This is a genomic window from Streptomyces sp. L2, assembly GCF_004124325.1.
Taxonomy (GTDB): Bacteria; Actinomycetota; Actinomycetes; order Streptomycetales; family Streptomycetaceae; genus Streptomyces.
Window position 1 is genome coordinate 6,330,831 of sequence record NZ_QBDT01000001.1, and the last position, 114,021, is coordinate 6,444,851.

Genomic DNA, 114,021 nt, shown 5'->3' on the forward strand with positions numbered 1-114,021 from the left:
GACGTGAACGTGTCGGGAGTCGCCCACCGTATCGAACTGGTGTCTGAATCACCTGGAAATCCGGGGCGTTGGGGACTCCGCCTCGCCCTCAGTGACGTGCACGGCATCAGCGAGACCGAGGCGAAGCGGATCGCCGACGGACAGCCGTACGCCTCCCTGCTCGACTTCTGGGAACGGGCCCGGCCGAGCCGCCCGCTGGCCGGTCGGCTGGCCCAGGTGGGCGCGCTGGACGCGTTCGGCGCCAACCGGCGCGACCTGCAACTGCACCTGACCGAACTGCACCGGGGCGCCCGGGGCGGCGGCGGGGACCAACTCCCCTTGTCCGGAGGGCGGAAGACCGCCCCGGCCGGGCTGCCCGACCTCACTCCGTCGGAGCGGCTCAGTGCCGAGCTGGGCGTGCTGTCCATGGACGCCTCCCGCAACCTGATGGACGACCACCGGGAATTCCTGGAGGAGCTGGGCGTGGTCTCCGCGCGCCGGCTGCGCGAGGCACGGCACGGCGAGACCGTGCTGGTCGCGGGCGCCAAGGCGGCCACCCAGACCCCGCCGATCCGGTCCGGCAAACGGGTCATCTTCTCCACGCTGGACGACGGCACGGGCCTGGTCGACCTCGCCTTCTTCGACGACTCGCACGACGCCTGCGCCCACACCGTCTTCCACTCCTGGCTGCTGCTCGTGCGCGGGGTGGTCCAGCGGCGCGGGCCGCGCAGCCTGAGCGTGGTCGGTTCGGCCGCCTGGAACCTCGCCGAACTCGTCGAACTGCGCGCCGGAGGCGGGCTCGACGAGGTGGCGGCCCGGCTCGCCGAACCACCGGGCGCGCCCGGGGACGGTCCCGCGCCGGACGGAAAGAGGCCGGCCGGGGAGGGATCGGCCGGGGAGGGGCCCTCCCGGGCCCGGCTCGCCGGTTCCGACGGGCGGCCCGCGCCGGCCGGCTCCGCCGCTCCGGAGCGGGGGGAGGGCCGCCGGATCCGCATGCCCACGGGGTACGAGATGCACCCCTGGGCCGATCTGCGCCCCGCGGGCGAAGGGCCCGCGGTGGGAAGGAAGCTGTGGCACCAGAGTCCGGGGAGTGCGGGATGACCATCCTCTGCGTACGTTTCCAGTTGCCGCCGGAGCACGAGGCGGCCCTGCCCGGACTGCTCGGGCTGCTGGAGGAGTTCACCCCGGTCGTCGAGGCGCTGCCCCCGGACGGCGCGCTGGCCGACCTGCGGGGCGCCGAACGCTACTTCGGGCGCGACGCCGTGGAACTGGCCTCGGTGATCCGGGTCCGCTCCCTCGCGCTGTACGGCGTCGACTGCGTGATCGGCGCCGGGCCGGGTCCCATGCTGGCCCGCATGGCGCTGCGCGCCGCCCGGCCCGGGGTGACCCGCGCCGTGCCCGGCGACCCGGACGGTATCGCGGAGTTCCTCGCCGGACGGCCCGTGGCCGCGCTGCCCGGCGTCGGCCCGGCGACCGCACGCACGCTGTGCGAGTACGGCCTCGACACCCTCGGTCTGGTCGCCGCCGCGCCCCTGTCCACGCTCCAGCGGCTGATCGGCGCGAAGGCGGGCCGTGAGCTGCGCGAGAAGGCGACCGGCGTCGACCGCGGCCGGGTCGTGCCGAACGCCGTCTCGCGCTCACTGGCGACCGAACGCGCCTTTGACATCGACGAGTTGAACCCCGACCGGCACCGCAGGGAACTGCTGTCCGCCGCCGAGGAGATCGGCGCCCGGCTGCGCGCGGTGGAGAAGGTCTGCCGCACCCTGACCCTCACCGTCCGCTACGCCGACCTCCCCCGCTCTCGAACAGGCTCGAGCGGGGGGACCCCCATCTCCACCACCCGCAGCCGCACCCTCGCCGAACCGACCGCGCACTCGGCGGCCCTGACGAAGGCGGCCTACGGCATGTACGAGGCCCTGGGCCTCCAGCGCGCCCGGGTCCACGCCCTCGCTCTGCGCGCCGAGGGCCTGACCCCCGCCGACCAGGCCTCCCGCCAGCTCACCTTCGACCCCGTGGACGAGAAGACCCGCCGTATCGAGGAGGTCGCGGACCGCGCCCGCGCGAAGTTCGGCCCCCGCGCGGTGATGCCGGGATCGCTGGCGGCGTGATTCCTTTGCCGATCCGCTCAGTTGGCCCACGGGGGAGTGAGCACGGTGCCGTCGGCCAGCTCCGCCTCCAGGCCGACGGACGTGGTCACCCAGGACACGGCGGTGTGGTCGGTCGGGTTCTCGACGGCCAGGGTGGCACCGGGATTGATGATCACCGTGTCGCCGGCCGAGACCCGCTCGGTGTGCCCGTCGAGGGTGATCAGCAGTTCGCCGACGAGCACGTGGAAGATCTCCTCCCGGCTGACGGTGTGCGCGGGCGCCCTGGTGCCCGCCGGGATCTCGCCCCGCCAGGCGCACAGCTCCTTGCTGCCGGTCAGCGGGGTGGCGTACGAGACGAAACGGGCGCCGTGGATCTCGTGGGTCACGGCTTCGGAGGAGCGGACGACGGGCATGGGGATCTCCGTTCAGGACTGAATGGTCAAGCTGCTTGTCTATATGGTCAAGCCGCTTGACCAATACGTCAAGGGTGTTTCAATGCCTCCGTGCAGAACTCCGACGCCATGGTCCTGTCCGCCGCCCTGCTCGCCGCGGCCGGCGACCTCACCCAGCGCATCCACGACGGAGTGGTGGCGCGCGGCTTCACGGATCTGCGGCCGGCCCACGGCTTCGCCTTCGCGCGGCTCGCCCCCGACGGGGCCACGGCCACCGAACTCGCCGCGCACCTCGGGGTCACCAAGCAGGCCGCCGGCCAGCTGGTCGACGAGATCGTCCGCAAGGGGTACGCCGAGCGCAGGCCGCATCCCGGGGACGCGCGCGCCCGGCTGGTCGTGCTGACCGAGCGGGGGTGGAGCTGCACCCGTGCCGCCGAGGAGGCCGCCGCCGAAGTGGTGTCCGGGTGGGCCGAGCTGCTCGGCGAGGCGGAGGTGCGGGCGCTGCGGGACCGCCTGGCGCGGCTGGCGCCCCACGGGCCGATCAGGCCGGCCTGGTGAGAAGGCCCGGCGAACGGGCGAACGGGCGCATCACGAACCGGCGCCCCTGGTTATCACTGGAAGTTTTTACTGACGCGTAACTTCACTCCTCTGCTACTCGCCCGTAACTTGACAAGTGAACAGCATCCCGTGATCCGGATCACAGGGCCAGGTCATCGCAACCCCACCCTTGACCCGCAAGGAGATCGCCAGATGCTGCCCTGGAAACGAGCGCTGAGACCGTTCGCCGCGCTCCTCCTCACCGCCGCGGTCGCCACCGTCCCCGCCGCCACCGCGCACGCCGCAGACACCGCCCCCAGTACCGGCTGGAACGACTACTCCTGCAAGCCCTCCGCCGACCACCCCCGCCCGGTCGTCCTGGTCCACGGGACCCTGGGCAACTCCATTGACAACTGGCTGTCCCTCGCGCCGTACCTGGAGCACCGCGGGTACTGCGTCTTCTCCCTGGACTACGGCCAGTTGCCCGGCGTCCCCGTCTTCTACGGCCTGGGCCCCATCGACAAGTCGGCCGGACAGCTGGCCACGTTCGTCGACCGGGTCCGCACCGCCACCGGCGCCGCCAAGGTCGACCTGGTCGGCCACTCCCAGGGCGGCATGATGCCCCGCTACTACCTGAAGTTCCTCGGCGGTGCCGCCAAGGTGAACGCCCTCGTCGGACTCGCCCCCGACAACCACGGCACCGACCTGGACGGCCTCACCAACCTGCTGCCGTACTTCCCCGGCGCCGAGGACCTGATCAAGGCCACCACCCCCGGCCTCGCCGACCAGATCACCGGCTCGGACTTCCTCACCAGGCTCAACGCGGGCGGCGACACCGTCCCCGGAGTGCGCTACACGGTCATCGCCACCAAGTACGACGAGGTGGCGACGCCCTGGAAGAGCCAGTACCTGAGCGGTTCGGACGTCCACAACGTCCTGCTCCAGGACCTGTGCCCGCTCGACCTGTCCGAGCACGTGGCGATCGGCCTGTTCGACCGGATCGCGTTCCACGAGGTGGCCAACGCGCTCGACCCGGCCCACGCCTCCGCCACCACCTGCGCGTCGGCCTTCAGCTGACCGTCGTGTGCCGCCGGGGCCCGTCCGGCCTGAGCCGCCGGACAGGCCCCGGATTCCCCCCGCCTCCGGATTCCCCCCGCCGAGGACCGGCTACGGCCGGCGTCCGCCCGTCGCACGGCGCCGCACGGACAGGAACAGTGCGGCCGAACCGAGCGCCAGGGCCGCCGCGCCGCCGATCGCGAGGTACGAGGTGCCGCGCGCGGCGCCGGTCTCGGCGAGGTCACCGGAACTCCCGGCGGCCCGCGGCCGGTTGCCCGGCGCCGCGGCGGTGGCGGCCGTGGCTTCGGGAGCGGCGGCCGTGCCGCTCGCGGCGCCGTGCGCGTGCCCGTGGTGCTGGATCGTCGACTTCCCGGCCCCCGCCTCGACCTGTGCGTCGGAGGGCGCGGAGGCGGTGGGCGCGGGGGCGGTGCCGCCGGCCCCACCGGCGTTGCCGTTGCCGCTGCCGCCGAAGTCGACGTCGGAGCACGAGTAGAACGCCTCCGGGCTGTCCGAGCGCTGCCAGACGGCGTACAGCAGTTGCTTGCCGGTCCGCTCCGGGAGCGTGCCGGAGAACGTGTAGAAGCCGCCGGAGGCGACCGGGTCCGTGGCCCTGGCCACCGGGTGGGCGAGGTCCAGCGCGGACCAGGCCAGCGGCTTCGCCGGGTCGTAGCCGGGCTTGGTCGCGTAGACCGTGAAGGTGCCCTTGTGCGGCGCGGTCACCCGGTACCTGAAGGTGTACGAGCCGCTGTGCACGCGCGTCGCCGGCCAGTCGGCGCGGGCCAGGTCGAGCCCCTTGAACTCCTCGTTGCCGGCGCTGCACAGCTTGCCGTCCGGGATGAGCCGCTGGTGCCGTCCGGCCGCGTCGCCGATCCGGATGCCGTTCCAGTCGTACAGCGCCTGCGTGCCACCGGCCGCCACGGCCGCCTCGCAGGCCGCGGACCTCGGGTGTTCGGGGCCCTCCGCGTAGCACTGCGAGACCCGGCTGACCGGGTCGCCCATCGAACCGTGCGCCGCCGCGGGCGCGGCGGCCAGGACGGTCAGGGCGAGCGGCGCGACTCCGGCGACCGCGACGGCTGCGGCCTTGCGGCGTGCGGGCATGACGAACTCCTCGGAACGGTCTCTGAGCGGGCTGGATCCCGTGGGGGGCTTCAGAAACTAGTCCCGGGAATCCGTGAAATCGCCTGCTCGGCCCTGCCGATGGAGATTCTTATGGCGGCGTTAAGGGAGTGCTGAGGCTGGCCTCAAGTTCGCCGTGCCCTCGTGCGTCCTCGTGCGTCCTCGTGTGCCCTCACGTGCCGGCCGCGCGGGTCAGCCGTCCGGCCACCAGGTGCGCGCGATGTCCTTGCGCACCTCCGGGCGGGCGGCGGGGCGTTGCTCGTCCGCCTCCTCGCGGATCCGGCGGCTGTCCGTCCTCTTCAGGGGCTTCTGCACGGTCACACGGCGCATGGCTGCCTCCTTCGTGCCTACCGGGTTCCGCATCTGGCACGGAGGTAGACCCTTTCGGCGAGAGTTCCTCATCGGAGCCGGTCTGTCAGTGGCGGGTGTCACTCTGGGGACATGACGAACGACAGTGATCGCATGGTTGCGCACCGTACCGAAGTCGACTGGGACGCGGCGGCGGACACCTTCGACGACGAGCCGGACCACGGGCTGCGCGACCCCGGCGTGCGCGCCGCCTGGGCGGCCAGACTCCGCACCTGGCTCCCCGACCGCCCCGCCGACGTCCTCGACCTCGGCTGCGGCACCGGCAGCCTGTCGCTCCTCGCGTCCGAACAAGGGCACCGGGTGACCGGCGTCGACCGTTCCCCCGCCATGGTCGACCGCGCCCGCGCCAAGCTCGCCGGACGGGACGCCGTGGTCCTGCCCGGTGACGCGGAGGCCCCGCCGGTGGGGGAGCAGCGCTTCGACGTCGTCCTCGTACGGCACCTGCTGCGGGCGCTGCCCGACCCCACCCGCGTCCTGCGCCACTGGCGGGACCTGCTGCGGCCCGGCGGCAGGCTGGTGCTGGTCGAGGGTGTGTGGGGCACCCTCGGCCCGGCCGGCATACCCGCCGACCTGCTCACCGGCCTGCTGGCACCCCTGGCCCGGCAGGTGCGCCTGGATCCGCTGTCCGGGGACGAGGCGCTGTGGGGCAAGACCGTGCACGACGAGCGGTACGCGGTGGTGGCCGTGGTCTGAGACCGCCGGCGGGCCGCTGTGCGGCCCGGGGCGGGCCGGTCGCCCGTTCAGGGCAGCAGCTCCTCGAAGCCGCCCTCGCGGGCCCGCCGCTCCAGCTCGTCCAGCGCGGCCACGGCCGCCGAGGCCGCCGCCGGGTCGGACTCCGTCAGCCCGCTCGCGGCGAACTCGTCCTCGTCCAGCCGTCGTACGTCCGTGCCGTCGGCCGACCGCCACAGGTCCAGGTCGAGGTCCTCCACGACCAGTTCCGCACCCGAGAGCACCGCGGGGCGGGTGACGTCGCAGTACCAGCCCTTCACCGTGCCGTCCGCCGCGCGGACCTCCTTCACGGAGTACCACCGGTCCCGCCAGTAGTGCTCGGTGAACACGTCGCCCGGCTCGAAGCGGACGAAGCCGAAGTCGCGCACGCCCTCACCCGCCCAGGGGGCGCGCACGGACAGCCTGGTGCCGTCGTCGCCCAGCAGCTCCGCCGGGTAACGGATCTTCGTACGGCCGCCCTTGACCAGCACGACCTCCAGGGTGGCCGGTGGCTCAGCCGAGTTCGCGGGCATAGCGCACCTCCGTCGCGCAGATCTCGTACCCGAGCCACCTGTTGACGGCGATCATCGGATCGTTGCCGGTGTCGTTGCCCGTGAAGGCCTCGGTGACGCCGGCGGCACGGGCCCGGTACAGGGAGTGGACCTTGGCCAGCTTGGCCAGACCGCGGCCGCGGTGCGCGCGGGCGGTGCCGGTCATCGCGGACGAGTAGCGGCCGTCGCCGTCGGTGTAGGCCACGCTGAAGGCGACCGGACGGCCGTCGACGACCGCCGCCATGGTCAGCTCGCGGTCCAGCAGCGGATGCCTCCAGGTCTGCTCGACCCAGGTGTCGTAGTCGGTGAACTCGAAGTCCACGTCACCCGGTTCGTCCGCCACCGTCTCGGCGTCCAGCTCGAACAGGGGGCGCGGGTCGTCCGCGAAGTCCGCCGCGCTGCGCAGTTCGACGCCCGGCGGGACCTCCGGGAGCGGCGGGAGCGTGGCCTTCGCCAGGTCCAGGCGCAGGAAGTGGGCGGAACGGCGGCGCTCGTAGCCGCGCCGCTCGGCGAACGCGCGGTTGGCCGGCTCGTCGAGCACCCAGCTGAACAGCCTGGTCGCGCCCTGGTCGCCCAGGTACTCCTCGGCGACCCGGGCCAGCAGGCGGCCCGCGCCGCGCCCGGTGCGGTCGGGCCGGACGTACACGCTCACCAGGCCCTGGCCGGGCTCGGGGCTGTCGTACGCCAGAAGGACCTGGGCGGTGCCGATCACCTCGCCGTCCTCCTCCGCCACGAGGGGGCGGTACCGGGCGTCGGGATGCGTGTGGACGGCGTTGTGGCGGACCGAGTCCGCGGTGAACAGGATGTACGGCAGGGCGAGTCGGCGGACGCGGGCGAAGCCCTCGGTGTCCGCGGGGACGTCCGGGCGCAGGTCGCGCACGATCACGGTCATGGTCCGGCACCGTACGTCGCGAACTGCCGGGGTGCCTCTCATTTTCCGCTGGGTGCGGGACAATCGGCGGGTGAGCCTGAAGATCCACATCGATGACAGCGCGCCGCCGTACGAGCAGGTACGGGCGCAGATCTCCGAGCAGGCGCGGGCCGGTGCACTGCCGGTGGGCTACCGGCTGCCGACCGTGCGCGGGCTGGCCGAGTCGCTGGGGCTCGCGGTGAACACGGTCGCCAAGGCCTACCGGGCGCTGGAGGGCGACGGGGTGATCGAGACGCGGGGCCGCAACGGAACGTATGTGGCCGCCGCCGGCTCGGCCGCGGAGCGCGAGGCGTCGCTGGCCGCACAGGCGTACGTGGAGCGGGTACGGCGGCTGGGGCTGGGGGAGGCGGCCGCACTGGCCGCCGTACGGGACGCCCTGCGGGCGGCTTATGGGCGATAGAGAAGTCGAGCGGGGTGTTCGTTGCCGGCTTCAGCCGCGCCTGGCCGGTTCCGGGGTTCTGGTCGGGGCCAGGCCCGCCTTTGCTGCCGCTCGGGCGAAGGTCACCGCGTCCTGGACCGCCGCGCCGCCCGGGTCGTTGTTGAAGTAGGCGTGGACGGGCTCTTCGTCCGGCCAGGTCGTGGCGATGCGGTCGACCCAGGTTTCCAGGGAGCGGCGGCCGTAGCGGGGCCAGGGCTGGGCGCGGCCCTGGTGGAAGCGGACGTAGCCCCAGGAGGCCGTGCGCCACAGAGGGGTGACGGGGCGGGCCTGGACGTCCGCCCAGCACAGGGCCGCTCCCCGGGAGGAGAGGACGTCGCGGACCTCGGGTGTCCACCAGGAGTCGTGGCGGGGCTCGACCGCGACCCGGGTGTCCGGCGGGAAGCAGGCCAGGCACGCGTCCAGCAGGGCCGGGTCGGCGCGCAGGGTCGGCGGGAGCTGGAGGAGGACCGGGCCGAGCCGGTCATCGAGGCCGGCGGCGTGCGTCATCAGACGGTGGACCGGCTCCTCCGGCTCCTTCAGGCGCTTGATGTGGGTCAGGTACCGGCTGGCCTTGACCGCGACCGTGAAGTCCGGCGGGACGCGCTGCCGCCAGGCGGCGAAGGTGTCGTACGACGGCAGCCGGTAGAACGCGTTGTTGATCTCCACCGTGGCGAACAGCCGCGTGTACTCCTCCAGCCAGAGCCGCGTCGGGACCCCGGCCGGATACACCAGGTCCCGCCAGTCCTTGTACTGCCACCCCGAGGTGCCGACGAACAGGGTCATACCAGCATCAAAGCACTACAGGTACAGTCCCGCGTCCGCCCCGTCCCGCGCGCCCGGCACGGAGGTCGGCGCGGTGCCCCGCCGCAGCGCGTACAGCTCGGCGAGCGTCGCGCCCTCCCGGCCGACGCCCTTCTCGGTGCCCAGCCAGTCCACCGCCTCCGGGCGGGTCAGCGGGCCCACCTCGATGCGGGCCAGACAGCGGCCGGGCCGGACCACCGCCGGGTGCAGCCGCTCCAGGTCCTCGTTGGTGGTGACCCCCACCAGCACGTTCCGGCCCTGGCCGAGCAGGCCGTCGGTGAGGTTGAGCAGCCGGGACAGGGCCTGCCCGGCGGTGTGCCGGGCCTCGCCGCGGATCAGTTCGTCGCAGTCCTCCAGCAGGAGCAGCCGCCAGCGGCCCTTGCCGCCCGCGTCGTCCTCGCCGATCGCGATGTCCATCAGATAGCCGACGTCGGAGAAGAGGCGTTCGGGGTCGAGGACGCAGTCCACCTGGCACCAGTCCCGCCAGGACCGGGCCAGCGTGCGCAGCGCGGACGTCTTGCCGGTGCCGGGCGGCCCGTGCAGGAGGAGCAGCCGGCCCGCGATGTCCTCGGGGGTCGTCCTCATCAGCGTGTCCATCGCCTCGGCCACCGGCGCCGTGTAGTTGGGCCGCACCTCGTCCCAGGTGCCGGCCGAGATCTGCCGGGTAGTGCGGTGCGGGCCGCGGCGCGGGGAGACGTACCAGAATCCCATCGTCACGTTCTCCGGCTGCGGTTCCGGATCGTCGGCCGCGCCGTCCGTGGCCCGGTCCAGGACCGACTTCGCCAGTTCGGCGCTGGTCGCGGTCACCGTGACGTCCGCGCCCCGGTTCCAGCGGGAGATCAGCAGGGTCCAGCCCTCGCCCTCGGCGAGAGTCGCGCTGCGGTCGTCGTCGCGGGCGATCCGCAGCACCCGGGCGCCCTCGGGCAGCAGGGTCGCGCCCGAGCGCACGCGGTCGATGTTCACGGCGTGCGAGTACGGCTGCTCGCCCGTCGCGAAGCGGCCGAGGAACAGCGCGTCGACGACGTCGGACGGCGAGTCGGAGTCGTCGACGTGGAGCCGGATCGGCAGGGCGTCGTGTGGGTTGGCGGACATGCCGCCATGATCCGGTACCGATGCCGTCCGCGCACGGCATTTCCGCCGCTTGTCCCGGTCTTCTCCCGGTCTCCCCGACACCTGCCCGCCAACGGGACTCCGCCGTTACTGTTGTCCTCGATGCGACGTCATGGGTGGTATACGGGGACTCGGCGGTGGCGGCTCACCGCCCTGCTCGGAGTGGGCGTGGCCGTCCTGGCCCTGGTCGTGACCCTGATCCACACGCTGCCCGGCGGCGGCAGCACCGCCGGGACCTCGCGCGCCGGCGACAAGGTGCACGGCATGCCCGCCGTCCCGGACGGCCCCCCGAAACCGTCCGTGGGCTGGGGTTTCACCCACACCCAGTACAGCGCGGACGAGGGCAGCGCCACCGCTACCGACCGCGTCCGGCGACTGCTCGCGCAGGACGGCGGGCTGCCGCAGGACCAGGCCCTGATGGGCTGGGGCGCCGACAACCCCGAGCCGGTCAAGGGGCATTACGACTTCGGCGCGATGGACCGCCGTATCGACTTCATCCGCGCCTCCGGCGGCACCCCCGTCGTCACGCTGTGCTGCTCCCCGGACTGGATGAAGGGCGGCAGGGCCGGCGTCGACAACACGAACTGGAGCCAGGCCGCGCTGGAGACCGCGCCCACCCCGGAGCACTACCAGGACTTCGCCGACCTCGCCGCGACCGTCGCCCGCCGCTACCCCGACGTACGACACTTCCTCGTCTGGAACGAGTTCAAGGGCTTCTGGAACGACGCGAAGCACCGCTGGGACTACGAGGGCTACACGAAGATGTACAACCTCGTCTACCGGGCGCTGAAGAAGGTCGACAAGGACATCATGGTCGGCGGCCCGTACCTGGTGATGGACAGCCTCGACCCCCGCGACCCGAACGCCTCCGGCGCGCTGAAGGGCCCCTGGGGCGCCATGGACCAGCGGGTCCTCGACGCCTTCGACTACTGGAACACCCACAAGGCGGGCGCCGACTTCGTCGTCGTCGACGGCTCCAGCTACACCAACGACGACGAGCTGCTGCCGAACGAGTTCGGCGCCACCGACAAACTCACCGCCGTCAGTGCCTGGGTGCGCCGCCAGACCCGCGACCTGCCCCTGTGGTGGGCCGAGTACTACGTGGAGCCCGGCGACGCCAACGACGACCGCAAGGGCTGGTCCGAGCAGCACCGCCTCGCCGTCCACGCCGCCGGCCTCATCGCCATGGCCAAGGGCGGCGCGGACTCCGGCTTCTACTGGAACCCGGAGGAGAAGTCCGGCACCGACTGCCCCGGCTGCCTGTGGACACCGACCGACACCGCGACCGGCGGCCGCGAACTGCCCATGTACAGTCTCCTCTCCCGCTTCGACCACGCCTTCCCACCCGGCAGCCACTACGAGCAGGTCCCCGTCGCCCCGGACGACGTACCCAACGTCCGCGTCCTGGCCACCACCAAGACCGCCCTCGTCGTCAACACCCTCAACCGCACGATCAGCGCCAAGATCGACGGCAAACGATTCGACCTACGGCCCTACGAGATGAAGTGGCTCACCCGCTGAGCCACTTCGCCCCGCTCACTTCATCGTCAGGAAGCGTTGGAGCAGTGCGGCCAGGAACAGGGTCAGGAGGGGGAGGGAGAACCAGAAGCTGCCTTGGAGCAGGCGTAGTTGCCGGATGGTCGGGCGGGCTGCCACTCGGAGCAGTTCGCGGGCGGTGAGCAGCAGGATCAGGGCCACGGCGGCCAGGGCGCCGACCACCGACCAGGGGGTCCAGGTCACCTGCGGGCCGATCGGGCCCGGTGCCGGTTTCGGGACCGGGCCGGGCGGCTGCTTGCGCATGGCGTACACGGTGACGTCGTCGTTGCGGAGGACCTTGGTCAGGTCCTGCCGGTTGTCGAGGTTGCGGATCAGCCCGGACTCCCAGGCCGGGGCGTAGCCCGCGTCCAGCCGCAGGTACGTCACCTGGCTTTCGTTGATCATGAGGTACGAGTTCGGGCCCGCGTCCTTCAGGGCCTTCACCAGGCCCGACACCAGCCGCGGGTCGGCCGGTGCCAGGGTCGGCACGTAGTTCACCCGCTCCATGTCCCGCGCGCCCCACGGCAGCGCCGGAGTCACGTCGTTGACCGTGTCCTGGGTCAGCCACAGCAGCCGTACCGTCGGCTTGTCGTGCGCGTACACCCAGTTCATCGCGGCGACCTCGCCGGGCCGGGTCCGCTCGAACGGCTCGTTGCCCCAGCGGGCGACCAGGAAGCCGCCCATGAGCAACAGCCCGACCAGCAGCGCGGCGACCGGGGCCAGCCGGTTGCGGCCCTTCGCCCGTTCCCCGGCGGTGGCTCCGGTGCGCGGGAACAGCGCGAGGGCGCCCAGCAGGGCCGCGCCCGGGAGGGCGAACATGAAGACGCGCAGCGCCATCTCACCGCCGTACGACTGCATCCCGAAGCCCAGGAACGGCACGAACGTGAGGACCAGCAGCGAGCGTTCGCGGTACCGGTTCAGGCGCCGGCGCAGCCAGCCCCAGCAGGCGAACCCCAGGACGGAGCCGGCCAGCAGCACGCGGGTGTACAGCACCAGCTTGTGCGTCGGACTGCCGCCCTGGATACGGCCGGACACCGACGTCGACACGTTGCCGCCGACCCCGCCGACCCCGCCGAACAGGTCGTCGAAGTGCCCCGACCAGTACGGCTCGGCCATGAAGCCGAGCCAGGCCGCGACGACCACCGCGAACAGGATGGGCAGCCCGCGCAGTTCGGAACGCCGGGCGAGGACCAGGACCGCGAGCACGCCAAGCATCACGAACGGGGTGAGCTGGTGCGCCGGGACGCTCGCCGCGAACAGGCCGATCAGCACCAGCAGCAGGACGGCCCGTTGCCGCCGGTCGGCCGGCTCGACCTCGGCCTCACCCGGCCGGTACCGCGTCCAGAGCACGCGCGGGGCGCGGAACCAGACCAGCAGGACCGCCACGAACATCAGGTACAGCAGATAGGTGAAGCCCTGCGGGGAGAAGTAGTCCTGGCCGACCCAGCCGCTCAGCACGAACAGCCAGATCCCGGTCCACTTGGCCCGCCAGCTCGCCCGCAGCGACCGGGTGAGCAGGAACATCGGTGCCAGGTAGGCGAGTTGGACGGCGGTCGGCCACCAGCGGATGACCTCGGTGAAGTCGCTGATCCCGCAGGCCCGCCCGACGAACGCGGCCACCGCGAAGAACCCGGGCCAGCTCCAGCGGGCGTCCAGGTCGGGTACGGCGGACCCGGTGCGGTCGATGTAGTCGATGAAGCCGAGGTGCTGCCAGGCCGTGGGGAACCGGGGCTCGGTCTCGATCACGGCGGGCAGCGCGTGCAGGGAGATCACCGTCGCCAGCAGCGTGACCAGCAGCAGCGCCCGGTGTTCCCGGCGCAGCCGGAGCAGCGCGGCGAACACCGTGATCAGCAGGGCCGCCCCGGCCAGCGTGGGCAGGGGCAGCACGGAGACCAGCCCGAGCCCGCCCATCCGGTCCAGATCGGTCTCGCCGAGCCGCGACGCGGGCACCCAGTACAGCAGCAGGGCGGCGACGAGGAGACAGCCGAGGACGACACCGGGGCGGGTGGGCAGCAGCCGGTGCCGGGAGGGGGACCGTGGTGGCTCCTCCGGCCCGCCGGTCTCCGGCACGTCGCCGCCGCCGGGCTCCGACTGCCGCGGCAGCAAGGCCCCGGCGGGCCCCAGCGACGCCTCCGTGCCCGGCTCCCGCTCCTCCACCGGCAGCCCCAGCCGGGGCCCCTCGGCCCCCGGCGTGCGTGACGTGCCCGGGGCCGGCCGGCCGGGCAGCGTCCACGTCGGCCGGTCGTCGCCGGCGGCGTCCGCGTCCACCACCGGCGTGCCCGCGGGCGGGGTTCCGGGCCCCGGGCGGACGTCCGGCCGGCGTTCGACGTGGTCGAAGTCGACGTGGATGCCGAGGGCGAGGGTGTCGCTGTCCAGCGCCCAGGCCGGGCCGCGCCGGCGCGGCGGGGCTGCGGGCACCGGGACCTCGCGCGGCCCCAGGTCGGCGAGGTCGCCGTCCGGTGCCGCCGAGTCCGGTACGGCGTCCGGCGCGGCCCGCAGCGTCCGCCACAGCCTCGGCGCGGCCAGCGTGACGATCACGGCGAGGCTGGAGATCTCGGCGACCCCGGCACCCGTGAGGCCCATCCGGGGCAGCAGGAGCAGCGTCAGCCCCAGCACGAGCACGCACAACAGACCCTGCATCCAGGCGAGTCCGCCGGTACGGCTCTGGGCGCGCAGCACCGCGAAGTACGTCTCCATCACGACCCGCAGCAGCGCGCCGACGGCGAACCAGCGCAGCAGCGGGGTCGCCGCCTCGGCGTAGTCGTCGCCGAACACGCCGAGGATCCACGGGGCCGCGAGGAACAGGAGCCCGCAGATCGGCAGCATGATCCGGGCCATCCGCCGCAGCGCGGCCCGGGTGTTGGCGGCGAGCCGCGCCGGGTCGTGCGAGCCCTCGACCGTGAGGGACGCGCCCATGTTGATGGCGAGCAGGTTGACGGTGCCGCCGATGGTGGTGGTGATGTAGAAGTACGCGTTGTCCTCGGAGCTGACCTGCGAGGCGATGATCACCGGCACCAGGTAGACCACGGCGAGGGAGAACAGGGACCCGGTGTAGTCCCCGGCGAGGAACCGGCCGATCTCCTTCAGCGTGGGCGGACGGGCGCGGTCCTCGGTGGCCTTGACGTGCCGGGGGACCAGCCGCCGGAACACCAGCCAGCCCAGCGGCACCACGGAGGTGGCGATCGCCGCGACCCAGGACACGAAGACACCCGTGGTCGGGACGGCCACCGCGAACGCCACCAGCAGCGCCAGCTTGACCGCAGAGAACACGGTGTTGCCGGCCGGCACCCAGGGCGCGCTGCGCAGCCCGGTCAGCACCCCGTCCTGAAGGGTGAGCAGGTTCCAGGCGGCGACGGCCGCGATGAAGCCCAGCCCGTTGAGGGGGCCGTGCAGGAAGCGGTACGACGGTCCCCACGCGTCCAGGGTGAGCAGGAACACCCCGGCGGCCACCGCCACGACCAGTGAACTTCCCGCGTAGGTGCGCAGGATGAGGCGGCCGGTGCGCTGCCCGGACACCGGGATGAACCGGGCGAGGGCACCGGTCAGGGTCACCGCGGTCAGCCCGGCGAGGAGCTTCATCGCGGCGATGGCGGCCGAGCCCTGCCCGACCGCCGACTCGGAATAGTAGCGGGCGGCGGCCAGCCAGAAGCCGAGGCCGAGGACGGCGGAGATGCCGGTGTTGAGCATCAGCGCGTAGGCGTTGCGGAAGAGCGGACTGCCGCCGGGCGCCCGGCCCATGCCGGGCAGACGCAGGCGGCGCCCCGACGGTGCGGGCGCCTCGGTGCCGGGCGCTGCGGCCTCGGTCGTGGTCGTGGTCGTGTCAGACACGGGAACGGATGGCCTTCCGGCGGACCTGGCGTGCTCTTCGGACGAGGGCGTACCCCTGGGTGAGGGCGCGGTCCCGGGCGAAGGTGCGGGCGATCGCGCGGCCCTGGAGCAGCCGCGCGAACTCCTCGGCACCGGTGCTCCGCCGGACCGTGACGCGCCGCAGGGCGTACGGCCCCTGCCGGCGGCGGGCGAGCGCGTTGCCGACCGCGAGTGCCTGGTCGTAGCCGGCCGTGCGCACGGCCCGGCGGACCCGGCGGTCGGAGTAGCCGTACGGGTAGGCGAACGACACTGGCCCGACGCCGCCCAGTTCGGCGGCGATGATCTTCGTGCTGTCGGTCAGCTCGGCGGCCAGGGCGCTGTCGTCGAGCTGGTCGAGCTGCGGGTGGGTGTGGCTGTGCCCGCCGATCTCGACGCCGGCCGCGGCGAGTTCGCGCACCTGGGCCCAGTCGAGCATGGTGTCCAGGCCGCCTCCGGTGTCGTGGGCGCCCCTGATCCAGCCCGTCGAGACGAACAGGGTGGCGGGGAAGCCGTGCCGGCCGAGGACGGGCAGCGCGTACCGGTGCACGCCCTCGTAGCCGTCGTCGAAGGTGATCAGCACCGGCCGGTCCGGCAGCGGCCGGCCGGACCGCCAGCACGCCGCCAGCTCGGCGGTGGTGAGGGGGGTCAGGCCCAGGTCCGCGACGAGCGCCATCTGCCCGGCGAACGCCTCCGGCGCGACCGACAGCCCCCGAGTGGCGTCGTTCGGCACGGTCGCCACGGAGTGGTACATCAGAATCGGCACGGCCGCGTCACTCATACCCGCCCTCCTCGTCCAGACCCGTCCCACCGGCCCGTCCGGCCATCGCGGTCCCGCCGGACCCGTCGGCCGCCGTGCCCGCGGCGCTCCCGTGGGCCTGTGCGGGTTGGCCGGCCTGCGCGGCCGCTGCCGGCCCGCTGGCCCCTTCGGTCTTCGCGCTCCCGGCGGACCCGGCGCCCGCCGTGCTCCCGGCGGTACTCCCGTGGGCCTGTGCGGCCTGGCCGGCCCGCGCGGCCGTCGGCGGCCCGCCGGGCCGTTCGGCCATCGCGCTTCCGCCGGACCCGTCGGCCGCCGTGTCCGCGGCGCTCCCGTGGGCCTGTGCGGGTTGGCCGGCCTGCGCGGTCGCTGCCGGCCCGCTGGCCCCTTCGGTCTTCGCGCTCCCGGCGGACCCGGCGCCCGCCGTGCTCCCGGCGGTACTCCCGTGGGCCTGTGCGGCCTGGCCGGCCCGCGCGGCCGTCGGCGGCCCGCCGGGCCGTTCGGCCATCGCGCTTCCGCCGGACCCGTCGGCCGCCGTGTCCGCGGCGCTCCCGTGGGCCTGTGCGGGTTGGCCGGCCTGCGCGGTCGCTGCCGGCCCGCTGGCCCCTTCGGTCTTCGCGCTCCCGGCGGACCCGGCGCCCGCCGTGCTCCCGGCGGTACTCCCGTGGGCCTGTGCGGCCTGGCCGGCCCGCGCGGCCGTCGGCGGCCCGCCGGGCCGTTCGGTCCTGGTGGTCCCGTGCACACCCTCGGCCATGTCGATCGGGACCACCGTGAACGCCGGTCCGCCGCGGCGGGAGCGTACGCCGCCCATCACGTAGCCGCTCGCCGCCGTGAGGACGCCGGCGACGATGGCGGCCGCGCGGCCGGCGCCGCCGGGGCGGGCGAGCAGGGCGTCGCGCAGCCCGCGGGCGACGCCGGCGGGCAGGACGCGGGTGGTGTACCGGCGTTCGGACTCCAGGCCCTTGACAGCGCCGACGCTGCGGGCGACCAGCGCCTTGGACAGGCCCTCGGCGTAGGCGCGGGTGCGGAAGTACGCGAAGTGCTCGCGGGCCGCGGGCACCCGGTGGTGGATCACCGCGCGGTCGTCGATGAGCAGGACGGCGTCCGGGCGGGCGCGGGTGAGGCGGATGCACAGTTCCGTCTCCTCGCAGCCCAGCGGGCGCCGGTCGCCGTCGCGGCCGATGCCGGTGGCGAACCCGCCGGCCGCGTGGAACGCCGTACGCCGGAAGGAGGCGTTGCCGCCGAGGACGTTACGCACCCGGACCCGGCCGGGCGGCAGGCCGCGGTAGGTGCAGCCCACCACCCAGTCGAACTCCTCCGGGAACCAGGCCGGGCGCCGGCCGGACGCCCAGACGGGTTCCGTGCGCCCGCCGACCGCCAGCACGCGCGGGTCGGCGTAGCCCTCGGCGAACCGGCGCAGCCAGTCCCGTTCGGCGACGGCGTCGTCGTCGAGGAACGCGATGACCTCGCCGTCGGAGGCGGCGATGCCGGTGTTGCGGCCGGCCGACAGCCCGCGCGGGCCGGCGTTGGGCAGCACCCGGACGTCCCCGGCCTCCTTGTACTCGCGGCCCAGCCGGTCCAGCAGGGCAGGGTTGTGGTCGACGACCAGGAGCGTCTCGCGCGCCCGGTACGACTGCGCGCGCACCGAGGCGACCGCCGCGAGGATGTCCTCCCAGCGGTCCTCGGTGTACACGCAGATCACGACGGAGATGCCGGGATCGCTCAAGACACTTCTCCCCGCACCGTGTCGAGCAGGGGGGAGTGCTGTTCCTGGCGGCGCAGCTCCCGGCGGTTGGAGCGCTCCTTGAGGATCACCTTCAGCACGCGCAGCCCGTCCCGCACGGCGCGCAGATTGCTCGCGCCGTGGATGCGGAGGTACTCGTGGCTGGGGATCTCCTGCACCTTCAGCCCCGCCTTGACGACTCTGATGTTCATCAGGGTCTCGACTTCGAAGCCGGTGCAGTCCAGCTCGATCTTGTCCAGGCAGTGCCGCCAGAACGCGTTGTAGCCGTAGCAGAGGTCGGTGTAGCGGGCGCCGAACTTGCGGTTGACGGTGGTGCACAGCGCCCAGTTGCCGAGCTTGCGGATGAACGTCATGTCGTCGGTCCCGCCGCCGTTGGCGAAGCGCGAGCCCTTCGCGAAGTCGGCGCCGGAGACCAGCGCGGAGACGTAGGACACGATCTCGTTGCCGTCGGCCGAGCCGTCCGCGTCGACCATGACGATGATGTCGCCGGTGCACGCCTCGAACCCGGTGATCAGGGCATCCCCCTTGCCCCGGCCCCGCTGCTCGACGACCCGGACCGCCGGCCACAGCGAGCGGGCCACCTCCACGGTGTCGTCCGTGGAGTTGCCGTCCACGAGCACCACTTCGTGTATCCAGTCCGGAAGTGTCTTGAAGACGTACGGCAGGTTCTCCGCCTCGTTCATGGCGGGAATCACCACGCTCACGGGCGGCGTGATCGCCAGGTGGGAGGAGATGGGCCGGTAGTCGGCGGCGGTCAGCGGATCCTGGCCCGAACTAGGCGGGCGCAGCACGGAACTCATGGGTTTTTCCCTCTCGTCCGGTGGACCGCCCGCCCCTGGGCGGCCCGGCTGTGTGTCCGGTTCGAAAGGGGGGTTCTCATCGTCGGCACGGCACGGCGGACCGCCCGTGCGCTCGGATGAGCTGGCAAAGCTGGCCGGCCCGCCGGAATGAGAACGGCGCCCGGTCGCGCGGCACGGCCCGGCCACCGATGCGGTCACCGAGCACGGCACCCCCCTACCGCGCCCCGCGCCGGTACGTCACGGCCCTGAGCCCTCCCCTGAACCGTGTGCTGACGGACCGATGCGGGTGAGATGTACGACGGTATTGACGGTTGAAGCGGAATAGCAAGACCTGGAACGAAGTCTCACTATTTTCGTTGGTTTGACCCTTACAGCACGTTAGCCGACTTTGTTCACCCTTGCGGGCGTTTTGCCGAACGGGCCTTTTCCCGGACGAGGGCCGGGAGCAGCAGGGCGAGGCTGAGCGCGGTCACCGCGACGACCCCGCCGCGCACCGACCAGCGGTGGACGGCCAGCATGCCCTGCGCCACCAGCATGTTGAGGACCACCGAGCCCGCAAGGGCGCTCAGGGTCCGGCCGAAGATTTCCAGCCCCCGCAGGTGCGCGGCGATGGCCGCGGCCGGCGCCACGAGCAGGAAGAACAGGGTGCACGGAGCGCGCAGCGGTGAGCCGTAACCGGTGAGTGCGAGCGTCGCGCCCACCGCGGCGACGGCCGTGGCGGCTCCCGCGAGCAGCGGCGTCAGGCCCCTCCCCGGACCCTGCCGTGCCCCGTCGGCGCCGCGCTCGGCGCCGTCTGGTGAAGGTGTCTTGATGTGCAAGGTCTGCATTGGCGTCTTTGCCCCCCGACGCGCCGGATGCCGGGCTTCAATGTCGCGCAGCCGCACAAGCGCCGTCAAGACGACGGTCCGCCTTTAAACCTTCATTCCGGGCCACGTCGGGCACTTTCGAACATGATGTCGGGCGCCCCGAATCTAGTTGAGAACCGGAAAAATTCTTGTCATGGACACTTCCTGTCAACGCGCGTAGCTGGTACGACAGTTAAGGCAGAGATCCTGCTAAAGGGAGGTTCCATGAGACGTTCCCGACTTACCGGATTCGTGACCTCGCTCCTCCTCGCCGCCGGCCTCGGTCTCACCGGGGCCGCTTCGGCGCAGGCCTCCTCGACAGCCGTGAGCGGCGGCTACGTGGCGCTCGGCGACTCCTACTCCTCCGGAGTGGGCGCCGGCAGCTACATCAGCTCCAGCGGCAGCTGCGACCGCAGCACCAAGGCGTACCCGTACCTGTGGAACAGCGCCCACTCCCCGTCCTCGTTCGCCTTCAACGCCTGCTCGGGCGCCACCACGGACGACGTCCTCGCCGGCCAGCTCGGCTCGCTGAACTCCTCCACCGGCCTGGTCTCCATCACCATCGGCGGGAACGACGCCGGGTTCGCCGACGTCATGACGACCTGCGTCACCTCGTCCGACAGCACCTGCCTGTCCCGCATCAACACCGCGAAGGCGTACGTCGACTCCACACTCCCCGGCAAGCTCGACAACGTCTACAACTCGATCAGGGCCAAGGCCCCGTCCGCCCGCGTGGTCGTCCTCGACTACCCCCGCTTCTACGAGCTGGGGCAGTTCTGCATCGGCCTCTCCGACACCAAGCGGTCCGCCATCAACAACGCCGCCGACGAGCTGGACAACGTCATCCAGAAGCGCGCCCTGGACCACGGCTTCGCCTTCGCCGACGTCCGCTCGGCGTTCTCCAGCCACGAGATCTGCTCCGGCAGCTCCTGGCTGCACAGCCTCAACTGGCTGGACATCGGCGAGTCGTACCACCCCACCGCGGCCGGCCAGTCCGGCGGCTACCTCCCGGCCCTCACCAGCGCCGCCTGACCCCTCGGGTACGCCCGTAGGGGTGAACTTCGAGGGTGAACTTCCGGAGCGACCTCTCGCGCTCGGTTCTCAGGACGAGTTCGGAGGTGACGCGTGAGACCCCGCCCGGCGGGGTCTCGCCGTCGTACTGGCGACCGAGGGCCTCGAAGCGTCTTCCGGGTTACTCAGCCGAGCGCGGTCGCGGCCCCCTTCAGCACCAGTCCGGCGCCCAGGACCACGACGGTCAGCGCGGACACGAGCGGCACCCCGCGCCGCGCCAGTGAGGCCAGCGGATGGGCGGTCCAGCTCGGCCGCCGCCGCAGCACCCGGGTCAGCCCCGACCCCAGCCGGACGACGGCGAACCCGGCCGCCGTCAGCGTCAACGCCAGCCCGGCGCCGTACGCCACCACCAGCAGCAGCCCGAACCAGGCCTGCCCCAGCGCCGCCGCGCCGACCAGCACGACCACGGCGGACGGGCTGGGCACGAGCCCCCCGGCGAACCCGAGCAGGATCGTGCCGCGCAGGGTGGGGGCGGCGGGGTGGGTGTGGGGGACGCCGCCGTGGGTGTGGGTGTGGGTGTGGGGGTGGGGGTGCGGGCCGTGTTCATGGCCGTGTCCGTGCCCGTGTTCATGACCGTGCCCGTGGCCGTGCCCGTGATCATCCCCGTGCCCGTGGTCCCGCGCGTGCCCGTCCCCCCGGTGGCGCCAGGCCCGTCGTACGAGGTTTCCGCCCGCCGCGAGCACCAGCGCCCCGCTCGCGATGCCCAGCCAGGCGATCACCGACGGCGTGGCCGCCGAGCCGGCGGTGACGAGCAGGCCCAGGGCGACCACGCCGAGGGTGTGGGTCACCGTGACCGACGCGGCCAGCGGCAGCACGTCCCGCAGCCGGGCCCGGCCGCCGCGCGCGGCGGCGGCCGCGGCCATCAACGTCTTGCCGTGCCCTGGGGCGAGGGCGTGCGCCGCGCCCAGCACGAGGGCGATGAGCAGGGCGAGCGCGGCGAAGCCGAGGGTGAGGTGGTGGCGTGCGACGAGCCCGTCGAGGGCCCGCGTCCAGCGGTCCGCGCCGCGGGGCAGCACGGCGGCCCCCGGCGCGTCCTGCCGCTCCCGGGCGAGCGCCGGCCCACCGGGCCGCACCCGCAGGGAGGCGGTCGCGGTGTCGGCGGGGGAGGACAGCAGGTCCCGCGGATAGCTGGTGAGTTCGTGCGAGACCGAGGTCCTGGGCACGTCGGTCGAGGTGAGCGTCATCCGGTCCCCGCGCGCGGTGATCTCCCGCCAGCCGGGCCCGCCGGCCGCGCCCCCGCTCCGGAAGCGCACCGCGACCGACGTGTGCCGGGGGAGCCGTGCGGTCAGCCGGCACTCCACGCGCAGGGTGTCGAGGCCGGCCTGGCCGGGCCGCGGCCGGGCGCGCCCCGAGCCGACGGTCAGTGCGGCGGGCCGGCCGTCGACGGTGAGCCGGCTGTCCTCGGCGGCCCGTCGGCACCGCTGCTCGGCCCATCTCCCGAGGCCCAGCCGGGAGATGTCCGGCTCGGCCTGGGTGGCCGGGATCTCGGCGAGATCCTCCACATGGTCGACCCGGAGCTGCCCGGGGGCGGCGACGAGACCGTCGTAGCGGTTGACGGTGAAGTTGCCGAGGGGGTGCGCGCTCGCGGCACCGGCCGGGAGCAGCGCCAGCCCGCACCCGGCGAGCAGGACGAACGGCAGCCGGAACCTCGCCCTCACTCCGCCGCCTCCAGTGCCTTGCGGGCCTCGGCGGCACCGAGCGGGGAGAACCCGGGGTTGAGCTCCAGGGCGGCGGCGAGGGAGGCCCGGCCGTCCTTCCGGTGGCCGGTGGCCAGCTCGATCATCCCGCGGTGATACAGGAAGGCGGCGTTGCGGTAGCCGGTCGCGGTGGACCGGCGGGCGTAAGGCAGCGCCTGCTCGTCGTGGCCGTTGACGTGCAGCGCCCAGGCGAGGGCGTCGGCGGTGTGCACGGTGTGGCGGCGGGACCACTCGGCGCGGGCCGCGCGCAGGGCGGCCTTCTTGTCGCCGTGGTCGGCCGCGGCCAGTGCCGTGTCGAGGTCGGCGTCCACGCCGTTGGCGCGGGCCAGCGCGATCCAGGCGTTCACCAGCGCGTACTGGTCGTGGGCGCGCGCCCGGTCACCGGCCCCGCCCCGGGCCTCGTACAGCTCACCGAGGACGACGAGCGGCGCGGGCAGCGGATAGCGGGCCACCACCGTCTCCATCCCCTTGATCGCCTCGGCCCGCCGGCCGGTCGCCGCCTGCGCGCGGGCCCGGCCCTCCAGCGCGGGCACGTAGGTGTCGTCGGCGGCCAGCGCACGGGCGTAGTAGTCGAGCGCCCCCTGGTAGTCGCCCTGGTTCCAGGCGAGCTGTCCGAGCTGGGCGGCCACGTAGGCGACGTCTCCGGGTGCGGTGGCGCCGGACAGCGCCTGCGTCAGGACCTTCCGTGCGGCCTTCACGTCGCCCCGCAGCTCCCGCACGTACGCGTACCGCGTGAACACCGGCACGCCCGGCCTGCGCGCGTCGGCGGTGTCGGCGGCCCTGGACGCCTCGCCGTACCGGCCGAGTTCGACCAGCGCGTCGATCCGGGAGGAGAGGGCGCGTTCGCTGTACGGGTTCCGCTTCAGTGCCCGGTCCGCACAGGCCAGGGCGCCCGCGAAGTCGTGCCGCGCGGCGGCGAGCGCGGCCTGCCCGGCCAGCGCCTGGTCGTTGCCCGGGGCGAGGGCGAGGGACCGCTTCAGCGCCTTCTCCGCCTGCGGGTACCGCGCCGGATCCCCCTTGGTCCGCGCCTGCTCGTCATAGGCCAGCCCGAGCGTCGCCCAGCCACCCGCATCCCTGGGCTGCACCCGCAGATGCCGCTGCAACGCCACGACGCTCGCATCCAGATTCCCGCCGCTGAGCATTCCGGGGTCGACCTCCCCGGACGCGCCGACCGGGGCCCCCGGACTCGCACCCCGCCCCGCCCCTACGGCAACGGCGGCACCGGTCATGGCGGCGGCCAACAGAACTGCGCAGCCGGTGAGTTGAGCGGCTCGCCAACCCGCAGGCCGGCGAGCCCCGGGAGCCGGAGGATTCTTGTCGTCACTCGTACACGGAGACATACCTCTCCTGCCAAAGTAGGTGGGGGAAAGCGCCCCTTAAGGGACGCGGGGCTGTGTCGATATGCGGCTCCGCCGCGTGGGCGCGAAAGGCCCCGACCGGCCCGCGGCCAACGAACTGCCTAGTACGGCCTCCGCACCCGCCTCCGCCACCAGGCAACCCCCGCCCCCAGCACCAAGATCCCCGCCGCTCCGGAAGCCACCGCCGCCGCGAGCACAACCGTGCCGCCGGACCCCGAGGTCCCATCGCCCGGCCGCAGGGCAGCGCCCAGCGCACTCCGCACATCCGCCCCCGCAGGGACCCCCTTGGCCAGCGCCCCCCGCGACCCCGACGTGGGCTCGGCGACATACGGGAAGTGTTTCCCGAACCCCTTGTCGTTCGAGTTCACCGCGTCGCCCAAGTCGTTCTTGGAGCCCACCAGTTCACCCTCCATGACCTGCAGCGCCTCGTCGACCACGTCGTCGGTGAGCCGGCGGCCGTTCGGGAAGCCCGCGTTGTCCCCGTCGAGGACACCGAGCCGCTTGGGGTGCGCGGCCGGCTTGACCGAGGTGTTCAGGCGCAGCTCCTCCGCGGGGCGCACGCCCGGCGGCTGGTTGAGTCCCTTGACGCCCTTGAGGAACACGTCGACCAGGTCGTTGCGCGGCTCCGCCGGCGCCTTGATCTTGTAGATGCCCTCGACGAGCTTCGGCAGCTCGGGGCCGGTGACGTTCTTCAGGAACTGCGCGTCGTACGCGGGCTGGGACGCGTTGAACCGGTCCTTGTCCTTCTGCGGGTTGACCACCTCGTTGACCAGCGGGTTGCCCAGGCGCGAGACCTGCGCGTAGTACCCCTGGGCGTTGCGCCTCCGGGTGGTCGACCAGATGCCCACGACCGGCTGCTTCGACGACTCGCGGATCAGGTCGTTCGGCACCTGAAGGGCGATCGTGTTGACGTTGTAGCCCTTGAGCGTGTCCCGGCCGACCTCGCTGAGGTTCCCGCCGTACAGCAGGTCGAAGACGCGCAGGTCCAGGAAGAACGGGTCGTCCGCCTGGCCGGCGAACGTCGTGGCGCCGGCGGCCGTCCGGTGGACCGCCTGCGAACGCAGGGTGCCGTAGGACGGCATCGACGCCTTGCCGACGTCCGACGGCGCGACCGGCACGTCGTCCGCGAGCTTGGTCCGGGACATCACGTGCTCGCCGCGGAGCCGGAGCAGATCGATGTCGTAGGTCTGCGTGATGTTCAGGTCGGGGTCGTCGAGGCTGGTGACCGGGCCGGTGTTGTAGAGGAACGTGTCGCCGTTCTTCCGGTGCGTGCGGAACGTGTAGCGGAAGACCATGTCGTCCTTCGCGTCACCGTTGTTGTCGACGTGGAGGTCGTACTGGGCGTCGTCCGCGAAGGTGTAGAAGTTCGGTCCGCCGGCCGGCTCCTCGAACGGGATCCAGTTCGCCACGATCGTCGTCGTGTCGGGCTTGTCCGGGCTGACGAACGCGTACAGGTCCGTGTTGTCGTACTGCGGGGTCCCCGAGATCAGCGGGGCCTCCCGGTGGGAGGAGGCGGTGGCCGCCCCGGGTTGCAGTGTGGCGACGCCGGCGGCCGCGAGCCCGCCGGCGGCCAGCGCGCCGCAGATGAGCGGGACCAGGCCCTTGCGTCCCGTGCCGCCCCTGGAGATGAGAGGTGTCATGCCGTCCGTCCTCCGTGCCGACTTGCTTGACGGACGGGTATACGGAGCGGCACGGAGGACCGGATTGGTCGGCCGGGAAGAATTTTTTCCGCCGCGGCAGACCCGCGTTTTCCGCTCCCGGATCCGTAACTACCCACCGGAGGTGTGCGTTCGTGCGGATGCGTGGGGTGCGGGGCAGGGCCGGCTGCGGCCACGGAGCGGGGGCCGGGGTGGAGGCGGACGAACTGCTGCTGCTCGTGGCGGGCGGCGACCACCGGGCGTTCGAGGAGCTGTACGCCATCGTGTCCGGGCCCGTGTTCGGACTCGTCCGCCGGGTCGTGCGCGACCCCGCCCAGTCCGAGGAGGTCGCCCAGGAGGTGCTGCTCGAACTCTGGCGCTCCGCCGCCCGGTTCGACCCGCGCCGGGGCAGCGCCCTGTCCTGGATCCTCACCCTCGCCCACCGTCGCGCCGTCGACCGGGTGCGCAGCGCCCGCGCGGCCGGCGAACGCGAGCAACGGGAGGCGCTGCGGGCCGGTGAACCCGCCTTCGACCAGGTCGCCGAGGAGGTCGAGGCCGGACTGGAACGCGAATGGGTCCGCCGCTGCCTGACCCGGCTCACCGCGCTGCAGCGCCAGTCCGTCACCCTCGCCTACTACGACGGCTACACCTACCGCGAGGTGGCCGAGCGGCTCTCCCTGCCGCTCGGCACGGTCAAGACGCGGATGCGCGACGGACTCAGCCGGCTGCGGCAGTGCCTGGGAGGTGCCGTATGAGCCTCCTCGGCCGGCTGCTGCGCCGCGAGAACCCGCACTCCCTCGCCGCGCCCTACGCGCTGGACGCCCTCGAACCCGGCGAGCGGCGCCGCTTCGAGAAACACCTGGCGGGCTGCGACCGCTGCGCGGCCGACGTCCGCGCGCTGTCCGAGGACGCGGTGCGCCTCGCCTGGTCCGCCGCCGCCCCGGCACCCCCCGCCCTGCGCGAGCGGGTACTGGCCGCCGTCCGCGTCACCCCGCAGGACCGGGTGCCCGCCCCGGAGCGCACCTCCCAGCTGCCGGCGCACGTCTGGGGCGGCCCGCCACCGCCCACGCGCTCCCGTACGCCCCGGCCGCGCCCGAGGTTCGCGCCCCTGGCCACCGCGACCGCCGCGGCGGCGCTCGCCGTCGCCTCCCTCGTCGCGGTCCAGGCGCACCGGACCCAGGACCGGCTGGACGTCGAACGGGCCCAGGCACGTGAGATCGCCCACGTTCTGGCCGCTCCCGACGCCCGCGCCGCCACCGGCGCGGACGCCCGCGGACGCGGTATCGGAGTGATCGCCTCCGTATCCCGCGGAGAGGCCGTCGTCACCCTCAGCGGATACGGCGCCCCGCCCGGCGGCCGGGTCCGGCAGCTCTGGCTCACGCGCCCCCATGTGCAACCGCGCTCCCTCGGGCTCCTCACGGGCGACACGCCCTTGGTCGCCAAGGACCTTGACCCCGCTTCGGCGTCACTCGCCGTAACCGTCGAGCCTGACGGAGGGTCAGCGCAACCCACCAGCCAGCCCATAGTCCAACTCACCCTGAAATCGGTCGGATTCGGAGAGTAGTCAGCGGTGGATGGTCAACCTCCTTACGGGGAAGGTCAATCCTGTGGCCGAGATACACGCGTGCCCCGATGGGGCGATAGGGTTACCCTGCCCGGGCCGGGTGGACTCGTACGGGTGGGGAGTGACATGGAGCAGATAACGATGCGCAGCAGGGCGAGGGTCCCTGCTATCACCTGCGGCAGCAGCGCGACCAGTTCGCGCCTCGACCGCCATCTCTCGGTGCTGGGCGGTCCCGCCATACCGCAGCGGGAGACGGTCGAGGCCACCTCGCTGATGCGTGAGCTGACCGCACGTGACACCACGCGCAAGCGCAGCGACCGGGGTGCGCGGGTCCGCCGTGTCTCCCTCTTCGCTCCCCTGCGCCGGCTGCGCCGTTCGCTGTTCGGCGGGCACTGAGCGCACCCGCGGCCGCCGTCGGCCGTCTTCGAGGGCCCGCGCTCAGGCCGCCACACCGTCCCGGCGCAACGCTGCGATCTCCTCGTCCGTCATCCCCGCGGCCCGCAGCAGCGCCGAGGTGTGTTGTCCGAGTGCGGGCACCTCGCCCATCCGTGCCTCGTCCCCGCCCGGCAGGGTGATCGGAGGCAGCAGAGTCCGCAGCGGCCCGACCGGCGAACCCACCTGACGCCACCGCTCCCGGGCCGCGAGCTGCGGGTGCTCCGCCAGCTCGTGCAGATCCCTGAGCCGGGCACAGGCGATGCCCGCCTTCTCCAGCCGGGCCACCGCCTCCTCCGCGTCCAGCACGCCCAGCGCCCCCGCCACCAGCTCGTCGGTCCGCTCCCGGCGCGCCACCCGCGCCGCGTTCGTCGCCAACTCCGGATCCGTCCCCAACTCCGGCCGCCCTATGACCTGTTCGGCCAGCCGGCGCCACTCCCGGTCGTTCTGCACCGACAACAGCACACGGCCGCCGTCCGCCGTCGGATAGGCGTCGTACGGCGCGATGACGGCGTGCGCGAGACCGGTGCGGGCAGGCGGCTCACCCCCGTGCATCGCGTGGTGCAGCGGATGCCCCATCCACTCGGCCAGCGCCTCCAGCATCGACACCTCGACCGGGCCGCCCCGGCCCGTCGTGCCCCGCCGCACCAGTGCCGCCAGCACGCCCGAGAACGCGTACATGGCCGCCGCGATGTCCGCCGCCGGGATCCCCGCCTTGACGGGCTGCTCCGGCGTCCCGGTCACCGACACGAGCCCGGCCTCGCACTGCACGAGCATGTCGTAGGCCCGCTTGCCGGCGTACGGCCCCGAGCCGCCGTAGCCCGAGATGTCCACCGCGATCAGCCGGGGATCGGCCGCGCACAGCGTGGCCGCGTCCAGCCCGAGCCGGGCCGCGGCCCCGTGCGCCAGGTTCTGCATGAACACGTCCGCGTCCGCGATCAGCCGTCGTACGACGGCCAGGCCGCGCGGGTCCTTCAGGTCCAGCGCGATGGACTCCTTGCCGCGGTTGCACCACACGAAGTGCGAGGCGAGGCCGCGGGCCGCGGTGTCGTAGCCCCGGGCGAAGTCGCCGCCGTCGATCCGCTCCACCTTGATGACGCGGGCGCCGAGGTCGGCGAGTTGTCGTGTGGCGAAGGGGGCGGAGACGGCTTGTTCCACGGCGACCACCGTGAGGCCGTCAAGGGGGAGAGGTTCCATGGGGTGGATGATCTCCCGTGAACGGAGGTTTGTCAGCGGGGGGTGTGTTGTGGGCGCGGGGTCGCCGTGGGGGCGGGCGTGCGCCGGCGGGTGCGGGTCGCGGGGGTTCTTCGCGCCCACGCGGCGGAGCCGCATATCGACAGAGCCCCGCGCCCCTTTGGGGCGCGTTGGGCTTGGCCGCCGTTGGAGGGGTGGCTGTCCTCTACAGCAGGGCGAACTGGCCTTCGGGGCCTTCCTCCGGGTGGTCCAGGACCGAGGCCGGGCGGTGGGAGGTGGCGGGGGCGGGGAGGATGGCGGCCCGGCGCAGGTCCGTCGCCGTGATCGGTGCGGTCGGCTTCAGGTCCGCTCGGCGCTTCCGTACGTCCGAGAGCAGGGCGAGGACCGTGATCAGTTCCAGGAGTTCCGAGGTCCAGGTCTGGGGCCAGGACGGTGGGCGGATCGCCGCGAGGGTGCCTGGAGCGGCCGGGGCCGTGCGGGCGGTGAACCAGGCTTCCAGGACCCGGGCGCCGGCCACCTCGTAGTCCCAGGCGGCCGGCGGGACGGGGGAGACGCGGCCCTCACCGAGCAGGAGGGTCTCCTCGTCGCGGTCGTAGTCGAGGGTGAGAGGGCGGGCCGGCAAAGGTGCGCGGACGTAGGGGCGCCGGCCGCCCGGCAGCTTGGGGCGTTCGCCGTCGCGGCGCATCAGCCACAGCATACGGCGGCCCAGCTCCACTCCCGAGGCCCACAGTTCCGGATCCTCGGTGAGCGGCACGGTCAGATCGGGGCGGGTCGCGGCGAGGATCCAGGCCAGCACGTCCACCGGGGACGGGCGGGTGCCGAGGCGGGCGGCCAGAAGGTCCAGCAGGCCCGGCGCCAGGTTCGGTTCCGCTCCGCCCGGCCGGCGGTGCAGCGGTCGGATGGTGCCCAGGCGCAGGACGGGCAGGCGGGAGGTCGCGAGGAGGGGTACGTCGTCGGGGGTCTCCACCACGAAGACCTGCCGCTCGTCCGCCACCCGCCACAGTTCCGGCCGGGCCGTGTCCACCAGCCGGTGGTCCGGGATCAACCACTGCTCGTCGAACGGCGCCGCCAGCACCCGCACCGGCTCGGCACAGGGCCCCGCGGCCCGCACCAGCCGCTCCGTCCCGCCACCGCCCTGACCGGGCAACCGCGCCACGGCGGAGTGCGGCGTACGGGACCGGCTGGGCTCGAACAGCGCCTCGCGATCCGCCACTTCGGCCTTCAGCAGCGCGTCCCAGCGAGCCTTCAGCGACCGCACGTCCGGGCCCACCGGCCAGCCCCGCCCCACCCGCAACGGTGCGACGGACCACGGCATGAGGTCCGCCAGCAGCGGAGCATCGTCGTCGTACGTCACGCAGGGCATGCTACGACAGCGGAACGTTCACGCCTCCAGCGTCACCGTGAACGAGAAGCGGTCCCCCCGGTACTGGATGACCGCCACGTCCAGCACTCGCCCGGCGCCGTCGTACGTCACCCCGGTGTAGTGCAGGATCGGGCTCAGCAGCGGCACTTCCAGCAGACGGGACGTCTCCGGGTCGGCCAGTCTCGCCTCCACCGTGTCGGTGATCCTGCCGATGTCCGCCCCCACCACGTCCCGCAGCACCTTCGTCATCGGCCACCGCACCAGATCGTCCAGGTCGATGCGCCCGGCCAGTTCGGGCCGTACGTGGTTGACGGCGTGGTTCGTCGGCTCGCCCGTCTTCTCGTCGCAGCGCAGCCGGTGGTACGTCGCCACCTCCGTCAGATCCGGGAAGTGCTCGGCGAGATGCGCCGGCACCGGGGCCCGCCCGTGGTCGAGCAGTTCACTTGTCATGCCGGACTGCTGGGCCACGATGGCGTCCACCGAACCCAGCAGCCGCACCGGGGCGCCGCGCCGGGCGTCGGGCTCGATGAACGTGCCGCGCCGCCGGTGCCTGCTGATCAGCCCCTCGTCCTCCAGTTCCTTCAGCGCCTGCCGCATCGTCAGCACGCTGACGCCGTAGTGCTCGGCGAGCCGCTCCTCGGTGGGCAGGCGCAGCGGGTCCTGCGGCGAGCGGCCCAGTATCGAGGCGCGCAGCGACTGCGACACCTGGTACCAGAGGGGCAGCTTGCGGTTCAGGACGATCGAGTCCGGGGCGAAGGAGGTCACGGGCTATCCGTACCTGTCGAGGGCGGTCAGTGCAACGGACGGAAGTGCTTCTCCAGGCCCTGCCACACGTCGTCGTAGCGCTGCTGGAGGTGCTCGGCGCCCGCAGCGTGCGGGGTGAGCGTGACCGGCCAGCGCGTCTCGAACATGAACGCCAGCCCGTCGTCGATCTTCTGCGGCCTCAGCTCGGCCGCGCTCGCCTTGTCGAACGTCTCCCGGTCCGGACCGTGCGCCGACATCATGTTGTGCAGGGAGCCGCCGCCCGGCACGAATCCCTCGGCCTTCGCGTCGTAGGCGCCCTCGATCAGGCCCATGTACTCGCTCATCACGTTCCGGTGGAAGTACGGCGGCCGGAACGTGTCCTCGCCGACCAGCCAGCGCGGCGCGAAGGCCACGAAGTCGACGCCCGCGAGGCCCGGGGTGTCCGACGGGGAGGTCAGGACGGTGAAGATGGACGGGTCCGGGTGGTCGTAGGAGATGCTGCCGATGACGTTGAAGCGGCGCAGGTCGTACACGTAGGGCACGTGGTTGCCGTGCCAGGCGACGACGTCCAGCGGGCTGTGGTCGTAGGTGGCCGTCCAGAGGTTGCCGCAGAACTTGTTGACCACCTCCACCGGGCCGGCCACGTCCTCGTACGCCGCGACGGGCGCCCGGAAGTCACGGGCGTTCGCGAGGCCGTTGGCGCCGATCGGGCCGAGGTCGGGCAGCCGGAACGAGGCGCCGTAGTTCTCGCAGACGTAGCCGCGCGCGGAGTCGTCCAGGAGCTCCACCCGGAAACGCACCCCGCGCGGGATGAGCGCCACGTGCGCGGGTTCCACGTGCAGCATGCCGAACTCGGTGTGCAGCAGCAGACCGCCGCGCTCGGGGACGATCAGCAGTTCGCCGTCGGCGTCCGAGAAGACGCGCTCCATCGAGGAATTGGCGTGATACAGGTGGATGGCCATGCCGTTGCGCTGGGTGGCGTCGCCGTTGCCGCCGAGCGTCCACAGGCCGGCCAGGAAGTCGGTCCCGGCGGCCGGCTCGGGCAGCGGGTTCCAGCGCAGCCGGTTCGGGTCCGGCACCGTCTCGGTGAACGGGCCGCCGCGGAGCGCGCCGTTGTCCATCCGCCGGAACGCGGGGTGCGCGGCCGACGGGTGGATGCGGTACAGCCAGGACCTGCGGTTGTGCGCCCGGGGCTCGGTGAACGCCGTGCCGCTCAGCTGCTCCGCGTACAGGCCGAGCGGCGCGCGCTGCGGCGCGTTCCGTCCCTCGGGCAGGGCTCCGGGCACCGCCTCCGAGGCGTGTTCGTTGCCGAACCCGGAGAGGTACGACAGTCCCTCGGCGGTCTTCCGTGCGTCCCCGCTCATCATCGCTCCCTTGCGTGCTTGCGTTCCGCATTCCTATGGAACACCGTAGGAATACGTGGGGGCGGGCGCAAGAGGGCCCCATGGTCTCCTTCGTGAGGACGGCGAGAACCAGACTTCAGGGGGATCCGGCCGGCGCGGCGTTGTTCTACGCTCCCGGGCTATGGCGTGGAGGTCATGGACGAGAGGGCTGCTCACCGCGGGCGCGGTGTGCCTCCTGCTGCCGTTCGGCGCGGGAGGGTGCGGGACCGGTGCGGCGCGGGGCGGCGGCAGCCCGTCGGCCTCGCCGGTGGGCAAGGTCCTGGACGACACCGACGAGAGCGGGCGCCACCTGCGCGAGGTCGGCAAGGACGACGCACCCGAGGTCGGCATCGAGGTCGCCCCCGACCCGGCGGGCGGCTGGAAGGTGCGGCTGCGGCTGCGGCACTTCCGCCTCTCCCCGGCCGGTACCGCGGCCCGCCCGGCCGCCCACCGGGGCCTCGCGTACCTGTTCGTCGACGGCCACCGGGTCTCCCGGCTGCGCACCCCCGCCCACCACCTGAGCCTCCTGCCGCACGGCACCCACCACGTCACCGCCCGGCTCTACGCCGACGACGGCACGGTGTGGGCCGTCCACGGCAAGCCGGTCGAGAACACCGCCGACATCACCGCGTCCGGCGCGGAGACGGAACAGCCGGCGCCGTCCGCGTCGAAATGAGTGCCCGGGCCGTCCGGGCGCGTACCGAGGGGCGAGGTACACCGGTTCCCGGCGGAAAGGCATCATGAAGTCCGTGCCCCACGCGACATCCCTCCGCCGCGCGCCCGTCCAGCGGCGCAGCGCCGAACGGCTGACCAGGATCCTCGACGCCTGTGCCGGCCTCCTCGACGAGGTCGGCTACGACGCCCTGAGCACCCGGGCGGTGGCCCAGCGCGCCGGGGTGCCGATCGGCTCGGTCTACCGTTTCTTCGGCAACAAGCGGCAGATGGCCGACGCCCTCGCCCAGCGGAACCTGGAGCGCTACACCGAGGGCGTCACCGAGCGGCTGAGGGAGGCCCGGCAGGGCGACTGGCGGGCCGCCATGGACGCCGTGCTCGACGAGTACCTGGCGATGAAGCGCACCGCGCCCGGGTTCTCCCTCATCGACTTCGGCAACCAGATCCCGGTCGGCGCCCGCAAGAGCGAGCCCAACACCCGGGTCGCCGACCGCCTCACCGAGCTGCTCGCCGACTACCTGGGCCGCACCTCCGACCCCGATCTGCGCCGCGTCTTCCTGGTCGCCGTGGAGAGCGCGGACAGTCTGGTCCAGCTCGCCTTCCGGGTGGACCCGCAGGGGGACGCGGGGATCATCGACGAGACCCGCGAGCTGCTGCGGGCGTATCTGGGACGCGTCCTCGACTGAGCGAGCGCCGGCAGGCGGGCTGCGGCCGGCGGGCTGCGGCCGTGACGGGAGGGGCCGTGACGCGGGCGGCCGTGACGGGAGGGGTCGTGACGCGGGCGGCCGTGACGGGAGGGGTCGTGACGCCGGCGGCCGTGACGGCAGGGGCCGTCGGGTGGATCCGGCTCAGGGGGCTCCCCTCCATGCCTACCGGTCGGTATGCTCCCCTTCCGAGCCCGCCCGTGCCCGCGCGCGGCGCCGCCGAACCCTAGGGGAGGACCCGTGTCCCGCACCGCCCTGCGCATCTGCCCCCTCTGCGAGGCCACCTGCGGGCTGACCCTCACCGTCGAGGGCAGCCGCGTCACCGGGGCCCGCGGCGACCGCGAGGACGTCTTCAGCAAGGGGTTCATCTGCCCCAAGGGCGCTGCCTTCGGCGCCGTCGACTCCGACCCCGACCGGCTGCGCACCCCCCTCGTCCGCACGGACGGCGTCCTGCGCGAGGCCACTTGGGAGGAGGCCTTCGACGCGGTGGCCGCCGGTCTGCGCCCGGTCGTCGAGCGGTACGGCCCCGACTCCCTCGGGGTGGTCCTCGGCAACCCCAACGTGCACACCATGGCCGGCGCGCTCTACCCGCCCGTCCTGCTCGGCGCGCTGCGCACCCGCAGCCTGTTCACCGCCTCCACGGTCGACCAGATGCCCAAGCACGTCTCCAGCGGACTGCTCTTCGGCGACGCCAACGCCATCCCGGTGCCGGACCTCGACCACACCGGCCACCTCCTCCTCATCGGCGCCAACCCCCTGGAGTCCAACGGCAGTCTGTGCACCGCCCCCGACTTCCCCGGCAGACTGAAGGCGCTCAAGGCGCGCGGCGGCCGGCTCACCGTCATCGACCCGCGCCGCACCCGCACCGCCAGGCTCGCCGACCTGCACATCGCCGTCCGGCCCGGCGCCGACGCACTCCTCCTCGCCGCCATGGTCACCGTGCTGTTCGAGGAAGACCTCGTCGACCTCCGCGACCTCGCCCCGCACGTCCAGGGGGTCGGCCAAGTGCGGGACGCCCTGCGGGAGTTCACACCGGAAGCGGTCGCCGAACCGTGCGACGTCGACGCCGCCGCCATCCGCGCGCTCGCCCGCGACCTCGCCGCCGCCCCGGCCGCCGCCGTCTACGCCCGCATCGGCAGCTGCACCGTCCCGCACGGCACCCTCGCCAGCTGGCTGGTCGACGTCCTCAACATCCTCACCGGCAACCTCGACCGGCCCGGCGGCGCCCTCTTCCCGCAGGCCGCCACCGACAGGACGCCCCGCCCGGCCGGCCCCGGCCACGGCTTCGCCCTCGGCCGCTGGCACTCCCGGGTCCGGCGACTCCCCGAGGCCAAGGGCGAGTTGCCGCTGTCCGCGCTCGCCCAGGAGATCGACACCGCCACTGAGGACGGCGAGCCCGTCCGCGCGCTCGTCGTCGTCGCGGCCAACCCGGTGCTCTCCGCGCCCGACGGCGACCGGCTCGACAAGGCCCTGGAATCCCTCGACTTCATGGTCTCCGTCGACCCCTACCTGGGCGAGACCTCGCGCCACGCCGACGTCGTCCTGCCCCCGCCGCCGCCCTCGCAGAGCCCGCACCACGACTTCGCGTTCAACACCCTCGCCGTACGCAACCAGGTCCGCTACACCCGCCCCGCCGTCCCGCTGGAGCCCGGCAGGATGGCCGAGACGGAGATCCTCGCCCGGCTGATCCTGGCCGCCACTGGCATGCACGGCGCCGACCCCGCCGCCGTCGACACGACGGTCATCGACCAGACCCTCGCCCAGGCCGTCCAGCAACCCCACTCCCCGGTCCACGGCCGCGATCCCCGGGAACTCGCCGCGCTCCTCACCGGCGACACCGGCCCCGAGCGGCGCCTCGACCTGATGCTGCGCCTCGGCCCTTACGGCGACGGCTTCGGCGCCCGGCCCGACGGGCTGACCCTCGACCGGCTGCTCGCCCACCCGCACGGCATCGACCTCGGCCCGCTGCGCCCCCGCCTGCCCCAGCCGCTGAAGACGGTGAGCGGCCAGGTCGAGCTGCTGCCCGCGCCGATCGCCGCCGACCTGCCCCGGCTGCGCGCCGCCCTGGCCGAGCGCCCCGCCGGACTCGTCCTGGTCGGCCGCCGGCACCTGCGCTCCAACAACAGCTGGATGCACAACGTCCCCGCGCTGACCGGCGGCACCAACCGCTGCACCCTGCACATCCACCCGCGGGACGCCGAACGCCTCGGCATACGCGACGGCGCACCCGTGCGCGTCAAGGGCGCCGGGGGAGAGGTGACCGCGCCCGCCGAGGTCACCGACTTGGTCCGGCCCGGCGTGGTGAGCCTCCCGCACGGCTGGGGCCACGACCGCCCCGGCACCCGGCAGGGCCACGCCGCCACGGTCCCCGGCGTCAACGTCAACCAGCTCCTCGACGGCAGCCTGCTCGACCCGCTGTCGGGCAACGCGGTCCTCAACGGCGTGCCCGTCGCCGTCAGCGCGGCCCCCGAGGCCCCCGGGGCGGCCCCGGCGGTCCCGGCGGTCCCGGAGGCCCCCGTGGCCGAAAAGCTCAGCCCTGTGACCTGAGCAAAGCTGTGACCTGCAATTCTGCGCTTATTGTTCGCACGGCAACGTCTTGTTAACGCCGTTCTGACAGACCTAACGTCGTCGCACCGCCGGCCCTGGTGGCTGTCCACGGGCGAACGTTAGGTATCCACTCATGCTGACCATCCTCGGCTTCGCCATGATCGCGACCTTCCTGGTCCTGATCATGCTGAAGAAGATGTCGCCGATCGCGGCGCTCGTGCTGATCCCGGCGCTGTTCTGGGTCCTCGTCGGCAAGGGGGCCAAGCTCGGCGACTACGTCATCGACGGCGTCACCGGTCTCGCGCCCACCGCGGCGATGCTCATGTTCGCGATCGTCTACTTCGGGACGATGATCGACGTCGGCCTCTTCGATCCGGTCGTCCGGGGCATCCTGAGGTTCTGCAAGGCCGATCCGCTGCGCATCGTCGTCGGTACGGCCGTACTCGCCGCGATCGTCTCCCTCGACGGCGACGGCTCGACCACCTTCATGATCACGGTCTCGGCGATGTACCCGCTGTACAAGCGCCTGAAGATGTCGCTGGTCGTGATGACCGGCGTCGCGGCCATGGCCAACGGCGTGATGAACACGCTGCCTTGGGGCGGTCCGACCGCACGCGCCGCCACCGCGCTGAAGCTCGACGCGAGCGACATCTTCGTCCCGATGATCCCGGCCCTCGCGGTCGGTCTGCTGGGCGTCCTCGTCCTCGCGTACGTCCTTGGCCGCCGCGAACGCAAGCGGCTCGGCGTGCTGACGCTGGACGAGGTGCTGGTGGCGGAGCCGGAGACGGAAACGGAGCCGGAGGCGGTGCTGGTCGGCGCCGGCACGGGCAGCAAGGGCGAGGGTGAGATTGCGGGTGCCGGCAAGGCGGCCCGGACGCGCGGCGGTTCCGGCGCCGGCGCGGATCTGCCCGACCGTCCCGAGGAGAACTCCGCCTTCCAGGGCCTCGACCCCGACCGCCCCACCCTGCGCCCCAGGCTGTACTGGTTCAACGCGCTGCTGACCGTCGTCCTGCTCACCGCGATGATCATGGAGTGGCTGCCGATCCCGGTGCTGTTCCTGCTCGGCGCCGCGACCGCGCTGTCCGTCAACTTCCCGCACATGCCGGACCAGAAGGCCCGCATCGCCGCGCACGCCGAGAACGTTCTCAACGTCTCCGGCATGGTCTTCGCCGCCGCCGTCTTCACCGGTGTGCTCCAGGGCACCGGCATGGTCGACCACATGGCCACGTGGCTGGTGGACAACATCCCCAGCGGCATGGGGCCGCACATGGCCTTCGTCACCGGCGTGCTGAGCATCCCGCTCACGTACTTCATGTCCAACGACGGCTTCTACTTCGGCATCCTGCCGGTCCTGGCGGAGGCGGGTCAGGCGCACGGCGTCTCCTCGCTGGAGATCGCCCGCGCCTCCCTCGTCGGACAGCCGCTGCACATGTCCAGCCCGCTCGTCCCGGCCGTGTACGTCCTGGTCGGCATGGCCAAGGTCGAGTTCGGCGACCACACCCGGTTCGTCGTCAAGTGGGCCGTCCTCGTCTCGGCGCTGATCCTCGGCGCCGGACTCCTGTTCGCCATCATCTGACCGTTCCGGGAGGACACGACCATGGGGTCCGGTAGGCACCGCGGCTGGCTGCTCCGCCTCGTCATCGTCTTCGGATTCGCGCAGGGGGCGGTGTCGATGGCCCGGCCGGCCGTCTCCTACCGGGCTCTCGCGCTGGGCGCGGACGAACGCGCCGTGGGCGTCATCGCCGGCGTGTACGCCCTGCTCCCGCTCTTCGCCGCCGTACCGCTCGGCCGTCGCACCGACCACGGCAGGTGCGCGCCGCTGCTGCCCGCCGGGGTCGTGCTCATCTCGGGCGGCTGCGTGCTGAGCGGGCTCGCCGGCTCGCTGTGGGCGATGGCCCTGTGGAGCGGGGTGATGGGCCTCGGGCACCTCTGCTTCGTCATCGGAGCCCAGTCACTGGTGGCACGGCAGTCCGCGCCGCACGAACAGGACCGTGACTTCGGGCACTTCACCATCGGCGCCTCGCGCGGCCAGCTCGCCGGACCCCTCGCCGCGGGCTTAGTGATCGGCGGCCCGGACCTGGCCGGCAGCAGCGCCCTCGCCCTCGTCGTGGCGGGAGGGGGCGCGGCGCCGCGGTCACCTCGCTGTGGCGCGTCGAGGACCGTGAGAACCGTACGGCCCTCAACTCCCGCCCCCGGCACGGTGAACGGGTGCCGGTCGGCGGGATCCTGCGGGCCCGCGGTGTGCCCGCGGGCATGCTCATCAGCCTGTCCGTGCTGTCCGCCACCGACATCCTCACCGCCTACCTCCCCGTCGTCGGCGAGCACCGGGGCATCGCGCCGTCGCTGATCGGCCTGCTGCTCAGCCGGCGCGCCGGGGCCACGATCGCCTGCCGGCTCGTCCTCACCCCGCTGCTGCGGGTGCTCGGCCGGCCCGCGCTGCTCACGCTCACCTGCTTCCTCGCCGCCCTGCTGTGCGCCGGGGTCGTGCTGCCGGTGCCGGTGTGGGCGCTCGGCCTCATGCTGGGCGCGCTCGGGTTCTGCCTCGGCGTGGGCCAGCCGCTGTCCATGACGACGGTCGTGCAGGCCGCCTCCGCCGGGGCCCGGTCCACCGCGCTCGCCCTGCGGCTGACCGGCAACCGGCTCGGCCAGGTCGCCGCCCCGGCCGCGGCGGGCCTGGTCGCCGGGGCGGCGGGAGCGGCCGCGCCGTTCCTGCTGCTCGGCGCGCTGCTGCTGGTGTCGTCGAGGGTGGCCGTGCGCTCGCCGGGCGGTGGCGGGGCGCCCGGGCCGGCTGCCGGACGGCGGTCGAAGGGGCCGGCATTGCGCCGCACGGGCGATATCTGACGGCGCGTTGGGCGCGGATACCGCCACTCCGTGGGGCTCATGAAAGAGAGTCCACCCGAAGAGCGATTTGTATGAAAATCGTCTAACCGGAGGAGCTCGCATGCCCAGCCTGTCACTTCCACGTTCCTACGGCACCCGCGCGGGCGCCACCGTCGTCCTCACCGCCCTCGCCGCGGCGGGCGCGTCGTGGGTGGCGGCACCGATGGCCTCCGCGGCGGGGGAGAACGGCGACATCCGGGTCCACGACGAGCGGCATGTCACCGGGACCGCGCTCACCGGGTCGGCCAAGGACGATCCGGTCGTCTGCCGGTTCTACCTGGAGGCCGTCAACTTCGACACGCTCCCCAGTGTCGTGTACACCATCACGCCGCAGCCCCCGCTGCCCACTGCCGCGACCGTCTCCGGCACCATCCAGCTGGCCGGCGGGGCTGGGCACACCGACCCGCTGGGTCTCGCGGACGGCCAGTACAAGATCACCTGGACCGTCGGCACGCCTCCGGCCGTGAAGTCGAAGGTGTTCCGCGTCAACTGCCATGACGACAAGCAGCACAGGGGCGAGAACGGCCCCGGCCGGATCGAGGACCACCACCGTGACGACGCCGCGTGGGGTCAGGGCGACGACCACGACGGCCCCAAGGGCGGCGTGCACGCGGGCGGCGGCGGCCTCGTCGACCGGGCGGCCGCGTACTCGCCGGTGGCCGGCGCGGCGGCCGTCGGACTGCTCGCCGTCGGCGGCGTCGCCTACGTCCGGCTGGTCCGCCGTCGGCCCGATGGCGCCGCGTAGGCGCCGACGCAGGCCCTGGCACCCCAGGCGCGCCTACCGCCTCGCCCGGACCGCCCTGCTGACGGTCGTCATGGTCGTCATGGGCGTCCGGTGCGAGGCGCGCCACCGTCCGGTCGCCCCCGAGGCGGCCGGCGGTCCGGGCACGGTGGCGGCGGCCGGCGTCCACCCCGGCTCCGCCCGCTCCGACGGGCGCGGCGCGGACCACGCGGACGCCGCGCCCGCTCCTGCGGCGCCCGCCCGTACGGCGCCTGCCTCCAGCGCGTCCCCGGTCCGCCCGATGCCCCGGTCGCGGCCGGTGTCCTTCCGCATCCCGTCCCTCGGCATCGACGCGCCGGTGATCGGCGTGAAGCTGGAGAAGGACCGGCAATTGGAGACCCCGCCCCTCGGCAAACCCAAGCTGGTCGGCTGGTACCAGGGCGGACCCACCCCGGGCGAGTCCGGCACCGCCGTCGCCGTCGGCCACCGGGACACCATGACCGGGCCCGCGGTCTTCGCCGGCCTCGCCCAGGTCAAACCCGGAAAGCCGATCGAGGTCCGGCGCGCGGACGGCCGTACCGCCGTCTACACCGTCGACCGGGTCAAGGTCTACGACAAGGCCGGCTTCCCCGACAAGGAGGTCTACGGCGCCTCGAAGCGTCCCGAACTCCGCGTCCTCACCTGCGGCGGCCTCTACAGCCGCCGCACCGGCTACACCAGCAACGTCGTGGTCTTCGCCCATCTGACGGCGACGAAGTAGCGGCGCACCGGGCCAAGGGGCACCGGGGCCGGGGGAGCGCCGCAGGCCTCGCCTCACGGCTGCGGGCCGGCGCCCGGGCGGTACCGGGGAGTCCGGCTGGGCCCGGCGATGCCGCTGTCTCCGCCGCGGGCGGGGGCTCGGGCTGTCGTGCGGGTCCCCGCCGCCGGCCGGTGGCGGCCCGTGCGCTGCTCAGGGTGCCGCCGCCCCGGCCGGGCCGGGTGCGGCCGAGCCGGTGGGTCTCGGCCACTGCCGGAGGCGGCGCGCGGGTTCGGCCTGCCGCCGGGGAAGAGCCGGGGAGGCGGCGAGGCCCGGCCGTCGTCCCCGGCCCCCCGGCTCGACACCGCTCACGGCGTCAGGGCCGGGGGCGGTCGCCGTAGCCGCCCCTGACCTGGCGGGATGCCGGAAGCTGTGTTCCGTGCCGCATGCACCCATGTGCCCGATGTGGCCCCATGTCTTCCCTCGCGCGGGCACCGTCCGTTAACTTCCGTGACGCACGGGCCCCGTACGACCCGCACGAGGCTTTCGGACACACGGAGCAGCGGCGCTCCGGACAGCCCCCGGGGGCAGCAGCCATGACACGCGCCATCTCTCTGCACGACGTGAGCAAGTCCTACGCTCGGGGCCCCCGCGTGGTGGACCGGATCTCGCTGGACATCCCGCCCGGCGAGTTCCTCGTCCTGCTCGGCCCCTCCGGCTGCGGCAAGTCCACCGTGCTGCGGATGATCGCCGGCCTGGAGGAGATCGACGACGGCACCCTGCTCCTCGACGGCGAGTACGCCAACGACTGGCAGCCCTCGGAGCGGAACATCGCGATGGTCTTCCAGAACTTCGCCCTCTACCCGAGCATGACCAGCCGCGACAACATCGGCTTCCCGCTGCGCATCGAGGCGCCGAACGCCGACCCGCGCCCCCGTATCGACGCCACCGCCCGCATGCTCGGCATCGAGGACCTCCTCGACCGCTTCCCCGGCCAGCTCTCCGGCGGGGAACGGCAGCGCGTCGCCATGGGCCGGGCCATCGCCCGCCACCCCTCCGCCTTCCTCATGGACGAGCCGCTGTCCAACCTCGACGCCAAGCTCCGCAACCACCTGCGCGCCGAGATAGCCCAGCTCACCCGCGAGCTGGGCGTCACCACGGTGTACGTCACCCACGACCAGGCCGAGGCCATGTCGCTCGGCGACCGGGTCGCCGTCCTGCGCGGCGGCGTGCTCCAGCAGGTCGGCAGCCCGCGCGAGGTGTACGCGCTGCCCCGCAACGTCTTCGTCGCCGCGTTCATCGGCACCCCGCGCATCAACCTGCTGCGCGGCCTGGTCCGTGCCCCGCTGGACGGGGCCATGACCATCAGTCTCGGCAAGCAGTACCTGAAGCTGCCCGAACCCCTCTCCCTGGACCACCAGTTGCTTCGGGTGCAGCAGGGCCGCGAGGTGATCGTGGGCCTGCGCTCGGAGGCGGTGCGCATCTCCCCCACGCTCGGCTTCGCTCGCGCGGGGGGACCCCCACCGCACAGCTCCGCCCGGCCCGGCGAGGTGCCGCTGACCGGGCTGGTGGAGCACGTGGAGTTCCAGGGCCACGAGATCCTCGTCCACTTCAACACCGGCTCCAGCCCCGCCGTCGTCCCCGAACTGGAGGCCCCGCGCCCGGCGTCCCGGCCCGCCCGGCGGCGGCGCAGGGAGGGCGCGGGCGTGCTGGACCGGCTGAGGGAACGGGCCGGGGCGCTGCGGGCCGGCCCGGTGGGGGTCCTGGATCACCCCGTCGACGACCTGCCCGAGCCCGCGCCGCCGGAGGGCCGGCTCCCCGGCGACCTGGTCGTGCGCACCACCCCCGACATCCAGCTGCGCCACGGCATGCAGGTCCCGCTCCTCGTCGACCTGGCCCACCTCTTCGTCTTCGACCAGCACGGCGAACGGATCTGCCCGGCCCCGGCCCGGCTGCCCGACCTGGAGGAGTGAGCCGCCGCCGGTACCGTGATGATGTCCCGGTACGCCGGGCCGCCGCCCGGCCCGGCGGACAGGTCGCTCTGGCGCACAAAAACTAACGCCGCTAGTTTGTGTGCCGGACGACGCAGACCTGCCGGGAGGAAGCAGCATGAAGGCACACGACGGCCTCTACATCGACGGCGCCTGGCGCCCCGCGGAGAGCCGGGACGTCATCGAGGTGGTGAACCCGGCCGACGAGCAGGTCATCGGCCGGGTACCGGCCGGCGGCGCCCTGGACGTCGACACCGCCGTACGCGCCGCGCGCGCCGCCCTGCCCGGCTGGGCCGCCACACCCCCGGCCGAGCGGGCCGCCCGGCTCACCGCCCTGCGGGACGTCCTGGTCGCCCGCAAGAACGAGATCGCCGAGACGGTCACCGCCGAACTGGGCGCCCCCCTGCAGTTCTCCCAGGCCGTGCACGCGGGCGTCCCGATCGCCGTCGCGGGCTCCTACGCCGAGCTGGCCGCCACCCACTCCTTCGAGGAGAAGGCGGGCAACTCCACCGTCCTGCACGAGCCCGTCGGCGTCGTCGGCGCCATCACCCCGTGGAACTACCCGCTCCACCAGATCGTCGCCAAGGTCGCCCCGGCCCTGGCCGCCGGCTGCACCGTCGTCCTCAAGCCCGCCGAGGACACCCCCCTCACCGCCCAGCTGTTCGCCGAGGCCGTCCACGAGGCGGGCGTCCCGGCCGGTGTGTTCAACCTGGTCACCGGCCTCGGCCCGGTCGCCGGACAGGCCCTCGCCGAGCACCCCGGCGTCGACCTGGTCTCCTTCACCGGTTCCACCGCCGTCGGCCGGCGGATCGGCGCGATCGCGGGCGCCGCCGTCAAGAGCGTCGCCCTCGAACTCGGCGGCAAGTCCGCCAACGTCATCCTGCCCGGCGCCGACCTCGCCAAGGCCGTGAACGTCGGCGTCGCCAACGTGATGTCCAACTCCGGCCAGACGTGCAGCGCCTGGACCCGCATGCTCGTCCACACCGACCGGTACGACGAGGCCGTCGAACTGGCCGCCGCGGCCGCCGCCAAGTACGGCGACCGGATCGGCCCCGTCGTCAACGCCAAACAGCGGGACCGGGTCCGCGGATACATCGAGAAAGGCGTCGCCGAGGGCGCCCGCCTGGCCGCGGGCGGCCCCGAATCCCCGCGCGAGCAGGGCTACTTCGTCAGCCCGACCGTCTTCGCCGACGTCACCCCGGAGATGACCATCGCCCAGGAGGAGATCTTCGGCCCCGTCCTGTCCATCCTCCGCTACACCGACGAGGACGACGCCCTGCGCATCGCCAACGGCACCGTCTACGGCCTCGCCGGCGCCGTCTGGGCCGGTGATGAGGCCGAGGCAGTCGCCTTCGCCCGCCGTATGGACACCGGCCAGGTCGACATCAACGGCGGCCGGTTCAACCCGCTCGCCCCCTTCGGCGGTTACAAGCAGTCCGGGGTCGGCCGGGAACTCGGCACGCACGGACTGGCCGAGTACCTCCAGACCAAGTCCCTCCAGTTCTAAGGAAGTCAGCGAGTCATGGCCGTACGTGCCGCCGTCCTGCCCGCCATCGGCGCCCCCCTGGAGATCACCGGCATCGAGCTGCCCGACCCGGGCCCTGGACAGGTCCGGGTCCGCCTCGCCGCCGCCGGCGTCTGCCACTCCGACCTGTCCCTGTCCAACGGCACCATGCGGGTGCCGGTCCCGGCCGTCCTCGGCCACGAGGGCGCCGGCACGGTCGTCGCCGCCGGCGAGGGAGTCACCCACGTCCGCACCGGCGACCCGGTCGTCCTCAACTGGGCGCCCTCCTGCGGCTCCTGCCACGCCTGCGCGCTCGGCGAGGTCTGGCTGTGCGCCAGCGCGCTCAGCGGCGCCGCCGACGTCTACGCCCGCACCACCGGCGGCACCGACCTGCACCCCGGCCTGAACGTGGCCGCGTTCGCCGAGGAGACGGTCGTCGCCGCGTCCTGCGTGCTGCCCCTCCCGGACGGCGTGCCGCTGGTCGACGCCGCGCTCCTCGGCTGCGCCGTCCTCACCGGCTACGGCGCCGTCCACCACTCGGCGAAGGTCCGTGAGGGCGAGACGGTGGCCGTGTTCGGCGTCGGCGGGGTCGGCCTCGCCACGCTCCAGGCGGCCCGTATCGCGGGTGCGTCCCGGATCGTCGCCGTCGACGTCTCCCCGGAGAAGGAGGAACTGGCCCGCGCGGCCGGCGCCACCGACTACGTCGTCGCCTCCGACACCACCCCGCGCGAGATCCGCGCCCTCACCGGCAAACAGGGCGTCGACGTGTCGGTCGAATGCGTGGGCCGCGCGGTCAGCATCCGCGCCGCCTGGGACTCCACCCGCCGGGGCGGCCGTACGACCGTCGTCGGCATCGGCGCCAAGGAGGAGCAGGTCTCCTTCAACGCCCTGGAGATCTTCCACTGGGGCCGCACCCTGTCCGGCTGCGTGTACGGCAACACGGACCCGGCCCGCGACCTGCCCGTCCTCGCCGAACACGTCCGCGCGGGCCGGCTCGACCTCTCCGCCCTCGTCACCGACCGCATCGCCCTGGACGGCATCCCGGCCGCCTTCGACAACATGCTGGCGGGCAAGGGGGGCCGGGCGCTGGTGGTGTTCTGAGGGTCCGGGTCAGCGGACCCGCTCGGGGCGCGGCTCCTCGGCCGTCGCCCCGGCGGGCCGTGCCGAACGCGCCCGGGAGCGGGAGACGGCCACGCCCGCGAGGCACAGCACGCCGCCGGCCAGCGTCAGCACGCCCGGCACCTCACCGAGCGCCAGCCAGGACATCAGCACCACCAGGGCGGGTACGGCGTACGTCGTCGCGCCCATCCGGCTGGCGGTCGTCCGCGCCAGCGCGTAGGCCCACGTCGTGAACGCGAGGGCGGTCGGGAAGACGCCCAGATACAGCATGTTCAGCGTCGCCGACGCGGGGGCGTGGGCCGCCTCGTGCACCAGCTGTCCCGTGAACGGCAGGCACACCATGGCGCCGACGAGACAGCCGAACGTCGTCACCTGCAGCGCGCTCGCCCGGCCGAGCGCGGGCTTCTGCGCGACGACCCCGAAGGCGTAGCCCACGGCGGCGAGCAGGCACAGCAGCACACCGAGCACCGAGGAACCGCCGCCGGACGACATCGACAGGCCGACGGTCACCGCCCCGGCGAAGGACACCGCCATGCCCGCGAGGAGCCTCGGCGGCATCGGGTCGCCGAGCAGGCGGGTGCCGAGCAGGGCGATGAGCAGCGGGCCGACGTTCACGACGAGGGCGGCGGTGCCGGCGTCCACCTGCTGCTCGCCCCAGTTCAGGACGACCATGTACACCCCGAACCAGAGCAGGCCCGACAGCCCGATCCCGCGCCAGGCCGTCCTGGGCGGCCATCCCTCCCGCCGTACCAGGCAGATCGCCCCGAGCACGAGGCTCCCGGCGAGCAGCCGCCCGAGCGCGAGCGCGCCCGGCGAGTACGTGTCCCCCGCACTGCGGATCGACACGAACGCGCAGGCCCACAGGACCACGGTGACGGCGGCCGCGCCGAGGGGCAGCAGCCGCTGCCTGGCCGGGATGACATCCATGCCCCGAGGCTAGGCGCCCACGCCGCCCCACCGCTGGCGGATTTCCGACACGGTCCCCGGCGACGAGGCCGGGCGGGAGCGGATCCCACTCACCGGCGCTGGCCGGTTGCCGCTGCGCCCACCCGTGCCGCCCCAAGCGGCACGCATGCCCGCAGCTACGTAGGAGGGCCGCTGCAGGGCGGGCGCCGCCCAACGCCCACGTGCCCGCAGCGACGACGGACCCGCGGCCGAAAGCGCCGTTGCTCGCACAGTGCCCCGTAAGGGGCGCGGGGAACTGCGCGAGCAACCACGACGGACCCGCGGCCGAAAAACGCCGCAGGCGGGGCAGCGCCCGTAAGGGGCGCGGGGAACTGCGCGACGAGCCACGACGTGCCCGCACTCGACACACCGACCCGAACCGGCCGTAGGTCACACGCTCTGCCGGTCGACCTCGTACTGCTGCGCCAACCCCTCCAGCAACGCCGCCAGCCCCGCCTCGAAGGCCCTCTCGTCGATCTTCTCCTGCTGCTCCGCGAGCAGATGCGCCTGCCCGAGGTGCGGATAGTCGGCCGGATCGTACGCACTCGCGTCGTCGACGAACCCCCCGGCGAACGAACCGAGCGCGGAGCCCATGATGAAGTACCGCATCAGCGCCCCGATGGACGTGGCCTGGGCCGGCGGCCACCCCGCCCGCACCATCGCCCCGTACACCGCGTCCGCGAGCCGCAGCGCCGCCGGGCGGCGGCCGGGGCCGCGCGCGAGGACCGGGACGATGTTCGGATGGTCCCGCAGGGCCGCCCGGTAGGACACCGCCCAGTCGTGCAGCGCGGTCCGCCAGTCCCGCTGGCCCTCGAACATCGACAGGTCGACCAGCGCGCTCACCGAGTCCGCGACCGCCTCCAGGATCTCGTCCTTGGTCCGGAAGTGGTTGTACAGAGACGGCCCGCTCACCCCCAGCTCGGCGGCGAGCCGGCGCGTGGAGACGGCCGCCAGGCCCTCCGCGTCCACCAGTTCCCGTGCCGTCTCGACGATCCGGTCGGTGCTGAGAAGGGGCTTGCGCGGTCGGGCCATGGCGCACATAGTAGGGCTGGACAAGGAAACTAGCAGTGCTAATTTAAATGTGGGTGTGAGGTGATCGCGTGGTGAACCTGGAGCTGAGCGAGGAGCAGACCGCCGTACGGAAGCTTGCCCGGGACTTCGTGGCACGCGAGATCGCCCCGCACGTGCTCGCCTGGGACCGCACGGAGGAGGTCGACCGCGGCATCGTGAAGAAACTCGGCGCGGTCGGTTTCCTTGGTCTGACCATCGACGAGGAGTATGGTGGCTCCGGCGGCGACCACCTCGCGTACTGCCTGGTCACCGAGGAACTGGGCCGTGGTGACTCCTCGGTCCGCGGAATCGTGTCCGTCTCGCTCGGTCTGGTCGCCAAGTCGATCGCCGCCTGGGGGACCGAGGAGCAGAAGCGGCGGTGGCTGCCCGGCCTGACCGCCGGCGAGTACGTCGGCTGCTTCGGCCTCACCGAGCCCGGCACCGGATCCGACGCCGGCAACCTCACCACCCGGGCCGTACGCGACGGCGACGAGTACGTCCTCAACGGCACCAAGATGTTCATCACGAACGGCACCTGGGCCGACGTCGTCCTGCTCTTCGCCCGCTCCACCGACGCCCCCGGCCACAAGGGCGTCACCGCGTTCCTCGTCCCCACCGACACCCCCGGCCTGACCCGCCGCACCGTCCACGGCAAGCTCGGACTGCGCGGCCAGGCGACCGCCGAACTGGTGCTGGAGGACGTCCGCGTGCCCGCCTCGGCGATGCTGGGGGAGGAGGGCAAGGGCTTCTCCGTCGCCATGTCGGCCCTGGCCAAGGGGCGGATGTCGGTCGCCGCCGGCTGCGTCGGCATAGCCCAGGCCGCCCTGGACGCGGCCGTCCGGTACGCGGGGGAGCGCGAGCAGTTCGGCAAGCCGATCGCCCGGCACCAGCTCGTGCAGGAGCTGATCAGCGACATCGCCGTCGACGTGGACGCCGCCCGGCTGCTCACCTGGCGGGTCGCCGACCTCGTCGACCGCGGCGAGCCCTACGCCGTCGAGTCCTCCAAGGCCAAGCTGTTCGCCTCGGAGGCCGCCGTCCGCGCCGCCAACAACGCCCTTCAGGTGTTCGGCGGCTACGGCTACATCGACGAGTACCCGGCGGGCAAACTCCTGCGCGACGCGCGGGTGATGACCCTCTATGAGGGCACGAGCCAGATCCAGAAGCTGCTCATCGGCCGCGCCCTGACCGGGGTCTCGGCGTTCTGAGTACGCGCCTGAGTATCCCGGGTGAGTATCTCGGCGGATGTGGCGCGGGCCACGTCCGCCGATGATCGGTGCCATGAGTGACACACCGGTCAAACAGCAGAGCACGGCCGCCTTCTACGGCCAGGCCGTCGCGTCCTTCGCCATCGCCCTCGCGGCCACCGCCGTGGGCATCTTCCAGCTGGGCGCCAACGCCTGGGTGCGCGGCTTCCTCGGCATCGCGGTGCTCTACCTGGTCACCTCCGCCTTCACCCTCGCCAAGGTCATCCGGGACCGCCAGGAGGCCGGGCAGATCGTGAGCCGTGTGGACCAGGCCCGCCTGGAGAAGCTGCTCGCCGATCACGACCCCTTCGAGAAGCTGTAGTCCAGGCTAAGCGAGCGCTCACCTTCAACGGTATGGTGGAGGTCCTGTCACCGAGAGGGGCGAGCGAGCGATGAGTACGGCCGAGGAGACGACCGGCGGCGACGTCGAGCCGTGGGAACAGGTCACCCCGGACGCGGCCCGGCGGCTGCTCGTCGCCGCGGTGGAGGCCTTCGCCGAGCGCGGCTACCACGCCACGACGACCCGTGACATCGCCGGCCGCGCCGGCATGAGCCCGGCCGCGCTCTACATCCACTACAAGACCAAGGAAGAGCTGCTCCACCGGATCAGCCGCATCGGCCACGACAAGGCCCTCGACATCCTGCGCACGGCGGCGCGGCGCGAGGGCACCGCGACCGAGCGGCTGGCCGACGCCGTCAGCTCCTTCGTCCGCTGGCACGCCGGGCGGCGCACCACCGCACGCGTCGTGCAGTACGAGCTGGACGCGCTCGGACCTGAGGCCCGCGCGGAGATCGTCGCGCTGCGCCGGCAGGTGGACGCCGAGGTGCGCGGCATCGTCGAGGACGGCGTGGCCTCGGGCGAGTTCGACGTGCTGGACGTCCAGGGCACGACCCTCGCGGTGCTGTCCCTGTGCATCGACGTGGCCCGCTGGTTCACCGTGAACGGGCCCCGCACGCCCGACGAGGTCGGCACGCTCTATGCCGACCTCGTGCTGCGGATGGTGGGGGCGAAGTAGGCTCCGCCGGGCCTCAGATGTAGTTCAGATGTAGTAGCGGGACACCGACTCCGCGACGCAGACCGGCTTGTCGCCGCCCTCGCGCTCCACGGTGAAGGCCACGCTCACCTGGACGCCGCCGGGGACGTCCTCCACGCCGGTGATGACCGCGGTGGCGCGGAGGCGGGAGCCGACCGGGACGGGGGCGGGGAAACGGACCTTGTTCGTGCCGTAGTTGACGCCCATCCGCACGCCCTCGACGGTGATCAGCTGGGGGGCGAAGAGGGGGAGCAGGGAGAGGGTGAGGTAGCCGTGCGCGATGGTCGTCCCGAAGGGGCCCTGTGCGGCCTTCTCCGGGTCGACGTGGATCCACTGGTGGTCGCCGGTGGCCTCGGCGAACAGGTCGATCCGCTTCTGGTCGATCTCCACCCAGTCGGTGTGGCCCAGCTGCTCGCCCACGGCTGCCTTCAGCTCGTCGGGGGAGGTGAAGGTCCTCGGTGCTGCCATGTTCTTCCCGGCCCTCTCGCTTCGCTTCGGATCATCTAAGCAACTGCTTAGCATGCTATCCGCGGTCGCCATCGCCGTCCACAACCAGCCCCGCCGAACTTCCCCCCGCCTCCACTTCCAGCCCCGTCGTGGCCGCTCGCGCAGTTCCCCGCGCCCCTGAGGGGCGCTGCCCCCCTGTACCGTCTCGCCTGCGGGCGCGTGGTGGCCGCTCGCGCAGTTCCCCGCGCCCTTACGGGGCGCTGCCCCCCTGTACCGTCTCGCCTGCGGGCGCGTGGTGGCCGCTCGCGCAGTTCCCCGCGCCCTTACGGGGCGCTGCCCCTGCCGATTTCGCCTGCGGGCGCGTGGTGATGTCGACCCAGGGCAGCAGGTCGGGCGCCGGCTCGACCTCCCCGTCCATCGTCGTCGGGATCGGCGGCACCCACTTGGTGATGCCCAGCCGCTCGGCGAAGTCGGTCCCCTCGGCGGCAGCCCGCGTCAGATCCACGCCGGCCAGCGCCTTCGGCCGGCACACCAGCCCCTGCGACAGCTCACCCCGCAGCCGGACCGCCTTCACCCGGTTCGCCGCGCCGCCCGCCAGCCGCCCGGTCAGCCCCAGTTCACCGATCAGCTCGTCCGGCAGTACGGACTGCTCCGGGATGTACACGGCCGCGTCCCCGGTGCGGTAGGCGCCCCTTGGCGACCACCGCCCGGTACAGGCCCACCTGGGCCAGTTCGAGCGCGTCGGCGTTCGGGTGTTCGTGGACGGTCAGCACTTCGGCGGTGACACGCAGGGTCGACATGGGACAGCCTCTTCTCCCGGTCGGGACAGGGGATCGTTCGGTCCCCACCGTCCGGACCACAAAGGGCTGGAGCGACCGGTTTTGCCGCTGGTGGCGTGCCGATCCGATCCACCAGGGGTGCGGCATCCCCGGCGCACCCCCGGTCCTTCGCGCGGTCGGCGCCGTCCGCGCCCGTCGCGCCGCCCGGCCCGGTCAGGCCGACATCAGGAGGCGGCCGCGCCGGGCGTAGGTCAGGGCCTGGGTCGTGAGCACGGGGCTCGGCACGAGGATGCCGCAGTCCGCGCAGACCGGGCCGCAGGACGGCTCGTGGTCCAGGCCGTGCCGGTAGACGAGCCGCTCCCCGCCGCACACGGGGCAGCCCGAGCCCGGTTCCCGCTCCAGGGCGGCGATCAGCCGGCGCAGCACCTCCGCCAGCGGCTCACCGGGGTGCACCTTCGGGTTGTCGCACCAGGCCACCCCGAATCCACCCCAGGTCAGGCGGTGCCAGTCGTCCACGCTGCCCGGCCGGCGCAGTCCGTCGTGCTTCTCCTTCTTGCGGCGCTCGGCGAAGTCGGTCTCGTAGGCGAGCCACACCGCCCGTGCCTCCTCCAGCTCCTCCAGTGCGGCCACGAGCCGCGCCGGGTCGGGGGACCTGTCCTCCGGGCCGAATCCGGCCCGGGAGCACAGATGGTCCCAGGTCGCCCGGTGCCCGTAAGGGGCGAACCGCTCAAGGCACTTGCGCAGCGAGTAGCGCCGCAGCGCCAGGTCGCACCGCGGGTCGCGCACCTGTCTCGCCAGACTTCGGAATCCGGCCATCGCCCTGCACCTCCGTCTTAACCTTGCGTCCACACCTGCGTCATGCGCTCACGTCACGTCGGCGGCGCCGTACGGCTGTCGGGCTCGGGACTCCGCCGTCGCCAAGTAGACGTACGACGAAGCGCATCGGCTCCATCCGATTTCCGATGCCCTGCCATAAGGCGTGGCGGGTTGACCGCCTCCCACCGGCCTCACCTCCTTGGAAAAGTGACGCATGTTCATCTTCAATCCCGGGGATACCGGCGGTAACATCCGGCCACCCCACCCCTCGTCGGGAGGAGCTGCCATGCCATGGCGCACCCCGCACCACGTGTTGTCCGACAGACTGAGAACTCCCCGCAAGCTCTCCGGGTTCCTGAAGACGGCATCCGTATGCGTACTGACAGCCGCACTTCTCTCCCCGCTCACCCGAACGGCCGCAGCCGCCGACGCGCCCGCCTCCAACGACTACTGCGGCGGCCAGTGTTCGGACATCCTGCCGCCCGGCGAGAACGGCAACGCCACCCTCGCCCAGATCCTGCTCAACCAGGTCTTCGGCACCCAACCCGCGCACGCCGAGGACCAGCTCGGGCCCTACGCGAACCTGGCCACCGGCTACTCCGGGCTCACCGACGCGAAGATCAACAACTTCTTCAACGACGCCTCCTTCGGCGTCCCTTCCGACCAGGTCGCCTCGACCGAGAAGCCGGCCGGCCGCAGTGACGTGACGATCGTCCGCGACAAGAAGGCCGGTGTGCCGCACATCACAGGCACCACCCGGTACGGCACCGAGTTCGGCGCCGGCTACGCGGCCGCCGAGGACCGGCTGTGGCTGATGGACGTCTTCCGGCACGTGGGCCGCGGCCAGTTGACCTCGTTCGCCGGCGGAGCCCCCGCCAACCAGGGCCTGGAGCAGCAGTTCTACCGCAACGCCCCCTACACCGAGGCCGACCTGCAGGCGCAGATCGACAACGCCGTGGCCAACGCGGGCGCGCGCGGGCAGCAGGCGCTCGGCGACGTCAACGCCTACCTCGCCGGTGTCAACGCCTACATCGACGCCTCCGACAGCGGCCGCTACTTCCCCGGCGAGTACGACCTGACCGGCCACAAGGACCCGATCACCAACGCCGGCACCATCGAGCACTTCAAGGTCACCGACCTGGTCGCGCTCGCCTCCGTGATCGGCTCACTGTTCGGCGCCGGCGGCGGGGGCGAGGTCAACAACGCCCTCTCGCTGCTCGCCGCCCAGGCCAAGTACGGCACCGAGGAGGGCACCCGGGTCTGGGAGGCCTTCCGCGAACGCAACGACCCCGAAGCCGTCCTCACCGTCCACGACACGAGCTTCCCCTACGGCGGCAGGCCGGCCGACGCCCAGGGCGAGGCCCTGCCCGACCCCGGCTCGGTGACCCAGGAACCGCTGGTCTACGACCGCACCGGCAGCGCCGCCACCACGAGCGCCACCAAGGCCTCCGGCACCGCCGCCAAGGCCACCCTCGGCTCCGCCCGGCGCGGCATGTCCAACGCGCTCGTCGTCAGCGGCAAGCACACCGCGAGCGGCCACCCCATCGCCGTCTTCGGGCCGCAGACCGGCTACTTCGCGCCGCAGCTGCTGATGCTGGAAGAGATACAGGGCCCGGGCATCAGCGCCCGCGGCGCCTCCTTCGCCGGCCTGAGCATGTACGTCGAACTCGGCCGCGGCCAGGACTACTCCTGGAGCGCCACCACCTCCGGCCAGGACATCATCGACACCTACGCCGTCGAACTGTGCCAGGACGACCACCACTACCTGTACCACGGCACCTGCACCGCCATGGACGAGATCGAGCAGAAGAACGCCTGGAAGCCGACCACGGCCGACGGCACGCCGGCCGGGTCGTACACCATGCGGGTGTGGCGCACCAAGTACGGGCCCGTCGAGTACCGCGCGACCATCGGCGGCAAGAAGGTCGCCTACACCACGCTGCGCTCCTCGTACCTGCACGAGGCCGACTCGATCATCGGCTTCCAGATGCTGAACGACCCCGGCTACGTCAAGGGGCCGAAGGACTTCCAGAGCGCGGCCCAGCACATCAACTACACGTTCAACTGGTTCTACGCCGACTCCCAGCACACCGCGTACTACAACAGCGGTGACAACCCGGTCCGCGCGTCCGGCGTCGACGCCGAGTTCCCGGTGTGGGCGCGTCCGGCGTACGAGTGGCGGAACTGGGACCCGGCCACCAACACCTCCGACTACACCCCGCCCGCCGCCCACCCCAACTCCGTCGACCAGGACTACTACGTCTCCTGGAACAACAAGCAGGCCAAGGACTACACGACCGCGTCCTGGGGCGACGGCTCCGTGCACCGCGGCAACCTCCTCGACGACCGGGTGAAGAAGCTGGTCGCGGCCGGCGGTGTCACCCGGGCCCAACTGGTGCAGGCCATGGCCGACGCGGCCCTCGCCGACCTGCGTGCCGAGGACGTGCTGCCGGAGCTGCTCCGGGTGATCGGCTCCTCGCCGGTGACCGACCCCACGGCCGTCGACGCGGTCAAGAAGCTCCAGGCGTGGGTGAGCGCCGGTGCCAGGCGCACCGAGACCTCGGCGGGTTCGAAGACCTACGCGAACGCCGACGCCGTCCGCATCCTGGACGCCTGGTGGCCGCTGCTGGTCAAGGCCGAGTTCGAACCGGGCCTCGGCAGCGACCTGTACACCGCGTTCACGAACAACCTGTCCGTGGACGAGGCGCCCTCCGCCGGGCACGGCCCGACCGGCTCGCACGCCGGAAGCTCCTTCCAGTACGGCTGGTGGAGCTATGTCGACAAGGACATCCGGGCGGTGCTCGGTGAGCCGGTCCAGGGCGGCCTCGGCCAGAAGTACTGCGGCGGCGGCAGCCTCGGGGCCTGCCGCGACGCACTGATCGGCACCCTGAAGCAGGCGGCCGGGCTGACCGCCGCCCAGGTCTACCCGGGCGACGACCAGTGCTCGGCCGGCGACCAGTGGTGCGCCGACTCGATCGTCCAGCGCACGCTGGGCGGCATCAAGCACGGCCACATCAGCTGGCAGAACCGGCCCACCTTCCAGCAGGTCGTGGAGTACACCTCGCACCGGTGACCCGCCGGTGCCGGCGGCGGGTCACGCGATACGGCCCGCCGCCAGCACCAGCCGGGCGAGTTCGGGGTGCACGATGTCGCTGTGCGCCCCGCTGGGCGGCCCGCCGCGGCGGACGACCGCCGCCGCGTCGACGTTCACACAGCCCGAGCGCGGCAGCGGGCCCCGCAGCGCCCCGGCCAGGTCCAGGGCGGCGGTGCCCGGCACCGCCTGCACTCCGTCGTGCCCCATGGCCCCCCACCGGGGGCCCAGCGCGTGCCCGAGCGAGAAGCCGGCGGCCGACCGGTCCTCGCCCGCGCAGGCCGAGGCCAGCGGGTAGAAGGTCCCGAGGGACGAGTCGAAGTGCGAGTAGCAGCACACCAGCGGCCCGTCGACGCGCTTCTGCCGGTCCTTGAGCGCACCCGACCCGTGCGGGTCCTGCGGCAGCCGGGCCGCGAACGTGTAGTGCGAGAAGGCCCCCTGGAGCAGCGTCACGGACTTCACCGTGCGCACCCCCGAGGGCAGCCCGTCGAGCGCGTACGACACCAGGCGCCCGCCGAAGCTGTGTCCGACGAGGTGCACCCGCACCGCGGGCGCCGCCGTGGCCAGCCGCCCGAGCGCCGGCCCGAGCCCCCGGCTGCCCACCGTGCCTGCCCGCCGCTTCATCTCGTAGTACGTCGCCTGCCGCAGCAGTTCCTTGGCGCCGTCCCACGGGTTCGGCAGGCTGAACCCGGCGGGCGTCCCGGGCGACTCCAGCGAGGCCAGCGCCTCGGCGAGGGCCTCGCAGACGGCCACCGTGTCCCCGGACAGCAGGCCGGGTTCGCCCTCCTCGCCGGTGTCGGTCCCGGCCTGCCGGTGTTCCGCCCCGACCAGCAGCCGGACCAGCCCGCCGAACTCCGCCAGCCCCTCGGTGCCGGCCGGATGGACGTCCAGCATGCGGGCTAGCTGGTCCACCACCGTGGTCCGGGCCGGGAACGTCTCCCGGAGCGCGCGCAGGGTGTCCTTGTCGAGCACCGGCCGCGGCGCGGCCCCGGCCTCCTGGGCCACGGCGGAGCGGGGGAAGTCCGGGATCGGCTCGTCGCAGAACCGCATCGACGGCCAGATCACGCCGACGTACCCGATCCGGGCCTTCGGCGCGAGCCCCGGGATCGGGGCGAAGAAGCGGCGGTACAGGGAGGTGGCGCCCGAGCGGTCGTTGTTCCAGCCGTGTGCGAAGACGATCAGGTCGCGGACGCCGTGGCCGCGGGCCTGATCCAGCAGCCGGTCGCGTTCGGGGCCGTCCACGTCCCCGTCCGCGTCGAAGGTCAGCTCCCAGTAGGGAGTCACGCTCATCCCAGGATCCGCCATGACAGGCTCCCTCGTGCCCCGGAAACGGTGCGTTCCGGTTCGCATCGTCCCGCCGCCGGACAAGCTTGGCCATACTCCTCGCCGTTGCTGTTCGCGCGGCGCGGGCGGCCCTTTCCCAGCGACATACCGACTGGTTAGTCTGGTCGGGTTCGGCCGGCTTCGCCGGACCGGGCGCGCCGCGCACACGTGCCGAAGGAGACGATGGTGGAAGCCGTGCAGGATGCGGGAGTGGTGGTCACCGGGGCCGGTGGCGGGATCGGGGCCGCGCTGGCCCGGCGGTTCGCCGCCGAAGGAGCCAGGGTCGTGGTGAACGACCTGGACGGCGGGAAGGCCGCGGCCGTGGCCGCGGAGATCGGCGGTATCGCCGTCCCCGGCGACGCCTCCGCGGTCGTCGGGGAGGCGCGCGACGCCCTCGGCGGCCGGGTGGACGTCTACTGCGCCAACGCCGGCCTCGGCTCCGCCGGTTCCGAGGCGGCCGGCGAGGCCGTCTGGGCGAGCGCCTGGGACGTCAACGTCATGGCCCACGTCCGCGCCGCCGAGCAGCTCCTGCCGGACTGGCTGGAACGCGGCAGCGGCCGGTTCGTCTCCACCGTCTCCGCCGCCGGCCTGCTCACCATGATCGGCGCGGCCCCCTACAGCGTGACCAAGCACGGCGCGTACGCCTTCGCCGAGTGGCTGTCCCTGACCTACCGCCACCGGGGTCTGAAGGTGCACGCGATCTGCCCGCAGGGCGTGCGCACCGACATGCTCGCCGCCACCGGCAGCGCCGGCGACCTGGTGCTCCAGCCGACCGCCATCGAGCCGGACGCCGTCGCCGACGCCCTGTTCCGGGGGATCGGGGAGGGCCGCTTCCTGATCCTGCCGCACCCCGAGGTCGCCGACTACTACCGGGCGCGGGCCGGCGACCCGGACCGCTGGCTGACGGGCATGAACCACGTCCAGCAGAAGTGGGAGGCCGCGCGGTGACGGGCTGAGCGGTTCCCGTGAGACCCTCGGGCGGAGATCCTGCCCGACGGGACCGGGACGGTCAGTGGGAAGATCCTCCCTCGGGAACCGCGTTCCCGGCGGGGACGACCATCAGTGAACCAGCAGCGACACGGAAGGCAGGTGGCGGCAGTGCCCAGGACCACGGACGGAGACGGGACCCCGGTCCCGCAGCGGCTGCTGGCCGCCGCCACCCGGCTCTTCGCGGAGCAGGGCTACGACCGCACGTCCGTGCAGGAGATCGTCGAGGCGGCCGGCGTCACCAAGGGCGCGCTCTACCACTACTTCGGCTCCAAGGACGACCTCCTGCACGAGGTGTACGCGCGCGTGCTGCGCGTCCAGCAGGAACGGCTCGACGCGTACGCAGGCGCCGACGAGCCCATCGAGAAGCGGCTGCGCGGCGCCGCGGCGGACGTCGTCGTCACCACGATCGAGAACCTCGACGACGCGATGATCTTCTTCCGGTCCATGCACCACCTGAGCCCCGAGAAGAACAAGCAGGTGCGCGCGGAACGCCGCCGCTACCACGAACGCTTCCGCGCGCTCATCGAGGAGGGCCAGCGCGAGGGCGTGTTCTCCACCGCCACCCCGGCCGACCTGGTCGTCGACTACCACTTCGGTTCGGTCCACCACCTGTCGACCTGGTACCGCCCCGACGGACCGCTCACCCCCCAGGAGGTCGCCGACCACCTCGCCGACCTCCTGCTGCGCGCCCTGCGGCCGTAGCGCCCGGCGTCCGTAGCACACGGCGGCCGTGGCGCACCGCGACGCGTAAGGGGCGGCCACCCAGAGTGGCCGCCCCTTACGCGTGCTTCTCTACAGGTACTTCTTCAGCTCCCGGCGGGCCAGCGAGCGCTGGTGCACCTCGTCCGGGCCGTCCGCGAGCATCAGGGTGCGCGCCCCCGCGTACAGCTCGGCCAGCGGGAAGTCCTGGCTGACACCGCCCGCGCCGTGCAGCTGGATCGCCCGGTCCAGGATGTCCACCACCGCGCGTGGAGTGGCGATCTTGATGGCCTGGATCTCCGTGTGCGCGCCCCGGTTGCCGACGGTGTCCATCAGCCAGGCCGTCTTCAGCACCAGCAGCCGCAGCTGCTCCACCGTCACGCGCGCGTCGGCGATCCAGTTCTGCACCACGCCCTGCTGGGCCAGCGCCTTGCCGAACGCCGTACGGGACACCGCCCGCCGGCACATCAGCTCGATCGCCCGCTCGGCCATGCCGATCAGCCGCATGCAGTGGTGGATCCGCCCCGGGCCGAGCCGCGCCTGGGCGATGGCGAAGCCGCCGCCCTCCTCGCCGACCAGGTTCGACACGGGCACGCGCGCGTGGTCGAAGACCACCTCGGCGTGACCCCCGTGGTAGTGGTCCTCGTAGCCGAACACCCGCATCGCCCGCTTCACCGTGACGCCGGGGGTGTCCCGCGGGACCAGCACCATCGACTGCTGGCGGCGGATGTCGGGACCGTCCGGGTCCGTCTTGCCCATCACGATGAAGATCTTGCAGTTCGGGTCCATCGCCCCGGAGATGTACCACTTGCGGCCCGTGATGACGTACTCGTCGCCGTCCCGCTCGATGAGCGTGGTGATGTTGGTGGCGTCCGAGGAGGCCACCTCCGGCTCCGTCATCGCGAACGCCGAGCGGATCTCACCCGCCAGCAGCGGCTCCAGCCACTGCTTCTTCTGCCGGTCGCTGCCGAACTGCGCCAGCACCTCCATGTTCCCGGTGTCGGGCGCGGCGCAGTTCGTCGCCGTCGGCGCGAGCTGCGGGGACCGGCCGGTGATCTCGGCGAGCGGCGCGTACTGCAGGTTCGTCAGCCCGGCGCCGTACTCGGCGTCCGGCAGGAACAGGTTCCACAGGCCCTGCCTGCGCGCCTCGGCCTTCAGCTCCTCCACCACGGCCGGGGTGTCCCACGGCGAGGCCAGCGCGGCCCGCTGCTCCTCGGCGACCGCCTCGGCGGGGTGGACGTACTCCTCCATGAAGGCGAGCAGCCTGGCGCGCAGTTCCTCGGTACGCGCGTCGAACGCGAAGTCCATGTCAGCTCTCGCCTTCCTGCAGCGTGGTCAGTCCGTGGTCGATGAAGACGGGTACGAGGTCGCCGATGCGGTCGAAGCCGCGGCCCACCGTCTGGCCCAGCGTGTACCGGTAGTGGATGCCCTCCAGGATCACGGCGAGCTTGAACCACGCGAACGCCGTGTACCAGGAGACGGCCGAGACGTCGCGGCCCGAGCGCGCCGCGTACCGCTCGATCAGCTCGGCCGGGTCGGGGTGCCCGGGAGCCTCGGCGGTGGTGGAGACGGGGGAGTCCGGCATGCCGAGCGACCGGCTGTACATCACCAGCAGCCCGAGGTCGGTCAGCGGGTCGCCGAGCGTGGACATCTCCCAGTCCAGGATCGCCCTGATCTCGTCGTCCGGGCCGATCAGGACGTTGTCCAGCCGGTAGTCGCCGTGCACGACCGCCGGGGCGGGGGAGACGGGCAGGCCGCGTCCGAGGGACGCGTGCAGCTCGTCGATGCCGGGCAGGTCGCGGTTGCGGGAGGCGTCCAGCTGCTTGCCCCAGCGGCGCAGCTGCCGGTCCAGGAAGCCCTCCGGCCGCCCGAAGTCCGCGAGGCCCACCTCGGCGGGGTCCACGGCGTGCAGGTCGACCAGCGTGTCCACCAGCGACAGCACCGCGCCGCGGGTGCGCTCCGGGCCGAGCGGGGCGAGCTGGTCCGCGGTGCGGTACGGGGTGCCCTCGACGAACTCCATGACGTAGAACGGCGCCCCGAGCACCTCCTCGTCCTCGCACAGCAGCACCGGGCGCGGCACCGGCACCTTCGTCGGGTGCAGTGCGCTGATCACCCGGTGCTCGCGCCGCATGTCGTGCGCGGTGGCCAGGACGTGCCCGAGCGGAGGCCGTCGTACGACCCACTTGGTGGTGCCGTCGGAGACCTGGTAGGTGAGGTTCGACCGCCCGCCCTCGATCAGCCGGCCGGTCAGCGTGCCGGTGACCAGACCGGGCCGCTCCCGGTCCAGCAGACCGCGCAGCCGGTCGAGATCGAGTCCGGGCGGGTGATCGGCGCTCATACGGCACTCCTACGAACGGGTGAACCTGACCCGACTTATGATGCCGACCGGTCGGTATGTCGTCCAGTAGGTGTGAGGAACGTGACCGGAGCCACCCTAGTCCGGCCCCGGGAGATCAGCGCTGCGCCCAGCGCTGATCTCAGTGCTCGTCCCAGTGGTCGCCGTGCTCGGCGTGCCGGTGCCCGTCGTGCAGGTAGTCCACGTGGTCGCCGTGCTGCACGCGCGCGTGCCCGCACTCGTCGTGGTGCTCGTGCGGGTGGGCCTCGTGCGTGGTGTGTCCGGACGGTTCGCACTCGTCCCAGTGACCCTCGTGCTCCCGGTGCAGATGACCGTCGTGCACGTAGTCGAGGTGGTCGCCGTGGTGCACGGCCGTGTGCCCGCAGTCCGGCCCGTGCGTGTGCGTGCCGTGCGAGGCGTGTTCCTGGTGAAGGGCGGTCATGGTGCTCACCTTCGGGGGTACGTGAGGGTCCTCTGACGACGGACAGGCTGCCACGCGAAACGTGCGTACCGGGGCATCCCGGTTGCGTGGCGCACGAGTACCCCGGAGGGTCGTGGGCATGAAGGCCATCACCTACAGCCGGTACGGCGGACCCGACGTGCTGGAGTACGCGGACGTCCGTGACCCGAAGGTCGGCCCCGACGCCGTACTGATCGAGGTCCGCGCGGCCGCCGTCAACCCGGTCGACTGGAAGTGCCGCGAGGGCCATATGGACGGCATGCTGGACACCGTGTTCCCGGTGATCCCCGGCTGGGACGTCAGCGGCGTGGTCGTCCGGCCCGGCGTCTCGGTCACCGAGTTCTCCGCCGGCGACGAGGTGATCGGCTACGTCCGCGAGGACTTCCTCTCCCGGGGGACCTTCGCCGAATACGTCGCCGCGCCCGTGCGCACGCTGGCCCGCAAGCCGCGCAACCTCTCCCACGAGGAGGCCGCCGGGCTGCCGTTGGTCGGACTCACCGCCTATCAGGTGCTGGTCAAGGCGCTGGAGGTCAAGCGCGGCGAGACCGTGCTGGTGCACGCGGCGGCCGGCGGGGTCGGCTCGCTCGCCGTCCAGATCGCCGCGCATCTCGGCGCCCGCGTGATCGGCACGGCGAGCGAACGCAACCACGACTTCGTCCGCGGGTGCGGGGGTGAACCGGTTACGTACGGGGAGGGGCTGGCCGAACGGGTACGGGGGCTCGCCCCCGAGGGCGTGGACGCGGCGTTCGACACCATCGGCGGCGACATGCTTCGGGCGTCGGCCGGTCTGCTCACGCCGGAGGGCCGCCTGGCCTCCATCGCCGATCCCGAGGTCGTGAGTTACGGCGGCCGGTACGTTTTCGTCCGCCCGGACGCGGATGACCTGGCCGCACTGACCGAACTGGCCGAGCGGGGGGCGGTGACCGTCCACGTCCAGGAGACATTCCCTCTCGCGCGAGCGGCGGAGGCCCACCGCCTGAACGAGGAGGGCCGCACCCGCGGCAAGATCGTGGTGACGGTGCCCCCGTCCGAAGGCTGAGTGCCGCCCGCGGCCCGGCGCGGGCTGGCCGCGCAGTTCCCCGCGCCCCTTACGGGGGCGCTTCCGTCGGACTTTGCGCGACAGGGCGCGCGGTCTGGGCAACCCAGTACAGTCGGGCGCGCCCCGAAGGGGCGCGGGGAACGGCGCGTCAAGCCACGATGGCGCCGCGCTGGTCAACGTACCGGTGGTGCCCGTAAGGGGCGCGGGGAACTGCGCGACAGGCCACGGCGGCGGGGCGCTGGTCAACGTACCGGTGGTGCCCGTATGGGGCGCGGGGAACTGCGCGATCAGCCCCCGACGGCCCGCAGTTGACGCACGTGCCCCCGCCCTACAGCACCAGCACCGCCGCGCACACCGCCAGTGCCACCGGGCACAGCACCGCCGCCCCGGCGTACCGCGCACGCAGCATGGGGGGCCGGGCGCCGGACGCGAGTCCACGGATCCGCCCGTGCGCCACCCACACGAAGCACAGCCATACCGCACAGCACACCGCGCACACGGCGACACCGGTGGCCGAGGCCCCACCATGGAGCGCCGCCTTGACGGCGAGCACCGCGGCGACCGCCGCTGACAGCGTCGTACGGCGCCACGCCAGCCGCGTCCGCTCCGGCTGAAGCCCCGGATCCCGGTCGGGCGCCGGGCTCCTCACCCCGCCCATCCGACCAGCACCACCACGACCATCGCCACCGCCACCACCGCGATGACCAGACTCAGCAGGGTCGGGAAGCGGGACGCCGGCAGGTCCTCGCCGCGCCGCATGGCCCGCTCGCACCGCACCCAGTGGTTCAGCGCGCGCAGCGAGCACAGCACGCCCGCGCCGAGCAGCGCGAGCGCCAGCCCGACCCGCCAGCCCCAGCGCAGGTCCGGCAGGAACTGGTCGACCGCGAACCCCCCGCCGATCAGTGCGAGCGCCGTCCGCAGCCAGGCCAGGAAGGTGCGCTCGTTGGCCAGGGAGAACCGGTAGTCGGGCGTCCCGCCCTCCTCACGGATGTGCTCCGGCGCGAACCAGAGCCGGACGTTGCGCACGAACTCGATCACGCGCACGACCTTACCCGGGCGTCACCGAGCGGCCCGGTACGCCTTCAGCCGCTCGTAGGCCGCCATGCCGTCCGGCACCCACTCCCACACGCCGAGCCGGCGCTCCACCTCCTCGTCGGGAAGGAAGTCGTGCCACTGGACCTCCTCCGCCTGGGGGTGCACCGGCAGCTCGCAGCGGACCTCGTACACCGCCGACCACCAGCTCTTCCCGGCCCCGTCGTCGTAGAGGAACTTGAAGAGGAACTCCGGCCGGGGCAGGCCGCTCACGCCCAGCTCCTCCTCCGCCTCCCGCAGCGCCGCCTCGTCGTAGGTCTCGCCCGCGCCGACGACCCCGCCGACGAACATGTCGTACAGCGAGGGGAACACCAGCTTGACCGGCGTACGGCGGTGCACGAAGAGCCGGCCGGAGGCGTCCCGGGCCTGGATGAACACGCAGCGGTGGCGCAGTCCCCGGGCGTAGACCTCGCCGCGCGGGTACTGCCCGACGACCCGGTCGTGCTCGTCGACGACGTCGAGGATCTCGTCAGCAGGATTCATGCCCTCATCCAAGCAGGGCCGCCATCCAAGCAGGGCCCGCGCCCGAGGCTCGGAGGTCAGGGTCCCTGGAAGATCTGGGCCGGCTCGGCGGTGCCGCCCGCCTTCGCGGCCTTCGCCTTCACCGTCGCGCCGCACGGCAGCGCCGGGTGCAGCCCCAGCAGCACGATGCCCAGGACGATCCCGGCCAGCCCCGCGGCCTCCCAGGCCAGGGCCCCGGTGTCGGTGTGCAGCCGGTCGCCGAGGAAGCCCACGCCGCACAGGATGCCGGCGAGCGGCTCCGCGGCCGTCAGCGCGGGGAGTGACATCCGCAGCGGGGCCGTCTCGAAGGCGCTCTGCACCAGTATCAGGCCGACGACGGCGCACGCCACCAGCGCGTACGGCTGCCAGCCGGTGAACAACTCCTCGAAGCCGCCCCGCGCGAACAGCGTGCCGCTCACCCGGGTCATCGCGTCCTGCACGCCGAACAGCAGACCGGCGGCCACCGACAGCAGCACCGGACCCCAGCTGAGCCGGGACCGCTTGCCGTACGTCGTGAGCACCAGTGCCGTGCCGACCACCGCGCCCACGATCAGCCAGTGCCGCAGCGGGTCCGCCTCGGTGCCGCCGCCGCGCGGCTGCCCGGCCACGATGAACGCGCTCACCCCGCCCGCGAGCAGCGCCAGCCCCGCCCAGCCCTGCCGGCCGATCGACTGCTTCGTCTGGTGGCGGGACAGGGCGAGGGCGAACAGCAGATTGGTCGCGAGCAGCGGTTCGACCAGCGAGATCTCACCCTGCGCGAGCGCCAGCGCGCCCAGCACCATGCCGCCCACCATCAGTCCGAGGCCGCCCAGCCAGCGCGGCACCCGCACCAGGTCGAGCAGCAGCCGGAAGGACAGGAAGTCACCGAGCGGCGCCTTCTCGGCGGCGTTCTGCTGGAGGACGAATCCGAAACCCAGGCAGCAGGCGGCACTCACGGCGAAAAGGAGAACCAGAACGGACACGCGCGTACCTCGATCATCCGGCCGGACCACGGGTGCGTCGTGGCCGACTGTAGCGCTCCCAGAACGGCATTGCCCCAGGAGTACCCGTAACCGGGCGATTCACTCGGTCACGATGTCCGATCGACCGGGTCGGTGCGAGGCGGCGGCGGGACCGTGCGGCCATGCTGCGCCGCCGCCCCGCTCGGCGCTATGGCGTACGCCACACAAACCGGACCAATTCCCCCGGGCGCACCTCACTCGTCCGGCTTCAAGTTCCGCTCCCGCAAAGGCATTTGAAGCCGGAATCAACCCGTTCCGCTTGACGCATACCGCGGGCGGCGGGTTTGCTGTCCGTGATCGGATGATGGCAGCCCGAGAAACAGGAAGTCCGCGGTGCCTCCACTCCCGCCTCTGCTCGGCCCCAGCAGGGCCCCCACGGACCGGCGTGCACACACCGTCCCCCCGGCCGACGGCACCGCCCCGGACGGCCCGTGCGCCGTCGACGACGCCCTCGACGACACCCAGCTCCGGGGCGCCCGCGCCGCGCTGGCGCAGGGCCGCCGGCAGGCCGCCCGCTCCCTGCTGCTGCACACCGGCGACGACTGGGACCGCCGGGCCCACCGGCTCACCGTCCTCGCCCGCGAGCCGTACGCCGCCTCCTGGGCCCGCGACTGGCAGCTCGCCGAACCGGACTCCGCCGACGCCGCCGCACTGCTCGCCCTGGCCCTCGTCCAGCGCGCCCTGCGCGGCAGGGAGGAGCCCGGCACCGCCATGGAGGCCTGCCACGCCGCGGCCGCCCTCGCCCCCGCCGACCCGACGCCCTGGCTCGGCCTGCTGCTCCTCGCACGCACCCTCGGATCCGAGCGCGAGGTACTGCGGCTCTTCGCCGAGGTCCACGGCCGCCACCCGGAGCACCACCACGCCCACCACCTGCTGATCGCCCGCATAGCCGAGCGGCCGGGATCCGGGCCCGAGTCCCACGAGGTGTACGACCTCGCCGAGCTGGCCGCCGCCGAGGCCCCGGCCGACTCCCCGCTGGCCGTCCTGCCCGTGGTCGCGTACGCCGAGCGCTACCGGGTGCTGACGGCCACCGGCCTGCTCCCCGCCCATCCAGCCGCCACCGACCTGCTGCCCACGGATCCGGCCGCCACAGGTCTGCTCCCCGCCGATCCGGCCGCCACCGGCCTGCTGCCCGCCCATCCGGCCGCCACCGGCCTGCTGCCCACGGATCCGGCCGCCACAGGTCTGCTCCCCGCCGATCCGGCCGCCACCGGCCTGCTGCCCGCCCATCCGGCCGCCACAGGTCTGCTCCCCGCCGATCCGGCCGCCACCGGTCAGGCCCCCGCCCACCCTTCCACCGGCCTGGCTCCCTCCGGCCCGGCGGCCGTCGGCCCGGTCGTCGCCGGACACTGGTCGGGCCCCCGGGCCCGCCGGGTGCTGAACGCCGCCTTCGCCTGGTGGCTGGAGTGGGAGCACGACGACCACCCCCGCCGCCACATCGACCTCAACCACCTCGCCTTCGCCATGCACCGCGCCGGCCGCTCGGCCGAGGCGGCGGTCCTCTTCCAGCGCATCGGCCGGCACGCCACAGCCGTCCCCTGGTCCTACCCGCACCGCGACCCCTGGACCGCCTTCCGCACCGCCCGCGCCCACGTCCTCGGCGGGCGGCCCGCCCCGGCCCGGCCCCGGCAAGTGATTACGGAATCCTGACCGCCGCGCCCATGCCCTGGCCCCCCGAGGGCCACAAGTGCTCGAATGAATACGTGAACCCTGAACGAACCGAGGCGTCCGAGCCGTCCGACGCGCACGGCAGGTCGTCCGACGCGCACGGCAGGCCCATCGGCCGCCGCGTCTTCCTCGGCACCCTCGGACTGGGCGCCCTCGGGGTCGCCGCCGCGCCCGCCCTGCAACGCGGCCTGGAGGGCTTCCTCGGCAGCGTCTCCGGCAAGGACCCCACGGGCCTGACCGGGCTGCTGCCCAACGGCGGCGGCTTCCGCTACTACTCCGTCGCCGCGTCCGTCCCGAACAAGGGCCCGAACGACTACCGGCTCACCGTCGACGGACTCGTCGACCACCCGCGCACCTACACCCTCGCCGACCTGCGCGGCCTGCCCCAGACCCGGCTCGTCAAGGACGTCCAGTGCGTCACCGGCTGGCGGGTCCCGGGCACCCCCTTCGAGGGCGTACGGCTCTCCGACCTGCTCGACGCGTCCGGCGTCCGGTCCGCCGGCAAGGCGATCCGCTTCACCTGCTTCGACGGCACCTACAGCGAAAGCCTCACCCTCGACCAGGCCCGCCGCCCCGACGTCCTCGTCGCCCTGCGCATGCAGGACAAGGACATCGGCCACGACCACGGCGGCCCCGTCCGCCTCTACGTCGCCCCCATGTACTTCTACAAAAGCGCCAAATGGCTCTCCGGCATCACCGTCACCGACCACGTCCGGCCCGGCTACTGGGAGCACCTCGGCTACGACGTCGACGCCTGGGTCGGCCGCTCGAACGGACGCAGCGATGACCCTACGAGCTGACACACCGGCCCCGCCGAGCGCCCGCGTCCAGCGCTTCAGCCGGGCCGAGCGGTGGGTGCACCGGACGACGGCCGCGCTCATGGGCGTCTGCGTGATCACCGCGGCCTGCCTCTACATCCCGCAGCTCGCCGTCCTCGTCGGCCGCCGGGAACTGGTCGTCCGCATCCACGAGTGCGCCGGTGTCGCCCTGCCGGTGCCGGTGCTGCTCGGCCTCGCCTCCCGCGCCTTCCGCGCCGACCTGCGCTTCCTCAACCGGTTCGGCCCGCACGACCGCCTGTGGCTGCGGGCCGCCCTGCTGCGCGACCGGCGGCACAGCTCCCGCCCGGCGGGCAAGTTCAACGCCGGCCAGAAGATCTACGCCGCCTGGATCGCCGGCGCCACCCTCGTCATGCTCGGCACGGGCCTGATGATGTGGTTCACCCACCTCACCCCCCTGATGTGGCGTACCTCCGCCACCTTCGTGCACGACTGGCTGGCCCTCACGATCGGCGTGGTCCTGGCCGGCCACATCGGCATGGCCCTGGGCGACCCGGAAGCCCGCCGAGGCCTCCGCACGGGTAAGGTCACCAGGGAATGGGCCCGCCGAGAACACCGACTCTGGCGCCCGTGACGGCAGCCCGCTCCACGCCCCAGCGGCGCTGCCCCTCCCACCGGTCCGGTGAATCCGCCGCGACGGTGCTCAGCCGAAACGGCGGTGCCCGGCGGTGCCCAACTCACCTCACCCACCCCCGAACTCCAGCAACACCTTGCAAGCCCGCCCCCGGTCAGCGGCCAGCGCGAACGCCCCCTCGGCCTCCCGCACCGGAACCACCGCGCTGATCAGCCCGTCGAACTCGCCCCGCGCCGCCAGCAGCGCCAACGCCTCCTCGAACTCGGAGTCGAAGCGGAACGCCCCGCGCAGCTCGATCTCCCGGCTCACCACCAGGTTCCCGGGGAACGGTGACCGCCCGGGCGGCAGCATCCCGAGCTGCACGACCACACCCCCGCGCCGTACGAGCCGTAGACACGTGTCCAGCCCGGCCGCGGCCCCGGACGCCTCGACCGCCACGTCGACCTCCGCCGGCCATCCCGCGTCCGCCGGACCGTCGGCCCGGACGAGCGTGTCCGCCCCGGCGACCGCCGCGTAGCCGAGCGCCTCGGGCAGGAGGTCCGTCACCGTGACCCGGCCCGCGCCCGCCGCCCGCGCCGCCGCGACGACCAGGCAGCCGATCGGCCCGGCCCCGGTCACCAGCACATGCCTCCCGGCCACGTCCCCGGCGCGCCGCACCGAGTGCAGCGCCACCGCCAGGGGCTCGGCCAGCGCGGCCCGCCGCAGGCCGAGCCCCTCGGGCAGCGGCCTCACCTGGCCCGCCGGCACGACCACCTGCCCGGCGAAGCCGCCCTGGACGTGCGGGAAGCGGGACGCGCTGCCGAGGTAGCGGGTGTCCCGGCAGACGTTCGCCCGTCCGTCGGCGCACTCCGGGCAGCGGCCGCACGGGGTGGCCGGGTGCACGGCGACGGCCGTACCGGGCGCCGGACCGGTGGCGCCACGGCCGTAGGAGACCACCGTGCCCACCACCTCGTGGCCCAGGACCATCGGTTCGCGCAGCCGGAAGTCGCCGACGCCGCCGTGCCGCCAGTAGTGCAGGTCCGACCCGCACACACCGCCGTACCGCACGGCCACCAGCGCCTGTCCGGGTCCGGGCAGGGGAGCCGGCAGCTCCTCCACCCGCAGATCGCCCGCCCCGTGGGCGACACAGGCCGGCACGCCCGCCGCCCCCTTCACAGCACGCTCGTCATGCCGCCGTCGACGTACAGCACCTGCCCGCCGACGAAGTCCGCCGCCGGTGAGGCGAGGAACAGCAGTCCGCCCACCAGGTCCGCCGTACGACCCCAGCGGCCCGCCGGGGTGCGCCGCCGCACCCAGGCGCTGAACTCCTCGTCCGCGACCAGCGGGGCGGTCAGCTCGGTCTCGATGTAGCCGGGCCCCAGCCCGTTGACCTGGACGCCGTACGGCCCCCAGTCCGCGCACATGCCCTTGGTGAGCATCTTCAGCGCGCCCTTGGCCGCCGCGTACGGCGCGATGCCCGGCCGCACCACCTCGCTCTGCAGCGAGCAGACGTTGACGATCTTGCCGTGGCCGCGCTCCGTCATCCCGCGGGCTGCCTCGCGGCCGACGAGGAACGCGCCGGTGAGGTTGGTGTCCAGGATGCGGTGCCAGTCGCCGTCGGTGAACTCCAGCAGCGGCGCCCGCAGTTGCGTGCCCGCGTTGTTGACGAGGATGTCGAGCGGACCCCCCCGCTCCTCGACACCGGCGATCCCGGCGGCCACCGAGGCGCCGTCGGTCACGTCGAACACCGCCGTGCGGACGTCACCGGGGAGGTCCCCGGCGGCCTTCGCCAGCCGTTCGGGATCGCGCCCGTTGAGCACCACCGTGCAGCCGGCCTCGGCCAGACCCCGGGCCAGGGCCAGTCCGATGCCGCGACTGGAGCCGGTCACCAGGGCCGTCCGGCCGCTGATGTCGAAGAGCGGGTGAGCCGTCATGGTCGTACCCCTAGATGATCAGCGAGAGGAGCAGGACGAGACCGCCGGCCACCACCGAGATGATCGTCTCCATGACCGACCAGGTCTTGATGGTCTGCCCGACGCTCAGCCCGAAGTACTCCTTCACCAGCCAGAAGCCGGCGTCGTTGACGTGGCTGAAGAACAGCGAGCCGGCGCCGATCGCGAGGACCAGCAGGGCCGCGTGCGTGGTGGACATGTCCGCGGCGAGCGGCGCGAGCAGACCGGCGGCCGAGACCGTCGCCACCGTCGCCGAACCGGTCGCCAGCCGGATCACCACCGCGACCAGCCAGGCAAGCAGCAGCGCCGGGATCGACCAGTCCTTGGAGATGTCCAGGATCATCTGGCCGACACCGCAGTCGATCAGGGTCTGCTTGAAGCCGCCGCCCGCGCCCACGATCAGCAGGATCCCGGCGATCGGCATCAGGCCCTTCTCGACGGTCTCCTGGATCCGGCCCTTGCTGAACCCGGCGGGCCGGCCCAGCGTGAAGATGCCGACGATCACGGCGGCGAGCAGTGCGATCAGGGGGGAGCCGACCACGTCGAAGACGCGCTGCGTCATGTTCGCGGGGTCGTCGACGACGATGTCCACCAGCGCCTTGGCCAGCATCAGCACCACCGGCAGCAGCACGGTCGCCAGCGTGGCGCCGAAGCCGGGACGGCGCTCCAGCTCCTCCGAGGGCCGCTGCGGAACCATGCGGTCGGGCGCGGGCACGTCCACCCAGCGGGCCGCGACCTTCGAGAACAGCGGTCCGGCGATGATCACCGTGGGTATCGCGACCAGGAGGCCCAGCGCCAGCGTCACGCCCAGGTTGGCCTTGACCGCGTCGATCGCGACGAGCGGGCCGGGGTGCGGCGGGATCAGGCCGTGCATCACGGACAGACCGGCCAGCGCCGGGACGCCGATGCGCATCAGGGAGTAGTTGCCGCGCTTGGCGACCATGAGCACGACCGGGATCAGCAGCACGATGCCGACCTCGAAGAACAGCGGAAGACCGACCACGGAGGCGATCAGCACCATCGCCCACGGCATCGCCCGGCCGCCGGCCTTCGCGAGGATCGTGTCGACGATCTGGTCGGCGCCGCCGGAGTCGGCGAGGAGCTTGCCCAGGATCGCCCCGAGCGCGATCAGGACACCCACGCCGGCGACGGTGCCGCCGAGCCCGGTGGTGAAGCTGGTGATGGCCTTGTCCAGCGGCGCGCCGGCGACCGCGCCGAGCACCAGCGAACCGATGGTCAGGGACAGGAAGGCGTGCAGCTTGTACTTGGTGATGAGCACGACGATGACGGCGATGCCCACCAGCGCGGCGATGCCGAGCTGGGCGTGGCCGGCGGAGGTGATCGGCGGAGGCGCGTCCGCTGCCAGCATCTCGACGCTGAGTCTGGTCACGGGGGATTCCTTGCGGGTACGGGGACAGGGATCGGGGTGCTACTCGGTGATGTCGGGAAGCGCGTCGAGCGCCCTGACGGCACGCTCGGTGATCTCCTCGGGGCCGCCGTCGACGTCCACGGCCACGCCCGCCTCGTCCGCCTGGAGGGGCTGGAGCGTGGCGAACTGGGAGTCCAGCAGCGCGGTCGGCATGAAGTGACCCCGCCGCAGCGACATCCGGTCCTCGATGAGCTTCCGGTCGCCCGTCAGGTGCACGAACACCACGCCGGGAGCGGCGGCGCGGAGCCGGTCGCGGTACGCCCGCTTCAGCGCCGAACTGCTGACCACCCCACCGAGTCCCGCCCGCCCGTGCGCCCAGGCGCCGATGGCGTCCAGCCACGGCCACCGGTCGGCGTCGTCGAGCGGGACGCCGGCCGACATCTTGTCGATGTTGGCCTGCGGGTGGAAGTCGTCGCCCTCGGCGTACGGGACGCCCAGCCGGGCGGCGAGCAGGGGACCGATCGTGGTCTTGCCCGTTCCGGCGACGCCCATCACGACGACGACGTGGGGGGTACGCATCACTGCCTCGCTGTCTTCCTCGACATCCGACGCCGACATCTGGCGTCGGGGCACACTGAAGCCCATTAGGTACGACTAATTCAAGAGCCTGTGATGAATAAGTCTGACTTTATTGCTCCGTGATCCACGCCGTACGCTGAGTGCATGACCACACCGGGCCGGGGGCTGCACGGCCACGTTCTCGACTCCCTCGGCCCCGCGATCACCGCGGGCGAGTACCCGCCGGGCAGCGTCCTGCGCACCGACGAGCTCGCCCAGCGTTTCGAGGTCTCACGCTCCGTGATGCGCGAGGCGGTCCGCGTCCTCGAATCCATGCACCTCGTCGAGTCCCGGCGCCGGGTGGGCGTGACCGTCCGCCCCAAGTGCGAGTGGAACGTCTACGACCCGCAGGTCATCCGCTGGCGCCTGGCCGGCGCCGACCGCCCGCACCAGCTCCGCTCGCTCACCGTGCTCCGCTCGGCCGTCGAACCCGTCGCCGCCGGCCTCGCCGCCCGGCACGCCACCTCCGAGCAGTGCGCCGAACTCACCGCGTGCGCGCTCGGCATGGTGGCCAACTCACGCGGCCACCGGCTGGAGGAGTACCTGGTCCACGACATGGCCTTCCACCGCGTGGTCCTCATCGCCTCCGGCAACGAGATGTTCGCCCGCCTCGGCGACGTCGTCGCCGAGGTCCTGGCCGGCCGCACCCACCACGAGGTCATGTTCGAGGACCCCGACCCGGCCGCCGTCACCCTGCACGTCCAGGTCGCCGAGGCGGTCCGGGCCGGCGACTCCGCCCGCGCCGAGGAACTGACCCGCCAGATCACCGTCGGCGCCCTCCACGAACTGGACATCCTGGCGCCCTGACCCCCGGGCGGGCGGCTACGCGTCGAGGAACTCGCCGTCGACGTACACCCACGCCCCGGCCACCCGCTCGAACCGGCTCCGCTCGTGCAGCGAACCGCCCCGGTAGGAGGCCCGGAACGTCACGGTCCCGGTGCTGTGGAAGGCAGACCCGTCGGTGCTGTCCAGCACCTCCAGCCCCGTCCACCGCATCCGCGGGTCCAGCTCCAGCCGCTCCGGCCGGGTCCGCGGATGCCAGGTGCGCAGCAGATAGCCCACGTCGCCCTTCACGAACGCGCAGTACCGCGACCGCATCAGCGCCTCGGCGCTCGGCGCGGCCGCGCCCGCGTGGAAACGGCCGCAGCAGGCGTCGTACGGCTCGGGCCATCCGCAGGGGCAGGGGGTGCGCGTGGTCATGGCACCCATTGTGGGGGAGGGCCCGGGAGGGCATGCGGGCGGGACGCACGAGGGCCCCCGCTTCCGCGAGGGCCCTCACTGGTGTCCGAGGGGGGACTTGAACCCCCACGCCCGATAAAGGGCACTAGCACCTCAAGCTAGCGCGTCTGCCATTCCGCCACCCGGACAAGGTGTCTGTCGTGCGGAGCTTCCCCCGCGGCGACGAGGGAAACATTACCAGGCTTTCGGGGAGGGCCGATCACACCCCGTCGTCGCGTCCCGCCGGCGCGAAGGGCCTGTGACGGGCCGGGACCGGTTCTGGGCAGCGGCGGCGGGCGGAGAGAGGATGAGGGGGACCACCGGCCCCGCGCGGCCGGCAGTGACAGCGGGAGGAAGCAGCGTGACCGACACGGACACGGCCAAGGGCGTCAGCGGCGAGGACGAGGTCGTCGACCTCTGCCGCGAGCTGATCCGCATCGACACCAGCAACTACGGCGACCACTCCGGGCCCGGCGAACGCAAGGCCGCCGAGTACGTCGCCGAGAAGCTCGCCGAGGTGGGGCTCGATCCCGAGATCTACGAGTCGCGCCCGGGACGCGCCTCGACCGTGGCCCGCATCGTCGGCGAGGACCCGTCCCGGCCCGCGCTGCTGATCCACGGCCACCTCGACGTCGTACCGGCCAACGCCGGCGACTGGACCCACCACCCCTTCTCCGGCGAGGTCACCGACGGGTGCGTGTGGGGGCGCGGCGCCGTCGACATGAAGGACATGGACGCCATGACCCTCGCCGTCGTCCGCGACCGGCTGCGCAGCGGGCGCCGGCCGCCCCGGGACGTCGTGGTCGCCTTCCTCGCCGACGAGGAGGCCGGCGGCACCTATGGCGCCCGGTACCTGGTCGACCACCACCCCGAGCTGTTCGAGGGCGTCACCGAGGGCATCAGCGAGGTCGGTGGCTTCTCCTTCACCATCAGCGAGCAGCGCCGGCTCTACATGATCCAGACGGCCGAGAAGGGCATGCACTGGATGAAGCTGACCGTGGCCGGGACCGCCGGCCACGGCTCCATGATCCACCGGGACAACGCCATCACCGAGCTGTCCGAGGCGGTCGCCCGGGTCGGCCGGCACGAGTTCCCGGTCCGGGTCACCAAGACCACCCGGGCCTTCCTCGACGAACTGGGCGACGCCCTCGGCATCGAGCTGGACCCCGACGACATGGAGACGACGCTCACCCGGCTGGGCGGCATCGCCAAGCTCATCGGCGCGACCCTGCGCAACACCGCCAACCCCACCCAGCTGAACGCCGGTTACAAGGTGAACGTCATCCCCGGCGAGGCCACCGCGCACATCGACGGACGGTTTCTGCCCGGCCACGAGGAGGAGTTCCTGGCCGACATCGACCGGCTCCTCGGCCCGCACGTCCGGCGCGAGGACGTGCACCACGACAAGGCCCTGGAGACCACCTTCGACGGGCCGATCGTCGCGGCCATGCAGTCCGCGCTGCTCGCCGAGGACCCCACCGCCAAGGCGATCCCCTACATGCTGTCCGGCGGCACCGACGCCAAGTCCTTCGACGACCTCGGCATCCGCGGCTTCGGCTTCGCCCCGCTGAAGCTGCCGCCCGAGCTGGACTTCGCCGGGATGTTCCACGGCGTCGACGAGCGGGTGCCGGTGGACGGCCTGAAGTTCGGCGTACGGGTGCTCGACCGGTTCCTCGACGCGTCGTGAGGCCCTGCCCCCGGGTAATCGGGCGCACGTACGAGATCGACTGAGAAGGGTGAATGCGACCATAAGCTCGTAGCTCCAATACTCCCTCCTCGTTACAGGTGATGCGACGCCGCACCTTGGGGTCGCATTGCCAACTAGGAGGAATAATGATCAAGAAGGTCGTCGCTGCTGCGGCTGCCACTGGTGGTCTGGTTCTCGCCGGTGCGGGCCTGGCCGTCGCCGACGCGGGTGCCCAGGGTGCCGCCGTGCACTCGCCGGGTGTCCTTTCCGGCAACGTCGTCCAGGTGCCGGTTCACGTCCCCGTGAACGTCTGCGGCAACACGGTCAACGTGATCGGGCTCCTGAACCCCGCCTTCGGCAACACCTGCGTCAACGACTGACGCCGACTCCCCGAGGGGCGTCGTCTCTTACGTGCCGCCGGCCCCGGAGCGCGCGCCATGCGCTCCGGGGCCGGCCGGTCTCTTCCCGCGGACCGCTTTCCGCGTCTCCGCGGTGCACGCACAGCAGGATCCAAGGCAGGGGGGAACTCGAGAATGCGACAGGGCACCCGCAAGGGCCTGATGACCGTGGCCGCCGCCACCGGCGTGATCGCCGCCGCGAGCGGCTACGCGCACGCCGACGCGAGCGCGGCCGGCTCAGCAGCCGGCTCGCCCGGCGTACTGTCCGGCAACACCGTGCAGGCGCCGGTGCACGTGCCGGTCAACGTCTGCGGCAACACCGTGAACGTCGTCGGTCTGCTGAACCCGGCGATGGGCAACAGCTGCGCCAACCACGGCGGGGCCTCCGGGGGAGGGCACCACCGCGGCTCCGGCGGCTCGCACGCGGGCGGGCACACCGCCGGCTCGCCGGGCGTCGGCTCTGGAAACACCGTGCAGGTACCGGTCGACGTGCCGGTCAACGTGTGCGGCAACAGCGTCAACGTGATCGGCCTGGGCAACGCCGTCACCGGCAACGACTGCGCGAACGGCGGCAGCGGCCACGGCAACCCGGGGACACCGGGGCACCCGGGGCACCCTGGTCACCCGGGGCACCCGTGTCCGCCTGACCACCCGGGCCACCCGGGTACGCCTGGTCACCCCGGGCATCCCGGGAACCCGGGGACGCCGGGCAAGCCCGGGCACCCCGGTACGCCGGGGAATCCAGGTACGCCCGGACACCCGGGCACGCCGAACACCCCGCCCAGCACGAGCGGGCACACACCGCACACCTCCACGCAGGTCCGGCAGCAGGGCGGCGATTCCGGCCAGTCCCTGAGCGGCGCCCAGCTCGCGCACACCGGCAGCGACGTGCCGATGGGTCTCGCGCTGCCGGTCGGCGCGGGTGCGCTGCTCGCCGGCGCGGTGTTGTACCGCAAGGCCAGGGCCGCGGCGTGACGCGGAACGCCGCCGTACCGGCACGCTGATCACGGAGCGGGCCCGCCATCCCGGCGGGGCCCGCTCCGTTCAGTTGGGTCGCCTCACCACGTGGCCCGCACCTGGCGGATGATGCGCCGGCGCAACCGCACCCTGCGGCTGCCGTCGCGCAGCAGGCTCAGTCGGTCCAACTCCCAGTGTCCGTACTCGGCATGGTCCGTCAGCAGACGCGTCGCATCCTTGCGGGACACCCCGCGCGGCACGTACACGTCGACAAATTCGTATTCCGGCATCGCATCTATTGTGCGGGCTGGGGCCCGGTACGGATAGCGTCTGCACTATGTCTGATGCTGCGCAGCCCACCGCTGCCGAGGTACGCGCCGCCGCCGAGGCGGTCAAGACCGCGCTCGACCGCCACCTGGCCGCGGTCGAACGCAGGTCGGGGGAGGACGACCCGGCCGTCTACGAGGCGTTCAACCAGCTCGCCGCGGCCGCCGAGGTGTACGACGAGCTGCTGTACGAGCGCTACGACGAGGTCACGCCCTTCGAGATCCCCGGTGCGGACGACTCGCTGCCGCCGTACGCCGGACCCGAGGAGCCGAACGCGCTCAGCGTGCTGATCCGGCGCGACTACTCCGTGGTGGAACCGCAGCGGCTGCTGGCGCAGGCCCAGCGGGTCGAGGCGGTGGACCGCGAGGACCTGGGCGGCAGGGACGAGGACGGCACGAGCACCGTGCACGGGGCGCTCGGCGTCCTGTTCGGCGAGTTCGAACCCGACGAGATCGCCTCCCGGCACAAGGAGTTCGGCCTGGAGGAGGGCGACTCCACGCTCTGGGTCACCGCCGCGGACGACCCGGCCGAGCCGGGGGAGTGGCTGGAGGCACCGTTCGACGAGGTGGACCCGGAGCGGGTGGTGTGCCGGTTCGACGTCAGCGCGGTGTTCGACGAGGAGGACGACGAGGGGGACGACGAGGACGCCGACGGGCTGGACGAGGTGGACCTCGGGGAAGACGAGGAAGAGGACGAGGGGGATCTGGAGCGGTTGGACGCGGACAGGTGAGGCCGGCCGGCGGTGCCGTGGGGCCCGAGGGCGACACGGCACCGCCGGTCCTGGCCGCGGAGGCGGCTCCGCGCTAGTTCTCCGGGTGGGCCGGTGTGGTCAGCAGGGTCCCCAGACGGGTCGTGCGGGGCTTGGCCGGAATCTCCGCCACCGCCTTCGGCAGGGCCTGTTCGACTCCGTGGACCACGGACAGGTGGCGCTCCGCCCGGCCGAACGCCGTGTACACCCACGGTCTGCTGAGGGCCCGCGTGGCGTCGCCCGGCAGCACGACGACCGCCGCCGGCCAGCGGCTGCCCACCGCCTGGTGCGCCGTCAGCGCCCAGCCGTGCCGCAGCGACCGCTCCACCTGTTCCCTCGGTACGACCACGGGGGCGCCCGCACACTCCACGTGCAGCCCGTCGGCGTCGGCCCGCACCACCCGGCCCGCCACCGTACGGCCCGGGGCGGGGGAGTAGGCGATCCGGTCACCGGGGTCGAAGCCGCCGAAACGGCCCGGGCCGGGGTTGAGACGCTCTTTGAGGGCCGCGTTCAGGGCCCGGGTGCCCGCGGCGCCGCCGTGCCCCGGGGTGATCACCACCGTCTGCTCCGCGGGAACGCCGAGCGCGCGCGGCACCGAGTCGGCGACCAGCTGTACCGTCCGGTGCACGGCCTCGCCCGCGTCCCGCACCGGAACGATCACGATCTCCTTGCCGGGCGCCGCCACCTGGTTCAGCTCACCCACGCCGATGCCCGAGACCAGCTCGCCGAGCGGCCCGGGATCGGGGGTGCGGGAGGCGATCTGCGGGCAGAAGCGGGCCGCGAGCAGGTCGGCGAAGACCCGCCCGGGGCCGGCCGACCACAGCACCGCCGGATCGCCGCTCAACACCAGCCGGGTGCCGTCGGCCAGCGACTCCACCAGCATCGCGGCACTCTCCACGCCGAGTTGGGGAGCGTCCAGCACGACCAGCAGATCGAGATCCAGCGCACCCTCCGCGTCCCGCCCGGGCCCTTCCACCCCGGCCAGCAGACCGTCCACGGTCCCCACCATCGGGTGCCCGCCGTCGCCGGCCGGGAGCAGCGGGCCGGCGCCGGTGCCGACCGGTTCGGCCCCGCCGTTCCCGGTCCGCCGGGGGCCGGCTGCCGAGGAGGGGTCGGGCGGCCCGGCGGTGGCCATGGCGGCCGCCTCAGGGCCGTCGCCCCCGGTCGCCCCCAGCGCATCGGTGCCTGTGCCGGCCGGCTGACGGCCGCTGTTCTCCGCGGCGGCGAGAAGTGTCGCGAAGTGGCGCTGTCCGTCGGGGGTGTGGCAGGCGGCGAAGGCGCGCAGGCCCGCGGCGCGGGCGGCGGCGAGCAGTGCGGCCGGTTCGGTCCGGGCGGTCTCACCGCCGGTGTGCAGGACCACGCCGTACGCCGCGACCGCGCGGGCCAGCTCCGCCGCGCCTCCCGACGCACCGGCCGTCCCGGGGAGCTCGGCCGCCGCTTTCTCCCAGGTCTCCGACGCCTCCTCGGACACGGAGTTGACCAGTCGGGCCAGGCCGTCGGCGAGGCTCTCCTCGGCGAGGGCGTACCGCTCCAGGCCGACGAGGACCCGCACCGGCCGCTCGGCCTCCTCCTCGCCCTCCTCCCGCGGCGCCGGGGCGCCGGGCTCCTCCAAGGCGTCCTGGAAGGCCAGCGCCTCGCCCTCCGCGAGCGCGTTCTGCACGGCGGCGTCGGCGTCCGGCACGCCCTGCCGGTCCAGCGCCGTGGTCAGCGCCGGCAGGTCCAGGGCGGTGTGCCCGGCCACGGCGGCCTGCTCCAGCAGCCAGACCGTGAGCGCGCGTCCGCGCCGCTCGTCGTCCGGGCCGCACTCCGCGCCCAGCAGCGTCCGCGCGAACCCGTCGGCCTGCTCCGGCCGCACACCGGCGACCCGGAGCAGCTGCCACGGGTCGTCCCGCAGGGCGGCGCCGGCGCCCTCGCCGAGGACGGCGGCCAGCTGAGGCGCGAGGGCGTCCGGGGCCCCTCCCTCGGCCAGCACGCCGCGTACGGCGTCGACGGCTTCGGGCGCGGGACCGCCGGGCCGGACCGCCGGGGTGGGCTCCGGGCGGCGGACGGGCTCCGGGGCGGGGCGGCGCGGGGCCGGCTCGGGCTCGTCGAACACCGCGGTGACCGGCTTCTCGCCGCTCTCCACCGCGCGGACCGCGGCGAGCAGGTCCGCCGCCTTGCCGCTGAGCTTCGTCCCGCTCGCGATCGGCCCGTCCTTCTCGGCCTTCCGCCGTGCGATCCGCTCCCGCTCGACCCGCTGGGCGGCCAACTCGGCCTCGGCCTCCGACAACTTCGCCGCGTCGGCCCCTTCGGCCCCTTCGGCCCCGGTACCCGTACCCGGCGCCGTCGTGTCGCCCGCCGCGTCCTCGCCGGCGTCCTCGGCCGGGCCGCTGTCGGTCGTTGCCGTGTCCCCGTCCTCGGGCTCCCGGTGGTCCGGGGTCCGCGGTCCGGGTTCCTCCGTGGTCTCCGGCTCCGTGCTCACAGCGTGCTCCAGTCGTGATCGGGATATCGGTGCACGGGCGCCGACACATCGTCCAGCGCCCGGCAGATCTCGTCAGGAAGACTAAGGGCCTCCACTGACAACGCGGCCGTGAGCTGCTGCGCGGTGCGCGCGCCGACGATCGGCGCGGCGACGCCGGGCCGGTCCCGGACCCAGGCGAGGGCCACCTGCAGCGGGGTGACCGCGAGCCCGTCCGCCGCGGTCGTCACCGCGTCCACGATGCGGGTCGCGGTGTCGTCGAGGTACGGCTCGACGAACGGCGCCAGGTGCTCCAGGGCGCCGCGGGAGTCCGGGGGAGTGCCGTTGCGGTACTTGCCGGTGAGCACACCCCGGCCGAGCGGGGAGGAGGGCAGCAGGCCGACGCCCAGGTCGAGCGCGGCGGGCAGCACCTCGCGCTCGACGCCGCGCTGGAGCAGCGAGTACTCCATCTGCGTGCTGGCCAGCCGGGTGCGGGCGCCCGGCACCGCGAGCTGCCAGGTGGCGGCCTTGGCCAGCTGCCAGCCGCAGAAGTTGGACACGCCGGCGTACCGGGCGCGGCCGCTGCTGACGGCCAGGTCGAGGGCCTGGAGGGTCTCCTCCAGGGGGGTCCCGGGGTCGTACGCGTGCACGTGCCACACGTCGACGTAGTCCGTGCCGAGGCGGGCCAGGGAGGCGTCGAGGGCGGCGAGCAGATGGCCGCGCGAGCCGTCGAAACGGCGGTCGGGGTCGGGGACGCTGCCCGCCTTGGTGGAGATGACCAGATCCCGGCGCGGTACGAGGCCTTCTATCAGCCGGCCGAGCAGATACTCCGACTCGCCGTCGCCGTACACGTCCGCGGTGTCGACGAGGGTGCCGCCGGCCTCCCAGAACGCCTTCAGCAAGTCCGCGGCGTCGTGTTCGTCGGTGTCCCGGCCCCAGGTGAGGGTGCCGAGGCCGATGCGGGACACGCGCAGGCCGGTACGGCCGAGATGCCTCTGCTCCATGCGGCGAGATTACTGGCCAGAGCCGGTGCGATGGGTTGCCTGTGGACAACCCCTTTCCTGTCAGGGGCGTGGGGAACTGCGCGACCAGCCACCACGCACCCGCAGACCACCACGCACCGAAACCTTCACGGCGCTCCCCGGTGAACACTCCCCTCCGCTAAGGTCGGTCCACTGGGACGTTACTCATGGGTAAGGGGATTGGGCATGCAACTCGGGATCAACCTGGGGTACTGGGGTGCCGGAATGGACGGGGACAACCTGGCCGTGGCCCAGGAGGCCGAGCGGCTCGGGTACTCCGTGTGCTGGGCCGCCGAGGCCTACGGCTCCGACGCGGCCACCGTGCTCTCCTGGGTCGCCGCCCAGACCGAGCGCATCGACGTCGGCTCGGCCATCTTCCAGATCCCGGCCCGTCAGCCCGCGATGACCGCGATGACCGCCGCGACCCTCGACTCGCTCTCCGGCGGCCGCTTCCGCCTCGGCCTGGGCGTCTCCGGCCCCCAGGTCTCCGAGGGCTGGTACGGCGTCAGGTTCGACAAGCCGCTCGCCCGCACCCGCGAGTACGTCGAGATCGTGCGCCGGGCGATGACCCGGGAACGGCTGTCGTACGAGGGCGAGCACTGGACGCTGCCGCTGCCCGGCGGCCCGGGCAAGCCGATCAAGCTGACCGTGCACCCCCAGCGCGAGCACATCCCGCTGTACATCGCCGCGATCGGCCCGAAGAACCTGGAGCAGACCGGCGAGATCGCCGACGGCGCCCTGCTGATCTTCCCGTCCGCCGAGCACCTGGAGGACACCACCCTCACCCACCTGCGCGCGGGCCGGGAGAAGGCGGGCAAGACCCTCGACGGGTTCGACGTCGCCCCCACCCTGCCGCTCGCCGTCGGCGAGGACAGTGACGTGGCCCGGCTCGCCGACACCTTCCGCCCCTACACCGCGCTGTACGTGGGCGGCATGGGCAGCTTCAAGCAGAACTTCTACAACCAACTCGCCCAGCGCATGGGCTACGAGAAGGAAGCCGCCGAGATCCAGGAGAAGTACCTCTCCGGCGACAAGCAGGGAGCCGCGGCGGCCGTCCCGCAGGACCTCATCGACAAGACGACCCTGCTCGGCTCCGTCGACCGCATCGCCGACCGCATGCGGGCCTACGCCGCCGTCGGTGTGACCACCCTGAACCTCGCCCCGGCCGGCTTCACCCTCGACGAGCGCCTGGCCTCGCTGCGCGCCGGCAGCGAGGCCCTGGAGCGCGCCGGACTCGCCTGACCGGCCGGGCCCGGGCGGGACTGATCGCGAGAGGTTTCCGCGGCCGTGGTGGGGGCTCGGGGGGTCTTCCCCGCCACGGCCGTCATGAGGAACAACGCGCCGGCGACCGTGCGGTTACGCCCCGACCGCGACGCGGCTGCTGGTCCGTTCGGATGAGTTCGGCCGCATGGTGGTTGCCAGCCCGGTCCGCCCCCATTTGACTCGGTCTCTGCGGAATCGCGCAGAGAGGTGCCCCCATGCTTTCGGCCAAGAGTCTCTTCCAGGAGATCGTCGACAACGACGAGTCCTTCCGCCTCTTTTGCTCCATCGCGGCCAGCGGCGAGTCCCAGGGCGGCTGGGAGAACGGCCGCATCGCCGCCCTGGTCCCCGAGAGCGAGCGCGACCTCGCCCCCAGGATCGCCCGCCACGGCGCCGACGAGGACAAGCACGGCCGTATCTTCACCGCACTCATCAGGAAGCGCGGGCTCAAGCCCCTGCCCGTACCGCCCAAGACCGACTACACGATGCTGCTGGAGCGGCAGGGCATCGGCCTCGCCCACGACAGGCTCCGGGCCGACGAACGGCTCACCCTCCAGGACATCGTCGTCTACCTCGCCCACAGCCGCGTCACCGAACAGCGCGCCTCCGACCAGATGGTCATGCTCCGCAAGCACTTCGCCGAACACCCCGAGATCGGCAAGGCCGTACGCATGATCTCGGACGACGAGGACAACCACCTCGCCTACACCCACGAGGAACTCCTGCGCCTCTCCGCCGCCGGCCACGACAAGCTCATCCAGGACACCCTGCGCACCTGCGCGCTCGCCGAGATGCGCGTCTACCGCGACGTCAGCCTCGCCGTCATGGCTCACATGGGCCACATCCTCGGCTGGCCCAAGGCCAAGTCCGCGCTGCTCGCCGCCGGCATCCACGCCATGTACCTCTACGAACGCTTCGGCGGCTGGCGCCGGATGACCACCCTGTCCATGCCCGAGCGCCGCGACGCTCTCGGCGGGCCCGCCACCTCGGCCCCCGAGTTCGCCTGAGCGCCGCTCACAGCCAGCCGCGCCGCTTGAACAGCCGGTAGAGCAGCACCTCCAGGACGGCCATCAGCGCGATCACCGCCGGATACGACCACAGCCAGTGCAGTTCGGGCATGTGGTCGAAGTTCATGCCGTAGATCCCCGCGATCATCGTCGGGATCGCGGCCATCGCCGCCCACGCCGAGATCTTCCGCATGTCGTCGTTCTGCCGCACGCTCATCTGCGCCAGATGCGCCGACAGGATGTCCGACACCAGCCGGTCCAGGCCCTCCACGCCCTCGTTCACCCGGCTGAGGTGGTCGTTCACGTCCCGGAAGAAGGGCCGCGCCTTGTCGTCCACGAACGGCACCCCGCCGACCGGCCCGCCGCCGGTGCCGGCCAGCCTGATCAGCGGCAGCGCCAGCGGACCCGTGGCCCGGCGGAACTCCAGGACCTGCCGCTTGAACGTGTAGATCCGCGACGCCGTGTTCCGGGAGCCGCCGCCGTCCGGCTGGAACACCTCCGCCTCCAGCTCCTCCAGGTCCGTCTGCAGCTCCGTCACGACCTCCAGATAGTGGTCGACGACCGCGTCGGAGATCGCGTACAGCACCGCGGTGGGGCCCTTGCCCAGCATCTCCGGCTCCTCCTCCAGCCGGTGCCGTACGGCGGCCAGCGCCGCGCCCCCGCCGTGCCGGACCGTCACAACAAAGGAGTCGCCGACGAACAGCATGACCTCGCCGGCCGACACGGTGTCGCCCTCCGGCTCGTACACCACCGGCTTGAGGACCATGAACAACGAGTCGTCGTACACCTCCAGCTTCGGTCGCTGGTGCGCCTTCAGCGCGTCCTCGACCGCCAGCGGATGCAGCCCGAACTCCTCGGTGACCAGGGCGAACTCCCGCTCCGACGGCTCATGCAGACCGATCCACACGAACCCGCCCGCCGCCCGCGCCTGAGCCAGCGCGTCGCCGAGGTCGTCCGGACCCTCGGTGCGGTGTCCGTCCCGGTAGATGGCGCAGTCAATGATCACGCCGCGCATTCTCCTCTCGCCCGACCGCCGGCACACCACCTGGTGCGCCTACCCTGGCCGCATGCCCACGTTGATCCTCGTCAGGCACGGACGTTCCACCGCCAACACCTCGGGCGTGCTCGCCGGCTGGACCCCGGGCGTCGCGCTCGACGAGCGCGGGGCCGGCCAGGCCGCCGCGCTGCCCGGGCGGCTCGCCGGGCTGCCGCTCACGGAGGTCGTCACCAGCCCCCTCCAGCGCTGCCAGGAGACCGTACGCCCCCTGCTCGACGCCCGCCCCGACCTGCGCGCCCACACCGAGGAACGCATCGGGGAGTGCCACTACGGCGACTGGTCCGGCCGTAAGCTCGCCGAGCTGAAGGACGAACCGCTCATGGATGTCGTCCAGGCCCACCCGACGGCCGCCGCCTTCCCGGGCGGCGAGTCCATGCGGGCCATGCAGCACCGCGCCGCCGAGGCCGTACGCGAGTGGAACGCGCGCGTGGAGCGCGACCACGGCGCCGACGCCGTCTACCTCATGTGCTCCCACGGCGACATCATCAAGTCCCTCGTCGCCGACGCCCTCGGACTCCATCTCGACCTCTTCCAGCGGATCTCCGTCGAACCGTGTTCCGTCACCGCGATCCGCTACACCCGCCTCAGGCCCTTCCTCGTGCGTCTCGGGGACACCGGCGACCTCGCCTCCCTCGCCCCGCACGAGACGCCCCCGGAGGGCGACGCACCGGTCGGGGGCGGTGCGGGCGCACCGTGATCGTCGGCCGCAGTAGGGTGAAGCGACCCGCACCGCCACACCCCCCGCATGGCCCGTACCGCCGTAACTCTCGAATCCAATGGAGACAGGACGTGTCCCGTCAGGTGTTCCTCTACGATCCGCCGGACCGCTTCGTGGCCGGCACGGTCGGACTGCCCGGACGCCGTACGTTCTTCCTCCAGGCCACCGCAGGCCCCCGGGTGACCAGCGTGGCACTGGAGAAGACCCAGGTCGCCGCGCTCGCCGAGCGCATGGACGAACTGCTCGACGAGGTCGTGCGGCGCAGCGGCGGCAGCGCCGCCGTCCCCGCCATGACGCCCACGGAGATCAGCGACACCGGCCCGCTGGACACCCCCATCGAGGAGGAGTTCCGCGTCGGCACCATGGCCCTGGCCTGGGACGGCGACGAGCAGCGCATGATCGTCGAGGCGCAGGCGCTGGTCGAACTGGAGGCCGACACCGAGGAGGACCTCGCCGAGGCCGAGGAGCGCCTGCTCCAGGACGAGGAGAACGGGCCCCCGATGCTGCGGGTCCGGCTGACCGGCGCGCAGGCCCGGGCCTTCGCCAAGCGCGCCCTCGACGTCGTCAACGCCGGTCGGCCGCCGTGCCCGCTGTGCAGCCTCCCGCTCGACCCGGAAGGACACGTATGTCCGCGCCAGAACGGATACCGCCGCGGAGCGTGACCACCGCCGGCACCGAGGCCGCAGACCTGCTCGCACACGGTGAGCTGACCGTCCGCGGCCGCATCCGGGACGCCTCGAACGCCGCCCTGTTCTGCAGGGTCGCCCTCGACGGCCGGGAGGCCGACTGCGTGTACAAGCCCGTCGCCGGGGAGCGCCCGCTGTGGGACTTCCCCGACGGCACCCTGGCCGGCCGCGAGGTGGCCGCCTACGAGGTCTCCGAGGCCACCGGCTGGGGACTCGTGCCGCCCACCGTGCTGCGCGACGGCCCCTACGGCGAGGGCATGGTCCAGCTGTGGATCGAGGCGAGCGCCGACACCGAGCTGCTCGCCCTCGTGGACGGCGAGGAACCGGGGCCCGGCTGGAAGGCCATCGGGTTCGCCGAGGTCGGCGAGGGCCGCACCGCGCTGCTCGTGCACGCCGACGACGAGCGGCTGCGCCGGCTCGCCGTCCTCGACGCGGTGATCAACAACGCCGACCGCAAGGGCGGCCACCTGCTGCCCACCGCCGAAGGACGCCTCTACGGCATCGACCACGGCGTCACCTTCAACGTCGAGGACAAGCTGCGCACCCTCCTGTGGGGCTGGGCCGGCGAACCCCTCACCCCGGAAGCCGTCGAGGTCCTCCAGCGGCTGCGGGACGCCCTCGGCGGCGAACTGGCCGCCCGGCTGGCCGGACTGATCACCCCGGCCGAGACCGACGCCACACGCGCGCGGGTCGACGCCCTGCTCGCCGCCGGCCGCCACCCGGAACCGGGCGGGGAGTGGCCCGCCATCCCCTGGCCCCCGGTGTGAGCGGCGACCCGCTGACGTGACGAGCACACCGGGGTCCGATCCGCAAGACCGCACAACCGGCCATCCGACCCGCTCCGGTTCCTCATGGCAACTCGCGGCCGGTTAGGCTCATGTACATGCATGCCTGGCCCGCTTCCGAGGTCCCCGCCCTGCCTGGTCAGGGCCGCGACCTGAGGATCCACGACACCGCGACCGGCGGCCTCGTCACCCTCGACCCCGGTCCCGTCGCCCGTATCTACGTCTGCGGCATCACCCCGTACGACGCGACCCACCTGGGTCACGCGGCGACCTACAACGCGTTCGACCTCGTTCAGCGCGTGTGGCTCGACACCAAGCGGCAGGTCCACTACGTCCAGAACGTCACCGACGTCGACGATCCGCTGCTGGAGCGAGCCGACCGGGACGGCGTCGACTGGGCCGTCCTCGCCGAGAAGGAGACGGCCCTCTTCCGCGAGGACATGACCGCCCTCAGGATGCTCCCGCCCCGGCACTACATAGGCGCCGTCGAGGCGATACCCGGCATCGTCCCGCTCGTGGAGCGGCTGCGCGAGATGGGCGCGGCCTACGAACTGGACGGCGACATCTACTTCTCCGTCGAGACCGACCCGAACTTCGGCCAGGTCTCGAACCTCGACGCGGCCGCCATGCGGCTGCTGTCCGCCGAACGCGGCGGCGACCCGGACCGCCCGGGCAAGAAGAACCCGCTGGACCCGATGCTGTGGATGGCGGCCCGCGAGGGCGAGCCCAGCTGGGACGGCGGGAGCCTCGGCCGGGGCCGCCCCGGCTGGCACATCGAGTGCGTGGCCATCGCCCTCGACCACCTCGGCATGGGCTTCGACGTCCAGGGCGGCGGCTCCGACCTGGCCTTCCCGCACCACGAGATGGGCGCCTCGCACGCCCAGGTCCTCACCGGCGAGTTCCCGATGGCCAAGGCCTACGTCCACGCCGGCATGGTCGGCCTCCACGGCGAGAAGATGTCCAAGTCGAAGGGCAACCTCGTCTTCGTCTCCGCCCTCCGCCGCGACGGCGTCGACCCGGCCGCGATCCGCCTCGCCCTCCTCTCCCACCACTACCGCGCCGACTGGGAGTGGACCGACCAGACCCTCCAGGACGCGCTCACCCGCCTCACTCACTGGCGAGCAGCGGTCTCCCGCCCCGACGGCCCCTCCGCCGACACCTTGGTCGAAGAACTCCGCGAGGCCATGTCCAACGACCTCGACACCCCCACGGCCCTGTCGGCGGTGGACTGCTGGGCAGCCGCCCAGCAGTCGAAGGGCGGCACGGACACGGCAGCCCCGGGCCTGGTGACAAGGGCGGTCGACGCGCTACTGGGAGTGGCCCTCTAAACGCCCTGAGCGGGGGTGCCCCTGAAAGGGGCGCGGGGAACTGCGCGACAAGCCCAAACGGCGCCGCAGCCGCCAGACGCAGCCGCGGGGGCACCCCATAGCGCGAGGCCAACACAAAGAAGGGGCGTTTCCCACCAAGGGAACCGCCCCTTCTCGTACCCGGGGTCCAAGGGGCCCAGCCCCTCAGTCCCCCTGGTCCTCATCCTCCTTGGACCCGCCGCCGGAGGCAGGCGGCCTCGGCTTACCGCCCGGAGGGACGTCCCTGCGCCGCAGATACCGCTCGAACTCCCGAGCAATCGCCTCCCCCGAAGCCTCCGGAAGCTCCGCCGTGTCCCGCGCCTCCTCCAACGTCTGCACGTACTCCGCGACCTCGCTGTCCTCCGCGGCCAGCTGGTCCACGCCCACCTGCCAGGCCCGCGCGTCCTCCGGCAGCTCGCCCTGCGGGATGCGCAGGTCGAGCAGGTCCTCCAGCCGGTTGAGCAGCGCCAGCGTCGCCTTGGGATTCGGCGGCTGCGAGACGTAGTGCGGGACGGCCGCCCACAGCGACACCGCCGGGACGCCCGCGTGCGCGCACGCCTCCTGCAGGACGCCGACGATGCCCGTCGGACCCTCGTACTTGGTCTCCTCCAGGTCCATGCGGTGAGCCAGTTCCGCGTCGGAGGTGACCCCACTGACCGGAACCGGACGTGTGTGCGGGGTGTCGCCGAGCAGGGCGCCCAGGACGACCACCAGCTCCACGCCCAGCTCGTGCGCGAAGCCCAGCAGCTCGTTGCAGAACGAGCGCCAGCGCATGGACGGTTCGATGCCGCGGACCAGTACCAGGTCGCGCGGCTTGTCCCCGCCGACCCGCACGACCGACAACCGCGTCGTCGGCCAGGTGATCTTGCGTACCCCGTCCTCCATGAACACCGTGGGACGGTTCACCTGGAAGTCGTAGTAGTCCTCGGCGTCCAGCGCCGCGAACACCTCGCCCTTCCACTCTCTCTCCAGGTGCGCGACCGCGGTGGAGGCGGCGTCGCCGGCATCGTTCCAGCCCTCGAACGCGGCCACCATGACTGGGTCGATCAGCTCTGGAACCCCCTCCAGCTCGATCACCCAGTGCCTCCTTCCGACGTGCCCTCACCTGACGTCACAACCTTACGGCGTCCGGCGGGGGCGCCCGCAGCCCCCTCGCAGGGGGGATGCCGGGATGACTGCCCCGTTCCCCACCCCGGAACACCCTGTCGGTGAGGCGAGAGCCGGTGGACCGGGACGGGCGAGAGGGGCGGTCCCGTCGGCGCGGGACCGCCCCTCTCCCCTCGACCGGACCCGGTGCGGCGGGGTCCGGTGCTCGCGCGGGACCGGCCCCTGGTCGGGGAGGGGCCGGTCGCCGCCCGGGTCTGTTTCTCGTCAGGTGGCGGTGGGCGACTACTTCTTGTCGAGCAGGTCCTGCACCCGGGCGCGGACGTCGTCCGCGGCCAGGCCGCGGATGGTCAGCGTGGTACGGCGGCGCAGCACGTCGTCCGCCGTCTCGGCCCACTCGTGGTCGCGGGCGTAGACGACCTGCGCCCAGATCTCCGGGGCGTCGGGGTGGACGCGCTCGGCCAGCTGCGGGTCCTCGTTCGCCAGCCGGGCGATGTCGAAGGCCAGGGAGCCGTAGTGGGTGGCCAGGTGCTTGGCGGTGTCGGCGGCCATGCGGGGGCCGGGCGCCGGGTGGTCCACCAGCAGCCGGTGGGCGACCGCGCGCGGGTTGGCGACACCGGGCAGCGGCAGCTTCTTCGGCAGCGAGGAGATCGGCTCGAAGTCGTCGCCGAGCGGGTGGCCCGGCAGCTCCTCCAGCTTCTTCATCACCGTGCGCCCGATGTGCCGGAACGTCGTCCACTTGCCGCCGGCCACGGACAGCATGCCGCCCCGGCCCTCGGTGACCACGGTCTCGCGCTTGGCCTTGGCCGTGTCGCCGGGGCCGCCGGGCAGCACGCGCAGTCCGGCGAAGGCGTAGGTGATCAGGTCCCGGTCCAGCTGCTGGTCCCGGACGGAGAACGCGGCCTCGTCCAGGATCTGGGCGATGTCCTTCTCGGTCACCGAGACGTCCGCCGGGTCGCCCTCGAACTCCTCGTCCGTGGTGCCCAGCAGCAGCATGTCCTCCCACGGGAGGGCGAAGGTGATCCGGTACTTGTCGATCGGGGTCGCGAGCGCGGCCTTCCACGGCGAGGTGCGCTTCAGGACCAGGTGCGCGCCCTTGGACAGGCGGATGGAGGGCGCCGCGTCCGGGTCCTCCATCCGGCGCAGGTGGTCCACCCAGGGACCGGTCGCGTTCAGCACGAGCCGGGCGCTCACGCCGAACTCCTCGCCGGATATGCGGTCCTTCAGCTCGGCGCCGGTGACCCGGCCCTTGGTGAAGCGCAGGCCGGTGACCTCGGCGTGGTTGAGGACGACCGCGCCCGCCTCGACGGCCGCGCGGACCGTCATCAGCGCCATGCGGGCGTCGTTCATCTGGTCGTCGCCGTACACGGCCACGGCCTTGAGGTTCTCGGTGCGCAGCTCGGGCACGTCCTGCGCCGCCTTGGCGGGGGAGAGCAGATGGCCCACGCCGTCGCCGAAGGCGGACAGCGCGGAGTAGGCGAAGACGCCCGCGCCGAGCTTCGCCGCGCCGTGCGGCCCGCCCTTGTACACCGGGAGGTAGAAGGTGAGCGGGTTCGCCAGGTGGGGGGCCACCTGGCGGGAGACCGCACGGCGCTCGAAGTGGTTCTCCGCGACCAGCTTCACCGCGCCGGTCTGCAGGTAGCGCAGACCGCCGTGGAGCAGCTTGGAGGAGGCGGAGGAGGTGGCACCGGCGAAGTCGCCGGAGTCGACCAGGGCCACCCTCAGGCCGGACTGCGCGGCGTGCCAGGCGGTGGAGATGCCCAGGATGCCGCCGCCGATCACGAGAAGGTCGTACGACGCCTTGGAGAGCTGCTCCCTGGTCTCGGCCCGGCTCGGCAGGGAGCCGGAGGCCGGGTGCGTCCCCAGGGCAGGCACGGTCTGCAGGGTGGACTGACTGGTCATGTCGGGTTCTTACTCCTCATCAGCTGTCGTGGGTCTTGCGCGGCCCGCGTCAGCTCTCGTCCTCGTCGAGCCAGCCCATGGTCCGCTCGACGGCCTTGAGCCAGTTCTTGTACTCACGGTCGCGGGTGGCCGCGTCCATGCGGGGGGTCCACTCGGCGGCCCGGCGCCAGTTGGCGCGCAGTTCGTCGGTGCCGTTCCAGAAGCCGACGGCGAGACCGGCGGCGTAGGCGGCGCCGAGGCAGGTGGTCTCGGCGACCATCGGGCGCACCACCGGCGCGTCCAGCACGTCGGAGAGCGTCTGCATCAGCAGGTTGTTGGCGGTCATGCCGCCGTCGACCTTGAGGGTCACCAGCTCGTCGCCGGAGTCCTTCACCATGGCGTCGGCGATCTCCCGCGTCTGCCACGCGGTGGCCTCCAGGACCGCGCGGGCGATGTGCGCCTTGGTGACGTACCGGGTCAGGCCGGCGATCACACCGCGGGCGTCGGAGCGCCAGTGCGGGGCGAACAGTCCGGAGAAGGCCGGCACGAAGTAGGCGCCGCCGTTGTCCTCGACCGAGAGCGCGAGCGTCTCGATCTCGGCGGCGGTGGAGATCAGGCCCATCTGGTCGCGCATCCACTGCACCAGGGAGCCGGTGACGGCGATCGAGCCCTCCAGGGCGTACACGGTCGGCTGGTCGCCGATCTTGTAGCCGACGGTGGTCAGCAGACCCGCGTAGGAGTTGATGATCTTGCTGCCGGTGTTCATCACCATGAAGGTGCCGGTGCCGTAGGTCGACTTGGTCTCGCCCTCGGAGAAGCAGGTCTGGCCGAACAGGGCCGCCTGCTGGTCGCCGAGCGCGGAGGCGACCGGGATGCCGCCGAGCAGCTCGCCCAGCGGGCCGCCGGTGACCTCGCCGTACACCTCGGCGGAGGACCGGATCTCCGGCAGGATCTGCATCGGCACGCCGATGGACTCGCAGATCTTCTCGTCCCACTGCATGGTGTGCAGGTTCATCAGCATGGTGCGGGAGGCGTTGGTGACGTCGGTGTAGTGCTTGCCGCCGTCGGTGCCGCCGGTCAGGTTCCAGATGACCCAGCTGTCCATGGTGCCGAACAGGATGTCGCCCGCCTCGGCGCGCTCCTTGAGGCCGTCTACGTTGTCGAGCAGCCAGCGGGCCTTGGGCCCGGCGAAGTAGGAGGCCAGCGGCAGGCCGGTCTCCCGGCGGAAGCGGTCCTGGCCGACGTTGCGGCCCAGTTCCCGGCAGAGGGCGTCGGTGCGGGTGTCCTGCCAGACGATGGCGTTGTGGACGGGCTCACCGGTGTTCTTGTCCCACAGCACGGTGGTCTCGCGCTGGTTGGTGATGCCGATGGCCTTGATGTCGTCGCGGGTGATGCCGGCCTTCTGGACGGCTCCGGCGACGACTTCCTGGACGTTGGTCCAGATCTCGGTCGCGTTGTGTTCGACCCAGCCCGGCTTGGGGAAGATCTGCTCGTGCTCCTTCTGGTCGACGGAGACGATACGGCCGTCCCGGTCGAAGACGATGCAGCGCGAGGAGGTCGTGCCCTGGTCGATCGCCGCGATGAACGGGCCTGCGGTGTGGGCGTCGGTCACTGTGTGCTCCTGAAAGATCCGTGGTGTGGGGGCTGTGTACGTACGGCGCGTGCTGAGACTCGGGGCTCTTTAAGCAAAGGCGACGTTGTAGATGCCCGCAGCGATCGCACCGCCGATCAGCGGACCGACCACCGGAACCCAGGCGTAGCTCCAGTCCGAACCGCCCTTGTTGGGCAGCGGCAGCAGGGCGTGCACGATGCGCGGACCGAGGTCACGGGCCGGGTTGATCGCGTAGCCCGTGGGACCGCCGAGCGACAGGCCGATGGAGACGACGACCAGCGCGGTGATCAGGCCGCCCAGGATGCCGAGGCCGTTGCCCTTGTCGTTCAGGCCCTGGGTGAGGACGGCGAGGATGAGCACGATCGTGCCGATGATCTCCGTCGCGAGGTTCTGCACCACGTTCCGGATCTCCGGGCCGGTGGAGAAGACACCGAGGACCGGGCCGGCGCCCTTCTCCTGGGCCTCCACGGCCTTGGCCGTCGTGGCCTGGGCGCCCGGACCGCCGACGATCTCCTTGTCGGTGAGGTGTGCGTGGAACTGGCCGTAGTAGGCCACCCACACCATTGTCGCGCCGATCATCGCGCCGAGCAGTTCGCCGGCGAAGTAGGTCGGGGCGTTGCTCCAGTCGCCGCTCTTGATGGCCAGGGCGACCGTGACGGCCGGGTTGAGGTGGGCACCGGAGAGCGGTCCGGCGACGTACACGGCCGTCATGACCGCGAAGCCCCACCCGAAGGCGATGGCGAGCCAGCCGGCGTTGCGGGCCTTGGAGGCCTTCAGGGTCACGGCGGCGCAGACGCCGCCGCCGAGCAGGATGAGCAGGGCGGTACCTATGGTCTCGCCGATGAAGATGTCGGAGCTGGACACCCGCGACTCCTTTGTCCTTCGTCCAGGGAAGCCGAACCCCGGGTACCTCCGGGGGTTGGCGCCCTCGGGGGTGAGAGCGAATTCCGGCCCTTGGCGTTGTCACACTCTAGCGCGTATTGCCGGTAGGTGTTCGACAATGCCGACCGATGGACGGGAGTCTTGCTGCGGCGTCGCGCACGCGTCAAGGGTTCTGTTGTCGAAAACAGGATCGTTATTGATCGCTGTGGGTTGGCGGAGTTCATGTACTTTCATACGATCTCGCCCCATTTATTCCATTTCAGGGTATGGCGAGAACCGGAACGCCGCCCGTGCGTCCCGGTCGTACCTGGCGGTCAGCCGCCGCTCAGTCGTTGTTCAGCCGCTGCTCGGCTGGTGCCCGGCCGGTGCTCAGAACCGGCCCGCGCCCAGGTCGCGGGAGACCGCGCGGGCGCAGTCCCGCACCGCAGCGATCAGCTCGGGCCGCAACTCGCCGTCCTTGCACAGCCGTTCGACCGCACCCGTGATGCCGACCGCGCCGACCGGCATCCGGCGCCGGTCGTGGATCGGCGCGGCCACCGAGGCCACGCCCTCCCAGGTCTCCTCCACGTCCGCCGCGTACCCACGCGCGCGCGTGATGTCGAGCAGGTGCTCGAAGCTCTCCGCCTCGCACACCGTGCGATCGGTGAACGCCTTCCGCTCGGCCTCCAGGGCCTCGCTGTGCGCCACCGGGTCGTACGCGGAGAGCACCTTGCCCAGGGCCGTGCAGTGCAGCGGCTGCATGGCGCCGATCTCCAGCACCTGCCGGCTGTCGTCGGGCCGGAAGACGTGGTGCACGATCAGCACGCCCTGCTGGTGCAGGACCCCCAGGTACACGCTCTCCCCGCTGGAGCGGGCCAGGTCGTCCGTCCACACCAGCGCCCGCGCCCGCAGCTCGTGCACGTCCAGATAGGTGGTGCCGAGGCGCAGCAGCTCCGCGCCCAGCTGGTACCGCCCGGAGGCGTCGTCCTGCTCGACGAAGCCCTCCTGCTGGAGGGTGCGCAGGATGCCGTGCGCGGTGCCCTTGGCGAGGCCGAGCGACGAGGCGATGTCCGACAGGCCGAGCCGCCGTTCGCCGCCCCCGAGCAGCCGCAGCATCGCGGCCGCCCGTTCGAGCGACTGGATGTTCCGTGCCATCGCCGTCCTGCCTCCGTTCCCTGCGACCGCCGACGACCGCCGACCGCCCTGTGAAAAAACGCCGTTCGGCAATGTCGAACACTACCGGTCCATGCCAACGTCCCGCCAATGGTCCGCCGACACCTGTTACACGGGCCCGTGGCTCCCACGTCACACGCCGGCCACCCGCACCGGCCGGAGCGCGCCCGGCCGGCGCCCATGACCGGCCCGCCCGCGCAAGGGTCCCCCATCCCCACCGGAGCCCCGCACCCGCCCCGCCGCACGTCCCGCACGGGCCCTGCCGCACGTCCCGCACGGGCCCTGCCGCACGTCCCGCGCCCGCCCGGCCGCACCGTCCGCGCCGCCCTGTACCGGCTGAATCGCGCGGCCCGCGCGCGTCCGGCATCCGGCGCCCCTGTCCGTACCCCGGACAGGGGCCGCGTCCGCCGTCCGTGTCCGTCCCGTGGACGCCGGTGCCCGCCGGAGCCCGGTCCCGGTTACCCTGGCGCAGTGCCCCGTTCCCGGCCCGGCCGGGAAGGCCGCATAGCCGACAGCCGTCGCACCCCAGGGAGCCCCTACATGGCCGCGTTGCCACCGACCCCTTCCGCCGACAGCCGGACCCGTGCGTCCGCGCTCCGAGAGGCGCTGGCCACCCGTGTGGTCGTCGCCGACGGAGCCATGGGCACCATGCTCCAGGCGCAGGACCCCACCCTCGAGGACTTCCAGAACCTCGAAGGCTGCAACGAGATCCTCAACCTCACCCGCCCCGACATCGTCCGCTCCGTCCACGAGGCGTACTTCGCCGTGGGCGTCGACTGCGTCGAGACCAACACCTTCGGGGCCAACCACACCGCGGCCAGCGAGTACGACATCGCCGACCGCGTCCACGAGCTGTCCGAGGCGGGCGCCCGCCTCGCCCGCGAGGTCGCCGACGAGCACACCGCCCGGGACGGCCGGCAGCGCTGGGTACTGGGCTCCGTCGGCCCCGGCACCAAGCTCCCCACCCTCGGCCACGTCGGCTACACCACCATCCGCGACGGCTACCAGGCCAACGCCGAGGGCCTCCTCGCCGGCGGCGCCGACGCCCTGATCGTCGAGACCACCCAGGACCTCCTGCAGACCAAGGCCTCCGTGCTCGGCGCCCGCCGCGCCCTGGACGCCCTCGGCCTCGACGTCCCCCTGCTCGTCTCGATGGCCTTCGAGACCACCGGCACCATGCTGCTCGGCTCCGAGATCGGCGCCGCGCTCACCGCGCTGGAGCCGCTCGGCATCGACATGATCGGCCTGAACTGCTCGACCGGCCCCGCCGAGATGAGCGAGCACCTGCGCTACCTCACCCGGCACTCCCGCATCCCCCTGCTCTGCATGCCGAACGCGGGCCTGCCCATCCTCACCAAGGACGGCGCGCACTTCCCGCTCGGCCCCGAGGGACTGGCCGACGCCCAGGAGAACTTCGTACGGGACTACGGCCTCTCCCTGATCGGCGGCTGCTGCGGCACCACGCCCGAGCACCTGCGCCAGGTCGTCGAGCGCGTCCGGGACCTCACCCCGGGCGAGCGGAGCCCGCGCCCCGAGCCCGGCGCCGCCTCTCTCTACCAGTCCGTGCCGTTCCGGCAGGACACCGCCTACCTGGCCATCGGCGAGCGCACCAACGCCAACGGCTCCAAGAAATTCCGCGAGGCCATGCTGGAGGGCCGCTGGGACGACTGCGTGGAGCTGGCCCGCGAGCAGATCCGCGAGGGCGCCCACATGCTGGACCTCTGCGTGGACTACGTCGGCCGAGACGGCGTCGCCGACATGGAGGAACTCGCCGGACGCTTCGCCACCGCCTCCACCCTGCCGATCGTCCTGGACTCCACCGAGGTCGACGTGCTCCAGGCCGGCCTGGAGAAGCTGGGCGGCCGCGCGGTCATCAACTCCGTGAACTACGAGGACGGCGCCGGCCCGGACTCCCGGTTCGCCCGGGTCGCCGCCCTGGCCAAGGAGCACGGCGCGGCGCTGGTCGCGCTCACCATCGACGAGGTGGGCCAGGCCCGCACGCCGGAGAAGAAGGTCGAGATCGCCGAACGGCTGATCGAGGACCTCACGCAGAACTGGGGCATCCACCAGGAGGACATCCTCGTCGACTGCCTGACCTTCACCATCTGCACCGGCCAGGAGGAGTCCCGCAAGGACGGCGTCGCCACCATCGAGGGCATCCGGGAGCTGAAGCGGCGGCACCCGGCCGTCCAGACCACCCTCGGCCTGTCCAACATCTCCTTCGGCCTCAACCCGGCCGCGCGGATCCTGCTGAACTCCGTCTTCCTCGACGAGTGCGTCAAGGCGGGCCTGGACTCCGCGATCGTGCACGCCAGCAAGATCCTGCCGATCGCCCGGTTCAGCGAGGAAGAGGTCACCACCGCCCTCGACCTCGTCTACGACCGCCGCCGCGAGGGCTACGACCCGCTGCAGAAGCTGATGCAGCTCTTCGAGGGCGCCACCGCCAAGTCCCTGAAGGCCGGCAAGGCCGAGGAACTGGCCGCGCTGCCCCTGGACGAGCGCCTCAAGCGGCGCATCATCGACGGCGAGAAGAACGGCCTGGAGGCCGACCTCGACGACGCCCTCACCAGCCGCCCGGCCCTCGACATCGTCAACGAGACCCTCCTGGACGGCATGAAGGTCGTCGGCGAGCTGTTCGGCTCCGGCCAGATGCAGCTGCCGTTCGTCCTGCAGTCCGCCGAGGTCATGAAGACCGCCGTCGCCCACCTCGAACCCCACATGGAGAAGAGCGACGAGGCCGGCAAAGGCACCATCGTCCTCGCCACCGTCCGCGGCGACGTCCACGACATCGGCAAGAACCTCGTCGACATCATCCTGTCCAACAACGGCTACAACGTCGTCAACCTGGGCATCAAGCAGCCGGTCTCCGCGATCCTGGACGCCGCCGACGAGCACCGGGCCGACGTCATCGGCATGTCCGGCCTCCTCGTCAAGTCCACCGTGATCATGAAGGAGAACCTGGAGGAGCTGAACCAGCGCGGCCTGGCCGCCCGCTTCCCGGTCATCCTCGGCGGCGCCGCCCTCACCCGCGCCTACGTCGAACAGGACCTGCACGAGATCTACGAGGGCGAGGTCCGCTACGCCCGCGACGCCTTCGAGGGCCTGCGCCTGATGGACGCCCTCATCGGCGTCAAGCGGGGGGTCCCCGGCGCGAAGCTGCCCGAGCTGAAGCAGCGCCGGGTCCGGGCCGCGGCCGCCGTCGAGGTCGAGGAGCGGCCGGAGGAGGGGCACGTCCGCTCCGACGTCGCCACCGACAACCCCGTGCCCACCCCGCCGTTCTGGGGCACCCGGGTCATCAAGGGCATCCAGCTCAAGGAGTACGCGAGCTGGCTCGACGAGGGCGCCCTCTTCAAGGGGCAGTGGGGCCTCAAGCAGGCCCGCACCGGTGACGGGCCGACGTACGAGGAGCTCGTCGAGACCGACGGCCGGCCGCGGCTGCGCGGACTGCTCGACCGGCTCCAGACGGACAACCTGCTCGAAGCGGCCGTCGTGCACGGCTACTTCCCCTGCGTGTCCAAGGACGACGACCTCATCATCCTGGACGAACAGGGCAACGAACGGACCCGCTTCACCTTCCCGCGGCAGCGGCGGGGCCGCCGGCTGTGCCTGGCCGACTTCTTCCGGCCGGAGGAGTCCGGGGAGACCGACGTCGTCGGCCTCCAGGTCGTCACCATCGGCTCCCGGATCGGCGAGGAGACCGCGAAGCTCTTCGAGGCCAACTCCTACCGTGACTACCTCGAACTCCACGGGCTGTCCGTGCAGTTGGCCGAGGCCCTCGCCGAGTACTGGCACGCCCGGGTCCGCGCGGAACTCGGCTACGCCGGGGAGGACCCGGCCGACGTCGAGGACATGTTCGCCCTGAAGTACCGTGGCGCGCGGTTCTCGCTGGGCTACGGCGCGTGCCCCGACCTGGAGGACCGCGCGAAGATCGCGGAGCTGCTGAGGCCCGAGCGTATCGGCGTCCACCTCTCGGAGGAGTTCCAGCTGCACCCCGAGCAGTCGACGGACGCGATCGTCATCCACCATCCGGAGGCCAAGTACTTCAACGCGAGGTGAGCTCCGCGCGGGTCGGCAGGTGCGCCCACTGTCCTGGGGGGGGCGGGTCCGCCGTGCGGCTGCGACTGCGTCGTGGCTTGTCGCGCAGTTCCCCGCGCCCCTTGCGGGGCGCCCCCTCCGGGCCGCCTCCTCAGCTGCGGGCATGCGTGCCGCTAGGGGCGGCACGGGTGGGCGCAGCGGCACCCTGCGCGCGCCGGTAAGCGGAACCCACCCCCGGCCGGCCGCAGCCGACAGCGGCCCTCTGCCCTGCGGTAAGGGTGTTTCTGGGGTACCCCCTGACTCAGGACGATAAACGAGGCGTTCGTGGCGTGGGCGTCGTACACTGGTCGGTCCACTGCAGGCCGGTTCCCCGTGTGGGAACCGGCCTGCTCGTCCCCAAGGAGGTGCGCCCGGATGACCAGCACGGTCCCCGCGCTCGGAACCCGTACGGCCGAAGGCTCAGCCCTGCAGGCGGTGCTCCTCGACATGGACGGCACCCTGGTGGACACCGAGGGCTTCTGGTGGGACGTCGAGGTGGAGGTCTTCGCCGCCCTCGGCCACGCCCTCGACGACTCCTGGCGGCACGTCGTCGTCGGCGGCCCCATGACCCGCAGCGCCGGCTTCCTGATCGAGGCCACCGGCGCCGCCGTCACCCTCGCCGAGCTCACCGTCCTGCTCAACGACGGCTTCGAGGCCCGCATCGGCGCCGCCCTGCCGCTGATGCCCGGCGCCGCCCGCCTGCTGGCCGAACTGCACGAGCAGGGGATCCCCACCGCCCTGGTCTCCGCCTCCCACCGCCGCATCATCGACCGCGTGCTCACCGTGCTGGGGCCCCACCACTTCGGCCTGTCCATCGCCGGTGACGAGGTCTCCCGGACCAAGCCCTACCCGGACCCGTACCTGCTCGCGGCGGCCGGACTCGGCGTCGACCCCGCGAGATGCGCGGTCGTCGAGGACACCGCCACCGGAGTCGCCGCCGCCGAGGCGGCCGGCTGCCACGTGGTCGCCGTACCCTCCGTCGCCCCCATCGCCCCGGCCGGCCGGCGCACGGTCGTCACCTCCCTCGAAGAGGTGGACCTGGCCTTTCTGCGCGGCCTGATGACGGAAATGCGCTAGCCGTTCACCCACCGTGCGAAAGCGCAATGGCGAGCCTGGACAAAATTACCGGGAAGTACACCAGGCGGAATTCGAAAGGCGACCATGCGTCCGAATTCCACTGGCGACCTGCCAGTTGGACGGTGTGACGTTCGCCACCGTCGCCCAGGCTCGACAACGTTGCCTGCCTGTGCTGTTCACCCCTGTTCGGGGCCAATGGGCCCGCCCTTGTGTCCCGTTTGGTCTCACCCTGCACCAAAGCTGCCGCTGTCGGGTTTTCGGTGCGTCCGCAACCGGTTTCACAGCGTGATGGAACCTCAACTCACGCGGCTGTGAACGCCGCTGCGGGTGCGGACTAATCTCGTCGCGAGAACATCGCCGTAACCCCCGTGGATCCGCCGCACCACCCATGCATGGCGGATACACGGACACGAACAGCTCTGGAGAAACTCCCGCATGAACCGCAAGACTTTGGTGCTGCCGGCCGTGGCCGGCCTGCTGGCGCCGGTTCTCGCCGCCTGTGGCGGAACCGACAGCGGGAGCAAGAGCAGTGACGCCATCGTCGTCGGCACGACGGACCAGTTCACCGCCACCAAAGAGGCACCGGCGCCCGTCGACCCCGCCTACGCGTACGACGTCGGCACCTGGAACATCCTGCGCCAGACCGTGCAGACCCTGATGACCGAGCCCAAGGGCGAGGGCCAGGTCGTCCCCGACGCCGCCGAGAGCTGCTCCTTCACCGACAGCGGCAGCGAGCGCTACGCCTGCAAGCTGCGGGACGGCCTGGAGTTCGCCAACGGCGACAAGGTCACCGCCCAGGACGTCAAGTTCTCGATCGAGCGGGCCCTGCGCCTCCACGCCGACAGCGGTGTCTCCGCGCTGCTCAACACGATCGACACCATCGAGACCCAGGGCGACCGCGAGGTCATCTTCCACCTCAAGACGCCCGACGCGACGTTCCCGTACAAGCTGTCCACGCCGGTCGCGGGCATCATCAACCCCAAGGACTACGCCAAGGACAAGCTGCGCGACGGCTTCGAGGTGGACGGCTCCGGCCCCTACACCTTCCACGCCGACGTCAAGGACAACGCGATCGTCAGCGCCACCTTCACCAAGAACCCGAACTACAAGGGCTACGTGACGGTGAACAACGACAAGGTCGTGCTGCGCTCCTTCGCCGACGCCGACGCCGACGCCATGGGCGCCGCGATCGACAAGGGCGACATCGACGTCATGACGCGCACCATGTCCCCGGCCCAGATCCAGAAGCTCGACGCCGGCAGCGACAAGAACGTCGACCTCGTGGACATGCCGGGCCTGGAGATCCGCTACCTGGCCTTCAACACGAACGCGCCCACCGTGAAGACCAAGGCCGTCCGCCAGGCCATGGCCCAGCTCATCGACCGCGGCGCCCTCGTCTCCAAGGTGTACGGCTCCCAGGCCGAGCCCCTGTACTCGCTGGTCCCCGCGTCCATCACCGGGCACTCCAACTCGTTCCTCAACACGTACGGCAACCCCTCCGTCGCCAAGGCCAAGTCCATGCTGGCCAAGGCCGGCATCACCACGCCGGTCAAGCTGACCCTGCACTACACCACCGACCACTACGGCTCCGCCACCAAGCAGGAGTTCGAGGTCCTGCAGAAGCAGCTCAACGACAGCGGCCTGTTCCAGGCGAGCATCAAGGGCCACCCCTGGACCCAGTTCCGGCCCGCGGAGCAGAGGGGCCAGTACGACGTCTACGGCATGGGCTGGTTCCCCGACTTCCCCGATGCGGACAACTTCCTCGCGCCGTTCCTCGGCAAGGACAACTTCCTCGGCTCGCCGTACCGCAACAGCACCATCGAGCGCACGCTGATCCCCGAGTCCCGCCGCGAGTCCGACCGGCTCAACGCCGCCAAGACCCTGACGCAGATTCAGGACACCGTCGCCGACGACGTCCCGGTGCTGCCGCTTTGGCAGGGTAAGCAGTACGTCGCCGCCCGCGACGACATCACCGGCACGTCGTACGCCCTCAACTCGTCCTCTACGCTCCAGTTGTGGGAACTCGGCCGTGGGGTGAGCGGCTGACGTCCCTCGCCCGCCCGAGCCGGTGACCGCGGTTCGGGGTGACGAGACACGACGACAAAGGCACATGCAGTGAACATGCGCAACCAGTGGCCGGTCCTGCCCATCGTGGCGGGGCTGGCCTCCGGCCTGTTGACGCGCTGCGGCTCGGACACCGGCGCCTTGGGCGGCACAGGCCCCTCGGTGTGTTACGGCGCGCCGCCGCGTTGTCGCTGCGTGGTCTCGGCCGCGGAGTGGCCGGGCTTGGCTTCTCCTGTCGCGCAGGTTTCACTCGTTGGGGTGGTGAGCGGGGAACGTGCGATGGGGCGTCGTGCGGGTGTCTAGGCTCAGTGATCGTGAAGTTGGTGGCGCAGGTCAGATTGCTGCCGACGCCCATGCAGGCGGCTCTGGAGGCGACCCTGCGGGCCTGCAACGAGGCGGCCACGTGGGTGAGCGAGATCGCCTTCGAAGCCGGGGAGTTCAAGAACTTCGCCCTGCGCAAGCTCACCTACGAGCAGGTGAAGTCGCATTGGGGCCTGGGCGCCCAGGCGGCCCAGCACGTGGTCAAGAAGACCTGCGACGCCTACGCCACGCTCAGGGCGAACCTGAAGGGCGGCCGCCTTGGCCGTCCCGGCTCGGCCCGGTATCGCCGTGCCACGGAGAAGCCCGTCGCCTTTCGGCCCTGCGGTGCGCAGCCGTTCGACGACCGGATGCTCTCCTGGCAGATCGCGGAACGCACGGTGTCGCTCTGGACCAGCGGCGGCCGGATGAAGAACGTGGCCTTCACCGCCTCACCGGAACAGCTCGCCACACTCGCGCTGTACCGCAAGGGTGAGTCCGATCTCATCTGCCGGAACGGCATGTGGTTCCTGCACGCCACCTGCGCGCATGCTCCGCTGCAAACTCCAGAGGAAGAACACTTCGTCCGCCAAGCGCCGACTGAAGAAGCGGAGCCGCAAGGAGGCGCGGCGGGCCAGGGACATCAACCACAAGATCGCGACGCATGTGGCCGAGGCAATGGGGGTACCTCCCGCGCGAGCGCAGCCGAGCGTGGGGGAGCACCGGTCGCGGAATCGCCCTCGAAGATCTCACGGGCATCCGCGAGCGGGTACGGCTTCGAAAGCCTGGGGGCACCTCCCACGCCCTTAAGGCAGTGGGGGAGGGCCACCCACTCCAGCTGGGCGTTCGCCCAACTAAGACAGTTCATCGCGTACAAGGCCCGCAAGGCAGGAGTGCCGGTGGTGTACGTCGATCCGGCGTACACCTCCCGCACCTGCGCCGAGTGCGGGCACATCGACAGGGCGAACCGGGTCTCCCAGGCCTGGTTCGCGTGCCGGTCCTGCGGATTCGTTGATCACGCGGACCGATGGGGGCACCTCCCGCTTGAGCGAAGCCGAGAGCGGGGGAAGCTCCCGCAACATTCGCGCACGCGCGTCGGAGTTGTGGCGACGCGGGGCCCCGTCAACGGCCCCTGCCCCACCCCCGCGTCAGCGGGCCGGGGCTGGACGCAAACGGGTCATCACCGTCAGTGATGCCCCGTTGTGCAAGCCCAGGACTTCAGTCCCGGGTCGTTGACCAACGGTGACGCCCTCACTTCTGCGGACGTGAAATTGTCCTCGACCGCGTGCGGTGGGGCCGGGTGGGTCATTGATCCTCAGCTCCTTGGCCGATACCGCCCCGGCCCGCCCTACTGGGCGCCGGGGCGCACCAGACCGCTCTCGTACGCGTACACCGCCGCCTGCACGCGGTCCCGCAGGCCCAGCTTGGTCAGCACGTGTCCGACGTGCGTCTTCACGGTGGTCTCGCTGACGAACAGGTCCGCCGCGATCTCCGCGTTGGACAGGCCGCGCGCCACCAGCTTCAGCACCTCGACCTCACGGTCGGTGAGCGTGTGCAGGGTGTCCGGCACCGGCTCCTCGCCCGAGGGCAGGTGCGTGGCGTACTTGTCCAGCAGCCGGCGCGTGATGCTGGGAGCCAGCATCGCCTCACCGTTCGCCACCACCCGGATCGCCTGCACCAGCTCATTGGCCGGCGCGTCCTTCAGCAGGAAACCGCTCGCCCCGGCCCGCAGCGCCTCCACCACGTACTCGTCCAGGTCGAACGTGGTCAGCACGAGCACCTTCGCCGGACCGTCCCGGCCGGGACCGGTGATCTGCCGGGTGGCCTCCACACCGTCCATCCGGGGCATGCGGATGTCCATCAGCACGACGTCCGGCTGCAGGGCGCGCACCTGGTCGAGGGCCTGCAGACCGTCGCCGGCCTCACCGACGACCGCGAGGTCCTGCTCGGCCTCCAGGATCATCCGGAAACCCGTACGCAGCAGGGGCTGGTCGTCGACCAGTAGGACGCGGATGGCCACGTGACACTCCTTCGCTAGTCCGGCCCCATTCTGCCCTGCGTGTCCCCGCCGGACCCGGCGGCCCTCACCGGCAGCGGATAGGGCGGGGGAGTGCCGCCGAACTCCGGACAGTGCGCCTGGTGGTCGCACCAGCCGCACAGCTTCGTCGGCCGGGGCCGCCACACGCCGGTCGCCGTCGCCTCCCGGATCGCCTCCCACAGCGCCAGCAGCTTCCGCTCGACCCGCCGCAGGTCGTCGAGCACGGGGTCGTACGTCAGCACGTCACCGCTGCCCAGGTACACCAGCTGCAGCCGGCGCGGCACGACGTTCTTCAGCCGCCACACCACCAGGGCGTAGAACTTCATCTGGAACAGCGCGCTCTCCGCGTACTCCGGCCTCGGCGCCTTGCCCGTCTTGTAGTCGACGATCCGCACCTCGCCCGTCGGCGCCACGTCCACCCGGTCGATGATCCCGCGCAGCCGCAGCCCCGAATCCAGCTCGGCCTCCACGAACAGCTCCCGCTCGGCCGGTTCCAGGCGCGTCGGATCCTCCAGCGTGAACCACCGCTCCACCAGCCGCTCGGCCTCGCCCAGCCAGCGCGCCAGCCGCTCGCCCTCCGGGTCCCCGGCGAACAACTCGTCCACCTCCGGCCTGCTCTCCCGCAGCCGGTCCCACTGGCCCGGGATCAACGCCGTGGCCCTCGGCGCGGTCCGCTCCGCCGCCGGCGCGTCGAACAGCCGCTCCAGCACGGCGTGCACCAGCGTGCCCCGCGTCGCCGCCTCGCTCGGCTTCTCCGGCAGCCGGTCGATCACCCGGAACCGGTACAGCAACGGACACTGAATGAAGTCGCCGGCCCGGGAGGGCGACAACGACGTCGGCGCCGCGGCCACCCGCACCGCCCCGGCTTCCGCCGTCTCCCCTGCCGCCCCGGCGTCCGCCGCCTCCCCGGCCGCCCCGTCCGCCGCGGGCGGGCCCGGCCCGTCCGTCCCGCCGGTCGGGGCTGCCGTGGGTGCCCCGACCGGCGGGGCGCCCTCCTCGATGCTGCTGTCCATGACCACGACCATACGGCCCGGCACTGACAGTCAACCCCGACGCGGTCCGCGTCAGGCGGCCCGTGGCGGGGCAAACACAAGGGGTGCCGGGGCGGAACGTGCCGCCACGGCCGCATACCATCGACCCGAGACCCTTCCGCCCGGCAGGCGCGGAAGACGCTTCGAACGAGGGGACACCGTGGACGTGAGCGGCGGTAGCGGGCAGCCGCGGCCCGGCGACGACGAGCCGGCCGAGCACGCCGCGGGTCCTACGCCCCCGGCGGCCGGCCCCGGCCGCCCCCCGGGGCGGGAACCGTCCGAGCCCGGCACCCCCAAGCCCCCGGAACACGGCCCCCACCACCGGCCGGACGAGGACACCGGCCCGCCCGGAGCCGAGCACCGCTCGCTCGCCCACTCCGGCATGGCCAAGGGCGAACCGCCCCAGCAGCCCCCCAAGGAACCCGGCGGCGGCATCCTCATGGGCCGCCCCTTCGGCGTGCCCGTCTACGTCGCCCCCAGCTGGTTCCTCGTCGCCGCCCTCATCACCTGGGTCTTCGGCGGCCAGCTGGACCGCGTCCTGCCCGACCTGGGCGCCGCCCGCTACCTCGTCTCCCTCTTCTTCGCCGTCGCCTTCTACGCCTCCGTCCTGGTCCACGAACTGGCCCACACGGTCGCCGCACTCCGCTTCCGGCTCCCGGTCCGCCGCATCCAGCTCCAGTTCTTCGGCGGGGTCTCCGAGATCGAGAAAGAGGCCGAGACCCCCGGCCGGGAGTTCGTCCTCGCCTTCGTCGGCCCGCTGTTCTCCCTGGTCCTCGCTGGCGTCTTCTACCTCGCCATGCGACCGGTCCAGCCGGACTCCGTCCCCGGAGTCCTCCTCGCCGGCCTGATGATCTCCAACCTCTTCGTCGCCGTCTTCAACATCCTCCCCGGCCTCCCCCTCGACGGCGGCCGCATGCTCCGCGCCGTCGTCTGGAAGATCACCGGCAAACCCATGAGCGGCACCGTCGCCGCCGCCTGGGTCGGCCGCGCCCTCGCCGTCACCGTCCTCATCGGCCTGCCGCTGCTCAACCAGTCCGGCGCCTTCGGAGGCGACAGCGAGAGCGTCAGCGGCATGGACACCGTCACCGACGCCCTGCTGGCCGCCATCCTCGCCGCGATCATGTGGACCGGCGCCGGCAACAGCCTGCGCATGGCCCGGCTGCGCGAACACCTCCCCGAACTGCGCGCCCGCACCCTCACCCGCCGTGCCGTCCCCGTCGAGACCGACACACCCCTGTCCGAGGCCCTGCGCCGCGCCAACGCCGCCGGAGCCCGCGCCCTCGTCGTCGTCGACGCCGACGGCCACCCCCTCTCCCTCGTCCGCGAGGCCGCCATCGTCGGCGTACCCGAGCACCGCCGCCCCTGGGTCGCCGTCAGCGGCCTCGCCCAGGACCTCAGCGACGGCATGCGCGTCTCCGCCGAGCTGGCCGGCGAGGAACTCCTGGACGTCCTGCGCGCCACCCCCGCCACCGAATACCTGGTCGTCGAGGAATCGGGCGAGATCTACGGCGTCCTTTCAGCAGCAGACGTGGAACGAGCCTTCGTCAAGGCAATGGCACGGCCCGCTTCATAGCGGGCGCTACGCACAGCGCCCCGTAAGGGGCGCGGGGCTGTATCGATGTGCGGCTGCCGCCGCGTGAGCGCGATCAACCACGACGCACCCGCACCCGAGAACGCGCCGTCACCCCCCTCCACCGGTAAATCCCCCCGCCCCGAGCCGGTAGGCTGATGTACATGTCCGAACCGACCGGCGCCGCCCGCAGACGCGGCCCCTTCAAGGTCGGGGACCAGGTACAGCTGACCGACCCCAAGGGTCGCCACTACACGTTCACGCTCGAAGCCGGGAAGAACTTCCACACCCACAAGGGCTCCTTCCCGCACGACGAACTGATCGGCGCTCCCGAGGGCAGCGTTGTCCGCACCACCGGCAACGTCGCCTACCTCGCGCTGCGCCCCCTGCTCCCCGACTACGTCCTGTCCATGCCCCGCGGGGCAGCCGTCGTCTACCCCAAGGACGCGGGACAGATCCTCTCCTTCGCCGACATCTTCCCCGGCGCCCGCGTCGTCGAGGCCGGCGTCGGCTCCGGCTCGCTCAGCAGCTTCCTGCTGCGGGCCATCGGCGACCAGGGCATGCTGCACTCCTACGAGCGCCGCGAGGACTTCGCCGACATCGCCCGGCAGAACGTGGAGCGCTACTTCGGCGGCCCGCACCCCGCCTGGCAGCTCACCGTCGGCGACCTCCAGGACAACCTGTCCGACACCGACGTCGACCGCGTCATCCTCGACATGCTGGCCCCCTGGGAGTGCCTGGAAGCCGTCTCCAAGGCCCTCGTCCCCGGCGGCATCCTGTGCGCTTACGTGGCCACCACCACCCAGCTCGCCCGGACCGTGGAGTCCATCCGGGAGATCGGCTGCTTCAACGAGCCGACCGCCTGGGAGACCATGATCCGCAACTGGCACATCGAGGGCCTCGCCGTCCGCCCCGACCACCGCATGATCGGGCACACCGGGTTCCTGCTCACCGCCCGCCGCCTCGCCGACGGCGTCGAGCCGCCCATGCGCCGCCGCCGCCCCGCCAAGGGCGCCTACGGCGAGGACTACGCCGGACCCAACGCCGACGCGGGCAGCGGCCGCTGACCGGCTCGCACCCCGTACAACGCGCGGGCGCCGTGCCCGGGTTCCCCGTCCACTGCGGGAACCCGGGCACGGCGCCCGCGCGTTGACCAGGCACCAGGACCGGGCACGCCCCCACGCGCGCGGGCTCCCCGCCTGCGGAAATCCCGGCCCCCGCCGTTCCCCCGCACTGTGACGTGTGGCACCATGCTGGCCACCCCCCACCGGCACAGCCCTCGCAGGAGACACTCCTAGTGCAGCAATCCGCCGTTCCGGAGCTCGCCCACACGCACACCAGGCCGATCCACTGGGTCGCCACGGCCACCGCAGTCGCCGGTGTCGTCGCCCTGTCGCCGCTCCTGCAGCCCGGATCCGCGACGGCCGCCCAGAAGGGCGCCGGCACCGAGGCCAAGTCGGCCCCCGCCGCCGTCGCCCCGCCCGGCACCACGGGGGTGCGCTTCCCCCTCGACTGCGGGCCGGTCAAGGCGGTGGTCGCCAAGAAGGCCACCGGTGACCTGGACGGTGACGGCCGGCCGGAAACCGTCGCGGTGGTCCACTGCGACGCCGCCATGGGCACCCCGCCCGACGCCGTCTACGTCCTCACCCGCGCCGGCGACAGCGCGCAACCCCGCGTGGTCGCCACGCTCGTCGACCCCAAGGACCGGCTCACCGTCACCGACTTCGCGCTGCGCGCGGGCACGGTGTCCGCCACCCTGCTCGGCTACTCCTCCGACGACGTGCCCAGTTGCTGCCCCGACGTCAGGACCGGCGCCGACTGGAAGTGGAACGGCCGTGCGTTCGTGCGCTCCACCGCGGCGGGCGCGCACAGCGTGTGACGTCCCGGCCGTGGCGCTCCGGCAGCTGACCGGGCCTCAGTCCGCGTCGGGCCCGTACACCTCGACCCGGTCGGCGACCCGGCGCACATGGATGCACTCGCCGGGGCACTCCTTCGCCGAGTCCACCACGTCCGTGAGGAGCGGCAGCGGCACCGGTGCCGTCGCACCCGCGGCCTGGAGCAGTTCGTCGTCCGCGCCCTTCACATAGGCCAGCCCGTCGATGTCCAGCTCGAACACCTCCGGCGCGTACTGGGCGCAGATGCCGTCGCCGGTACACAGGTCCTGGTCGATCCAGACCTCCAGCGCCTCGCCGCCCGGGGCCTCCTGCTGCACGGTCACCTCTCCTGCCGTCGGTTCGCCGGGGCGGCGCCGGTGCGAACACCGGCCGGGTCCGCACCAGCGGCTGCTGAACACCTCGACCCTACCTCCGCCCGCGAAGCCGCCACGCGCGGCCGGAACAGGGGGTTTCCGGACCCGGCGGGCGGGTACGAGGCGGCGACCGGACAGGGGCACGCACAGGAGGCGGACGATCACTTCAAGCCGAACTCACGGTGACGCCGGACACCCTCCTTGTTGCTCAGCGTGATGATGGTACGAGCGTATTCATGCCCGCCCGGGCGACGCCCAACCGATCCGGAACGGACAACTCCAGCCACTCGCGAAGGGTTTCGAGCAACTCTGACATGGAACAAGCCGCTTCCGAATGACGTTGAGTGGGTATCCCAACGGCACGAGGGAGAGCGCAACGGGTGACCGACGACACACCTTGACAGTCTTTGTGATCTAGGGGTTTCAATCGACACCCACCCAGGTAGGGTCTGGAAGCGTCCAGCTCCCCTTGGAGGAGGTGAGGACCGTGGCAGCCCACGACGACGACATGAACCGCGGCATCCGCCCGGGACGAGGGTCCGACGACCCGGCCGGGCAGATCGCCTACCTTGAGCAGGAGATCGCCGTCCTGCGACGTAAGCTCGCCGACTCTCCGCGGCACACGAGGATTCTCGAGGAGCGGATCGTCGAGCTGCAGACCAACCTGGCCGGCGTCTCCGCCCAGAACGAGCGCCTGGCCAACACGCTCCGCGAGGCCCGCGACCAGATCGTGGCCCTCAAGGAAGAGGTCGACCGGCTCGCACAGCCCCCCGCAGGCTTCGGAGTCTTCCTCCAGGCCAACGAGGACGGCACCGCCGACATCTTCACCGGCGGCCGCAAGCTGCGGGTGAACGTCAGCCCCGGCGTCGAGGTCGACGAGCTCCGGCGCGGCCAGGAAGTCATGCTCAACGAAGCACTCAACGTGGTCGAGGCCATGCAGTTCGAGCGCGTCGGCGACATCGTCACCCTCAAGGAGATCCTCGAGGACGGCGAGCGCGCCCTGGTGCTCGGGCACACCGACGAGGAACGGGTGGTGCGGCTCGCCGAGCCGCTGCTGGACGTCACCATCCGCCCCGGCGACGCCCTGCTCCTCGAACCCCGCTCCGGCTACGTCTACGAGGTCGTCCCCAAGAGCGAGGTCGAGGAACTCGTCCTCGAAGAGGTCCCCGACATCGGCTACGAGCAGATCGGCGGCCTCGGCAACCAGATCGAGGCCATCCGCGACGCGGTCGAGCTGCCCTACCTCTACCCCGACCTCTTCAAGGAGCACGAGCTGCGCCCGCCCAAGGGCGTCCTGCTCTACGGCCCGCCCGGATGCGGCAAGACGCTCATCGCCAAGGCGGTCGCCAACTCGCTCGCCAAGAAGGTCGCCGAGGTCACCGGACAGGCCGCCGGCAAGAGCTTCTTCCTCAACATCAAGGGCCCCGAGCTGCTCAACAAGTACGTCGGCGAGACCGAGCGGCAGATCCGCCTCGTCTTCCAGCGTGCGCGTGAGAAGGCCAGCGAGGGCACCCCCGTCATCGTCTTCTTCGACGAGATGGAGTCCCTCTTCCGCACCCGCGGCTCCGGCGTCAGCTCGGACGTGGAGAACACCATCGTCCCGCAGCTCCTCGCCGAGATCGACGGCGTCGAGGGCCTGCAGAACGTGGTCGTCATCGGCGCCTCCAACCGCGAGGACATGATCGATCCGGCCATCCTGCGCCCCGGCCGCCTCGACGTGAAGATCAAGATCGAGCGCCCCGACGCCGAGGCCGCCAAGGACATCTTCGGCAAGTACCTCACCGAGCGCCTCCCGCTGCACACCGACGACCTCGGCGAGCACGGCGGCGACCGGTCGGTCACGGTCCAGGGCATGATCCAGACCGCGGTCGAGCAGATGTACGCCGAATCCGAGGAGAACCGCTTCCTGGAGGTCACCTACGCCAACGGGGACAAGGAAGTCCTCTACTTCAAGGACTTCAACTCCGGCGCCATGATCGAGAACATCGTCGGCCGCGCCAAGAAGATGGCGATCAAGGACTTCCTGGAGAAGAGCCAGAAGGGTCTTCGCGTCTCCCACCTCCTCCAGGCCTGCGTGGACGAGTTCAAGGAGAACGAGGACCTGCCCAACACCACCAACCCCGACGACTGGGCCCGCATCTCCGGAAAGAAGGGCGAACGGATCGTCTACATCCGCACCCTCATCACCGGAAAGCAGGGCTCCGACACCGGGCGCTCCATCGACACGGTGGCGAACACCGGCCAGTACCTGTAAAAGCGGGGCGGCTGCGGGTGCCCTCACCGGGGTACCCGCAGCCGACTGCTTTCCGCAGGCCACGACCGGAGCAGGCAATGACGCAAATGATCTCCCCACCAGCGCAAAGGCGTTCTAGGCTCTTTCCTACCGCCGAGTCGCGCAGTGCGGGGACGGGCACCGCACACGCACCGGAGCGCCAGCGGGACGTGAGCGGCACCCACGACCGAGGGCGCCGCCGGGCAAGGAGGGCCGCATGACCGTACGGCGAGTAATGGGCATCGAGACGGAGTACGGCATCTCCGTCCCCGGCCACCCCAACGCCAATGCCATGCTCACCTCGTCCCAGATCGTCAACGCCTACGCCGCGGCGATGCACCGGGCCCGCCGGGCCCGCTGGGACTTCGAGGAGGAGAACCCCCTGCGCGACGCACGGGGCTTCGACCTCGCCCGCGAGGCCGCCGACTCCACCCAGCTCACCGACGAGGACATCGGCCTCGCCAACGTGATCCTCACCAACGGCGCGCGCCTCTACGTCGACCACGCCCACCCCGAGTACAGCGCCCCCGAGGTCACCAACCCCCGGGACGCCGTCCTGTGGGACAAGGCCGGCGAGCGCATCATGGCCGAGGCCGCCGAGCGGGCCGCCCAGCTCCCCGGCGCCCAGCCCATCCACCTGTACAAGAACAACACCGACAACAAGGGCGCCTCCTACGGCACGCACGAGAACTACCTCATGCGGCGGGAGACCCCGTTCTCCGACATCGTCCGCCACCTCACCCCCTTCTTCGTCTCCCGCCAGGTCGTCACCGGCGCCGGCCGCGTCGGCATCGGCCAGGACGGCCACGAGCACGGCTTCCAGCTCAGCCAGCGCGCCGACTACTTCGAGGTCGAGGTCGGGCTGGAGACGACACTCAAGCGGCCCATCATCAACACCCGGGACGAACCGCACGCCGACGCGGAGAAGTACCGCCGGCTGCACGTGATCATCGGCGACGCCAACCTCTCCGAGATCTCGACCTACCTCAAGCTGGGCACCACCGCCCTCGTCCTGTCGATGATCGAGGACGGTTTCATCGCCGTCGACCTCGCCGTCGACCAGCCGGTCCGCACGCTCCACCAGGTCTCCCACGACCCGACCCTGCGACGGCTCATCACGCTGCGCAGCGGCCGTACCCTGACCGCCGTACAGCTCCAGATGGAGTACTTCGAGCTGTCCCGCAAGTACGTCGAGGAGCGCTTCGGGGCCGACGCCGACGAGCAGACCAAGGACGTCCTGGCCCGCTGGGAGGACACCCTCAACCGGCTGGAGAACGATCCGATGAGCCTGGCCGGCGAGCTCGACTGGGTCGCCAAGCGGGAACTCATGGAGGGCTACCGCCGCCGTGACGGCCTCGACTGGGACGCCGCCCGGCTCCACCTCGTCGACCTCCAGTACGCCGACGTGCGCGCCGAGAAGGGCCTCTACAACCGTCTGGTGGCCCGCGGGCGCATGAAGCGGCTGCTGGACGAGACCGAGGTAGACCGGGCCCGCAGGAAGCCCCCGGAGGACACCCGAGCCTACTTCCGGGGCCGCTGCCTGGAGCAGTACGCCGACGACGTGGCGGCCGCCTCCTGGGACTCGGTGATCTTCGACCTGCCCGGCCGGGATTCCCTGCAGCGGGTCCCAACCCTGGAACCGCTACGCGGAACGCGAAATCACGTCAAGGAGCTGCTGGACCGCTGCCGCACGGCAGAAGACCTGGTCAGGATCCTGTCCGGCGGCTGAGCAAGGTCACGCGGGGTACTCGTACCGGCCCGGGCGGACAGGGTGGAAACCCCACCGCCCGGGAATCATCGAAGTGGCCCCCGCACGTTGTCGAAACTGCGGGGCCGATGTCGGACCCGACTTGTAGGGTCTGATCATCACCGATCGGCAGCGATGCCGACCTGACGACCATGTCGGGCGATCTGAGCGGGGTGAGGGTTATGGCAACCAAGGACACCGGCGGCGGCCAGCAGAAGGCCACACGCTCCACCGAAGAGGTCGAGGAGCAGGCGCAGGACGCGCAGGCTGCCGAGGACCTCAAGGAGCGGCAGGAAAAGCTGAGCGACGACGTGGACGACGTCCTGGACGAAATCGATGATGTACTCGAGTCTAACGCCGAGGACTTCGTGAGGTCATTTGTGCAAAAAGGCGGACAATAATGGCCACGTTCGCTGATTTGCCTTCGAATTGAAGGTAGCGGGGGGATCGGTGCGGGACCCGGATGACGCGAAGCGCTGCTCGCGGTGCAAGCAGGAGAGGCCGCGAGCGGACTTCGCGAGCAACAAAGCGATGCGTGATGGCCTTCAGGCGTACTGCAAGGAGTGCTCCGCGGAGTACTACAGGCAGCGTCAGGAGGCCAAGGGCAAGACGGTGCGTGTGAAGGTGCCGGTTCCAAGGGGGCATAAGCGGTGCCCTCAGTGTCGAACGGTGAAGCCGCACGACGACTGGGAGCGCAACAGAGCCTCTTCGGACGGCTGGGCGAGCTACTGCCGCGAGTGCCGTGCCGAGCGGAACCGGGTGAGCTACTTCGAGCGCAAGTACGATCTCACGCCCGTGGAGTTGGACGCGCTGATTGCTGCGCAGCGGGGCATCTGTTGCATTTGCCTGACTGCCCCGGCCGTACATGTGGATCACTGCCACAAGACGGGTAGGGTCCGTGGCGTACTGTGCTTCAACTGCAATTCGGCCATCGGTAAGTTGAGAGATGATCCCGACGCCGTACGCCGGGCTGCCGCCTATCTGGAAGGAAACTCGTGGAAGCCAATACTCGTGGCACCGGGCGTCTACCAGCTGCCTTCCTGACGCCAGGATCTTCCTCCTTCATGGACTTCCTCTCGGAGCACCAGCCCGAGCTGCTGCCCGGCAAGCGGCAGCTGCCGCCGACGCAGGGGGTGATCGAGGCGCCGCACGGGACGACGATCGTCGCGGTGACGTTCCCCGGCGGCGTGGTGCTGGCCGGTGACCGCCGGGCCACCATGGGCAATGTGATCGCCCAGCGGGACATCGAGAAGGTGTTCCCCGCGGACGAGTACTCGGCCGTGGGCATCGCCGGCACCGCCGGTCTCGCCGTGGAGATGGTGAAGCTCTTCCAGCTGGAGCTGGAGCACTTCGAGAAGGTCGAGGGTGCGCAGCTGTCGTTGGAGGGCAAGGCGAACCGGCTGTCGACGATGATCCGGTCCAATCTGGGCATGGCGATGCAGGGCCTGGCCGTGGTGCCCCTGTTCGCGGGGTACGACGTGGACCGGGACCGGGGGCGGATCTTCTCGTACGACGTGACGGGCGGCCGTTCCGAGGAGCACAACTACGCGTCGACCGGTTCCGGCTCGATCTTCGCGCGGGGCGCGATGAAGAAGCTGTTCCGGGAGGACCTGACCGAGGAGCAGGCGACGACCCTGGTCGTGCAGGCCCTGTACGACGCGGCTGACGACGACTCGGCGACCGGTGGTCCCGATGTCGCCCGCCGGATCTACCCGATCATCACCGTGATCACCGAGGACGGTTTCCGCAGGCTGACGGAGGAGCAGGCGTCCGACCTGTCCCGCGCGGTGCTGCAGAGGCGTCTGGAGGAGCCGGACGGCCCGAAGGCCGCGCTGCTCTGACCGCGGGCCGGTTGTGTGGAAGGTGATCACTGTGACCATGACAGAAAGGGACGGATAACCGGTGTCGACGCCGTTCTATGTCTCACCCCAGCAGGCCATGGCGGACCGCGCGGAGTACGCCCGCAAGGGCATCGCGCGCGGTCGCAGCCTCGTGGTGCTCCAGTACGCCGACGGCATCGTGTTCGTCGGCGAGAACCCGTCCCGTGCGTTGCACAAGTTCAGCGAGATCTACGACCGGATCGGCTTCGCCGCCGCCGGCAAGTACAACGAGTACGAGAACCTGCGGATCGGCGGTGTCCGCTACGCCGACCTGCGCGGGTACACCTACGACCGTGACGACGTGACCGCCCGCGGGCTGGCGAACGTGTACGCGCAGACCCTGGGCACGATCTTCTCCTCGGCGGCGGAAAAGCCGTACGAGGTGGAACTGGTGGTCGCCGAGGTCGGGGAGACCCCGGAGGGCGACCAGATCTACCGGCTGCCGCACGACGGCTCGATCGTCGACGAGCACGGCTCGGTGGCGGTCGGCGGCAACGCCGAGCAGATCAGCGGGTTCCTGGATCAGCGCCATCAGGACGGGATGAGTCTCGCGGAGGCGTTGAGCCTGGCCGTGCAGGCGCTGTCGCGGGACACCAACGGCAGTGAGCGGGAGATTCCCGCGGAGCGGCTGGAAGTGGCGGTGCTGGACCGCACGCGGCCGCAGAAGCGGAAGTTCAAGCGGATCGTGGGCCGGCAGCTGG

Annotated in this window: 101 protein-coding genes, 1 tRNA gene and 3 pseudogenes (2 of these 105 running past the window's edge); 55 read left to right on the forward strand and 50 right to left on the reverse strand. The window is 72.3% G+C overall.

The features are described from left to right. Together DBP14_RS28325 and DBP14_RS28330 are read left to right on the forward strand one after the other, a co-directional pair. On the forward strand, positions 1–1,080 hold the 3' end of the coding sequence (locus tag DBP14_RS28325) for a DNA polymerase III subunit alpha (RefSeq protein WP_129309932.1). The gene continues 2,460 nt to the left of window position 1, outside the view; only the last 1,080 of its 3,540 coding nucleotides appear in the window; its start codon lies beyond the left edge, outside the window; it ends in the stop codon at positions 1,078–1,080. After that, positions 1,077–2,087: a hypothetical protein gene (locus DBP14_RS28330; protein ID WP_129309933.1), complete on the forward strand. Its 1,011-nt coding sequence runs from the start codon at positions 1,077–1,079 to the stop codon at positions 2,085–2,087. Before DBP14_RS28325 ends, DBP14_RS28330 begins: the two co-directional genes overlap by 4 nt. Before the next feature lie 17 nt (positions 2,088–2,104). Here the strand turns inward: DBP14_RS28330 and DBP14_RS28335 are convergent, their stop codons facing one another. Then, on the reverse strand, positions 2,105–2,479 hold the full coding sequence (locus DBP14_RS28335; protein WP_129309934.1) for a cupin domain-containing protein: 375 nt from the start codon (positions 2,477–2,479) through the stop codon (positions 2,105–2,107). A gap of 90 nt (positions 2,480–2,569) precedes the next feature. On the opposite strand from DBP14_RS28335, the gene DBP14_RS28340 reads away from it, so the two are divergent. Both DBP14_RS28340 and DBP14_RS28345 read left to right on the forward strand, forming a co-directional pair. Further along, entirely contained in the window at positions 2,570–3,016 is a 447-nt protein-coding gene (locus DBP14_RS28340; RefSeq protein WP_129309935.1) for a MarR family winged helix-turn-helix transcriptional regulator, read from the forward strand. Positions 3,017–3,208: 192 nt separating this feature from the next. Further along, entirely contained in the window at positions 3,209–4,072 is an 864-nt protein-coding gene (locus DBP14_RS28345) for an alpha/beta fold hydrolase (RefSeq protein WP_129309936.1), read from the forward strand. A gap of 90 nt (positions 4,073–4,162) precedes the next feature. Here the strand turns inward: DBP14_RS28345 and DBP14_RS28350 are convergent, their stop codons facing one another. Further along, complete coding sequence (locus tag DBP14_RS28350) at positions 4,163–5,149, reverse strand: lytic polysaccharide monooxygenase (RefSeq protein WP_129309937.1); 987 nt, start codon at positions 5,147–5,149, stop codon at positions 4,163–4,165. Positions 5,150–5,359: 210 nt separating this feature from the next. Further along, entirely contained in the window at positions 5,360–5,497 is a 138-nt protein-coding gene (locus DBP14_RS28355; protein WP_129309938.1) for a hypothetical protein, read from the reverse strand. Between the two features lie 132 nt (positions 5,498–5,629). Here DBP14_RS28355 and DBP14_RS28360 point away from each other — a divergent pair, with 132 nt between their 5' ends. After that, on the forward strand, positions 5,630–6,229 hold the full coding sequence (locus DBP14_RS28360; RefSeq protein ID WP_241741054.1) for a class I SAM-dependent methyltransferase: 600 nt from the start codon (positions 5,630–5,632) through the stop codon (positions 6,227–6,229). A gap of 47 nt (positions 6,230–6,276) precedes the next feature. On the opposite strand, the gene DBP14_RS28365 is transcribed toward DBP14_RS28360, so the two are convergent. Both DBP14_RS28365 and DBP14_RS28370 read right to left on the reverse strand, forming a co-directional pair. Beyond that, positions 6,277–6,777, reverse strand: a complete 501-nt coding sequence (locus DBP14_RS28365; RefSeq protein ID WP_129309940.1) for a DUF402 domain-containing protein — start codon at positions 6,775–6,777, stop codon at positions 6,277–6,279. Then, complete coding sequence (locus DBP14_RS28370) at positions 6,758–7,687, reverse strand: GNAT family N-acetyltransferase (protein WP_164992422.1); 930 nt, start codon at positions 7,685–7,687, stop codon at positions 6,758–6,760. Before DBP14_RS28370 ends, DBP14_RS28365 begins: the two co-directional genes overlap by 20 nt. 70 nt (positions 7,688–7,757) lie before the next feature. On the opposite strand from DBP14_RS28370, the gene DBP14_RS28375 reads away from it, so the two are divergent. Then, on the forward strand, positions 7,758–8,126 hold the full coding sequence (locus tag DBP14_RS28375) for a GntR family transcriptional regulator (protein WP_164992423.1): 369 nt from the start codon (positions 7,758–7,760) through the stop codon (positions 8,124–8,126). A 30-nt stretch (positions 8,127–8,156) separates the two neighbouring features. On the opposite strand, the gene DBP14_RS28380 is transcribed toward DBP14_RS28375, so the two are convergent. Next, positions 8,157–8,927, reverse strand: a complete 771-nt coding sequence (locus DBP14_RS28380; RefSeq protein WP_129309942.1) for a DUF72 domain-containing protein — start codon at positions 8,925–8,927, stop codon at positions 8,157–8,159. Positions 8,928–8,942: 15 nt separating this feature from the next. Then, positions 8,943–10,037, reverse strand: coding sequence for a DUF5925 domain-containing protein (locus DBP14_RS28385; RefSeq protein WP_129309943.1), 1,095 nt, complete (start codon positions 10,035–10,037; stop codon positions 8,943–8,945). A 120-nt stretch (positions 10,038–10,157) separates the two neighbouring features. On the opposite strand from DBP14_RS28385, the gene DBP14_RS28390 reads away from it, so the two are divergent. Continuing rightward, positions 10,158–11,576: a xylan 1,4-beta-xylosidase gene (locus tag DBP14_RS28390; protein ID WP_129309944.1), complete on the forward strand. Its 1,419-nt coding sequence runs from the start codon at positions 10,158–10,160 to the stop codon at positions 11,574–11,576. 15 nt (positions 11,577–11,591) lie between these two features. Here DBP14_RS28390 and DBP14_RS28395 read toward each other — a convergent pair whose 3' ends face one another. The 5 genes and pseudogenes from DBP14_RS28395 to DBP14_RS28415 all read right to left on the reverse strand — a co-directional run bounded on the left by DBP14_RS28395 (position 11,592) and on the right by DBP14_RS28415 (position 19,562). Then, positions 11,592–15,419 (reverse strand): lipopolysaccharide biosynthesis protein, encoded by a 3,828-nt coding sequence (locus DBP14_RS28395; protein WP_129309945.1) that lies wholly within the window; start codon positions 15,417–15,419, stop codon positions 11,592–11,594. Continuing rightward, on the reverse strand, positions 15,412–16,215 hold the full coding sequence (locus DBP14_RS28400) for a polysaccharide deacetylase family protein (RefSeq protein WP_129309946.1): 804 nt from the start codon (positions 16,213–16,215) through the stop codon (positions 15,412–15,414). Before DBP14_RS28400 ends, DBP14_RS28395 begins: the two co-directional genes overlap by 8 nt. 730 nt (positions 16,216–16,945) lie before the next feature. After that, positions 16,946–17,917 (reverse strand): annotated as a pseudogene (locus tag DBP14_RS28405) (glycosyltransferase family 2 protein); the annotation flags it as partial. After that, positions 17,914–18,735 carry a glycosyltransferase family 2 protein gene (locus DBP14_RS28410; protein ID WP_129309947.1) on the reverse strand — a complete coding sequence of 274 codons (822 nt, stop codon included), beginning with the start codon at positions 18,733–18,735 and terminating at the stop codon, positions 17,914–17,916. The pseudogene DBP14_RS28405 and the gene DBP14_RS28410, both read right to left, overlap by 4 nt. Positions 18,736–19,127: 392 nt before the next feature. Further along, on the reverse strand, positions 19,128–19,562 hold the full coding sequence (locus DBP14_RS28415; RefSeq protein WP_241741055.1) for a hypothetical protein: 435 nt from the start codon (positions 19,560–19,562) through the stop codon (positions 19,128–19,130). A 243-nt stretch (positions 19,563–19,805) separates the two neighbouring features. Between DBP14_RS28415 and DBP14_RS28420 the strand changes: the two genes are divergently transcribed. Then, positions 19,806–20,612, forward strand: a complete 807-nt coding sequence (locus DBP14_RS28420) for an SGNH/GDSL hydrolase family protein (protein ID WP_129309948.1) — start codon at positions 19,806–19,808, stop codon at positions 20,610–20,612. A 164-nt stretch (positions 20,613–20,776) separates the two neighbouring features. Here the strand turns inward: DBP14_RS28420 and DBP14_RS28425 are convergent, their stop codons facing one another. The 3 genes from DBP14_RS28425 to DBP14_RS28435 all read right to left on the reverse strand — a co-directional run bounded on the left by DBP14_RS28425 (position 20,777) and on the right by DBP14_RS28435 (position 25,346). Next, the gene (locus tag DBP14_RS28425; protein ID WP_206739370.1) at positions 20,777–22,309 is read right to left on the reverse strand and encodes a nickel transporter; all 1,533 of its coding nucleotides are present in this window, start codon (positions 22,307–22,309) and stop codon (positions 20,777–20,779) included. After that, a complete protein-coding gene (locus DBP14_RS28430) occupies positions 22,306–23,457 on the reverse strand; it encodes a tetratricopeptide repeat protein (RefSeq protein ID WP_241741056.1) in 1,152 nt (383 codons plus the stop codon). The genes DBP14_RS28425 and DBP14_RS28430 overlap by 4 nt, the downstream gene beginning before the upstream one ends. A 350-nt stretch (positions 23,458–23,807) precedes the next feature. Beyond that, the gene (locus tag DBP14_RS28435) at positions 23,808–25,346 is read right to left on the reverse strand and encodes a DUF4331 domain-containing protein (RefSeq protein WP_129309950.1); all 1,539 of its coding nucleotides are present in this window, start codon (positions 25,344–25,346) and stop codon (positions 23,808–23,810) included. Between the two features lie 209 nt (positions 25,347–25,555). On the opposite strand from DBP14_RS28435, the gene DBP14_RS28440 reads away from it, so the two are divergent. The 3 genes from DBP14_RS28440 to DBP14_RS28450 all read left to right on the forward strand — a co-directional run bounded on the left by DBP14_RS28440 (position 25,556) and on the right by DBP14_RS28450 (position 27,303). Continuing rightward, entirely contained in the window at positions 25,556–26,098 is a 543-nt protein-coding gene (locus tag DBP14_RS28440; RefSeq protein WP_129312135.1) for a sigma-70 family RNA polymerase sigma factor, read from the forward strand. Beyond that, complete coding sequence (locus DBP14_RS28445; RefSeq protein ID WP_129309951.1) at positions 26,095–26,907, forward strand: anti-sigma factor; 813 nt, start codon at positions 26,095–26,097, stop codon at positions 26,905–26,907. The genes DBP14_RS28440 and DBP14_RS28445 overlap by 4 nt, the downstream gene beginning before the upstream one ends. 126 nt (positions 26,908–27,033) lie before the next feature. After that, on the forward strand, positions 27,034–27,303 hold the full coding sequence (locus DBP14_RS28450; RefSeq protein ID WP_129309952.1) for a hypothetical protein: 270 nt from the start codon (positions 27,034–27,036) through the stop codon (positions 27,301–27,303). A gap of 42 nt (positions 27,304–27,345) precedes the next feature. On the opposite strand, the gene DBP14_RS28455 is transcribed toward DBP14_RS28450, so the two are convergent. The 4 genes from DBP14_RS28455 to hmgA all read right to left on the reverse strand — a co-directional run bounded on the left by DBP14_RS28455 (position 27,346) and on the right by hmgA (position 32,004). Then, positions 27,346–28,536 (reverse strand): CaiB/BaiF CoA-transferase family protein, encoded by a 1,191-nt coding sequence (locus DBP14_RS28455; protein WP_129309953.1) that lies wholly within the window; start codon positions 28,534–28,536, stop codon positions 27,346–27,348. A 202-nt stretch (positions 28,537–28,738) separates the two neighbouring features. Then, complete coding sequence (locus DBP14_RS28460) at positions 28,739–29,896, reverse strand: type ISP restriction/modification enzyme (RefSeq protein ID WP_206739372.1); 1,158 nt, start codon at positions 29,894–29,896, stop codon at positions 28,739–28,741. An 18-nt stretch (positions 29,897–29,914) separates the two neighbouring features. Continuing rightward, positions 29,915–30,661 carry a GntR family transcriptional regulator gene (locus DBP14_RS28465; RefSeq protein WP_129309955.1) on the reverse strand — a complete coding sequence of 249 codons (747 nt, stop codon included), beginning with the start codon at positions 30,659–30,661 and terminating at the stop codon, positions 29,915–29,917. A gap of 26 nt (positions 30,662–30,687) precedes the next feature. Further along, positions 30,688–32,004 (reverse strand): homogentisate 1,2-dioxygenase, encoded by a 1,317-nt coding sequence (gene hmgA / locus DBP14_RS28470; RefSeq protein WP_129309956.1) that lies wholly within the window; start codon positions 32,002–32,004, stop codon positions 30,688–30,690. 160 nt (positions 32,005–32,164) lie between these two features. Between hmgA and DBP14_RS28475 the strand changes: the two genes are divergently transcribed. From DBP14_RS28475 to DBP14_RS28525, 10 genes and pseudogenes are all read left to right on the forward strand, one after another. Continuing rightward, positions 32,165–32,698, forward strand: a complete 534-nt coding sequence (locus DBP14_RS28475; RefSeq protein WP_129309957.1) for a hypothetical protein — start codon at positions 32,165–32,167, stop codon at positions 32,696–32,698. 64 nt (positions 32,699–32,762) lie between these two features. Next, entirely contained in the window at positions 32,763–33,380 is a 618-nt protein-coding gene (locus DBP14_RS28480; RefSeq protein WP_129309958.1) for a TetR/AcrR family transcriptional regulator, read from the forward strand. 258 nt (positions 33,381–33,638) lie between these two features. Beyond that, on the forward strand, positions 33,639–35,945 hold the full coding sequence (locus tag DBP14_RS28490) for a molybdopterin oxidoreductase family protein (protein WP_129309960.1): 2,307 nt from the start codon (positions 33,639–33,641) through the stop codon (positions 35,943–35,945). 133 nt (positions 35,946–36,078) lie between these two features. Continuing rightward, complete coding sequence (locus tag DBP14_RS28495; RefSeq protein ID WP_129309961.1) at positions 36,079–37,521, forward strand: citrate:proton symporter; 1,443 nt, start codon at positions 36,079–36,081, stop codon at positions 37,519–37,521. 21 nt (positions 37,522–37,542) lie between these two features. Further along, positions 37,543–38,786 (forward strand): annotated as a pseudogene (locus DBP14_RS28500) (MFS transporter). Between the two features lie 100 nt (positions 38,787–38,886). Continuing rightward, a complete protein-coding gene (locus tag DBP14_RS28505; protein WP_129309962.1) occupies positions 38,887–39,570 on the forward strand; it encodes a hypothetical protein in 684 nt (227 codons plus the stop codon). Then, positions 39,557–40,306 carry a class F sortase gene (locus DBP14_RS28510; protein ID WP_129309963.1) on the forward strand — a complete coding sequence of 250 codons (750 nt, stop codon included), beginning with the start codon at positions 39,557–39,559 and terminating at the stop codon, positions 40,304–40,306. The genes DBP14_RS28505 and DBP14_RS28510 overlap by 14 nt, the downstream gene beginning before the upstream one ends. Before the next feature lie 572 nt (positions 40,307–40,878). Continuing rightward, the gene (locus tag DBP14_RS28515; RefSeq protein ID WP_129309964.1) at positions 40,879–42,255 is read left to right on the forward strand and encodes an ABC transporter ATP-binding protein; all 1,377 of its coding nucleotides are present in this window, start codon (positions 40,879–40,881) and stop codon (positions 42,253–42,255) included. Positions 42,256–42,391: 136 nt separating this feature from the next. After that, positions 42,392–43,780 (forward strand): aldehyde dehydrogenase family protein, encoded by a 1,389-nt coding sequence (locus DBP14_RS28520; protein ID WP_129309965.1) that lies wholly within the window; start codon positions 42,392–42,394, stop codon positions 43,778–43,780. 15 nt (positions 43,781–43,795) lie between these two features. Further along, positions 43,796–44,878 (forward strand): Zn-dependent alcohol dehydrogenase, encoded by a 1,083-nt coding sequence (locus DBP14_RS28525; RefSeq protein ID WP_129309966.1) that lies wholly within the window; start codon positions 43,796–43,798, stop codon positions 44,876–44,878. 9 nt (positions 44,879–44,887) lie between these two features. On the opposite strand, the gene DBP14_RS28530 is transcribed toward DBP14_RS28525, so the two are convergent. Then, positions 44,888–45,823, reverse strand: coding sequence for a DMT family transporter (locus tag DBP14_RS28530; protein WP_129309967.1), 936 nt, complete (start codon positions 45,821–45,823; stop codon positions 44,888–44,890). Positions 45,824–46,231: 408 nt separating this feature from the next. Next, positions 46,232–46,873, reverse strand: coding sequence for a TetR/AcrR family transcriptional regulator (locus DBP14_RS28535; protein WP_129309968.1), 642 nt, complete (start codon positions 46,871–46,873; stop codon positions 46,232–46,234). 71 nt (positions 46,874–46,944) lie between these two features. Between DBP14_RS28535 and DBP14_RS28540 the strand changes: the two genes are divergently transcribed. The 3 genes from DBP14_RS28540 (at position 46,945) to DBP14_RS28550 (ending at position 49,151) form a co-directional block, all read left to right on the forward strand. Then, complete coding sequence (locus tag DBP14_RS28540; protein WP_129312136.1) at positions 46,945–48,096, forward strand: acyl-CoA dehydrogenase family protein; 1,152 nt, start codon at positions 46,945–46,947, stop codon at positions 48,094–48,096. Positions 48,097–48,169: 73 nt separating this feature from the next. Further along, on the forward strand, positions 48,170–48,457 hold the full coding sequence (locus DBP14_RS28545) for a YiaA/YiaB family inner membrane protein (RefSeq protein WP_129309969.1): 288 nt from the start codon (positions 48,170–48,172) through the stop codon (positions 48,455–48,457). Between the two features lie 70 nt (positions 48,458–48,527). Continuing rightward, positions 48,528–49,151 carry a TetR/AcrR family transcriptional regulator gene (locus tag DBP14_RS28550; protein WP_129309970.1) on the forward strand — a complete coding sequence of 208 codons (624 nt, stop codon included), beginning with the start codon at positions 48,528–48,530 and terminating at the stop codon, positions 49,149–49,151. Between the two features lie 24 nt (positions 49,152–49,175). On the opposite strand, the gene DBP14_RS28555 is transcribed toward DBP14_RS28550, so the two are convergent. From DBP14_RS28555 to DBP14_RS28565, 3 genes and pseudogenes are all read right to left on the reverse strand, one after another. Further along, positions 49,176–49,637 (reverse strand): MaoC family dehydratase, encoded by a 462-nt coding sequence (locus DBP14_RS28555; protein WP_129309971.1) that lies wholly within the window; start codon positions 49,635–49,637, stop codon positions 49,176–49,178. Between the two features lie 346 nt (positions 49,638–49,983). Then, positions 49,984–50,416: pseudogene (locus DBP14_RS28560) on the reverse strand (RNA ligase (ATP)); the annotation flags it as partial. Between the two features lie 192 nt (positions 50,417–50,608). Further along, positions 50,609–51,211 carry a hypothetical protein gene (locus DBP14_RS28565; protein ID WP_129309972.1) on the reverse strand — a complete coding sequence of 201 codons (603 nt, stop codon included), beginning with the start codon at positions 51,209–51,211 and terminating at the stop codon, positions 50,609–50,611. A 286-nt stretch (positions 51,212–51,497) separates the two neighbouring features. Between DBP14_RS28565 and DBP14_RS28570 the strand changes: the two genes are divergently transcribed. Next, positions 51,498–54,284, forward strand: coding sequence for a penicillin acylase family protein (locus tag DBP14_RS28570; protein WP_129309973.1), 2,787 nt, complete (start codon positions 51,498–51,500; stop codon positions 54,282–54,284). Between the two features lie 21 nt (positions 54,285–54,305). On the opposite strand, the gene DBP14_RS28575 is transcribed toward DBP14_RS28570, so the two are convergent. Then, a complete protein-coding gene (locus DBP14_RS28575; RefSeq protein WP_164992424.1) occupies positions 54,306–55,607 on the reverse strand; it encodes a serine-threonine protein kinase in 1,302 nt (433 codons plus the stop codon). Positions 55,608–55,808: 201 nt separating this feature from the next. Here DBP14_RS28575 and DBP14_RS28580 point away from each other — a divergent pair, with 201 nt between their 5' ends. Together DBP14_RS28580 and DBP14_RS28585 are read left to right on the forward strand one after the other, a co-directional pair. Beyond that, positions 55,809–56,573 carry an SDR family oxidoreductase gene (locus DBP14_RS28580; protein WP_129309974.1) on the forward strand — a complete coding sequence of 255 codons (765 nt, stop codon included), beginning with the start codon at positions 55,809–55,811 and terminating at the stop codon, positions 56,571–56,573. A 150-nt stretch (positions 56,574–56,723) separates the two neighbouring features. After that, positions 56,724–57,317: a TetR/AcrR family transcriptional regulator gene (locus tag DBP14_RS28585; RefSeq protein WP_129309975.1), complete on the forward strand. Its 594-nt coding sequence runs from the start codon at positions 56,724–56,726 to the stop codon at positions 57,315–57,317. A 90-nt stretch (positions 57,318–57,407) separates the two neighbouring features. On the opposite strand, the gene DBP14_RS28590 is transcribed toward DBP14_RS28585, so the two are convergent. The 3 genes from DBP14_RS28590 to DBP14_RS28600 all read right to left on the reverse strand — a co-directional run bounded on the left by DBP14_RS28590 (position 57,408) and on the right by DBP14_RS28600 (position 60,091). After that, complete coding sequence (locus DBP14_RS28590) at positions 57,408–58,622, reverse strand: acyl-CoA dehydrogenase family protein (RefSeq protein WP_129309976.1); 1,215 nt, start codon at positions 58,620–58,622, stop codon at positions 57,408–57,410. Position 58,623: 1 nt separating this feature from the next. Then, entirely contained in the window at positions 58,624–59,652 is a 1,029-nt protein-coding gene (locus DBP14_RS28595) for a phosphotransferase family protein (RefSeq protein WP_129309977.1), read from the reverse strand. Between the two features lie 139 nt (positions 59,653–59,791). Beyond that, positions 59,792–60,091 (reverse strand): hypothetical protein, encoded by a 300-nt coding sequence (locus DBP14_RS28600; RefSeq protein ID WP_129309978.1) that lies wholly within the window; start codon positions 60,089–60,091, stop codon positions 59,792–59,794. A gap of 118 nt (positions 60,092–60,209) precedes the next feature. Between DBP14_RS28600 and DBP14_RS28605 the strand changes: the two genes are divergently transcribed. Continuing rightward, complete coding sequence (locus DBP14_RS28605) at positions 60,210–61,148, forward strand: NADP-dependent oxidoreductase (protein WP_129309979.1); 939 nt, start codon at positions 60,210–60,212, stop codon at positions 61,146–61,148. Positions 61,149–61,476: 328 nt separating this feature from the next. On the opposite strand, the gene DBP14_RS28610 is transcribed toward DBP14_RS28605, so the two are convergent. Genes DBP14_RS28610 through DBP14_RS28625 form a run of 4 tightly spaced genes read right to left on the reverse strand, consistent with a single transcriptional unit; the run spans position 61,477 to position 63,703 of the window. Beyond that, positions 61,477–61,797 (reverse strand): DUF202 domain-containing protein, encoded by a 321-nt coding sequence (locus DBP14_RS28610; RefSeq protein WP_241741057.1) that lies wholly within the window; start codon positions 61,795–61,797, stop codon positions 61,477–61,479. Next, the gene (locus DBP14_RS28615; protein ID WP_129309981.1) at positions 61,794–62,186 is read right to left on the reverse strand and encodes a DUF202 domain-containing protein; all 393 of its coding nucleotides are present in this window, start codon (positions 62,184–62,186) and stop codon (positions 61,794–61,796) included. Before DBP14_RS28615 ends, DBP14_RS28610 begins: the two co-directional genes overlap by 4 nt. A 21-nt stretch (positions 62,187–62,207) precedes the next feature. Continuing rightward, entirely contained in the window at positions 62,208–62,723 is a 516-nt protein-coding gene (locus DBP14_RS28620; RefSeq protein WP_129309982.1) for an NUDIX domain-containing protein, read from the reverse strand. Positions 62,724–62,779: 56 nt separating this feature from the next. Further along, on the reverse strand, positions 62,780–63,703 hold the full coding sequence (locus DBP14_RS28625; RefSeq protein ID WP_206739373.1) for a DMT family transporter: 924 nt from the start codon (positions 63,701–63,703) through the stop codon (positions 62,780–62,782). A gap of 372 nt (positions 63,704–64,075) precedes the next feature. Between DBP14_RS28625 and DBP14_RS37040 the strand changes: the two genes are divergently transcribed. Genes DBP14_RS37040 through DBP14_RS28645 form a run of 3 tightly spaced genes read left to right on the forward strand, consistent with a single transcriptional unit; the run spans position 64,076 to position 66,820 of the window. After that, on the forward strand, positions 64,076–65,392 hold the full coding sequence (locus DBP14_RS37040) for a hypothetical protein (protein WP_241741058.1): 1,317 nt from the start codon (positions 64,076–64,078) through the stop codon (positions 65,390–65,392). 53 nt (positions 65,393–65,445) lie between these two features. Further along, complete coding sequence (locus DBP14_RS28640) at positions 65,446–66,210, forward strand: molybdopterin-dependent oxidoreductase (protein ID WP_241741059.1); 765 nt, start codon at positions 65,446–65,448, stop codon at positions 66,208–66,210. Beyond that, complete coding sequence (locus DBP14_RS28645; protein WP_129309984.1) at positions 66,194–66,820, forward strand: cytochrome b/b6 domain-containing protein; 627 nt, start codon at positions 66,194–66,196, stop codon at positions 66,818–66,820. The genes DBP14_RS28640 and DBP14_RS28645 overlap by 17 nt, the downstream gene beginning before the upstream one ends. A 108-nt stretch (positions 66,821–66,928) precedes the next feature. Here the strand turns inward: DBP14_RS28645 and DBP14_RS28650 are convergent, their stop codons facing one another. The 4 genes from DBP14_RS28650 to DBP14_RS28665 are packed head-to-tail and all read right to left on the reverse strand — an operon-like array spanning position 66,929 to position 70,699. Continuing rightward, on the reverse strand, positions 66,929–67,957 hold the full coding sequence (locus DBP14_RS28650) for an L-idonate 5-dehydrogenase (protein ID WP_129309985.1): 1,029 nt from the start codon (positions 67,955–67,957) through the stop codon (positions 66,929–66,931). A 14-nt stretch (positions 67,958–67,971) separates the two neighbouring features. Beyond that, the gene (locus DBP14_RS28655) at positions 67,972–68,733 is read right to left on the reverse strand and encodes an SDR family oxidoreductase (protein WP_129309986.1); all 762 of its coding nucleotides are present in this window, start codon (positions 68,731–68,733) and stop codon (positions 67,972–67,974) included. Between the two features lie 10 nt (positions 68,734–68,743). Then, positions 68,744–70,141: a gluconate:H+ symporter gene (locus tag DBP14_RS28660; RefSeq protein WP_129309987.1), complete on the reverse strand. Its 1,398-nt coding sequence runs from the start codon at positions 70,139–70,141 to the stop codon at positions 68,744–68,746. A gap of 39 nt (positions 70,142–70,180) precedes the next feature. Further along, the gene (locus DBP14_RS28665) at positions 70,181–70,699 is read right to left on the reverse strand and encodes a gluconokinase (RefSeq protein WP_129309988.1); all 519 of its coding nucleotides are present in this window, start codon (positions 70,697–70,699) and stop codon (positions 70,181–70,183) included. 144 nt (positions 70,700–70,843) lie between these two features. Here DBP14_RS28665 and DBP14_RS28670 point away from each other — a divergent pair, with 144 nt between their 5' ends. Then, a complete protein-coding gene (locus tag DBP14_RS28670; RefSeq protein ID WP_129309989.1) occupies positions 70,844–71,545 on the forward strand; it encodes a FadR/GntR family transcriptional regulator in 702 nt (233 codons plus the stop codon). Positions 71,546–71,560: 15 nt separating this feature from the next. On the opposite strand, the gene DBP14_RS28675 is transcribed toward DBP14_RS28670, so the two are convergent. Continuing rightward, complete coding sequence (locus DBP14_RS28675; RefSeq protein ID WP_129309990.1) at positions 71,561–71,938, reverse strand: YchJ family metal-binding protein; 378 nt, start codon at positions 71,936–71,938, stop codon at positions 71,561–71,563. 79 nt (positions 71,939–72,017) lie between these two features. Next, positions 72,018–72,105 (reverse strand) — tRNA-Leu (locus tag DBP14_RS28680). Positions 72,106–72,317: 212 nt separating this feature from the next. Between DBP14_RS28680 and DBP14_RS28685 the strand changes: the two genes are divergently transcribed. From DBP14_RS28685 to DBP14_RS28695, 3 genes are all read left to right on the forward strand, one after another. Continuing rightward, positions 72,318–73,643, forward strand: coding sequence for a M20/M25/M40 family metallo-hydrolase (locus DBP14_RS28685; protein ID WP_129309991.1), 1,326 nt, complete (start codon positions 72,318–72,320; stop codon positions 73,641–73,643). A gap of 146 nt (positions 73,644–73,789) precedes the next feature. Then, positions 73,790–74,023: a chaplin ChpH gene (gene chpH / locus DBP14_RS28690; protein ID WP_129309992.1), complete on the forward strand. Its 234-nt coding sequence runs from the start codon at positions 73,790–73,792 to the stop codon at positions 74,021–74,023. A gap of 153 nt (positions 74,024–74,176) precedes the next feature. Further along, positions 74,177–75,016, forward strand: coding sequence for a chaplin family protein (locus DBP14_RS28695; RefSeq protein WP_129309993.1), 840 nt, complete (start codon positions 74,177–74,179; stop codon positions 75,014–75,016). 83 nt (positions 75,017–75,099) lie between these two features. On the opposite strand, the gene DBP14_RS28700 is transcribed toward DBP14_RS28695, so the two are convergent. Beyond that, a complete protein-coding gene (locus DBP14_RS28700) occupies positions 75,100–75,288 on the reverse strand; it encodes a DUF5703 family protein (RefSeq protein ID WP_005485166.1) in 189 nt (62 codons plus the stop codon). Positions 75,289–75,335: 47 nt separating this feature from the next. On the opposite strand from DBP14_RS28700, the gene DBP14_RS28705 reads away from it, so the two are divergent. After that, a complete protein-coding gene (locus tag DBP14_RS28705) occupies positions 75,336–76,055 on the forward strand; it encodes a hypothetical protein (RefSeq protein WP_129309994.1) in 720 nt (239 codons plus the stop codon). Positions 76,056–76,128: 73 nt separating this feature from the next. Here DBP14_RS28705 and DBP14_RS28710 read toward each other — a convergent pair whose 3' ends face one another. Further along, positions 76,129–78,534 carry a helix-hairpin-helix domain-containing protein gene (locus tag DBP14_RS28710; protein WP_129309995.1) on the reverse strand — a complete coding sequence of 802 codons (2,406 nt, stop codon included), beginning with the start codon at positions 78,532–78,534 and terminating at the stop codon, positions 76,129–76,131. Continuing rightward, positions 78,531–79,514: an aldo/keto reductase gene (locus tag DBP14_RS28715; protein ID WP_129309996.1), complete on the reverse strand. Its 984-nt coding sequence runs from the start codon at positions 79,512–79,514 to the stop codon at positions 78,531–78,533. The genes DBP14_RS28710 and DBP14_RS28715 overlap by 4 nt, the downstream gene beginning before the upstream one ends. A 204-nt stretch (positions 79,515–79,718) precedes the next feature. Between DBP14_RS28715 and DBP14_RS28720 the strand changes: the two genes are divergently transcribed. Beyond that, entirely contained in the window at positions 79,719–80,774 is a 1,056-nt protein-coding gene (locus DBP14_RS28720) for an LLM class F420-dependent oxidoreductase (protein ID WP_129309997.1), read from the forward strand. Positions 80,775–81,010: 236 nt separating this feature from the next. Further along, entirely contained in the window at positions 81,011–81,799 is a 789-nt protein-coding gene (locus DBP14_RS28725; RefSeq protein ID WP_129309998.1) for a ferritin-like domain-containing protein, read from the forward strand. Positions 81,800–81,806: 7 nt separating this feature from the next. On the opposite strand, the gene corA is transcribed toward DBP14_RS28725, so the two are convergent. After that, positions 81,807–82,805: a magnesium/cobalt transporter CorA gene (gene corA, locus DBP14_RS28730; protein WP_164992425.1), complete on the reverse strand. Its 999-nt coding sequence runs from the start codon at positions 82,803–82,805 to the stop codon at positions 81,807–81,809. A 61-nt stretch (positions 82,806–82,866) separates the two neighbouring features. Here corA and DBP14_RS28735 point away from each other — a divergent pair, with 61 nt between their 5' ends. From DBP14_RS28735 to mshC, 4 genes are all read left to right on the forward strand, one after another. Beyond that, complete coding sequence (locus tag DBP14_RS28735; RefSeq protein ID WP_129310000.1) at positions 82,867–83,553, forward strand: histidine phosphatase family protein; 687 nt, start codon at positions 82,867–82,869, stop codon at positions 83,551–83,553. Between the two features lie 92 nt (positions 83,554–83,645). Further along, positions 83,646–84,236, forward strand: coding sequence for a DUF3090 domain-containing protein (locus DBP14_RS28740; protein ID WP_129310001.1), 591 nt, complete (start codon positions 83,646–83,648; stop codon positions 84,234–84,236). After that, a complete protein-coding gene (locus DBP14_RS28745) occupies positions 84,200–85,027 on the forward strand; it encodes an SCO1664 family protein (protein ID WP_129310002.1) in 828 nt (275 codons plus the stop codon). The genes DBP14_RS28740 and DBP14_RS28745 overlap by 37 nt, the downstream gene beginning before the upstream one ends. A gap of 116 nt (positions 85,028–85,143) precedes the next feature. Continuing rightward, complete coding sequence (gene mshC, locus DBP14_RS28750) at positions 85,144–86,373, forward strand: cysteine--1-D-myo-inosityl 2-amino-2-deoxy-alpha-D-glucopyranoside ligase (RefSeq protein WP_129310003.1); 1,230 nt, start codon at positions 85,144–85,146, stop codon at positions 86,371–86,373. Between the two features lie 183 nt (positions 86,374–86,556). Here the strand turns inward: mshC and DBP14_RS28755 are convergent, their stop codons facing one another. The 5 genes from DBP14_RS28755 to DBP14_RS28775 form a co-directional block, all read right to left on the reverse strand. Beyond that, the gene (locus DBP14_RS28755) at positions 86,557–87,468 is read right to left on the reverse strand and encodes a PAC2 family protein (protein ID WP_129310004.1); all 912 of its coding nucleotides are present in this window, start codon (positions 87,466–87,468) and stop codon (positions 86,557–86,559) included. A 312-nt stretch (positions 87,469–87,780) separates the two neighbouring features. Beyond that, positions 87,781–89,397, reverse strand: coding sequence for a glycerol-3-phosphate dehydrogenase/oxidase (locus DBP14_RS28760; protein ID WP_129310005.1), 1,617 nt, complete (start codon positions 89,395–89,397; stop codon positions 87,781–87,783). 49 nt (positions 89,398–89,446) lie between these two features. Beyond that, the gene (gene glpK, locus DBP14_RS28765; protein WP_129310006.1) at positions 89,447–90,988 is read right to left on the reverse strand and encodes a glycerol kinase GlpK; all 1,542 of its coding nucleotides are present in this window, start codon (positions 90,986–90,988) and stop codon (positions 89,447–89,449) included. Between the two features lie 69 nt (positions 90,989–91,057). After that, positions 91,058–91,852, reverse strand: a complete 795-nt coding sequence (locus DBP14_RS28770) for an MIP/aquaporin family protein (RefSeq protein ID WP_129310007.1) — start codon at positions 91,850–91,852, stop codon at positions 91,058–91,060. Positions 91,853–92,239: 387 nt separating this feature from the next. Further along, positions 92,240–93,004: an IclR family transcriptional regulator gene (locus DBP14_RS28775; RefSeq protein WP_129310008.1), complete on the reverse strand. Its 765-nt coding sequence runs from the start codon at positions 93,002–93,004 to the stop codon at positions 92,240–92,242. Between the two features lie 558 nt (positions 93,005–93,562). Here DBP14_RS28775 and metH point away from each other — a divergent pair. The 4 genes from metH to DBP14_RS28805 all read left to right on the forward strand — a co-directional run bounded on the left by metH (position 93,563) and on the right by DBP14_RS28805 (position 101,727). After that, on the forward strand, positions 93,563–97,078 hold the full coding sequence (metH, locus tag DBP14_RS28780) for a methionine synthase (RefSeq protein ID WP_129310009.1): 3,516 nt from the start codon (positions 93,563–93,565) through the stop codon (positions 97,076–97,078). 393 nt (positions 97,079–97,471) lie between these two features. Next, positions 97,472–98,173 (forward strand): HAD family phosphatase, encoded by a 702-nt coding sequence (locus DBP14_RS28790; protein WP_129310011.1) that lies wholly within the window; start codon positions 97,472–97,474, stop codon positions 98,171–98,173. A 435-nt stretch (positions 98,174–98,608) separates the two neighbouring features. After that, positions 98,609–100,219 carry an ABC transporter substrate-binding protein gene (locus tag DBP14_RS28800; RefSeq protein ID WP_129310013.1) on the forward strand — a complete coding sequence of 537 codons (1,611 nt, stop codon included), beginning with the start codon at positions 98,609–98,611 and terminating at the stop codon, positions 100,217–100,219. A 332-nt stretch (positions 100,220–100,551) separates the two neighbouring features. Continuing rightward, complete coding sequence (locus tag DBP14_RS28805; protein WP_241741060.1) at positions 100,552–101,727, forward strand: transposase; 1,176 nt, start codon at positions 100,552–100,554, stop codon at positions 101,725–101,727. 155 nt (positions 101,728–101,882) lie between these two features. On the opposite strand, the gene DBP14_RS28810 is transcribed toward DBP14_RS28805, so the two are convergent. Together DBP14_RS28810 and DBP14_RS28815 are read right to left on the reverse strand one after the other, a co-directional pair. Beyond that, entirely contained in the window at positions 101,883–102,554 is a 672-nt protein-coding gene (locus tag DBP14_RS28810; protein ID WP_030781365.1) for a response regulator transcription factor, read from the reverse strand. 14 nt (positions 102,555–102,568) lie between these two features. Continuing rightward, positions 102,569–103,585 carry a RecB family exonuclease gene (locus DBP14_RS28815; RefSeq protein WP_241741061.1) on the reverse strand — a complete coding sequence of 339 codons (1,017 nt, stop codon included), beginning with the start codon at positions 103,583–103,585 and terminating at the stop codon, positions 102,569–102,571. 178 nt (positions 103,586–103,763) lie between these two features. On the opposite strand from DBP14_RS28815, the gene DBP14_RS28825 reads away from it, so the two are divergent. From DBP14_RS28825 to DBP14_RS28835, 3 genes are all read left to right on the forward strand, one after another. After that, positions 103,764–105,176: a site-2 protease family protein gene (locus DBP14_RS28825; RefSeq protein WP_129310014.1), complete on the forward strand. Its 1,413-nt coding sequence runs from the start codon at positions 103,764–103,766 to the stop codon at positions 105,174–105,176. A gap of 161 nt (positions 105,177–105,337) precedes the next feature. Then, positions 105,338–106,240: a tRNA (adenine-N1)-methyltransferase gene (locus DBP14_RS28830; protein ID WP_129310016.1), complete on the forward strand. Its 903-nt coding sequence runs from the start codon at positions 105,338–105,340 to the stop codon at positions 106,238–106,240. Between the two features lie 230 nt (positions 106,241–106,470). Beyond that, positions 106,471–107,052 (forward strand): hypothetical protein, encoded by a 582-nt coding sequence (locus DBP14_RS28835; protein WP_129310017.1) that lies wholly within the window; start codon positions 106,471–106,473, stop codon positions 107,050–107,052. A gap of 36 nt (positions 107,053–107,088) precedes the next feature. Here DBP14_RS28835 and DBP14_RS28840 read toward each other — a convergent pair whose 3' ends face one another. Beyond that, entirely contained in the window at positions 107,089–107,391 is a 303-nt protein-coding gene (locus DBP14_RS28840) for a ferredoxin (RefSeq protein WP_129310019.1), read from the reverse strand. A 517-nt stretch (positions 107,392–107,908) separates the two neighbouring features. Between DBP14_RS28840 and arc the strand changes: the two genes are divergently transcribed. The 6 genes from arc to prcA all read left to right on the forward strand — a co-directional run. Then, complete coding sequence (gene arc, locus DBP14_RS28850) at positions 107,909–109,675, forward strand: proteasome ATPase (protein ID WP_129310021.1); 1,767 nt, start codon at positions 107,909–107,911, stop codon at positions 109,673–109,675. 235 nt (positions 109,676–109,910) lie between these two features. Continuing rightward, positions 109,911–111,422 carry a depupylase/deamidase Dop gene (gene dop / locus DBP14_RS28855; RefSeq protein WP_347239675.1) on the forward strand — a complete coding sequence of 504 codons (1,512 nt, stop codon included), beginning with the start codon at positions 109,911–109,913 and terminating at the stop codon, positions 111,420–111,422. Positions 111,423–111,622: 200 nt separating this feature from the next. Beyond that, positions 111,623–111,841 carry a ubiquitin-like protein Pup gene (locus DBP14_RS28860; protein ID WP_129310023.1) on the forward strand — a complete coding sequence of 73 codons (219 nt, stop codon included), beginning with the start codon at positions 111,623–111,625 and terminating at the stop codon, positions 111,839–111,841. A gap of 268 nt (positions 111,842–112,109) precedes the next feature. Beyond that, a complete protein-coding gene (locus tag DBP14_RS28865; RefSeq protein ID WP_347239676.1) occupies positions 112,110–112,484 on the forward strand; it encodes an endonuclease VII domain-containing protein in 375 nt (124 codons plus the stop codon). After that, complete coding sequence (gene prcB / locus DBP14_RS28870) at positions 112,436–113,281, forward strand: proteasome subunit beta (protein ID WP_129310027.1); 846 nt, start codon at positions 112,436–112,438, stop codon at positions 113,279–113,281. Before DBP14_RS28865 ends, prcB begins: the two co-directional genes overlap by 49 nt. A gap of 61 nt (positions 113,282–113,342) precedes the next feature. Then, on the forward strand, positions 113,343–114,021 hold the 5' portion of the coding sequence (gene prcA, locus DBP14_RS28875; RefSeq protein ID WP_129310029.1) for a proteasome subunit alpha. The gene runs 65 nt beyond the window's last position; the window shows 679 of its 744 coding nt (coding positions 1–679); the start codon lies at positions 113,343–113,345; the stop codon falls past the right edge of the window.

Coding starts and splice junctions, on each gene's coding strand:
- DBP14_RS28330 (WP_129309933.1), top strand. CDS start 1,077: ATGACCATCCTCTGCGTACGTTTCCAGTTGCCGCCGGAGCACGAGGCG.
- DBP14_RS28335 (WP_129309934.1), bottom strand. CDS start 2,479: ATGCCCGTCGTCCGCTCCTCCGAAGCCGTGACCCACGAGATCCACGGC.
- DBP14_RS28345 (WP_129309936.1), top strand. CDS start 3,209: ATGCTGCCCTGGAAACGAGCGCTGAGACCGTTCGCCGCGCTCCTCCTC.
- DBP14_RS28350 (WP_129309937.1), bottom strand. CDS start 5,149: ATGCCCGCACGCCGCAAGGCCGCAGCCGTCGCGGTCGCCGGAGTCGCG.
- DBP14_RS28355 (WP_129309938.1), bottom strand. CDS start 5,497: ATGCGCCGTGTGACCGTGCAGAAGCCCCTGAAGAGGACGGACAGCCGC.
- DBP14_RS28360 (WP_241741054.1), top strand. CDS start 5,630: ATGGTTGCGCACCGTACCGAAGTCGACTGGGACGCGGCGGCGGACACC.
- DBP14_RS28365 (WP_129309940.1), bottom strand. CDS start 6,777: ATGCCCGCGAACTCGGCTGAGCCACCGGCCACCCTGGAGGTCGTGCTG.
- DBP14_RS28370 (WP_164992422.1), bottom strand. CDS start 7,687: ATGACCGTGATCGTGCGCGACCTGCGCCCGGACGTCCCCGCGGACACC.
- DBP14_RS28380 (WP_129309942.1), bottom strand. CDS start 8,927: ATGACCCTGTTCGTCGGCACCTCGGGGTGGCAGTACAAGGACTGGCGG.
- DBP14_RS28385 (WP_129309943.1), bottom strand. CDS start 10,037: ATGTCCGCCAACCCACACGACGCCCTGCCGATCCGGCTCCACGTCGAC.
- DBP14_RS28390 (WP_129309944.1), top strand. CDS start 10,158: ATGCGACGTCATGGGTGGTATACGGGGACTCGGCGGTGGCGGCTCACC.
- DBP14_RS28400 (WP_129309946.1), bottom strand. CDS start 16,215: ATGAGTGACGCGGCCGTGCCGATTCTGATGTACCACTCCGTGGCGACC.
- DBP14_RS28410 (WP_129309947.1), bottom strand. CDS start 18,735: ATGAGTTCCGTGCTGCGCCCGCCTAGTTCGGGCCAGGATCCGCTGACC.
- DBP14_RS28415 (WP_241741055.1), bottom strand. CDS start 19,562: ATGCAGACCTTGCACATCAAGACACCTTCACCAGACGGCGCCGAGCGC.
- DBP14_RS28420 (WP_129309948.1), top strand. CDS start 19,806: ATGAGACGTTCCCGACTTACCGGATTCGTGACCTCGCTCCTCCTCGCC.
- DBP14_RS28435 (WP_129309950.1), bottom strand. CDS start 25,346: ATGACACCTCTCATCTCCAGGGGCGGCACGGGACGCAAGGGCCTGGTC.
- DBP14_RS28445 (WP_129309951.1), top strand. CDS start 26,095: ATGAGCCTCCTCGGCCGGCTGCTGCGCCGCGAGAACCCGCACTCCCTC.
- DBP14_RS28450 (WP_129309952.1), top strand. CDS start 27,034: ATGGAGCAGATAACGATGCGCAGCAGGGCGAGGGTCCCTGCTATCACC.
- DBP14_RS28455 (WP_129309953.1), bottom strand. CDS start 28,536: ATGGAACCTCTCCCCCTTGACGGCCTCACGGTGGTCGCCGTGGAACAA.
- DBP14_RS28460 (WP_206739372.1), bottom strand. CDS start 29,896: ATGCCCTGCGTGACGTACGACGACGATGCTCCGCTGCTGGCGGACCTC.
- hmgA (WP_129309956.1), bottom strand. CDS start 32,004: ATGAGCGGGGACGCACGGAAGACCGCCGAGGGACTGTCGTACCTCTCC.
- DBP14_RS28475 (WP_129309957.1), top strand. CDS start 32,165: ATGGCGTGGAGGTCATGGACGAGAGGGCTGCTCACCGCGGGCGCGGTG.
- DBP14_RS28480 (WP_129309958.1), top strand. CDS start 32,763: ATGAAGTCCGTGCCCCACGCGACATCCCTCCGCCGCGCGCCCGTCCAG.
- DBP14_RS28495 (WP_129309961.1), top strand. CDS start 36,079: ATGCTGACCATCCTCGGCTTCGCCATGATCGCGACCTTCCTGGTCCTG.
- DBP14_RS28505 (WP_129309962.1), top strand. CDS start 38,887: ATGCCCAGCCTGTCACTTCCACGTTCCTACGGCACCCGCGCGGGCGCC.
- DBP14_RS28510 (WP_129309963.1), top strand. CDS start 39,557: ATGGCGCCGCGTAGGCGCCGACGCAGGCCCTGGCACCCCAGGCGCGCC.
- DBP14_RS28515 (WP_129309964.1), top strand. CDS start 40,879: ATGACACGCGCCATCTCTCTGCACGACGTGAGCAAGTCCTACGCTCGG.
- DBP14_RS28520 (WP_129309965.1), top strand. CDS start 42,392: ATGAAGGCACACGACGGCCTCTACATCGACGGCGCCTGGCGCCCCGCG.
- DBP14_RS28525 (WP_129309966.1), top strand. CDS start 43,796: ATGGCCGTACGTGCCGCCGTCCTGCCCGCCATCGGCGCCCCCCTGGAG.
- DBP14_RS28530 (WP_129309967.1), bottom strand. CDS start 45,823: ATGGATGTCATCCCGGCCAGGCAGCGGCTGCTGCCCCTCGGCGCGGCC.
- DBP14_RS28535 (WP_129309968.1), bottom strand. CDS start 46,873: ATGGCCCGACCGCGCAAGCCCCTTCTCAGCACCGACCGGATCGTCGAG.
- DBP14_RS28545 (WP_129309969.1), top strand. CDS start 48,170: ATGAGTGACACACCGGTCAAACAGCAGAGCACGGCCGCCTTCTACGGC.
- DBP14_RS28550 (WP_129309970.1), top strand. CDS start 48,528: ATGAGTACGGCCGAGGAGACGACCGGCGGCGACGTCGAGCCGTGGGAA.
- DBP14_RS28555 (WP_129309971.1), bottom strand. CDS start 49,637: ATGGCAGCACCGAGGACCTTCACCTCCCCCGACGAGCTGAAGGCAGCC.
- DBP14_RS28565 (WP_129309972.1), bottom strand. CDS start 51,211: ATGGCCGGATTCCGAAGTCTGGCGAGACAGGTGCGCGACCCGCGGTGC.
- DBP14_RS28570 (WP_129309973.1), top strand. CDS start 51,498: ATGCCATGGCGCACCCCGCACCACGTGTTGTCCGACAGACTGAGAACT.
- DBP14_RS28575 (WP_164992424.1), bottom strand. CDS start 55,607: ATGGCGGATCCTGGGATGAGCGTGACTCCCTACTGGGAGCTGACCTTC.
- DBP14_RS28580 (WP_129309974.1), top strand. CDS start 55,809: ATGGTGGAAGCCGTGCAGGATGCGGGAGTGGTGGTCACCGGGGCCGGT.
- DBP14_RS28590 (WP_129309976.1), bottom strand. CDS start 58,622: ATGGACTTCGCGTTCGACGCGCGTACCGAGGAACTGCGCGCCAGGCTG.
- DBP14_RS28595 (WP_129309977.1), bottom strand. CDS start 59,652: ATGAGCGCCGATCACCCGCCCGGACTCGATCTCGACCGGCTGCGCGGT.
- DBP14_RS28600 (WP_129309978.1), bottom strand. CDS start 60,091: ATGACCGCCCTTCACCAGGAACACGCCTCGCACGGCACGCACACGCAC.
- DBP14_RS28605 (WP_129309979.1), top strand. CDS start 60,210: ATGAAGGCCATCACCTACAGCCGGTACGGCGGACCCGACGTGCTGGAG.
- DBP14_RS28620 (WP_129309982.1), bottom strand. CDS start 62,723: ATGAATCCTGCTGACGAGATCCTCGACGTCGTCGACGAGCACGACCGG.
- DBP14_RS28645 (WP_129309984.1), top strand. CDS start 66,194: ATGACCCTACGAGCTGACACACCGGCCCCGCCGAGCGCCCGCGTCCAG.
- DBP14_RS28655 (WP_129309986.1), bottom strand. CDS start 68,733: ATGACGGCTCACCCGCTCTTCGACATCAGCGGCCGGACGGCCCTGGTG.
- DBP14_RS28665 (WP_129309988.1), bottom strand. CDS start 70,699: ATGCGTACCCCCCACGTCGTCGTCGTGATGGGCGTCGCCGGAACGGGC.
- DBP14_RS28670 (WP_129309989.1), top strand. CDS start 70,844: ATGACCACACCGGGCCGGGGGCTGCACGGCCACGTTCTCGACTCCCTC.
- DBP14_RS28675 (WP_129309990.1), bottom strand. CDS start 71,938: ATGACCACGCGCACCCCCTGCCCCTGCGGATGGCCCGAGCCGTACGAC.
- chpH (WP_129309992.1), top strand. CDS start 73,790: ATGATCAAGAAGGTCGTCGCTGCTGCGGCTGCCACTGGTGGTCTGGTT.
- DBP14_RS28695 (WP_129309993.1), top strand. CDS start 74,177: ATGCGACAGGGCACCCGCAAGGGCCTGATGACCGTGGCCGCCGCCACC.
- DBP14_RS28700 (WP_005485166.1), bottom strand. CDS start 75,288: ATGCCGGAATACGAATTTGTCGACGTGTACGTGCCGCGCGGGGTGTCC.
- DBP14_RS28705 (WP_129309994.1), top strand. CDS start 75,336: ATGTCTGATGCTGCGCAGCCCACCGCTGCCGAGGTACGCGCCGCCGCC.
- DBP14_RS28715 (WP_129309996.1), bottom strand. CDS start 79,514: ATGGAGCAGAGGCATCTCGGCCGTACCGGCCTGCGCGTGTCCCGCATC.
- DBP14_RS28720 (WP_129309997.1), top strand. CDS start 79,719: ATGCAACTCGGGATCAACCTGGGGTACTGGGGTGCCGGAATGGACGGG.
- DBP14_RS28725 (WP_129309998.1), top strand. CDS start 81,011: ATGCTTTCGGCCAAGAGTCTCTTCCAGGAGATCGTCGACAACGACGAG.
- DBP14_RS28735 (WP_129310000.1), top strand. CDS start 82,867: ATGCCCACGTTGATCCTCGTCAGGCACGGACGTTCCACCGCCAACACC.
- DBP14_RS28745 (WP_129310002.1), top strand. CDS start 84,200: ATGTCCGCGCCAGAACGGATACCGCCGCGGAGCGTGACCACCGCCGGC.
- mshC (WP_129310003.1), top strand. CDS start 85,144: ATGCATGCCTGGCCCGCTTCCGAGGTCCCCGCCCTGCCTGGTCAGGGC.
- DBP14_RS28760 (WP_129310005.1), bottom strand. CDS start 89,397: ATGACCAGTCAGTCCACCCTGCAGACCGTGCCTGCCCTGGGGACGCAC.
- DBP14_RS28775 (WP_129310008.1), bottom strand. CDS start 93,004: ATGGCACGGAACATCCAGTCGCTCGAACGGGCGGCCGCGATGCTGCGG.
- metH (WP_129310009.1), top strand. CDS start 93,563: ATGGCCGCGTTGCCACCGACCCCTTCCGCCGACAGCCGGACCCGTGCG.
- DBP14_RS28790 (WP_129310011.1), top strand. CDS start 97,472: ATGACCAGCACGGTCCCCGCGCTCGGAACCCGTACGGCCGAAGGCTCA.
- DBP14_RS28800 (WP_129310013.1), top strand. CDS start 98,609: ATGAACCGCAAGACTTTGGTGCTGCCGGCCGTGGCCGGCCTGCTGGCG.
- DBP14_RS28815 (WP_241741061.1), bottom strand. CDS start 103,585: ATGGACAGCAGCATCGAGGAGGGCGCCCCGCCGGTCGGGGCACCCACG.
- DBP14_RS28830 (WP_129310016.1), top strand. CDS start 105,338: ATGTCCGAACCGACCGGCGCCGCCCGCAGACGCGGCCCCTTCAAGGTC.
- dop (WP_347239675.1), top strand. CDS start 109,911: ATGACCGTACGGCGAGTAATGGGCATCGAGACGGAGTACGGCATCTCC.
- DBP14_RS28860 (WP_129310023.1), top strand. CDS start 111,623: ATGGCAACCAAGGACACCGGCGGCGGCCAGCAGAAGGCCACACGCTCC.